This is a genomic window from Saezia sanguinis (assembly GCF_963921665.1).
Classification (GTDB): domain Bacteria; phylum Pseudomonadota; class Gammaproteobacteria; order Burkholderiales; family Burkholderiaceae_C; genus Saezia; species Saezia sanguinis.
On sequence record NZ_CAWUGC010000016.1, the window covers coordinates 7,501 to 122,843 of the forward strand.

Here is a 115,343-nt window from a genome sequence, read left to right on the forward strand (position 1 = left end):
TTCTTTCGCTAAATAGTTACCTGGTGATTCAATTTGCATTAACTGTATGCTTGAACAGTAGTTTAACAGCTTGTACTTTAAAGTAAATCAATTTTTTAGTCAGTTTACATGACCATTTACAAAGAAACTATTTTGATGTTTAATGAACCCAGCGTTCAACAACCAGGATGATTTTTCATGCCAATTGCCCACACATCCGCCTTGCATACACCTTATTGGCAGCAACCCCATTTGGGCCGTCTGCTTGGGTATGCCCTACAACGCTTTGACCAGCGGGTGATCTCGCTGATGGCGCGGGATATTGATGTGCCCCTGGCGCTGTCGAATCTGGCAGCTCGCGGGCAGGTCAGTGCCGCTCACATCCACATTACACGTCACCTGCCGCCCGAAGGCGCCCGGCTGAGCGAGCTGGCACAGCAGGCACATATGAGCAAACAGGCGATGAATGATCTGGTAGACCAGTGCGAAGCGTGGGGCATTGTGATACGCACCATGGACGCGCGAGACCGCAGGGCCAGAATGATTCAATACACTGAAAGCGGCCTGTTGTGGTTGCAAGCATTCACCCGTGCGGTCACGCAAGCAGAAGCCGAATTCAAAGAAGAGGTCGGCACTGAAATCGCCACCGTCATTCAGATTGGACTGGAGGCTTACGCCAGCGGGTTTGAACAGGCAGTGTAGCCAATGCAGTAGTCTGGTTTAACGCCAATTAAGTCTCACATATCGAGACCATTGCGTATGTTTCAGCCTGACATACCTTACCAATCACGATAAAAAGCCATCAGGGCCACCCGCAGGCATAGAATAGCTGCTTACATTTTCTTAGAGACACGGCCATGCCAGCACATAACGACAATAATTTTCACAGTGAAAGCACTCCTGCCAACAAACTTAAAAGAAACCTGAGCAACAGACACATCCAACTGATTGCGATCAGCGGCGCCATTGGTACCGGGCTTTTCATGGGGTCAGGCAAAACCATCAGCCTGGCAGGCCCATCCATCGTTTTTGTCTACATGATCATTGGATTTGTTCTGTTTTTTGTCATGCGGGCCATGGGTGAGTTGCTGCTGTCCAACCTACACTATCGGTCATTTACCGACTTTGCCTCTGACCTGCTTGGCCCCTGGGCCGGTTATTTCACCGGCTGGACATACTGGTTCTGCTGGATTGTCACCGGCACTGCTGACGTGATTGCCATTGCCGGTTATGCACAGTTCTGGTGGCCAGACCTTGCCGGCTGGATTCCCGCCATACTGACCATTCTGTTGCTGCTGTGCCTGAACCTGTTGTCGGTCAAGCTGTTTGGAGAAACCGAATTCTGGTTCTCCATGATCAAAATCATCACCATCTGCGCATTGATTCTGGTGGGGATCTTTCTGGTCGCAACAGCATTCACATCGCCGTCAGGCACACAGGCTGCCGTATCCAATATCTGGGCCCATGGCGGTATGTTTCCGAAAGGCGTCATGGGGTTCTTCGCCGGCTTCCAGATTGCTGTTTTCGCATTTGTGGGCATAGAACTGGTTGGCACCACAGCCGCCGAAACCAAAGACCCGGAAACCACACTGCCGCGGGCCATCAACTCGATTCCATTTCGCATCATTTTCTTTTACATATTTGCGCTGCTAGCCATCATGGCCGTGACACCATGGTCTAGCATCATTGCAGATAAAAGCCCGTTCGTTGAAATGTTCACACTCATTGGCCTGCCTGCTGCTGCCGGCGTCATCAATTTTGTTGTCATGACATCGGCCGCCTCGTCAGCCAACAGTGGTGTCTACTCAACCAGCCGCATGCTCTACAGCCTGGCAACATCCGGCGTTGCCCCCAAAGCATTCAGCCGCCTGTCAGCCCACGCTGTCCCGGCAGCCGGGCTGCTGTTCTCGTGCATTTGCCTCTTGTGTGGGGCCACACTGATTTTCATCATGCCCAACATCATGGCGGCCTTTACCGTTGTCACGACTGTATCGGCTACCTTGTTCATGTTTGTCTGGTCGATCATCCTGGTTTCCTATCTGGTATTCCGCCGTCAGCGGCCGGAAAAACACGCGGCATCTTTATTTAAAATGCCAGGCGGCATTCTGATGACCTGGGTCAGCCTGGCATTTTTTGCTTTTGTCATTGTGCTTTTAATGCTGGAAGCCGATACCCGCCAGGCCCTGCTGGTCACCCCCATCTGGTTCATTGTGCTTGGCTTCGGGTATTACCGGATTAAAAGGAAAATCACACACACTATTCAGCACCGCCCATAATAGATACGCTCGCTGACAAAAAAACAGCGCGAAATGCGCTGTTTTTGTATGTTACCCGGCAAAAATGAAATACCTTCGTCAAAACAAATTCCATGGCCGGTGGTTGGCAGCGATAAAACCCCTGCCTACAGCCCAGGCAGACCGCCTATGACGCACGCTTTTTAGCGGCCCGTTTGGCTGCCGGCTTTTTGGCAGCAACGGCTGTTTTTCCATCCTTTTCCACCGTTGTTTTTCGTGCTGCGGTTTTAGCGCCGGCTTTACCGCCTGCACGCGGCTCAAACTCAAACCCCACTTTGCCGGCTTTCGCGTCCCATGCCAGGTATGCCTTGAATTTACGCCGCGTTTTATTAGAGACAAACCCTTCCAGCAAATCCGTTTTGCCGGTTGCCAGCAATTTGGTCACCTGCTCCGGCGCTATCGGCTGCTGCAAAATGATCTGCCCGGTCTTGAAATCGCATGTCGGTTTCGGCTGCTTGACGGTGGATACCGCATTTTCACAGACATAATTGCTGCCCCACGGATAAACCCCGCCGCCGCATTTCGGACATGCGCCTAATGAATTGATACCGCTGAAATCGGCCAGCTCGGCAGATTCGCCATTGGCATTCTTATCATCGTTGCCAAAGTCAAACTCCAGCTTCCAGTTATTGATCTCATCGTCTCTGACCAGCTTCAGTTCGGCCGCAAAAGGCCAGCCGGCTTTAGAGCGGAACCCCTGCAACGGGCCGATATGCTTGTCACGCAAAAGCTGCTCGACCTCATCCAACTCAAAACTGCGCCCGCCCGGAATTTTGCTGATGGAAAATCCGCATCCTTCTGAATTGCCGTCCGCACCCGTACAGGTAAAACGGCGGTAGTTTTCTTTGACAACCCCGCCGCAATTCGGGCATGGTGTTTTCAAGGTGGCATAATTGCCCGGCACACTGTCCCGGTCATATTCTTTGGCCTTTTGCACGATGTGCTGCGTCATCTTGGCAATTTCGCTCATGAACGCTTCGCGGCTTAACTGCCCCTTTTCCATCTGCGCGAGCTTGTGCTCCCATTCACCGGTCAACTCCGGCTTAGAAAGCTCATCCACCCCCAGGCCGCGCAACAATGTCAGCAACTGAAACGCCTTGGCAGTAGGAATGAGTTCGCGCCCTTCGCGCAGCAGGTATTTTTCATTCAGCAGCCCTTCGATAATCGCCGCCCGGGTCGCCGGAGTTCCAAGCCCTTTTTCCTGCATGGCTGCGCGCAACTCCTCATCATCGACCGTTTTACCGGCCCCTTCCATGGCACCCAGCAAAGTCGCTTCAGAAAAACGTGCTGGCGGACGGGTCTGCAAGTCTTTCACTTCCACTTCTTCCGTCTGGACCTGCTCATTGGGCTGCACCGGCACCAGCGATTTCCCATTGCCGTCGCCTTTGTCATCATCCACATCGGCATCCTTGCCATAAATCGCCAGCCAGCCCGGACGCACCAGCACCTTGCCTTCAGATTTGAAACGGTGCTCCAGCACCTGCGTGATACGTGTCGTGATCAGATACTCTGCCGGCGGGAAAAACACCGCCATGAACCGCCTCACCACCAGGTCATACAGCTTGCGTTCGGCTTCGGAGAGCACGCCTGGCATCTGCTGGGTGGGAATGATGGCAAAGTGATCTGACACTTTGCTGTTGTCAAACACCCGTTTGCTTGGTTTGACATAATTTTTCGCCAATGCTTCCTGGGCAAACGGTGATAAATGAGACTGATGGCTTTCTGCAAGCACCTGCAGCGTTTTCTTGACAACGGCCAGATAATCCTCCGGCAGCGCCCGCGAATCCGTTCGGGGGTACGTCAGCGCTTTATGCTTTTCATACAAGGCTTGCGCCAGCGACAATGTTGTTTTAGCCGAAAAGCCAAACTTGCTGTTCGCCTCCCGCTGCAGCGATGTCAGGTCAAACAGCAGCGGACTTGATTTGGAAGCGGGTTTGCTTTCCTCTGTGACCGTCCCCTGCCGCCCCTGCACCGCCGCCGCAATGGCTTGGGCCTTCGATTTTTCCCACAGGCGATCGGCCTTGGCATGTTCATCAGTACCTTTTTTCCACGCCGGGTCGAACCATTTGCCTGCATAAGCACCCGCCTGGACACCAAACACGGCATGCACTTCCCAATAATCGCGTGCGACAAACTGCCGGATTTTCTCTTCCCGCTCAACCACAACCGCCAAGGTTGGCGTTTGCACCCGCCCGACAGTGGTTAAAAAGAACCCGCCGTCGCGGGAGTTGAATGCGGTCATGGCACGCGTGCCATTGATGCCGACCAGCCAGTCGGCCTCCGAACGGCTGCGTGCTGCCGCTGCCAAAGGCTGCATCTGTGCATCGTTGCGAAGGTGCTCAAAACCATCCCGGATGGCCTGCGGCGTCATACTTTGCAGCCACAGCCTTTGCACGGGTTGCTTTGCTTTGGCGTACTGCACGATCAGACGGAAAATCAGCTCCCCTTCCCGCCCCGCGTCACACGCATTGATCAGCCGCCCGATGTCTTTTCGCTTGATCAGTTTGACAATGGCATTCAGCCGGGTTTTGCTTTTAGCCACCGGCTCCAGTGCAAACTCAGGCGGAATGACCGGCAAATTGGCAAAGCTCCATTTGCCGCGCTTAACCTCATAAGCCTCAGGCGCCTTGATTTCGACCAGATGCCCCACGGCCGAAGTCACAACATACTGCTCGCCTTCATAATAATCATCTTTTTTGTCAAACTTGCCTGCTACCGATGTCAGTGCGCGCACAATATCCTGCGCCACCGAAGGCTTTTCAGCAATGACCAATGTTTTTTCACTCATGTCAAAAAAATTCCTGCGTATTGGAAATGCGCCCAGCCATTCATCCACCTGACCTGAAGGCACCCCCAAATAACCAATCCGTCCACTACAGCCCCAGTATCGGTTTTACACGGTACACTGTAGTTTTCCTCTCGCGCGCGCATACGCACACGCGCACGCATGTGCATATATTCAATTTACAGGTTTCTTATATCGTGGACAAACCCCCTGTTAAAAGCTCTGCAAAAGGCAAGTGTATTCCCCCCGCTCCTCAGGCCGAAGCCTCAAAACCGCACGGTGCACAACCGGCACCAGCCCCCAGGCAACGCCTTCGGGTACAAAATTCCAAAGTGCATGGCAAGGGCGTTTTTGCAACCCGGCCAATTGCCCGGGGGGAACGCGTCATAGAGTATAAGGGAGAAATCATCAGTGCACGGGAAGCTGAAAATCGCCACCCGCATGACCCGTTGCACCCTAACCATACTTTTTTCTTCCAGCGTGAGGACGGTAAAGTCATCGACGGCGGCGTTCACGGCAACTCTGCACGCTGGATCAACCATGCCTGCACCCCGAATTGCGAAACCCACGAAGAAAACGGGCGCATCTTCATTCATGCGCTGCGGCCTATTGAGCCCGGGGAAGAAATTACCTATGATTACGGCCTTGTGCTGGATATGCGTTACACACAAAAAGTCAAAGCCGAGTACGCCTGCCTGTGTGGCAGCCCGAAATGCCGCGGCACTTTACTGGCCCCTAAAGGGCGCTCCAAAACCAACTGATTCATTTGCACCACTCCATGAAATTCAACTGGCCCGCAGAAAGCATATGGGAGCAGATTCAGCCTGTCTGGCCTGACTTCACCATTGACATTGTCAGCCAGACCGACTCCACCAATACCCAGCTGCTGCAGCGCATCCGCAGTGGGCAGACTGCACCGGTCATGCTGGTGGCAGAAACCCAGACCGCCGGCCGTGGCCGCATGGGCAAGGCGTGGGCCTCCCAGGCAGGCGATACACTGATGTTTTCATTAACCACCCCTATCAACCCGGAACAGCACGGCCTGTCTCTGGTGCTGGGATGTGCGGTGATCAACGCATTGGATACGATCGGGCAAAAGCTCAAAATCAAATGGCCAAACGATATCTGGTATGCGCAACCCGACCCGAACACCGGGCAGAACCTGTGGCACAAGTTGGTTGGCATTCTCGTAGAAACCATTCTGTACGGCAGGCAACGTTATGCCGTTATTGGCATTGGCATCAACATCAACCCGCCGCCACAACAAAGCACATACCATACCCCGCCCGGATATCTGAAGCAGCTTGATCCGCGCTGGGATGCCCCTTCTGCGCTGGCATGTGTTGCGCCTCATGTGGCACAAGCCGTGTACAATTTCAACACCCATGGACTGGCCCCATGGCAAAAGAGCTTTGCACAAAAAGACCTGCTGGCGGGAAACCGGCTGTATACATCAAACGGTATACAGGGCACGGGGGCCGGTATTGATCTCCATGGCAATTTGTTGATAAAAACGGCTGACGGCCTCAAAACCATCAGCAGCGGCGAGGTAAGCGTACGTCCATGTTGAGATTTCTGATTCTGGTGGTTCTGGTTATCAATATCGCCTTTTACGGCTGGACGCAAGGCTGGTTTGGTGAAAAACCCGGCATGGAAAACCGTGAGCCGCAACGCATCACCAACCAGGTTCGCCCCGAAGCACTGCGCACGGCCCCCTCCTCTGCGCCCAATGCCAGCAACATCACGTTTCCGGCCTCAGCGCCTGCAGCCACCACACAAACGGCATCCGCTGCACCTGCACCGGCTCCCGCAACTGTAACCACACCGCCACGTACCGACCTGGTCTGCATTGAAACCGGCCCGTTGAGCGGCACACAATCCAGCCAGTTGCAACAACTGGTCAGCACCGCCCTGCCTGATGAAATGTGGGAAATGAGCGTACAGACCGAACCCAGCTCGTGGGCAGTGTATATCGGCCCGTTTGAATCTGAAGAGGAAGCACAGAATAAAAAAGCAGAGCTGGCCGGGCTCGGAGTCGTCTCTGAAATCATCCGCAACCGCCCCCAGTATCAGCCAGGGCTGACGCTGGGACTATTCAGGGAAAGAAGCAATGCTGACCGCTTGATGTCAACCATCCTCGAGAAAAATGTCACCGAAGCCCGCATTGTGCCCTGGACGCTTAACCCGATCGGGCAGTTGTTGCGCATTGCGCAGGCCACACCGGAACAACGCGTACAACTGGATCAGCTGGCCGCTCAGGCAACTGCCCCGGCATTCAGGCTGTGTGAAACACCCCATCCCTGAAGCACATCAATCCGGCGCTTTCTGAATCAGCACCGGTTTGCTTTGCTCGTGTACCCGGCTTGCCAGCCAAACCAGTGCCAGCACCGGCAGGCCCAGCAGTGCCGTGCAGACAAAGAATGTCGGGTACTGAAAGCGATCGACAAACACCCCCGAGAAGCCGCCAATAAATTTCGGAATCAACATCATCAATGATGAAAACAACGCATATTGCGTGGCCGAAAACTGGATACTGGTCAGGCTGGACAGGTAGCCGATAAACGCCGCCGATGCAATCCCGCCGCTCAGGTTATCCATTGAAATCACCGCCACCAGCGCAACCACCTTGCCTTTCACCGCCAGATGCAAGCCCCACAGGGTCAGGTTGATATCCAGCACCTGCAAGCCATCCCCATGCCACGCCAGCCATGCAAACAACAGATTGGTGGCCGCGCTGAGCGCTGCGCCCAACATTAAAATCCGAAAAACCCCTGCACGCATCACCATGACGCCACCAATAAAGGTACCCACCAGCGTCATGATCAGACCAAACACTTTGCTGACCGCCGCAATCTGTTCCTTGGTATACCCCATCTCGTTATAAAACGGGTTGCTCATCACGCCCATGACAATATCTGAAATGCGATAAACGGCAATCAGCGCCAGAATAATAACCGCCTGCCAGCGGTAGCGGCGCAGAAAATCGGCAAACGGCGCAACCACCACCGACATGACCCAATACGCCAGCCGCTCCAACATGGAGAGTCGATGCCCCAGCACATCCTGTGGTAATGGCGTTGCCACCACCCGCACTTTTTCCGGCGACAGCAATACCGTCAGCACACCCACCAGCACCGAAGCGGCCATCACCAGATAAGACACCTGCCATGCATAGGCGTCATACCCCGCAGCACCCTGCTGCACGCGGGCAGCAATCCACAATGCACCGGCCCCCGACCAGATCATCGCCAGACGGTATCCGGCCTGATAAGTCGCAGAAAGGGCTGCCTGCACCTTTTTTTCAGCCGACTCAATCCGATAGGCATCCAGTGCAATATCCTGCGTTGCCGATGAAAACGCCACCAGCAGCGCAAAACCAACCAATGTCCCAAGCCCCTGCTGCACATCGGTCAGCGCCATGCCCACCAGGCCCGCGATGATTCCTGCCTGCGCCAGCAGCAGCCAACTGCGCCGCCGCCCCAGCCACGAGGTCAGTAATGGGATGGGGAGTCTATCCACAAAAGGCGACCAGACCCATTTAAACCCATAAGCCAGCGCTACCCAGCTCAAGTATCCAATGCTTGCACGGGACACCCCGGCTTCCGATAAACGCAGAGTCAGCGTCCCCAGCACCAGCAGCAGCGGCAAACCGGCCGAAAACCCCAGAAACAGCATCCGTAAGGCTTCCGGACGCAGATACACGGACCAGACCTGCCACCACCCTTTTGTTTGCTGCTCACTCAAAATAACATCCTTGGTCCGTTGCAGGATCGCTCAAAATTCATACATTTTAAATTCAATAGAAACACCATGGCAGCCAGCACCTCAATTGCGCCGGTCTGCCAAGCGCACAACTTGTATCAATCAAACTAATGTGTTTAGCCTAGGGCCCGCTGTCGTATATGATTTTGCCCCAGTGGTACATCTGGGCAGGTTGAATCACCGGCGGTACCGGGTTGTCTGGCCGGCCCTCCCAAGCGGGTTTGTATGCGGCAACCACCAACTGGGTGCAGTAATACCTGTCGGGCATATTCAACCCGACCAGACCGGTAAAGTTATACCCCTTGCCGACCCACTCTCTGGCGCGTACCACCGCTTCAGCACTGTTTTTATCGGAAGCCCACATCGGCCGGATAATCAGCACCCGCTGCGACTTGGCCAAAAACTCCGCCAACGGTGTTGTATGTATACCAACCCCTTCGGCCTCAATCACCTCTCCGCGCTCCGCATCGTAAATCGCCGCATGAGACAAAGGCGCATTGGTCACAGTCGCAACAAAATTATCCGTATGATGCACCCCTCGGGTGACAAACCAGTCGCCATGCTGGGCCAGCCGGGTCACATCTTCCAGAATCTGCTCGGAAACCAGTGTCTGCGATGAGTCGGCAATCATCCGTGTCGCGCAGCTTCCGGCCCACAACGCACACGCCACAATCGCAATACCGATCAGCCACCGCTTGTAAGACCTCTTCACTCCGCGCTCCTCGTTGACCAAACACCCATCACCGACATTATTGATATACCTTTATCGGGTACGCATGTAACACCTTCAAGTAATCCTTGTGCTTCACACATTCTAAATTACAATAGCCCTCATTATTTGATTTTACAAGGAGAATTCGACTATGGAACAGTCCGTTGTCCAAAAAAGCCTGCTTCAATGCAAAAAATGGCTGATCACAGTCCCCTTGCTGGCCCTGGGCCTGGCCGGTTGCGGTTCTGCTTTAATGAGCGCCGTCGTTCCCGGTGCTGTCACCGCTGATGAGCTTGAACAGGCTGCAGACCTCCAGTACCAACAGCTTTTGACAGAAGCCAAAAAGCAAAATGCACTGGTTCCTGCCAACAACGCACAAAACAAGCGACTGCAAACTATTGCACAGCGACTGATCCCCTATACCTACAGCTTCAACCCGAAAGCTGAAAGCTGGAACTGGCAGGTCAGCCTGATCCGCAGCAAAGAGTTGAATGCATTCTGTATGCCTGGCGGCAAAATCGCTTTCTACACCGGTCTGATTGACTCCCTGAAACTGACCGATGACGAAATCGCCATTGTGATGGGCCATGAAATGGTGCACGCCCTGCGCGAGCATTCGCTCACTCAAATCAACAAAACCGCACTGACCAATACCGGTCTGTCTCTTGGCGCCAGTGCTGCCGGTGTTGATGGCAATGTGGCGTCAGACTATCTGGTCAACCTGGGCACACAACTGATGTCACTGCAGTTCAGCCGCTCCGATGAAAGCGAAGCTGACCGCATCGGACAGGAAATTGCCGCCCGTGCCGGCTACAACCCGCAAGCCGCTATCTCCCTGTGGGAGAAAATGGACCGTGCCGGTGGCAGCAACGATACGCCTACATTCCTGAGAACCCATCCTCAGAACAGCCAGCGCATCACTGACCTCAAGCTCAACCTGCCGAACGTCATGCCTCTGTACGAAGAAGCCCGTCGGCAAGGCGGAAGACGTTAATCCAGCATCACGCTGAAACGTCTGCAGGCAGGATGGCTGGTGTTACCGGCCCCCTGCCTGTTTTCATGATGGCGTTCAATTTTTCAAACCGGTCACATCAAAATGGCACAACTCAGACTCGTCACGCTTGACCTGCAAGCCCTGCAAACACTCAATGATTTGCTGGATGCTTTCGCGCTGGCTTTTGAATACGCTGAAGGTTACAGCGGGAAAAATCCCGATTCATGCATTGACATCCTCTCCGGACTGCGCTTTCCTGAACAAGGCATGACACGGGCACACCTGGCAGAAGATGAATCCATTCTTTTAAGAGCCATTCACATGGGAGAAGCCAGCAACACCATCAGGCAATGGCTATGCACCATTGTCGCTGCGGTCAACAGCCGCGCGGAGGAAATGGAGCAGGCCCCGTTGATCTATTTACTGCTGACAGAATAATTCCGGCCACGTTTTGTTGCGCGGCGCTCAGGTCCCGCCGACAAACGGGTTGGTCTGGCGTTCCTGCCCAAAAGAGCTCTCCGGGCCATGCCCCGAAATGAACACCGTGTCATCTCCCATCGGCCACAGGCGCTCAACGATACTGCTGATGAGCTGCTCATAATTGCCGCGCGGAAAATCCGTACGGCCAATAGATCCGGCAAACAGAACATCACCGACAAAGGCCCGCCGAATCTCTTTGGCATGAAACACCACATGCCCCGGCGTATGCCCCGGGCAATGCCTGACCTCCAGTGTTTCCTGGCCAATATGCACCTGATCCAGATCATGCAGCCAGCGCGCCGGAATAAACGGCTCGGCCTCTCTGAAAGCAGGCATGCTGATGGCCCGATCTTTCAGCTTCTCAATCCAGAACAGGTCTTCTTCCTGCGGGCCGTAAATCGGAATATCCAGTTCCCGCGACATCTTGGCCGCACCGGCAGCATGATCCACATGCCCATGCGTAATCCAGATCTGCTCCAGCCGCACACCAAGCTCCTGTGCAGCAGCTTCAATCTTGGGCAATTCACCACCCGGATCAATGACCGCGCCCGCCTGGGTCTGATCGCACCAGACAATCGAGCAGTTCTGAACAAAAGGGGTTACCGGGACAATGTGGTACTTCAACATGAAACGCTTATCTCCTTCTCTGCATCTCTCTCCATATGGGGACCATGCCAGACACAGCAACCAGGCCCCTGCCTTTTTATGCAGAATTTTCAGCATATGATACCTGAGTTACCTGCCTGACAGCTTGCCAGTTCCAGATAGCATCTGCACCTATACGACAATCCCGCTCTGCCAAGCAACCTCTATCCGGCTTGATGCACAATCACTATACTTTGTTGTGTTTCAATATTCTTCAATGACACGCATCATAGCAGGCACTGCCAGCCGTCTGCGGTCAATCCACAGGTGTTTGACAGCACCTGCGTCATTTTCATGAAACCCATTACTTGCGCCTATGTTGTGCTTCTGGCAGGCGTTTGCTCTGCTTTGCACATTGCCAAAATTGGCCCGGCACTGCCTGTCCTGCGGCTCGAATTCGGGCTGACGGACATGCAGGCTGGCCTTTTGCTGTCTATCGTGCAGCTCGCAGGCATGTTGTTGGGGCTGCTGATTGGTTCCATGGTTGAAGGCTGGGGGCTTAAACGCAGCATGGTAGCCGGGCTGGGGCTTCTGGCCTTCACCAGCCTGTTGGGCACATTCGCTGACAGCGCCACAACACTGCTGTTGCTGCGCGGCCTGGAAGGTGCGGGCTTTCTGCTGGTTGTAATGCCGGCCCCCGCCATGTTACGCCAGCTCACAACGCCAGGGGAACTGTCCAGAATGCTGGGCCTATGGGGTGCCTATATGCCATTTGGCACTGCAATTTCATTGCTGGCCGGAGCCATCGTCATCAGTTGGCTGAACTGGCGCCCGTGGTGGTTTTTACTCGGCCTGCTGACGCTGCTCATGGCTGGTGGCGCTTATCGTTTTCTGCCTGTCCCTGCGGCCAAAACATCCGCACCTAATACTGCCCCCCATATCTGGACATTGTTCAACGGACTCCAGACGCGGTTGGCCCTGACACTGAAATCCCCCGGCCCATGGTTAATCGCTGTCGCGTTTGGCATGTATTCGGGTCAATGGCTGGCTGTGGTCGGTTTCCTGCCTTCCATTTATGTGCAGGCCGGTATTCCTGCAGGACTGGTTGGCGTCATGACCGCTACGGTGGCCGCAGCCAATATCATCGGCAATGTCTGGGCCGGGCACCTGCTGGCCCGCGGCAGATCTGCCCCCAAACTGCTGGCCATCGGTTTTATCACCATGGGCATTTGCTCGGTGTTTGCTTTTGCCACGCTGAACCTGCACTTCAGCGGGCTGGCCTGGCTGAGGTTTGTTGCCGTCATCGTATTTTCAGCGCTGGGCGGACTGATTCCAGGCACCCTGTTTTCGCTGGCCATTGAACTGGCCCCTGATCGCAACACCATTTCCACCACGGTCGGCTGGATGCAGCAGATTTCATCGAGCGGCCAGTTTCTGCTCCCGCCAATGGTCGGCGCGCTGGCAGACGCCAACCATGGCAGTTGGCAATGGACCTGGGTCATTATGTGCGCCTGTTGCCTGGCCGGGCTGTGGGTGGCCTGGCGCTGCGCCAGGCTCGTTAGGTCCATCAAATAAAACGCTCGCGCACACTGGCTGACAGCACAGACTATGGTGCGCGCTGCACCCGAAAGCGAATGACATTCACCGCCACCGCAGCCAACGTACATGCGCAACCACACAGCAATGCAATCGTTGTGGTCTGCAACACTGGCAAAGCCAGCGCAAAAGCCACCAGCGCTGCACCCATGCTTTGGCTGAACACACGGGTGGTTGCCTGTACACCGCCGGCCGCGCCGCTGCGCTCCCTTGGCGCTGAAGACAGCATGGCTTTGTTGTTAGGCATCTGAAAAAATCCAAACCCCACGCCAACCAGCGTGATAAATACCGCCAGAACAGGCACCGGCGTATAGGCCGGCACACACGCCAGCCCGAGCATGGCAAACCCCATGACCGAAGCACCAATTCCCGCCAGCACAGAAGCCGAATAACGCTCAGCCAGCCGCGCGGCAACCAGCGCCATCATTCCCGAGCCAATCGGCCACACCCCCAGCAGATACCCGGCCTGCAACTGCGTCAGCCCGAAAAACAGCTGCAAATGGAACGGCAGCGCCACCAGTGCCACCATATAACCGGCAAATGAAAAAGCAGATGCCATCACCGCAAAAGCAAAAGGCTCGATGCGAAACAGATCCAGCGGCACCAGCGGCTGATCTTCGTGACGCACACGCCGCACCAGAATATAACCGCACACCAGTGCGACCGCCATACCGGCAACCGAACGCAACGAATGGGAGTAAATATGATCCACCGAAAACACAAACAAGCACAGCGTAAACGCACACAATACGGCGCTGACATAATCAAAAGGCTTGTGCTTACGTGGTGTCTGCGGCAGGAGACGTGTCACATACAGCGCAAACACGCACAGCGGAATATTCAGGAAAAACAACCAGTGCCAGTTGGCAATCGACAAAATCAGGGAACACACCAGCGGCCCCAGCATAGAAGAAACCGCCACAGTCATGGCATTGATGCCAATACCCCGCCCAAACAGATGCGAGGGGTAGGTGAAGCGTGTCAGCCCTCCCATCATGCTCATCATCGCAGCCGCCCCGACGCCCTGAATAACCTTGAACACGCACAACTGAACCAATGTGTCCGACAGCATGCAACCCAGCGATGCACACATGAAAACCGCCATGCCCAAACGGAAAACACGCTGCAAGCCGATACGCTCGCCCCAGGCGGCGCACGGCAACAGAAAGGCCAGAATCGAAAGATTGTATGCATTGACAATCCACACCGAAGCCGCGCCCGATACATTGAGCTCACGGGCAATCGTTGGCAGAGCCACATTCACCATGGTGGACTCCATCACCGACAGCATCAACCCCATCATGATGCCCAGTACCGCCCAGTGCCGTTGTGGTGCAGGCAGGCCATCAGGCACAGCAGGCTGCGCCGAACCTTCCGCTACCGCTTTTTCCGTATAGTCAATTGCCCCGTCCAATTCATTCCACCCTGCTGACAACAGTGGATACTTCCAGGCCTGTCACGCCGCCGCATGTTCCCACCGGAAAATAACCGTTATATACTTGGCTGAACACCTGTGCAAAGTTCGCCTTAAAATGAATGCATGCCCCTTGCTGTAATCCGGCAACAGGTACCGGGCTGGTAGGCTATGCTTGGCCCATGAAATCAAATACAAGAAAGGACTTCAAATGCGTATTCTATCCATGTTAACCACCACCATTGTAACGGTGTGCCTGGTTTTAGCCGGGTGCGCCTCCTCGCTGACAGGCGATGTTTACTCGCGGGATGAAGCCCGCAGATCGCAGACCGTGCGCACTGGCGTCATTACCGACATTAGAACCGTCACGGTTGAAGGCACTGACTCCGGTGTGGGCAAAATCGGCGGCGCCGTGATCGGCGGTGTGGCCGGCAGCACGATTGATGGCGGGCACGGCCGCTGGGCCATTTTAGGCGGTGTTCTTGGCGCACTGGGCGGCGGTCTGCTTGGCAGCACAGCGGAAGAACGCGTCACACGCACCCAGGCGCTGGAAATTACCGTTCGTGAAGACAGCGGCACAACCCGCGCTGTTGTGCAAGAACCCAGCAGCGGAGAAACATTCCAGGTTGGTGACCGCGTCAGAATTCTGACCACCGACCGGGGAGCAGCACGCGTATCGCACTGACCTTTGATCACACTTAAAACAACACCAAAGCAAACGGGGCCTGTCGGCCCCGTTTTTTACTGCATCCCCTGTCAGCGCTACTCACCAGCGCATACAGCATCAACACAAGCTGCACACATGGCTTAGCGAATATCCAGCTTGGGCAACGCTTTCACCAAATCGTCCACGGCTTTAACCTGCGCCAAAAAAGGCTCCAGCATGGCCAAAGGCAACGCACTCGGGCCGTCACAACGCGCATGGTCCGGGTCTTCATGCGCTTCCAGAAACAAACCGGCCAAACCGACCGCCATCGCGGCCCGCGCCAGCTCCAGAACCTGCCTGCGGCGGCCACCGGAAGCCGCCCCTTGCGGGTCGCGGTATTGCAGGCTGTGCGTCACATCAAAAATCACCGGGCAACCGGAAGAAACTTCCATCATCTGGCGAAACCCCAGCATATCCACCACCAGGTTGTCATAACCAAAACAACTGCCGCGCTCGCATAAAATCACCCGCTCATTACCGGCCTCACGGCATTTCTCGACAATGTATTTGATCTGCGGCGGACTCATGAACTGCGGTTTTTTCACATTCACAATCCGTCCGGTCTCGGCAATCGCCTGCACCAGATCGGTCTGCCGGGCCAGAAATGCCGGCACCTGCAAAATATCAACCACTTCGGCTACCTGGCTGGCCTGTGCCACTTCATGCACGTCCGTGATCACCGGCACACCGAATTCAGCCTTCACCCGTTCAAAAATCCGCAAGCCCTCCTGCAGGCCAACGCCCCGGTATGAATGCAAAGACGAACGGTTGGCTTTATCGAATGACGCCTTGAACACATAAGGAATTTTCAACTTGCCGGTCACATTCACATAGTGCTGTGCTGCCCGCAAAGTTGAATCCAGATCCTCCAGCACATTGATGCCGCCAAAAAGCACAAAAGGTAATGCATTGCCTACCTGAATACCGGGTGTGATCTGAACGTTCATGCTGGAATACCTTGCGCCACTATCGGGGTTGTTTGAAAACGCTTTATTTTAGAAGATTTAGGCACAGATACCCGCTATCGCCTAAAAAACAGTCGAAAGCACTACCCTACACAGGCAATGCTGATATAAATGGCAGGCAGAGGTTAATTTTGCACCACGCGGTGCATCAATTCGTCATAATTTTGCAGGTAGTCTTCCAGATCACCCTGCTCATCAGACTGCTCTGCAATCTGTTGTACCTCCCGCTGAAACTTTCTGGCCAGATCGCCTTCCAGATAAATTCCCTTGCCGGTCAGTTTATTGACAATTTCATAGCCGCCCCGCTGCACCTCCTGCGGCTGGTTCTGCTCAGTTAATGCCACGGCAATGACACTGAAATTCTCAGAGTTATAAAGCAACTGCATCATTGAACCGCTCCTTTGATTCATGTCCTTAGCATTAAATGCGGGAAATTTCATATTTTTCAAGCCCCCTTCATCAAGACCTGTTTCCGGTGCCATTCACGGCAATCAGGCGGCCACCTGTCTGATCTTCTGCAAGGAAACCCACAACTGCACCTCATCCTTCTTGTTAAACAGCATTTTCAGCGGCAGATAAAACAACTCGGGTGCCAGCCAGAATTCAACTTTGACATCGTTGTCCACCACGTTATCCGGCGGAATACGCCTGACCTGCCATGTTGTATAACGCCCAAGCCGGGTTTCAACCACCGGATGCCCCATCACCTCAAAGTCCCAGAACTTGACCTCTCCCATCCGGGCTACCGGGAATTTAAACCTGTGCCCGACCTGTGCTTTTTGCAGATCATTGGCCATCAGAAAAGTCATCTGCATCACCACGCTGGTCACATCCTGAATCCCGTCAGGCATGGCTTTCACCTCCCGGGGCTTCCAGCTAAACCGCACTTCCCTGGCGGCATGGTCAATCATCACCGTGCGGTCACGCCCAATGCGCTTTTCACGGTAACTCACAGGAATCAACCCCTGGGCTGGGTCAACCGTGCCACGGCTTGCGTATAAAAACGTCATCATCATGGCTGAAATGGTCAAATCCAGCTCATACAGCGAGCTGGCCCGGTCATATTTCCAGTCAATACGCCCTTCACCCGATACCGGGCGATTCCAGTAACCATCCATCTCATAGTCCAGAACCGCTCTGGACAACGGCATCCAGTGCGGTGCACCACTCTGTTGCGCCCATACCGGGCAGGCACCTCCCAACAACGGCAGGCACAGCCCTCCTAACAGGAAATCACGACGGGTTCCCCCCTTTTTGTACAATCCGTTATGTGGCATGTTTGCTCCCCCTGGCGCCATGTCATCTGGCAGTGCATCACCATTGTAGACAGATGTACACACTTGTTTGACTTCAGAGACATAATACACGTTCAACCGTTTTTTCAGCTTAACCCTATTTTTGTATGAAACTTGCAACCTATCAGGATGGTTCACGCGACGGTCAGCTTGTGGTCGTTTCACAAAACCTCAGTCAGGCGCATTATGCCAGCAACATTGCCACACGCATGCAGCAGTTGCTGGACGACTGGAACTTTGTCGCCCCGCAACTGGAGCAACTCTACCAGCAGCTCAACCATGGCAAGGCACCCCACGCTTTTGACTTTGACCCTGCCCGGTGCATGGCTCCGCTGCCGCGCCCGACAGATTATCTATTTGGCAATCTGTACGCACGTGTTCTGGATGAACAGGCCTGCCCCCAAATCATCGCGGCCAGCAGCAACAGCTTTGTTACACAAAATACCATCATCCCAGACCATGTATTGCAGCGCGATGCTGATTTTGGCGCCGGCCTGGCATGCATTACCGATGACATTGCATGCAACATACACACAGAAGCCGCCGCCGAGAGTGTGCGCCTGTTGATGCTGGCCACCCATATCGTGACAAACAGTGCATCCGCATCACTGCAACTGGCAGAAAATGCCGGTTTTCAGAACCAGCCCATGACGGTATTCAGCCCCGTGGTCATTACGCCGGATGAACTGCAAGACAACTGGCATCAGGGGAAAACACACCTGCGCCTGGACATATTCCTCAATAACCAGGTTATCGCCCGTTGTCCGACAGATGATGCGCTCGCATTCTCATTCGGTGAGCTGCTGTCCTGTGCCAGTCAGGCGCACCGCATTGCCGCAGGCACAATTCTGTGTACCGGACCGGTTCTGCACAGTGATAAAGCCAAAGGTTATACATCCATTGCACTCAAGCGCCACTGGGAGCAGCTCGACCATCAACAGGCATCTACCCCCTATCTGCAGCCTGGGGATACGCTGCGCATTGAGATCAAAGGCAAGGATGGTCTGCCGCTCTTTGGCACCATCTCATTGAAAGCCGCACAGCAACAAGCCGCCCTACCAGCGGACCTGCCGCCCCTGGCTGGCACCACGGACCACAAAACCATACCTCTTTAAACAAAAAAGCCTTTGCATGAACAGCAAAGGCTTTAATGAACAGAAACCGCCAAGTGTCAGCGAATCAGCAGCACCGGAATTTTGGTTTTTGACAGCATGGCATTGGCGACCGAGCCCAAAACCAAGTTACCCAGTGCGCCATGGCCGTGTGAGCCCATCACCACCAGACCGTAGCCGCCTTCAGTCGCCTCCTCAGGCAAAGCCTCACTGACATAACCGATCTTAAAACCACCACTGTGTTTGTAGCCCTTGTCCTGAAGCACTTTAAGGGCCGGCTGCAACACTTTATCCGCCGTTTCGCGGTAATAATCATCCACCGCCTCTTTGCCCAACATACCTGCAGCCTGTGGCAGCAGTGGCGTCACGACCGTCATCACCACAAATTCATGCTCTTTGTTGAAAGGAGCGGTAGCGGAGACCACATACTCCAGCATTTTCTGAGTGAACGGGCTTCCATCCACAGGTAATAAAATTTTCATGTTTGTGCTCCTTTTTTATGTGAGGTCTTTTGATTATTTTCTTTATTCTGATTATGCCGCAAGTCTCTCGAAATGCAACTGATGACAGGCAACCCCATAATTAAAAAATAACTACCGGACGAATAACGGCAGGCAATGGCAACCCTGCCAGACACAAGGGCGTGGAAAACCTCCAAAGTCAGCCGAAAAATCAGGCACTGAACTTCACAATATCACGGCATGCAGCCACCAAAGCATCGCACTCCTGCTGCGTACCAATCGAAATGCGTAAAAATTGATCAATACGAGGTGCTTTAAAGTGCCTGACCAGAATTTTGCGCTGCTTCAACTCTGCCGCCAACGCAGCCGCCTGAATTTTGGGATGTGAAGCAAAAATAAAATTGGTTGCCGAGGGCAACACCACAAACCCCAGTTGCTGTAAATCGCGGCGCAACTGATCCCGACTGGCAATTACCGCATTTTTACGCTGTTCAAAATATTCATTGTCCTGTATCGAAGCCAGCGCGGCCACTTGCGCCAGACAATCCACCGGATACGAGTTAAAACTGTTTTTCACCCGCTCCAGCGCCTCAATCAGCATACGGTCACCGACTGCATAACCAATACGCAACCCGGCCAGGGCACGCGATTTGGAAAATGTACGCACCACCAGCAGATTGGGGTATTTTTGCACCAGAGGAATAACCGATTCGCCACCATAATCAATGTAGGCCTCGTCCACCACCACCACGGACTGCGGATTGCCCTCAACCAGCCGTGTAATTTCACTGACAGGCAAAGCAATACCTGTAGGCGCATTCGGATTGACAATCACAATCCCGCCATTGGCACGACGCTCAGGGCGCAGAAAATCATCCACGTGGACTTCATAATCCTCTGTCACCGGAATCTTTTCATACTCAATCCCGAACAGACCGCAATAAACGGTGTAAAAGCTGTATGTCACATCCGGGAACAGTACCGGGTCCTTGTGTTTAAGCAGCCCCTGAAAAACATGGCCCAGCACCTCATCGGAACCATTCCCCAGAAATACCTGTTCCGGCAACACCTGATGGTAACGTGCCAGCTCGGCCCTGACCCCGGTGGATTCTGCATTAGGATACAGGCGCAACGCAGCCCCATCCGGGCCAATGGCCTTTAACAGCGCCTGCTGAACCAAAGGTGAAGGAGGATACGGATTCTCGTTGGTATTGAGCTTAATCACCTGTTCCCCCTGAGGCTGCTCCCCAGGCACATAAGGATTAAGCACCTTAACCGTATCACTCCAGAACTTGCTCGACATACTCTTAACTCACAATAGCCAAAGCTAACATCATGCCTGATCAACACACAATTGAAAATAGTCGATGATTTCGCACAACATTTACCATGGCCGAGTCATCTGATCAGCCAATCAGACCGAAACACAAGCAGGGCGCACAATTCAGGCTTTAACGTATCGCTTGCGCAACAGTGCCAGCACGTCATCGTAGGAAGACTGCATCTGTTGCGGATTAGAAACGGCAAACCGCAAATCCTGAATCAGGCCGTTATGCAGCGCATACACCCAGCCATGCACAGTCAATGCCTGTTCGCGCGTCCATGCATCCTGCACCACAGTCGATTCACACACGTGCACAGCCTGTTCCAGCACATTCAACTCGCACAAGGCATTGTGCTGCTGCACCGGATCTTCAATCATCTTGAGCAAATCCCAATGGCGGTCACGCACATCCTGCACATGACGCAGCCAATTGTCCGAAACCCCGATCCGGATGCCATGCAAAGCGGCATGCACGCCACTGCAACGGTAATGCCCAACAACCATGATGTGTTTGACATGCAACTGCTCCAAAGCAAACTGCATGACCGAAAGACAATTCAGATCGGAATGCACCACCACATTGGCAATGTTACGGTGCACAAACAGCTCCCCAGACTCCAGCCCGACAATTTCATTGGCGGGAACCCGGCTGTCAGAACAGCCGATCCATAAATACTGGGGGTTTTGCTGCGTTAGCAAGCGGGAAAAAAAACCGGGCCTGACTTCTTCAACCGAGGTTGCCCACTGCCGGTTCAACTCAAACAATGTATCAATATTATCAGAACTATTCATGCCGCCATGATGCCCTTTCAGGCCTGATTCTGCCACCTGATTATTTTTTATGCACGCAGACTTCAAGGATATTTTGAACCCGTACTTGCACAAATCCGGATTCTTTTTTTCGCGTTTTTAAACGCCCGCCCTGCTTTACAACAAAGGGGCGCCCAGCCTGGCAATATCCTCAGGCAACTGCTGCCAGAACGGCACTTTCAGGTCGGAAGCATGCAACTCCCTGGCCGAGAGCATATCGCGCATAAACTGCTGCTCCAATGCCTGCGCGGCGGTATGCTCATAGCTGAGCACCGCCACCTCAAAATTCAGGCGAAAACTGCGGTTATCAAAATTATCGGTCCCGATGAAACTGTACTCACAATCCACCAGCAGCGTTTTGCTGTGCAGCATCCGGGGGCCATACTCCCAAATGCGCACACCGGCAGCCATCAGTTCGCCATACCAGGAACGTGCCGCCAGCGTCACAACCAGGCTGTCGCTCATTTTCGGCACCATCAGGCGCACATCCAGCCCGCGCAATGCCGCCGATGACAACGCAAACAACGCCGGCTCATCTGGCACAAAATAAGGTGTTACCAGCCATACCCGGTGCCTGGCCGCATTAATCGCCATCAACTTGGCACGCCAGATCGGCGCTTGCGGTGTATCAGGCCCACTGGCAATCACCTGCACCTGCATCCCTTTGCCCTGTGGCACATCCTCCAAAGGCACCGGCGCAGGAATATCCTGCGGCACTTCCCCCGTCGTATAGTGCCAGTCCTCCAGAAAAACCTGCTCCAGCCAATAAACCGCCGGGCCTTCAAACTTCAAATGCAGATCATGGTAGGCATTGCTGTTGCGCCGCAGGTCTTCCTCATCGGTCACATTCACGCCCCCGGTAAACCCCACAGCGCCGTCGCACACCACAATTTTGCGGTGCGTACGCATGTTCACGACAGAGCGAATCCAGCGCAATGCGCCCTGGTGAAAAAACGCCAGTTCTCCGCCGGCGTCAATAAACGCTGCCATATATTTGCGGGTGATTTTGCGGGACCCCAGCCAGTCCACCAGCAGCCGCACCTTGACACCTGCACGCGCTTTCTCCGTCAGCAGATCCCGCAGCATGGTTCCTGTTTCATCCGGTTCATAGATGTAATATTCCAGATGCACGGTATGGCGCGCCGCCCGGATTGCTTCACAAATGGCATCGATAGTCTGTCCGCCATCCTCCAGCAACTGATAATGGCTGGCCATTGAAATCGGTAGCCCGGTACTGTCAAACACCATGCTAGAAAGCTGTCTTGCCTGCTGGCTGAGCATGTGCGGCAAATGCAGATCATCCAGTTGCCGGATCAGCGCAGCATACGACTCTCCCTCCTGCGGCAGTTGCGAAACATCCAGACACTTTGCCTGTGGATAAAACTGCTGCGCCACTTTCAGTTGCTCTTTCCAGTAGCTGCGGTAACTGCTCAGAACCTGGCGCCTCATACCACGCATGACACGGTGCCGCTTCAGTTTGCGGGGCCCGACAAAATAATAAATCAGCAGCCCCACCACGGGTAACCCACCCAGAGCCAAAAGCCAGCCGATGGTCGCCTGCGGAGAACGTTTCTCCAGAATAATCCAGATTGCCAGCACCAGTAAATAGACGCCCCATCCGGTTGCCAACACAACTTTAAGCACTTCGCTCATGATGATTCGTAGACTTGACCCATACAGCCTGCAATATAGCATCAAACCGCAAAAACCACTGCGACAGCGCCCTCGGTGCCAACCCTCAAAACAAAACAGCGGCCTAAAAGCCGCCGTTTCATTTTCCAGGTCTCGTATTGCTGTTCAATTCAGCGCCATGCTCAGCCGGCGGCGGTAATCGGCAACCAATTTTTGCTGGGGATCCAGTTGCTGCTCCTGCCGCTCCAATGCAATTGCACCCTGCTTGGCAGCAGGCGTAGCGGGCGAAACCTGCTGCGGTGCCATCAGTTCCAGAATTCCCACATAAACTTTGCGGGCCGCGCCATCATTCCAGTTCTTATCCCGCATGATGATTTCAAGCAACTCGTCCAGTGCTTTGACCCTTTCACCCTGTACAAGCCAGCGTTGTGCCAAGGCCAAACGGGCGTCAAAATCCCTTTTATTTGCAGCAATAGCAGCCTGCAACTGCTCAAATGCAGGAGCCACCGCATCCGCTTCCTGCGCCTTCAGCCATACATCCAGTGCCATCGGCCGTGCTGCCAGCGTTCCACCGGCCGTCACCAAAGGAGCCAACGGCTCCCATGCCTGACGCGCCTGCTCCGTTTTCCCCAGTTGCAACAACAGCTCGACATACTTGCAGCGCATCTCATCGTCTGCCGGGTTGACTGCCAGCGCTTCCTGGAAACGCTCCAGCGCGGCTTCCATATCCCCTGATTCAGCTAGCTCGGCAGCCTCCTGCGCATTGGCTTGTATCTGCATATCCTCTTCGCTGGGCACATGTTTATCCAGAAAAGCCTTGACCTGCCCTTCCGGAAGCGCCCCGGCAAAACCATCCACCGGCTGCCCGCCGACAAGCAGAATCACCGTCGGAATACTGCGAATGCCAAACGCCTGCGCCAGTTGCGGCTGTGCATCGGTATCAATCTTGACGAGTTTGAAGCGCCCGGCATACTCTGCCTCCACTTTCTCCAGAATCGGCCCTAAAGACTTGCAAGGCCCGCACCATGGTGCCCAGAAATCCACCAAAACCGGTGTCGTCATAGAGGCAGCAATCACTTCCGCCTCAAAATTTTCTATTGTCACATCAATCATGATTCTTCATATTTCCGGCAATGCCACTGTGTGATTAATTTCACCGAATGATAGATGATATTTGCATTCTGTCGTTTACCAGAGGCAAAAAAACAACCTTGACTGGCAACAAATGGGGGCAGTTCGTTAAAATTCAAACCCTACGCTCCGTTTTTCGTACATACTCAACATCATGATGACCAAAATCCCTCCTCCCCAAATCGGCATAGTCATGGGCTCCAACAGCGACTGGGAAACCATGAGCCATGCGGCCCGTATTCTCAGCGATTTTGGCATTGCCTACGAAACCCGGGTTGTTTCGGCGCACCGCATGCCCGACGACATGTTCGCCTACGCTGAAGATGCTGCCAGCCGCGGCCTGAAAGCCATTATTGCCGGGGCCGGCGGCGCAGCCCACCTGCCTGGCATGCTGGCAGCCAAAACCACCGTCCCCGTGCTGGGCGTTCCAGTTGCCAGCAAATACCTGCGAGGCGTGGATTCTCTGCACTCCATTGTGCAAATGCCCAAAGGCATCCCTGTAGCGACTTTTGCCATCGGTGAAGCAGGTGCTGCAAATGCGGCCCTGTTTGCCGTTGCCATGTTGGCAACGGACCAGCCCCAATTAAAACAACAACTTGAAGCCTTCCGCAGCCGGCAAACCGAAGCCGCACGCGCCATGACTTTGCCTCCCCTCGAATAATACCAAAGCAAAGAATCCAAAATGAAAAAGCCCCGGCCCCATTTCATAGAACCAGATGCCACCCTTGGCGTCATGGGAGGCGGCCAGCTTGGCCGCATGTTTGTCCATGCGGCACAAAGCATGGGTTACCGCACAGCCGTGCTGGACGAGACCGCTGACAGCCCTGCGGGCGGCATTTCACACCACCATATCCGCACCGCCTATACCGATCCGGCCGGTTTGCAGCAACTCGCGAAAATCTGTGCTGCGGTCACCACCGAATTTGAAAACGTTCCGGCGCAGGCGCTTGAAACCCTATCTCAGCACATTTCCGTTGCTCCTGGAGCGCAGGCTGTTGCCATCTGCCAGAACCGCGCCACAGAAAAAGCCTATTTCCGCAAAAGCGGGGTTCTGTGTGCTCCGCACGCCATCATCAACAAGGCAGAGGATCTGGCCGATATTGATAACCGGCTGTTTCCCGGCATCTTAAAAACCACAACCCAGGGATATGACGGTAAAGGCCAGGCGGTTGTCGAAAACGCGGCCGAACTTGCCGCAGCCTGGCAGCAGATGAACCAGATCTCCTGCGTACTGGAAAAAAAGATGCCATTGGCGTACGAAATTTCCGTCATGGTCGCCCGCGGGCACGACGGAAAAAGCATCCATTTTCCGGTTCAGCGCAACTTACACCGCCAGGGCATACTGGCCGTGACAGAAGTATCGTGGGATCAAAACTGGCTGCCGCTCTCCCTGCAAAAAGAAGCATTTGATGCCGCCAAAAAACTGGCACAGACCATGGAATTCGTCGGCGTGCTGTGTGTGGAATTTTTTGTACTCGAAAACAATGTACTGGTTGCCAACGAAATGGCGCCGCGCCCGCACAACTCGGGCCACTGGACCATTGACGGCTGCTACTGCTCCCAATTTGAAGCGCAGGTTCGCACATTGGCAGGCCTGCCGCTGGTAGAGCCCAAACAGCATTCCAGCGCTGTCATGCTCAACCTGCTCGGCGACTTGTGGCTGACCCCAAAAGGCGAGCAGCGCTGCCCGGCATGGGACAGAATTTTAGCCATTCCCGGAGCACACCTCCACCTCTACGGAAAAGCAGAGGCCCGCCCGGGTCGCAAAATGGGGCATCTGACCATCACCGCGACCCGGCTCAACGCTGCCCAGGAAGCAGCCCTAGAAGCCGCCCGTATTCTCGGAATTGAGCCATGGTAAATGAAAGCGCCGTCAAAAGATAAGCTTTCTTTGAACCATGCATGGATTTTTGTATGACCTCTCGCATTCTGCCCGGTACAGACCCTCAAGCCATTGAGCAGGCTACACAGGCACTCAAACAGGGCAAGCTGGTTGCCATTCCAACTGAAACCGTCTACGGCCTGGGGGCTGACGCGGATCAGGATACAGCCTGCCACGCCATTTTCACGGCCAAAGGCCGCCCGACAGACCACCCGCTCATTGTGCATATCAGCCAGCTTGAAGCCGCAAAACACTATGCACAGGAACTGCCGGAATTTGCACTGAAACTCATTGAAGCCTACTGGCCCGGGCCGCTGACACTGATACTGCAACGAAAACCGGGCATCGCTGATGCTGCTGCCGGCCATCAGAAAACCATTGGCCTGCGCTGCCCCTCACACCCGGTGGCACAGGCACTGCTCAAAGCATTTGAAACCCTGGGCGGGCATGGCATTGCCGCCCCCAGTGCCAACCGCTTTGGCCGTACCAGCCCCACCACTGCGCAGCACGTTCAGGACGCTTTTGCTGACCTCAGCCCCAGCCCCATTGCGCTGATACTGGATGGCGGTGCCAGTGACGTTGGCATTGAATCCACCATCGTGGACTGCTCCCGCGGCAAGCCTGTATTATTGCGCCCCGGTATCTACACGCCGGCAGAGCTGGAAGCCACAGCAGGCGTTCCCCTGATCATCCATGCCGACGTACATGTGGATGACCCCAAAGCCCCCGGTACGCTGAGTGCACACTATGCGCCCAAAGCCAAAGTCCGGTTAATGGCCGCGGAAGACCTGAAAATCGCCGCTGGCATGCTGGCTGTTGCATCACCTGCCAATAACGCCCGCATCGGCATCTATGCGCAGCATCTGCCTAAAGTCAAAAAAGCGTCTCACATTGTCTTACGCCAGATGCCCGGCAACGCCAAAGACGCGGCGCATGAATTATTTTCCGCACTGCACGACTTCGACGCTCAGGGCGTCAGCCTGCTGTGGGTGGAAACACCACCCGATGGGCCCGAATGGATTGGCGTGCGTGACCGCCTGCAAAGGGCTGCATCAAGCTGATTGCAAGGCTTTTTCACTGAGGCTGCCACCGCACGCCTATCCGCCTAGATACCTTTCCAGCCACCCCATAATCGGAATAAGAATAATCATACCGTTACAGGCTAAAAACATCATGATGCTGGCGGACAACTTGTCAAAAATCCATACGACAACAGATGTCAGTGCGATCATGAATGCAGTTGGAACATAAAATAAAGAGATAAAGGCGAGAGCAAGCCTCTCATCAAAAGAGTCTTGCAATGGTTTACACCAAAACGGCAATGTGACGTAGGCCAGCAGAAAAAACGGCCATATCAGTTTGATGACGGGATTGTCAAAAAGAATTGTGGACATTTTTTTTAACACATTCCAAAGACTAACCCTGCTCTTATAAGTCTGTTTTCTACGCAGTTTCCGGTTTGAAGACGCCATGTTGTTACCTCGTTTTTGTTGTTTTGCCAGATAACTACATGCTACCTGTCCAGTCTGCCCCCACCTCTAAATACATTCAAAGTATCTTCATAAGATACCTTAAGGACTTTTCCGGGATACGCCTTGCACATCATTTACAATGAACGCAGGTTCTAAAATAACTCTTTTGATCTTGCCGCCATATCTACTGACACCATGAATTTCTCTGCCCTCACCGAAGACCAGCTTGCCAGCCATACACCCATGATGCAACAGTATCTGCGGGCCAAAATGCAGTTCCCGACCACGCTGGTGTTTTACCGTATGGGTGATTTTTATGAAATGTTTTACCAGGATGCAGAGCGTGCGGCCCGCCTGCTTGACCTGACGCTGACCAAGCGCGGGCAGTCTGCCGGGGAACCCATCCCGATGGCCGGTGTCCCCGTGCATGCAATGGAAAACTATCTGGCCCGGCTGATCCGGCTGGGAGAGTCGGTTGCAATCTGCGAACAGATCGGTACACCGGGCGAAACCAAAGGTCCGATGGAGCGCAAAGTGGTTCGCGTGGTCACGCCCGGCACACTCACCGAAAGTGAGTTGAGCTCAGACAAACAGGAAAACCTGCTGCTGACACTGCATATGTCCGGCCGCGGGCAACCGCTTGGGCTGGCATGGCTGAGCATGACACGCGGGCAGATCACACTGGCGGAAAGCCCGCTGGATGAACTGCCGGCATGGCTCACACGCATCAACCCGGCTGAAGTTGTCATATCACAGGAGCTCAGCGAACGACAGCGCGAGCAGGTACAACATGCGCTGCAGTCGGCCGATCTGGTGCACATTGCCGTCACACCGCGACCGGCATGGCAGTTTGACGCCGCACTGGGGCAACGCACCCTGTGTGAACACCTGCAGGTTGCCTCACTGGAAGCCTGGGGAGCACAACAATTACCCGCCTGCCATGCAGCCGCAGCCGCTTTGCTCACTTATGCCGAGCACACCCAGGGCCGGGTGCTCTCACACCTGAATGACCTGAAGGTGGAACGGCAGGATGATACGATTGAACTGCCCCCGGCCACCTGCCGCAATCTTGAACTGGTACAGACACTGCGCGGAGAAGAAGCCCCCACACTGTTTTCTCTGATCGACACCTGCCAGACCTCCATGGGCAGCCGCACACTGAAACGCTGGCTGCTGGCGCCTGAGCGCAAGCGCCACCATGCCATACGCAGGCAACAGGCCATTGCCACACTCTTGGCACACCCCGATGCACATGCGGCAATCCGTCAAGGGCTGCGCAGCATCAGCGATGTGGAACGCATTACCGCGCGCCTGGCTTTACGCCAGGCCCGCCCGCGGGAGCTGGCTGCGTTGCGTGAAAGTCTGGTCGCATTACCCGCTTTGCGCGCCATCGTGCCGCAGGAAATACCGTCACAAAGCACACTGGATACCGATGAGCCGGGTACGCTGCTGGCCTCATTGTGTGCCCACCTCACCCCCACGCCGGACATTGCCCAGACGCTGGATGCAGCCATTCTGCCTGAGCCAGCGGCCATTCTGCGTGACGGCGGTGTCATCGCCGAAGGCTTTGACCACGAACTGGACGAGTTACGCACCATTGGTAACGACAGCAGCACATTTCTCATTGAAATGGAAACACGTGAACGTGAACGCACCGGCATTAACAACCTGCGCGTACAGTTCAACCGTGTGCACGGCTACTTCATCGAAGTCACTGCCGGCCAACTGGACCGTGTACCCGATAACTACCAGCGCCGCCAGACCATGAAAAATGCCGAGCGGTTCATCACCCCTGAACTGAAAGCATTTGAAGACAAAGCGCTGTCTGCCAAAGAGCGTGCATTGGCACGTGAAAAAATGCTGTACGAGCAGTTACTGGAAGACCTGCAAACACATGTCCCCGAATTAACCCGACTGGCTACCGCATTGGCAACGCTGGATACACTGGCTGCACTGACTGAGCGCGCCCAAACCCTGCACTGGAACTGCCCGCGTTTTGTCAAAGAACCCTGCCTGGAAATTACAGGGGGACGACACCCGGTGGTTGAAGCCCGGTTGATGGAAACCGGCTCGCACAGCTTTATCGCCAACGACTGCCGGCTGGACACCAAACACCGCATGCTGATTGTGACCGGCCCGAACATGGGCGGTAAATCCACCTTCATGCGGCAGGTGGCGCTGATTGTGCTGCTGGCGGCCGTTGGCTCTTACGTTCCGGCCCTGGCCTGCACCCTGGGGCCGATTGACGCCATTCATACCCGCATTGGCGCGGCAGACGACCTGGCCAATGCCCAGTCCACCTTCATGCTCGAAATGACCGAAGCCGCCGCCATTCTGCATGCCGCTACCGAGCACTCGCTGGTGCTGATGGACGAAATCGGAAGAGGCACCTCCACCTTTGATGGCTTGGCGCTGGCAGGTGCCATCGCCGCACACCTGCACGACAAAAACAAATCCTTCACGCTGTTTGCCACCCATTATTTTGAACTGACAGAATTCCCGGCCAGCCATCCGCTGGCGCTGAACGTGCACGTCAGCGCGGTCGAGTCCAACAACGGCATCGCCTTTCTGCATGAGGTGCAGCCAGGCCCGGCCAGCCGCAGCTATGGCGTGCAGGTAGCCCGACTGGCTGGCGTACCGGCAGCCGTCATACGGCAGGCACAGCACACGCTCAAAGCCCTTGAAGCACACCAGCAGGAGCAGGTGGCACAGGTTGATCTGTTCCATACGCCAGCGCCGGTAGCAGAAGCGTTTCCCGCACCGCGCAGCACCGTGGAAAACAAGCTGGCAGAAGTCAACCCTGACACATTGTCGCCTAAAGAGGCACTGGATATTCTGTACGAACTCAAACAGGCGCTCAAATGACTGAATACTTTAAGAGCATACAGCCATGACGACTGACAAAGATCTGGATTATTACTACGCGAGCAATATCAAAGCAGATGATTATTTGGATCTGATCCAATATGTGCAGAAATTTGCAGCGCTGGTGAAGCAGTATGAGCAGGAAGCCGCTTGTTGAGCCAGTTAATATTCGCGAAGCTTCCCGCTGAAAAAACTGAAACGATCAGGAGCCTGTCATGCAAGACTTCATTGCGGCAAATATAGCCGTGGCAAATTTCTGTGCATTGGCTGAATTCGTGCCCTGATTCAATTCAACAATCTCAGATTTTGAGAAGCCTTCTGCAGCCTTGTCAAAAGAGCAGGCGCAAATTTTTTCATTTGCACCGCCCTGTAGTGTACAGCCGTCCATAAAATCTTTGCGCGCCTGTTCATACTCGCTGTTAGAACAGCCTGCCAACACTAAAACCGGCACAATTGCAGCGAACAAGACAGCTTTTTTAAACATGGAAAATCCTTTATGCTCGTTTGATCAACGGTCATCATAACCTCTGACAGATCAAACCCAGGATTTTCCCTGACCTTAAAGGTCAGCCATCGCCTCCTGCGCCTGCAGGTAACGCGGCTCATCCATCAGAAACTCCCAGGTCGGTGCGGGCTGTTGCGGCAGCAAAACGCGTCTGCGGTATTCACTGATCAGCCGGGGCGTCCACTCTTCCTTCTGCTGCGCAGCCCAAAGTCCGTCCAGCAGACCATCCAATGCTTTCGCATTGTTGACAGACTGATTGCACAGCAGCACCATGTCACAGCCGGCCTGCAATGCCAGTACAGCCGCCTGCGTATAGTCAAGCAGCTTACCGTTGACGTAGCGCCCCCCTTCCATACTCAGGTCGTCACTGAAAATGCAGCCGTTGAACTCCAGTTCACCACGCAAAATATCCTGCAGCCAGCGTGACGAATACCCGGCCGGCAGCGAATCCACCTGCGAGTAAACCACATGAGCAGGCATCACGGCATCCAGTGCAATGCCCAGCGTCTGATAAGGCAGCACATCGTATTTCAATATCTGCTGCAATGAGCGCTCATCCACAGGAACCGCCGTATGGGAGTCTGCCTGGACAAAGCCATGCCCCGGGAAATGCTTGCCGCAATTACTCATGCCGGCAATTTTGAGGCCGTGCATGACAGAACGGGCCAGCAAGCTGACTACCCGGGGGTCGTGTGAGAATGACCTGTTACCGACCACTTCGCTTTTGCCCCAGTCCAGATCCAGCACCGGCGTAAAACTGAAGTCCACCCCGCACGCGCGCAACTCGGCTGCCAGCACATAACCACAGGCGGTGGCTGATTCCACGGCCGCCAGTGGCCCTTTGCCAGGCTGTTTCAGGTCGTCATTGACCCATAACTGCCCCAGCGCACGCATGGCAGGAATAATGGTGAACCCGTCTGAACGGAACCGCTGCACACGCCCGCCCTCATGGTCGACAGCAATCAAAACATCCGGCCGGACTGACTTGATATCACTGGTCAGATCGCACAGTTGCGTCCTGCTCTGCCAGTTACGGGCAAATAAGATCACGCCCCCGGTCAAAGGGTGTTCAAGCCGGCGGCGATCGTCTTCGCTCAAAGAAGTGCCCGCAATGTCCAACACTACCGGCGCGCACGTCAATTCCGGCGTACCTGCAATCTCCTGCTGTAATAAAGCTTTTCTATTTTGCTTCATGGAATAACTTTCAATCGCACTGTTTGCTGTCCCAAATTAGGTGGCACTTTATCACTCTATAGTCTCAACCACAACAAAAGCCATGACATACGCTGCCTCATCGGTCACGCTGACATGTGCTTTTAAATGCTGCTGCCCAAACCATTCGTCCAACTCATCATGTAATTTGATATAAGGTTGGCCGGAAGGTTTTTTCAATATTTCACAGCGCCGCCACGTCATAGGCATATGAATACCCAGCCCGATTGCCTTTGAAAAAGCTTCTTTGGCTGCAAACCGAGTTGCCAGGTATCTGATACCGTGCACAGGCAGTTTCTGTGAACGCTGCCGGTAGACGATCAACTCCGACGGCCCCAGCAAACGCTCGGCAAAGCGGTCCCCATGGCGTGCTATGGCCTGCTCCACACGTGCAATTTCGCACAAATCAGTGCCAATGCCATAAATCATGATATTGCCGGACTCCCTCACCCATCAACGCCCATATACAAACTTTATACTATACAGGCAATTGCAGGCCCTCTGACCAAAACTTTTATATTATTTATTTTGAATCAATATTTCAAATATTTATTACATGTAATAAAGTGAGGTTTAGATCTGTGAAAAAATGTCTCTAAAAATACACAATGATCAGCAAAAAACCGTCTGAATGACGCAAGCCGCCGCTTTTGATATTTTTTGAGCGTAACAAGATCAGGTCCGTTTTTGTAACGAGAGCATCAGTTTACGGGTCTGCAAAGATACCACGCCCGCATGGTGGTTCAGCAAAACACGCAATGCAGGTTTCAGTTCAACCGCAACGGCTTCAACCGCCAACGGCAATGTATTTAAAACCTCTTCTTCCGTATCCAGCGCCTGTTGTATCTGTTCCCACTGTTGGGCCGGTAACGCTCTTGCGCGGGAGTATGAGGGGGACGTTGACGTATTTTGCAGCATCAATCCGTTTTCAGGATCCAGCATATAGTAGCCGCCTGGCTGCAAAGCCCTCATAGAGAGGGCCTCATGATTTAAAGCAGGCAAAACACCAAGGGCACGCAACAAAATCAACTCAAACACCCGCAGCATGGGTTCTGCGACTTTTTCGCCTGAATGCTTTGCAATGAATGCCAGTGTTTGCGCATAGGCATCAAACACCAGAGGCTGCACATCTTCTCGTGCCAATAACCGCATCAGAAGTTCGTTGACATAATAACCGACCAGCAGCGGCTCTCCGGTGGGCATTGCATAGCCTCCGGCCCATTCTGCGCCTCGGAGCGTGCGAATTTGTGCTTGCGGCCCCAGACTCACCAACAAAGGCTGAAAGGGCAACAGGACAGAACGGAAAGCCGATGCGGGCTTGCGTACCCCTTTTGCCGCAACCGCCACACGCCCCAAGTTACGGGTAAATAGCTCGAGAATCAGGCTGGATTCGCTCCACTCATAACGGTGCAAAACATAGGCCGGCTCGCCGTGAACGCCCTGTCCGGCCGTATGCGAAGATCTGCGTACAGCCATCCGTCACTCGTAACCGAACGCACGGATCCGGGCTTCATCATCGGCCCAGCCGGAGCGCACTTTCACCCACAGCTCCAGAAAAACGCGGGCATCGAGCAACTGTTCCAAATCACGCCGGGCATCTGTGCCGATCCGCTTCAGCCGCTCGCCGCCAGCGCCAATGATCATACCTTTGTGCGCTTCACGGTCTACCACAATGGAAGTGCTGATACGGATATAACGTTTTCCGTCCTGCTCTTCCTCCTGAAACTGGTCCAGAATCACCGCAGAGGTATAAGGCAATTCATCCCCCGTGAGGCGAAATAGCTTTTCGCGCACAATTTCAGTGGCTAAAAAGCGCTCACTGCGATCTGTAAGCATCTGCTCGTCATACCACCAGTCCTGTTCAGGCAGATAAGAGACACAAATATGCAACAGCTTCTGTACATCCTTAGGAGAGCGGGCCGACAACGGTACAAACTCGGCAAAAGGATAACGCTCCTGCATGCTTTTGAGCCATGGTGCCAGCTCACTGCGCCGGTGCACGCGATCAAGCTTATTGGCAACCAGAAATACCGGTGTTTCCTGCGGAATCAGGTTCAACACTTTCGCGTCATTCAGGTCAAAACGCCCAGCCTCCACCACAAACAGAACCAGATCCACATCGGCCAAGGCCCCCTGGACGGTCTTGTTCAACGAGCGATTCAATGCAGCGGCATGCTGTGTCTGAAAGCCCGGTGTATCCATGAAAACAAACTGCGCATTTTCCAGCGTTCTCACACCCATGATGCGGTGCCGGGTTGTCTGCGCCTTTTTAGAGGTGATGCTGACCTTCTGCCCGACCAGTGCATTCAGCAACGTGGACTTGCCCACATTGGGGCGCCCGATAATTGCCACCAACCCGCACCGCTGCGGGCCGGCAGGTAAAGCCTTCAGAGAAGATGGTTCTTTCATGCGTCCAATTGCCTTTTATGTTCAGTCGATGTCACTTCGCAGGCTTATCATGCTTGCCTGTGCGGCCTTTTTCTTTGTATTTTTGTCTAAGCAACTGTAACATATTCTGTGCCGCCTCCTGCTCAGCGCTGCGGCGCGAAGTGCCCTGGCCATAAGCCACCATATCCAACTTGACCACACTGCATTGCACTTCAAAAGTCTGGTTATGCAAAGCACCATGGGTGGCACTGACCGTATACACCGGCAGACTCATATGGCGGCCCTGCAACCATTCCTGCAAAGCCGTTTTGGCGTCTTTACCCCAGTCTGCCGAAGTCACCGACTGTCCTTCAAACTCGGGCTGAAAAAGTGTTTGCACAAACGCATCTGCTGCTGCAAAACCGCCATCAAGGTAAATGGCTCCGATCACTGCTTCCAGTGCATCGGCCAGAATGGAAGGGCGTTCAGCACCACCGCTGCGCAATTCACCCTCGCCCAGCTTTAATGCATGGTTCAATCCCAGGTGTAAGGCCAGTTGGTGCAGCGTGGTCTCACGAACCAGATGCGCCCGGATGCGCGATAAATCCCCCTCGCTGGCATCTGGAAGAAACTGATACAGGCGCGTTGCAATAGAGAGATTCAGTACCGAATCTCCCAAAAACTCCAGCCGTTCATTATGCGTCGAGCTATAGCTCCGATGCGTCAGCGCCTGTTCCAACAATTTGATATGGCTGAAACGATATTCAAGCCTTTGCTGTAAAGTATCCATCGATGCAATGTTATCCGCGCAGAAGTCTCACAGCAAACCACTCAGCCCGCTAGCGTTGGGTGCCGGCTGTCTGAGAATCGGAAAAATGGATGGTGTATGAGTACGATCCCACAATCGGAATGACTTTGTCATAACTGAAAGACACCGTTGTACGGTTAGTGCCTGCATTGGTAATTTTCAGATCATTGCCCGTGATCGGCGGGGAAGTCACCCCTTCCATACGGATCTGCGTATCAAACCGGCTACGCACTTCGGCTTCAGTACTGCTATTTGCAGCAAACCGAGCCACCTTGGAAACCGTCTGGTATTCCGTCAGAACAGGAATCACCCGTATGGCTGCCACAGCCAGAATCCCAAGAATAATGACCGTAATCAGCATTCCCATCATGGTCATGCCACGTTGACGTAACTGCAGTTGACTTTTCATCAGTCCCTCTCCCACGCATTCAATTTGTTTTGCCCACTCAATCACCATAACATTCAAATCTATTTAAGTGATTGAAAACAGAGCTATTTTATCGTTTCGTACACACAATACGCAAAATTATTCGCCAATTGACGCCTCTAAACGTCATTTTTCACACAGAATCCCCAATTTAATTGAACGGACGGCCGCACGTACCCAGTCAAGCGTTTTTGACTGTCACCATGTCAGCATGACCCGGTTTTTCAGCAGTTTGCGCTGCTCCTTGTAGTCCGGCAGCACCTGTGCCACCCAATTCCAAAACCGCAGGCTGTGGTTCATCTCATGCAAATGAGCCAGCTCATGCACAACAACATAATCAATAAGCTCCGGTGGCATTTCGATCAACCGCCAGTGCAGCCGGATCACACCTTGCGTTGTGGCACTGCCCCAGCGCGTTGCTGCAGACGTTAAACGAATCTGCTGCGGACACACTTTCATGATGTCTGCATAATAGGCGCAGCGTTTTTCAAACAGTTGCATGGCTTGCTGCTTCATCCATTGCTGCACGGTCTCTCGTAACTTGGCCGGGTCAGAATGATAATCCCCGCCACCCACACACAATACACGGCCCAGCCCCTCGTCTTTCAGGCATATATCCTGACTTTCCGGCTGTAACCGCAATACTATTTTTTGACCGAGGTATGTCAGCTCTCCACCGTCTTCCCATCGGATCCGCAAAGCATCTTCGCGATGGTGCCGGTCCTGCTGTTCTTTCAGCTTGCGCAACAGCCAGCGGGATTTTTCTTTCAAAAACTGCTCAATTTCCTGTTGCCCGACCCACCGCGGCACACTGACACTCACGCCCTCGGCGCTGACATGCAATGCCATATTCCGCCGGCGTTTGTATTGCAGCTCATAGGCAATACAGCACTGGTCCAGATAAATATGGCGGTTGGCCCTCGGGTTCAGATAAATAGGCATCCCTCCGACAGAACTTAGCTCTTTGACAAAAGGCATGGCCTGCTTGGCTAAACTCTGGAGTTGGTGAGACTCCTGTGGAGGAGCGCCATGCTCATCCTGATCAAATAACGATAGCTGAAACAAATTTTCGTCGTGCACAGGTAACTTCACTCCGTTTCCGACTGGGCAACCGGCTGCTGCGCAACCTGTTCTGCCGTGTAAGCCTGCGGGTCAATATGCCGCATCTGATTTTCAATCCATGTCTGCACTTCATGCGTCAATTCATGGTGGTCCCGTCCAGCGCTTGGAATAGCCGGGCCGATCACCACATCAATGGTGCCAGGTTTTTTGACAAACGCCCCTTTGGGCCAGCACTTGGCAGATGTCACCGCAATCGGAATGATATCGGCCTGTGTCGCTACCGCCACCCTGGCGCCTCCAGACTTATAACTGCCAGTCTGTCCACGCGGTATTCTGGTACCTTCGGGAAACATGATGACCCAGCGCCCCTTGTCAATCAGGCGCCTGCCCTCACTGACCACTTTCTGCATCGCCTGGGTACGTGCCTGGCGGTCAATGTAAATCATATCCACGCTGCCTATCGCCCAGCCGAAAAAAGGAATTTGAAGCAGCTCTTTTTTAAACACAAACACAATATCATGCTGCAGCACCCAATTCATTGCCAGCGTTTCCCATGCCGACTGGTGTTTGCATAACAGCACAATGCGCGCATTCGGATCTGCGGGAAGGTTTTCCAGCCCTGTCACGCGCCACTTGACCCTGCACAACCAGCGTAATGTATAAATACTGAACTGGCACCACCTTGCACCAATATGGTAAATCACTTTTTCCGGCAAAAAAAACCGGCCGACCGCCATCACAATGCTGACGGGAATAATGGTCAATGCCATCAGGATCATGTGTAATACTGAAGCAATCAAAGCCATATCACACGCCCCTCTGGTCCCGACTGGCAGCCAAAGCATCCTGCCCCAGCTTTTCTTCGGGCAGATCTGTCCCGTCATTCAACTGAGCCTGCTGTTGAAGCCAGTAGTCTACAAAGTGTGACAGGTCCTCATGAATGACCGTTCCGGAAGGCAAATCATCGCGCAGCGCTGTCTGCTGCCCTTTCCCCGTGCGTACCAGATGCGGCTGCGCACCTGCTGCTGCCGCTGCCTGCAAATCTCGCAGCGAATCGCCTACGGCAGGCACATCACGCAAATCCGCCCGGAAACGCTCGCCAATCTGTTCAAACAACCCCGGAAGCGGCTTGCGACAGTGGCACATGTCTGAGGCCACATGAGGGCAAAAAAACACCGCCTCAATACGCCCACCCTCGACCGCCAGCAACTGTTTCATTTTTTCATGCATGGCATTCAATGCCACAATATCAAACAGTCCCCGGCCCAGCCCGGATTGATTGGTCGCCACCACCACCTGCCAGCCCATCTGGCTCAGCCGGGCAATCGCCTGCAATGCTCCCGGCAGAGGAATCCACTCATCGGGAGATTTCACAAAGTGATCGCTGTCCTCGTTGATGGTTCCATCACGATCCAGAATCACCAGCTTGGGTGATGTAGATGATATCGGCATCATTTACCCTCTACCGCTCGTCAGGCCAGTTGCGACAAATCTGCAACACGGTTCATCACCTGGTGCATCAAAGCCAGCAGACCCAAACGGTTGCGACGCAACGCCTGGTCTTCTGCATTCACCATGACCTGATCAAAAAAAGCATCCACCGGTACTTTCAATACAGCCAGCTCTTTAAGAGAAGTCGTGTAATCCCCTTGCGTATAGGCCAGGTCTGAAGCTTGCTGAGCATTTCGCAAAGCACTCTCCAGAGCAACTTCCGCCGGCTCACTGAGCAAAGCTGCATCCACCTGCGCTGCAACCGGCTCGGCTGTCTTTTTCAGAATATTCCCCACACGCTTGTTGGCTGCAGCCAAAGCAGGCGCTTGTGGCAAAGCGGCAAAAGCACGCACCGCTTCGAGGCGGTTTAAAACATCATCCAGACGCTGCGGCCGCAAGACCAAAACAGCATCAATCTCCTGCGCCCGGTACCCCTGGTCACGCAACGCACCGGAAAACCGTTCATAGATAAAATCCGCCACCGCTTGAGACGGGTCTTTAAACTGTGCATCCACACCTGCCGCGCCCATAAACGCTGTTGCAGCCATTTCCAGCAGCCAGTCCAGTTGCAGCGGCAGTTGCTTATCAGCCAGCATGCGGATCACCCCCAGCGCATGACGGCGAAGCGCAAAAGGATCTTTATCGCCGGTAGGCACATTGCCGATGCCAAACATACCTACCAGCGTTTCCAGCTTGTCGGCCAAAGCCACAATCACCCCGACCGGGTTACGCGGCAATTCGTCTCCGGCAAAGCGAGGCTTGTAATGGTCTTCAATGGCCTGCGCCACCTCCACCGGCAACCCATCGTTCAAAGCGTAATAACGCCCCATAATCCCCTGCAATTCGGGAAACTCACCGACCATATCCGTTAACAGATCGGCCTTTGCCAAGCGTGCAGCCAGATCGGCCTGCATACGCAGCGCATCATCCCCCAGCTTACCGGCAATGGCCTGTGCAATCTGACGGATACGGCTCACGCGGTCTGCCAATGAGCCAAGTTTATTGTGGTACACCACGCTGGCGTAATTCTTTTCGCGTGCTTCCAATGGCTTTTTACGATCCTGATCGTAAAAGAATTTGGCATCCGCCAGACGCGGGCGCACCACCCGCTCATTGCCGCCAATCACAGCACTGGCATCATCCGGGCGGATATTGCTGACCACCAAAAACTGGTTCGTCAATTTATCATCCGCATCGAGCAGCGGAAAATATTTCTGATTTGCCTTCATTGTTAAAATCAGGCATTCTTGCGGCACTTCCAGAAATGCCGGTTCAAACGCACACACCAGCACATTCGGGCGCTCGACCAAAGCCGTCACCTCATCAAGCAACGCGGTATCGGCAATCGGCTTCACCCCTCCGCCAACGGCCTGCGCAGCCTGCTCCAACTGCGTCTGAATCCACAGCCGCCGTTCGGTAAAGCAGGCAAGCACAGCGCCTTCATTTTTAAGCTGCTCGGCATAACTGTCAGCATTCTGAACCTCGATCGGATCTGCCTGCGCCTCAAAACGGTGCCCATGCGTTGTGCGTCCTGCGGTCAGGCCAAACGCCTGCACTGGAATAATATCTGTGCCATGCAAGGCAATCATCGCATGAACCGGGCGCACAAAATGCACCGTGCTCCAGCCGTCTGCCAACTGGTAACTCATCACTTTGGGAATGGGTAACTTGGCTACTGCCGTATCCAACGCACGCTGCAAACCTGCCTGCAACGTTGCACCGGTAACCGTGCTGTCATAAAACAGCACCTCATTTTTACCATCCTGTTCGCGTTTAAGCTCAGCAACAGCAGAAGCATCGGCCCCCAGGCTGGCAAGTTTTTTGAGCAACGCGGGCGTTGCCTGCCCCTGTGCATCCAGCCCCACCGATACCGGCATCAGTTTACGTGAAACCCTTTGATCCGGTGCCTGTGACACCACCTGCGTGATATGCGCCGCCAAGCGGCGCGGTGAAGCAAAAGGTGTGACCTCCGCATCATCTCCGGCCAGCCCTTGCGCTTTCAGCTCCTGCGACAGTACATTGGCAAATGCCTCGCCTAACGTCCGCAGCGCCTTGGGGGGCAGCTCTTCAACAAATAATTCGACCAGTAAATTCTGTTTTTTCATTCTGCAGCCTTTGACACTCATGCGGTTTTCTTTTGCAGACTTGCCATCACCTCTTGCGCAACAGCCCGGCTTGCCATCGGAAAGCCCAGGCGCTCGCGGCTATCGAGATAACTTTGCGCCACGCTGCGCGCCAGATTGCGGATACGGCCAATGTAAGCCGCGCGCTCTGTGACCGAAATGGCCCCGCGCGCATCCAGCAGATTAAATGTGTGTGCTGCTTTCAGTACCTGCTCATACGCAGGCAATGCCAGTTGTTCACTCATCAGGTGTTGAGCACTTTTTTCATGGGCGGAAAATGCTTCAAATAAAAATGCCGCATCACTGTGTTCAAAATTATAAGTCGACTGCTCCACTTCATTCTGATGATACACATCGCCATATGTCAAACGCGTGCCGTCGGCCTGCTGTGTCCAGACCAGGTCATACACATTGTCCACGCCTTGCAGATACATGGCCAGGCGCTCCAGTCCATACGTAATTTCACCGGTGATCGGTTTGCAGTCAATGCCGCCCACCTGCTGAAAATAGGTGAACTGCGTCACCTCCATGCCATTGAGCCACACTTCCCAGCCCAGGCCCCAGGCGCCCAGTGTCGGATTTTCCCAGTCATCCTCCACAAAACGAATATCATTGCGCTTCAGATCAAACCCCACGGCCTGCAACGAGCCCAGATATAAATCCAGAATGTTTGCCGGTGCTGGCTTTAACACCACCTGAAACTGGTAATAGTGCTGCAACCGGTTCGGGTTTTCGCCATAACGCCCATCTTTAGGGCGGCGGCTTGGTTGCACATAAGCGGCCTTCCATGGCTCCGGGCCGATCGAGCGCAGAAAAGTTGCTGTATGGCTGGTGCCGGCCCCCACCTCCATATCATACGGTTGAAGCAAGGCGCATCCTTGTGCATCCCAATAAGTTTGTAGGCGCAATATCAATTGCTGAAAGGTCAGCATGGTCATTCTTATCTTTAATTGAAAAATAGTATTTTAATTCGATACGCGAGTGCGCGTGCGCAGCAACAAAAAGGAGATCGTCACCAGCCCATACAGCCATAACGGCAACAACCCCCAGGCACTGACCCAAGACACATAAAATGTCAGCCCCTGCCGTCCCTGCACATCCCCCGCCAGCACACCTTGCGTGAAAGGTGCCAGCATGCCCTGCACCCGCCCTTGATCGTCAATAATGGCCGTCACACCTGTATTGGTTGCGCGGATCATCGGGCGTTGAAACTCCAGCGAGCGCATGCGTGCAATCTGCAAGTGCTGGGGCAACGCCACTGTATCACCAAACCAGGCAATGTTGCTGGCATTGGCCATGATCGTCGGCTCCTGCCCCGGCACCGCAAACCGCCGGGCCAGCTCTTCACCAAACAAATCTTCGTAACAGATATTGGGCGCAATGCGCTGGCCACGCCACCACAAGGATGTGGCATCCACGGCGCCGCGGTCCATATCCCCTAAAGGAATATCCATCATATCGACGAACCAGCGAAAACCCCAGGGAATAAACTCTCCAAACGGCACCAGATGATGTTTATCGTACTGGTATAACGCCTGCCCCGGTGCCAGCCCGATCATCGAATTGGTCACGCCTGTTGCATCGGTCCGCAGCGGAATCCCGATCAATGCGGCCGTATCCCCTGCGGCAAACTCCGCTCTCAGTCCCTCCCACAGGCCACGCGGCAAATATGAGGGAAACGTCGGAATCGCTGTTTCAGGCGCCACCACCAGATCAACACCCTGTTCCTGCGCCTGCAGCAGTTCATTGAGATACCAGTGCAGCGCATTGAGCATCGTCTCCTGCTCAAACTTCAGGTTCTGCGGCACATTGCCCTGTAACAGTGCCACTTTGATGGTGCCGGCAGGCTCGGTAAAGTCATGCCGTAACGACCAGTGCAGCCCCAACACCACCACAATGGCTACCCACGCAGCCATCAACTGGCGCCATGTGTCCTTTGGTGTCAAAAAGATGGTTGCCACACTTGCTGCCAGCAGCGCCGCAACAGCACCAATGCCATACACCCCCAACCATGGGGCATACGCATTCAATACCGTATTGTCAACCTGTGCGTAACCCGATGACGCCCAGGGAAAGCCGGTAAAAATCCAGCCGCGCATCAGCTCTGCAAGTAACCAGGCGGCAGAAAATCCTACAATCGATACCGTTGCTGGACGGGACACTTTACGCACCAGCGCCATGGCCAGTGCATAAATCAACGCCAGGCCGGCACACAACAACACCACCGCCAAAGCCGCCAGCACCGATGGCATACCACCATACCGATGCATACTGATATACAGCCACCAGACGCTGCCAACCAGCCATGCCAATGCAAACAACCAGCCGATCAGCGCGGCTTTCACTACACGCGGTGACTGGGCAATCAGCCCGGCCAGCCAGACCAGTGCCAGCACCTGCAGCCAGCTGTTCACACTGCCCTGGTGCGACAGCGCCCAGGCATGCAGAACCCCGGCAAACAGTGCCTGCAGCACCGGAAAGCGGGAAAGACGCAAATAGCGGTAATGCCACTGGGGGCCGGGTCTGTTCACACACTCCCCCTCATGGTGCTGCAATTAAACCGACTCAATCGCTTCCGCCGATGACGCCGGATCAATCGGAGATACCCGGAACCAGCGCACCACACCAGAGCGCGTATGCAATACGGTGAACTGCAGGCCACCAAACACGCAGGTTTCACCCCGGCGTGGCACATGGCTGAGTTCATGCGAGATATAGCCGCCGATGGTTTCCACATCATCAGAAGCAAAGTGCTGATTGAACGCTTCATTGATACGCTCTAACGACGTATCTCCGGCCACCCGGAAACTGCCATCCGTGAGCGTATAAATGTCGCCCTCATCATCAGGCACATAAAACTCATCTTCGATCTCGCCAACAATTTCTTCCAGCACGTCCTCAATGGTCAGCACCCCTGAGACACGGCCAAACTCGTCCACTACCATCGCCATGTGCTGATGATGGGTCCGAAAATCCGACAGCATCTGGTTCAGAGAACGGCTCTCCGGCACGAAAAAGGGCGAGCGCAACAACATGCGCAGGTTGATTTCCGGGGCCCGGCTGAGTTTGAGCAGATCTTTGGCCAGCAGCACGCCAATGATATTCTGACGGTTTTCGTCATCATCCTCACTGTTGCAGTCAAATACCGGAAAACGGGAGTGCCCGCTTTCGATAATGGCGTTGATCAATACATCCACCGGCGTATTGATATCCAGCATCTCCATCCGGGAAGACGGCACCATGACATCAGCGGCGGTCATATCGGCCAGCCTGACGGCACCGTCAATCATCACCAGCGTTTCATCATCAATGATGCCATCCTTGTTGGCTTCAACAATGACTTCACGCAGCTCCTCACGGTTTTCTGGTGCATGGGAAATAAAATCGGCGATACGCCCGAACAGCCCGCGCTTATTCTCTGAGGATTCATTCTCTGCACGGGGATTTCGATCATTTTGGCCTCGCGGCCTGCTAGGTTGTGGGTCAGACATCGCTTACGCGAGGAAGTTAATGAAGCCTTTAGCATACCGGAAAATGCCAAACCGTGCATGAAAATGCCAAGCAGTCGGCTCATTCATAGGGGTTGGCAAACCCCAGGCGCGCCAGTATGGCTACCTCCCGTTGCTCCATCTGCTGCGCTTCATCCGGCTGCTCATGGTCCCAGCCCTGTGCATGCAAAGCGCCATGTACCAGCAGGTGCGCATAATGCGCCTGTATGTCTTTGCCCTGCTCACGTGCCTCGCGCGCCACCACCGGGGCACAAATCACCAGATCTGCCTGTACCACAGGTGCATGAACATAATCAAACGTCAGCACATTGGTCGCATAATCCTTCTGCCTGTAGGTATGGTTCAGCTCCCGCCCTTCCGGCTCGCCCACAATACGCACACTGAACTCGCCCTGCGCTACCCGGCTGGCATCCAGCGCATGGCGCAGCCAGCGCATCACTTTGTGCCGGGGCAACAATGCCCGGTGTGTCGCATCAGCAAACTGCAAGGACAAAAACACCTGCGGCAGAACAGACCGGGGATCCGCTTTCCTGACCACCGCCTGGCTATGTTTGGCTCCAGAAGACTTTCTACTCATGTTTTTTCCCGTACGCCCGGTCTTTTTTCTCACGGTCGGCATCGTAAGCCTCCACAATGCGCGCCACCAGCGGATGGCGCACCACGTCCACACTGGTAAAGCGCGTTGAAGCAATACCATTGACGTCATGCAACACCTTCACCGCGTCCACCAGTCCGCTGGTAACGCCTTTGGGTAAATCAATCTGGCTGATATCCCCCGTGACCACGGCGCGACTGCCAAACCCGATGCGGGTCAGAAACATTTTCATCTGTTCCACGGTGGTATTTTGTGCCTCATCCAGAATAATGAAGGCATGGTTCAGCGTGCGCCCACGCATGAACGCCAGCGGCGCAATTTCAATGGCGCCACGCTCAAACGCCTTACCCACGCGGTCAAACCCCATCAGGTCATACAGCGCATCATACAAAGGCCGCAAATACGGATCCACCTTCTGCGTCAGGTCACCCGGCAAAAAACCCAGCCGCTCGCCAGCCTCCACGGCCGGCCGCGTCAGAATCACGCGCTGCACCTGCGAGCGCTCCAAAGCATCCACCGCACAGGCCACCGCCAGAAACGTTTTCCCGGTACCGGCAGGGCCAATGCCAAACGTCAGGTCATAGTGCAGAATGTTATACAGATAGTGCGCCTGATTGGTCGTGCGCGCGCGCAGGTCGGAACGGCGTGTATGCAGTGCCACACCCATTTCATCATCCGGCAGCATGGCTTCAGCACCCTGACGGTCTGGATCTGACGGTTTTGCAGCCCTTGCTTTTTTAGCTGATTTTTCAGCATGCCCGTCTCCTGCCAGTGTCAGTTGCACCACTTCCTGCGCAATGGTGTGGCGGGCAACTTCATACAGTGCCTGCAGCACTTCCACCGCACGTGCCGCGGCTACTTTTGCCCCTTCCACCCGGAACACATCCTGGCGGCGGCTGATTTTGACATTCAGCGTAGAAGCAATCAGTTGCAGGTGTGCATCCAGCGGGCCGCATAAATTGGCCAGTTGTGTATTACTGGCGCCATGAAATTGGTGTTTAATGATCACGCTGACTCCGGTTTCTGTATGGACATCTGTTCATATCGGCATTCACCAGGATTGTCACATGGAATCGATCCATCCTGCTAACATGCACCCATTGAAACATTATATTGACATCATGATTGGACGTTTAAGTGGTATTTTGGCGGAAAAAAATCCGCCGCAGATTCTGGTCGATGTGGGCGGTGTCGGCTACCTGGTGGACGTGCCGATGAGCACTTTCTACAACCTGCCGGCCGCAGGCGGCAAAGTGACGCTGCTGACGCATTTCATCGTTCGTGAAGATGCCCAGATCCTGTTTGGCTTTGGCACGGCGACAGAACGCGACGCCTTTAGGCAACTGGTCAAGATATCTGGCGTCGGCCCGCGCACAGCACTCTCCATCCTCTCCGGTCTTTCTGTGAGCGACCTGGCCCATGCCGTTTCCACACAGGAAGTCGGCCGGCTTGTCAAAGTCCCCGGCATCGGCAAAAAAACCGCCGAGCGCCTGTTGCTGGAGCTTAAAGGCAAATTCGGTGAAGATCTGGGTGTGGCCGACAGCACAGTTCAAAGCGAAACCCAGTCTGACATTGTGCAGGCGCTGCTGGCTCTGGGCTATAACGACAAAGAGGCCCGTGCAGCGTTTAAGCAACTGCCGGCCGACATTGGCGTTGCCGAAGGCATCAAGCAGGCACTGCGGGCATTATCCAAATAAACCTGAAACATATCCGCCAGCAATTAACCACGGCTGGCAGGAGCGGGTTTCAGTCTTTTTTATACTCAGCGCGTGTATGCGCCAGCAGCACGGTCAGCATCATGTCCACAGAGCTGTCAATGGTGCTGGCCATGGCCTGTAATTTTTTGACCAGATCAGCGGGCAATGTGACACTGGCCTGCTCAACCGGCAGCGCCAGGTCATCCACCTCAATATCCACAGTCGTCCAGATTTTGTTGTGCTCGGCGACCTGCAGCTCGCTTTTCTGATAAATGCTCAACATGCGGGGCAGGCCCACATATTCATCAGCCAGAATAAACCGGTGCAACGTATCGGAAAGCAGCTTTTTCGTTTTCTGCTCAACCTCTTCCACCGACTGCCCCCGCACCGTATCCAGCACCCGGTAATTCAATACAATCGCAAACGCTGGCACTGCATCCAGAATCAATTCATTTTCTTCTTGCCGGATACGGATTGGAAATTTCATTTTTAAACTTTCATCACAATACAAACACGCGCCCTTGGGAGATACCACCGCCGGCAACCTGTTGACCGGTTATCCGCGACAGAGTGGAATGGTATCACTGCAAGCTATTTTAAAGGCATCAAAAGCCGGATGGCAGAATGGCAATTTTTAGCCTTTCAATCCTATCTTTCAGAATCAGGCATATTCTTACCCGTGATGAATCCGTTTCGCCTGTAGCACTTTCTGCGCTTTTGCGATTTCAAACAAAAACAGCCCGAAGAAATCACTGCAACGCAACCTGACGCCATCATCAACAAAACCATTCCCCTTTATACTTTACATCTGCGCCACGCTGTTGGTATGTCCCATCATAAGGAATTTTCATGAAAATATTGCGTCTCTCCGTTTTCCAAAAAATTGCCGCCTGCCTGGGAATTTTTCTGGCGACAGCGGCACATGCAGAGAACAACCTGACAATTGCACTGGCACGCAATACCATCACGCCAGCAGAAGAAACCTTCACCATTGCTGTTCCTAAACAACTTGGTTATTTCAAAGAGGAAGGCATCTCTGTTGCCATTATCACCACCAGCGGCTCCACCGCTGCCTTACAGGCAGTAGCCAACGGCAGCGCGGATATTGCCTACGCATCATCCACCACCATTGCCTCTGCAGTGGAACGCGGCATTCCGGTCAAGGCATTTGCCGGCATTACCGTGCAATGGCCTTATTTTATCGGTGTGCCCGAAGGATCTGCCATTAAAACCATTGCCGACCTCAAAGGCCGGCGCATTGGCGTCATCAGCCTGGCATCAGCCTCTTATGCCGACCTGAAAGCCAATTTGCATCTGGCCGGTTTAAGTGAGGATGACGTGACCATCGTTGCCGTTGGCGCAGGCGCCAGAGCCGCTGCCGCGTTGCGCAACAATGAGGTTGATGCAGTAGACAGTTATTCCGACTCCTTTACCGTCATGCGCCAAAACGGCGTTACCCTGACACTGCTGCCACGCCCGGCGGAAATGGAAAAGCTGTTCAGCGTCACCATGGTTACCAGCACCAAAATGCTGCAGGAACGCCCGCAAGACCTGGTGAGGTTCGTACGGGCTGCCTATAAAGGCATTATTTATACACAACTCTACCCGGAAAGCGCGTTGGCACTCAGCTTTGCCGAATATCCCCAGTTGGCCGGCAGCAGCGACCCCCGCAGCCAGGATGCACGGAACACACTGGAAGCCATGCGCATTGCGCTGGGCGACTCCATTCCCAAAGACAACGCAGACCCTGCAACCTGGGGACAATGGCTCAATATCAGCAACGAGCGCTGGGATGCCCTGCTCAAATTTGCCTACCAGACCGGGCAGATCGAAACCCAACTAACGCCTGCACAGGTATGGGATGGCTCACTGATGCCGCAGATTTATCCGCTGGATATTCACAGCATCGTCGAGAAGAAATAATTTCCAACAGCACGCAATACCTGAATAACCTCATATCAAACACTGCGTATGGCCTGTCATTCCTTAGGCTGACAGGCCTGCATTGCGTCCCGTAAAGCAGAAAGCCAGGCTATATCGGTATCATTATCCGTGCTGCATTGATTCCAAAATTTTTCCAAAACCGGATAAAGACGTGGATCAGCCAAAGTTTCTGCCGCTTCCAGTTCACAAAACCCGTAATAACTGACATCCGTTTTATTGAGCAGAAAATCTGTCACCCCAGGGTCTTTGCGCATCGCCAGTCCAAGAATGGCTTCCCCTCTCACTTCACCATATGTATCATACATATTCACCCATAACCGCTCCCGGACGGCCGGTGTATCGATACCATTCTGGTAAACCAGGTTAAGTGAGAAGGTAGCCCAGTCTCTTACGTCATCATCGGCATCTGCAGCCAAACGCAGCAAAACATCAAGGCACTGATTTTGCGCATAACTCCCCAATGAAACTGCAACCGCCTTGCGTACTTGGGCATCAGGATGATCAGCATATTGCATGATGGCTGTTACAGCTTCTGGAGCAGGTCGATACCCTAATCCACGAAGTGCAGCAATGACAACTTGCAAACACTGGTCACGCAATGCCCGGCATAGTATTTCATGTGTTTGTTCGACCGCATAACTTTGATAACAGTTCTTAGACGGGTTGCGTAGAGTCATCTCACCCAGAATATGAACGGCCATGACGCGTTTATGCCAATTAGCTGATTCAAACATGTTCTGCGCTGCTTCAACCATTTCCGTTGTTGCGCGCGTATTTAACTCTGCCACAATATCCCAGTACTGATCGTTGTAAACAGCTTGTAATCCCATACCAATAAGACTTTTGGTCTGCATACTCTTATATCTTTTCCAGTACATCTTATTCCCTCGATAACCATTGCATGTTCACATTCTAAAACCAAGGACAACAACGGTATCTTCTTTGCTGATGAATTGAATCCCAAGAAGCCACTACAATTACAAGTGGTAGACATTGAGGTTTATTCATGGACATTGCGGCACACCAGCCCATCAGCCCTTTTATCCAGATCAGTCACCTGACAAAAGCGTACCAGTCTAAAAAGACCGGTACCACTGTGGCGTTGGAGGATGTCAGCCTGACCATTCACCAGGGGGAATTTGTCGCACTGATCGGGCCATCCGGTTGCGGCAAAACCACTTTACTGAAAATTCTGGCGGCGCTGGTTCCCATTACCGAAGGGCAGGTGCTGATTCATGGTCAGCCCGTCACTCAACCGTCTCCGGCCGTTGGGGTTGTCTTTCAGGAACCCACTTTGTTACCCTGGCGCACCACGCTGGAAAATGTCATGTTGCCAGTGGAGCTGCTGCGTGTATCTGACACAACAGCCTATCAGCAACGGGCTTTGGAGCTGATCGAAATCGCCGGACTGAAAGGCTTCGAGCATAAATACCCCAAAGAGCTTTCCGGCGGCATGAAGCAGCGTGCCGGCATCTGCCGCGCTTTGGTCTGCGACCCAGATGTATTGCTGATGGACGAACCATTTGGCGCACTGGATGCCATGACCCGCGAGTTTTTAAACGTGGAGCTGCAGCGCATCTGGATGCAAAGCAAAAAAACCATTATTTTTGTTACGCACTCCATTTCAGAGGCTGTTTTTCTGGCCGACCGCATTGTCATCCTGAGTCCGCGGCCCGGGCGTATTGCAGAAATTGTCTCGATTGATGACCTGCCGCGCCCGCGCCAGCTCTCAGATATGAACAATAACTATGCAGGCCAGGTATTAGCCTATATCCGGCAATATTTTGATTACAATCAACCCAGAGGCTGCTGACAGCTTTCATCATGAGTTTATTGGCGGCTTTAAAGCTGTAAATTGATATTGAGCCAGACGGAAACAGATTTCACATGATCCCACGTAAAAACAGAATAACACAGGCCGTTTTGGTTGTTCTGGTATTTATCCTGGTGACAGCCGCCTGGCAGATTTTTGTACGCGTCACCGACACCCCGGCTTATACGCTGCCGGCCCCCAGTGATATTGGGGAAAAGCTGCTGGCAATGCTGCAAACCCCATCGTTTTGGCGGGATGTGTGGGTCACACTGCAGGAAACATTCTGGGGCTTTCTGCTGAGCATTGTGATCGCTGTGACACTGGGTGTGCTCATTTCGCAGTTTTATACGCTCGAGTTAAGCCTGCTGCCCTATATTGTTGCGTTTCAAACCATTCCCAGCATTGCGCTGGCGCCTATTTACCTGTACTGGTTTGGTTACGGCATGGCGCCCAAAATCGCGCTGGCAGTCACTATCTCATGCTTCCCTATCATGATTAATGTGATTGCCGGGTTACAGTCTACCAATGCCGAGCAACTGCAAATGCTGCGCGCATTTGGTGCTTCCCGTATGCAGATTCTGCTCAAACTCTCCATCCCCAATGCCATGCCGCACTTTTTCACCGGATTGCGACTGGGCATTATCATGTCCTTGACCGGTGCGCTGGTGGCCGAATTTGTCGGGGCCAGTGCAGGCCTGGGTTTAAGAATTCTTCAGTATGAAGCCCAGGCAAAAATTGCTGATATGTTTGGGGTACTGATTGCGCTGGGTGTTATGGGCATTTTGGCTTATGCGCTGATTTCCTGCCTGCGCAAAAAAGTTGTCTTCTGGGAAGACCCGCACGAACACCATCATTAACTCGTCTGCGCTTCCTCCAATGAAAAAACCGACATTATGAATGCAATGTCGGTTTTTATACTCATGCCACAGGCAGTTACCAGCCCAGAATCATCGTCAGCAAAAATGCCAGCACGGGAACCCCGTACAACACGCATTTGCCTCTGAAACCCAAAGACACTTTGATATCATGCAGGCAGTAATAAAAACGGTGTGCGCAATGCCACAGCATCAAAAACAGCACGCCAGCCGTAATCAGTAAAAAGAACTTGTTCTGGGCAACCCAGCCAAACGATTGGTAGAACCCCATCGCTTTTTCCGGATGCAGTGGCAACCAGATGCTGAAAATAACCACCAGCACGGGAATGACAAGCGCAGCAATCATCCCCCCAGCAGCAAACAGGCTCCAGAAAATTGGCTTATAGGTGCGTTTTTGACCTGTGGATGCCGCGACAGGTTGTGAGTGTTCGTTCATTGAGGCCATTTGATTTATCTCCTCTTGTCATCCATCAGGCAAAAATAGCAACCAGCAGCAACAATGCCAATGACACCGCTGCCAGCAGAATGTAACACCCGGTAATGATGGTTTTTGCCGGCATGAAATGGTCACCCTGCAAAATCTTGATCACCTTGGGCATGGTCTGGAACCAGGTCACTGTATGCCAGATACCGGCAACCAGAGATGCAATAGCCACCAGAATCATCACCGGGTTGTATTGTGAAGCCACCCAGAGCCCCCAATGTATGGGAGATGAGGCCAGCGCCACAATGCCTGCCATCAGGTTGATGACATACAGCCCGATCAGCACACAACTGAACTCACGCACCATGTAACGGCGGTAGTAGGAGTTTTTGGTAAACCAGTCATTGGGCATTTCCCGTTTAAAAGGTTTTCGACTCATGGCTTATCCCTCCTTCTTCTCTGCGGCTTTACTGCCGCCAGACAACAGATTGCCTGCCCAGTACATCAGGCCGCGCGACTTATTCTGCTGAATACTGCCACCCGGATCCACATGCTTGGGACACACTTCGGAGCAGTATCCAACGAATGTACAGGGCCACACGCCATTTTCCTGATACAGCACCGGCTTACGCTCTGCCTCGCCCTCATCGCGCGAATCGTAGTTATAGCGTGTCGCCAGCGCAATCGTGGCCGGGCCTAAAAATTCCACATTCATCGCCACCTGCGGACAGGCCGAGTAGCACAACATGCAGTTGATGCACATAGTCAGCTCTTTGAACTTGGCCAGTTGTGCCGGCGTCTGCATGTACTCCTGCGGTTTGCCGTCTTCGCCCACTGCTATTTCCGCACCCGTTTTACGGATGATGTAAGGCTTGATCGACTCCAGCTTTTGCAGGAAAGGATCAATATTGACCACCAGATCTTTTTCAATATCGAAATTATCCAGCGGATCAACCCTCAGTTTCTTTGTGCCTTCCGGGTAGTCACGAATGAACGTGGAGCAGGCCAGTTTGGGCTCACCATTGACAACCACCCCGCACGATCCGCATACAGCCATGCGGCATGACCAGCGGAAAGTCAGTGAGGAATCCAGGTGATCCTTGATGTATTGCAGCGCTTCCAGAATGGAGGTTTCATTCTTCCAGGGCACATCAAACACCTGTGTCCATGGAACCGGGTCGACATCCGGACGGTAACGCAAAACCTCTATCTGGATCGTCTTTTCAGATGCGGCATCGTGTGTTGTATTTTTGACATCACTCATTTCGTTTCCTCACCTTCTGCACCATAAACGCGTTTGGCAGGTTGCGACTTGGTAATCTTCACCGGGCTGTAATCAATCTTGGGTACAGTGCCTTGCTGGTAAAAAGCCAGTGTGTGTTGCAGGAAATTGACGTCATCACGCTCTGTCGCATCCAGACGCTGGTGCGAGCCGCGCGACTCTTTGCGGTTCAGCGCTGAATAGGCCATGGTCTGCGCGACATCCAGTGTATAACCCAGCTCGATTGTTGAGAGCCAGTCGGTATTGAACACCTGCGATTTGTCGTTGACTCGCACATGGCGATAGCGCTCTTTCAGTTCTGCCAGCTTGTCAATGGTTTTCTGAATCCCTTGAGCGTCGCGGTAAATACCCACGCCTTCTTCCATCGTGTCGCCCATTTCATCGCGAATCGCAGCCGGGTTTTCTGTTCCCTTGCCATCCAGCAGGCTGGTAAATTCGCCAAACCGTTTCTGTGCCTGGCTCAGCAGTTGCTGTGCATCCACTCCTGCGTGCGCTTGTGCGTATTTGGCGGCCTGCTCACCGGCCACCTTACCAAACACCACAATTTCCGCCAGTGAGTTGGAACCCAGACGGTTAGCACCGTGCAAACCCACGGAAGCACATTCACCTACAGCAAACAGCCCCGGCATGCGCGTTGCCGTCACACCATCGGTTTCAATACCGCCCATGGTGTAATGCACCACCGGGCGCACCGGCACTGGATCTTTCACCGGGTCCACCCCGGCAAACTGCTCAGCCAGCTCACAAATCAGCGGCAGACGTTCATGCAGGTGTTTTTCACCCAAGTGCCGCATGTCCAGATAAACCGCATCCCCCAGCGGGGTTTCAATGACGCGGCCTTTTTTCTGTTCATGCCAGAAAGCCTGCGACACCTTGTCGCGCGGACCTAGTTCCATGTATTTGTTTTTAGGCTGGCCAACCGGTGTTTCCGGGCCCATACCGTAGTCCTGCAGGTAGCGGTAACCATCCTTATTGACCAGAATACCGCCTTCACCGCGGCAGCCTTCCGTCATCAGAATACCGGAACCAAGCAAACCTGTCGGGTGATACTGGACAAACTCCATATCGCGCAACGGTACGCCATGCCGGTAGGCAATGGCCATGCCATCGCCTGTGACAATACCACCGTTGGTATTGAAACGGTAACAGCGCCCGGCACCACCGGTCGCCAGCACCACCGCAGGCGCACTGATCAGCCGAGGCTCACCGTTTTTCATGTCAAAGCACAACACGCCGTTTACCTTGCCATCTTCCACCATCAGGTCCATGACAAAATGTTCGTCAAAACGGTGGATGCTCGGAAACTGTATTGAGGTCTGGAACAGCGTATGCAGAATATGGAAGCCGCTTTTATCGGCCGCAAACCAGGTGCGGGGAATTTTCATGCCGCCAAAGCGGCGCACGTTCACATGCCCATCGGGCTGACGGCTCCAGGGGCAACCCCAGTGCTCCAGCTGAACCATTTCAGTGGCTGAATTCTGCACAAAATAATCAACCACATCCTGTTCGCACAGCCAGTCGCCGCCGGAAACAGTGTCATTAAAATGGTATTCCAGTGAGTCATCGTCACGCACCACTGCCGCAGCACCACCCTCGGCTGCCACGGTGTGACTGCGCATCGGATAGACTTTGGAAATGAGAGCAACTTTCAGATCGGGGAGCGTCCTGGCAATCTCTATGGCGGCACGCAACCCACCACCTCCGGCTCCCACAATGGCAACATCTGCGTTATAAGTCTGCATAATGGCCTTTCTCCAGCATATTCATCGTATATGCAAGCAAGTTGATATTTTTGTTTTACCCTGTCCTCTTTATTCTCAGACCTATTTGAGCATATCTCTAACAGACAAGTTTGACGATAATCACAAACAAAGGCAATCCGTCCTGCCTGAACAACAGGAGGATTCAACTAGCACGAGATGAAAATAATTATCATTTGAATGTCTGTGCAAACCCCACAGGTAAAACTATCATTCACATGAATCGCCTGACACGCTTTTCATGGCTAAACCTATCATAGCAGACTCAAATCTCTTCGCCAAAAATTACCCCTGAGCGCAACTCTTGAAAGCTCACACGGGTCAAAACACCGCCTCATTTTCCCCTCACAACGCATGGCTACAGCGCCTCACCCCGCCAGACCATCAACACCCGGCCCAGAATCTGGAAACTCATGGTTTTTTCATCCAGATCGAAAGCATCATAATCGGGGTTTTTGGCCTTGGCCCGCAGAAAATATCCTCCGCCCGGCTTGGGAATACGCTGCAACAGCCGGATGTAACCCTGCCCGTCAACATGGAAAAAATAGACCCCTTCCTTTTCAACTGCTGTGACACCCTGGTCAACCAGTAAAGGGTCTCCCGGATGGAATAAAGGGTGCATGGCCATGCCAAAACCCGTCAAAAGGCACAGCTTCTGAGGATGAGCACCCCTTACATTCTGTTGCAGCCACGACTGGCTGACCTGCCAGCTTTTGATCACGCCCGGCTGCCCCTCCAGCAACAGCGTCATGCCCGGCACTGAATCTGGCTGAAACTGCCTGATCAGCACACTGTCAATCGCAGGAATCTGAACCATGGAGCCAGCAGCATCGGCATGCGCCTGAAACACCACTTCCGCAGCAGACTGCTCCCAAAAGCCCAGTGGCAGGTCAAACGCTTTATTGCAGGCCTTCATGATTTCCAGCCCAACGCCTTTACGTCCCTTTTTATCCACCGGATACAGCAGCCTGCTGACATAAGACACGTCTTTGCCGATCCGCCTGGCAAGCACCGAGATACTGCCATCACACAGCTCCGCTCTGATGCGGTTGAGCAGTTGCTGTTCATTGGTGTATTCTTCCATGAGCCTCTCTCCCCATCAGAAATTGTTGCGGCAGACATGTATGCCTGAACCGAAGAATAAAACACAGCGTTTTCATCTGTCAATTCAGCGCCGGATTTATTCATACCTCATGGTATTGAGAATACCCCATGCGGCCTGCTCGTCGGCTACAATTGAATCAAGGTCATTTATGATGGCTGCGGTCTTCTACAAGACTATTCCCGCATCCATTTACCTTCCTTCAATATTCTGCACAAGGAGCCGCTATGTTTCCAGAGTACCGTGACCTGATATCCAAGCTTAAAAACACAGACCGCTATTTCGAAAGATTGTTTGAAAAACACAACGAACTCGACCACAAGATTTCCAATATGGAAGCTGGCCGTGAAGTTGATACTTCCGTGAGAGTAGAGACCCTGAAAAAAGAAAAGCTGCGCCTGAAAGATGAAATGCTGACCATTCTCAAAAAACACAGCGCATCCGCCTGAACCGGGCGGTTCACATCTATTGGACTGACTCAAAACTCACCATTGACCGCTTATGCTTTGCCATCACAACCGGCAAAGCATAAGACGTTTGATACTTACATTACTTCAGCTTTTCCAGCGGTGCTGCATCAAACTTGTTCTGATGCGCCTGCTGCGGAATCTCAATATCATGCTCGCGCGCAATGCACTCAAGCACCTGCCACAATAATTCAATCTGCTGCGCATGGCTTGTCATCCCACCAACCAAAGCATCCGTGGCCTCGGCGATCGGGTCTTTTTCCTGCGTGACAGCATAGGCTTTAAACTCTTCCGTCTGTTGCGGCTGCTTGGGTGCTTTCTCGTCTTCCTGGGTAATGATTCTGGCCGGGTTGCCCACAGCCGTGGCCCCGGAAGGTACCTCGCGCACCACCACCGCAGCAGAACCGATTTTGGCACTATCTCCCACCGTGAACCCGCCAAGCACCATGGCATTGGCCCCCACGATCACCCCCTTGCCCAGCGTCGGGTGCCGCTTGGTACCGCGAAACAATGTGGTGCCGCCCAGCGTTACACCCTGATAAATCGTGCAGTCATCGCCGACTTCAGCCGTCTCACCAATCACAACCCCCATGCCATGATCGATAAAAACACGCCGCCCCAGTTGCGCCGCCGGGTGAATTTCAATGCCGGTCAGCCAGCGCGCCATCTGTGAAATAAAGCGCCCCAGCCACTTGAAATTATGCCGCCAGCAGGCGTTGGCCCAGCGGTGCATCATCACTGCATGCAGCCCCGGATAGCAGGTCAGCACCTCCCATCGGCTGCGCGCAGCCGGATCACGCTCCAAAATGCAATTGATATCTTCTCTAAGCCGTGCAAACATGAGTGACTCTTTTCGTTGTAATGGCTAATCCTTGCCGCCTGTTGCTAATTGTCGCTGCAATTGTGTACCTGCGACTGTAGTATGGCTCTGGCAATGCCGCGCAGAATATGCGCCTCTTCCTCTCTGAGCCCGGTGCGGTTGAGCATCTGGTTCAACCGCGGCATCAGCTTTTTAGGTGCTGCCGGATCCAGAAAACCAATCGACACCAACGCCTCTTCCCAATGCTGCAACACGCCCTGTACTGTTTGCGCCGATGCTATATGCGGATCAACCGTGCGTGACTGCACAGCAAAACCACCCAGAGCCTGCCGCCATTCATAGGCGACCAGTTGCACGGCAGCCGCCAGATTCAGCGAGCCATAATCCGGGTTGGTCGGAATGCTCAGCACCATGTGGCTGCGGTACACATCTTCATTGGACATGCCGTAACGCTCACACCCGAACAGAAACGCCACCGTATCCGCTGACTGGGCCAGTTCAGGCAATACAGCCCGAGGTGACTGCACCGGGGGGCCAAAATCGCGCGGGGTCATCGCGGTAGCGCAGACATACGTCATGCCGTCAAGCGCTTGTGCAACATGCTCGACGACACGTGCATTTTTTAAAATATCCAAAGCCCCGCTGGCACGTGCAATCGTTTCCTGCCGTCCCAACACTTTGGCATCGCGCGGACGCACCAGCACCAGATCCGAAAAACCCATTACCTTCATGGCGCGCGCCACAGCCCCCACATTGCCGGCATGGCTGGGCTCAATTAAAACAAAACGCTCTTGACTGACTTGCTGATTCATTACTTGGAAATACTTCAAACGGCCTGCCCGGCCTTCCGTTTTATACCGTTTTGTAAAACCGGTGTGCTATTTATTTCAAAGAAATCATTGCATGCGCCCGGACAGGAGCCCTGATTATATCCCGGCACCATGGCACATAGAACCGCAGACAAAAGCATCGCCACAACGGATACTTGTTCTCTTGACACGCATTGCCCCAAACCAGGCAATGCCGCTGCCTCATGGCTTTGGCAATCCAGCGAAATGCGGCAAAAAACACTTTGACCAAGCCCGTTTCAATATAAAGAAACCGTGGATTACATTGCGGCCCCAACGCCAACCAGGCAGGCAGGATAAAATCCGTTTCTACTGTTTCCGTATTACTGACTATTAGGCTCTTTAATTTTTCATGTCAACATCCCTGCATCCCATGCTTAATGTGGCCGTCAAGGCTGCCCGCGCCGCTGGCGCTATCATCAACCGCGCATCGCTTGATCTGGATGCGGTGAAAGTCACCGTCAAACAGTCAAACGACTTTGTCACGGAAGTTGACCAGGCGGCCGAAGAAGCCATTATCAGCACACTGCTGACCGCTTACCCTGAACATGGCATCTGGGCCGAAGAATCCGGTCATGAACATGGCGCGCAACAATCCGATTTTGTCTGGATCATCGATCCGCTGGATGGCACCACCAATTTCATTCACGGCTTTCCCGTTTATTGTGTCTCCATTGCACTGGCTTATAAAAACATCATCCAGCAGGCCGTTATTTATGACCCGACCCGCAATGATCTGTTTTATGCATCCCGCGGGCGGGGTGCTTATCTGAACGAAAAACGCATGCGGGTTTCGCAGCGCAAACATATTTCCAACGCGCTCATTTCCACCGGCTTTCCCTTCCGCTCAGGCGATGACTATCAAACTTACCTGAAAATGTTTACCGGCCTGATGACCTCCTGCGCCGGCCTGCGCCGCCCGGGGTCAGCTGCGCTTGACCTGGCCTACATGGCTGCCGGTTATACGGACGGTTTTTTTGAAATTGGCCTGAATCCATGGGATATTGCTGCCGGCTCCTTATTGATTACCGAAGCCGGCGGTCTGGTGGGCAACCTCACCGGAGATGCCGAAAACTTTCTGGAGCAACGTGAGCTACTGGCTGGCAACCCCAAAATTTACGGGCAGATGGTCACAATGCTGCGCAAATATTCCAAATACGCCAAACCGGAAGACAAAGCTTAAAGCACTTCTGCATACCAAAGGCCTCTTACAGAGGCCTTTTTTATTTGGTTCTAATACCCCATTTCCCTGAGCAGATCGGCCAACACCTTAAACCGCTCTCCCAGCAATTCCCCGTCATTGCTTAACGCCTGCGAAAAAAGCTGAAAATCCTCTGCCAGCATCGGATTATCGGTACAGGCTTCCACGGTCATGGCGTCTCCCTGCAGGCCAATGCGGTCAATGACCGGGTTGGCCTCATCGTAAGGTTTCGACTGCCGATAAGCCTCTCTGACGTACGCGCTGGTCCGGCAAATCAGAATCGCCAGGTCTATGACACGGTGCAAAGGCAGTTCTTCAGACTGCCGCGACCACTTTTCACCCGTATAGCGCCAGACTTTGGCCGAAATATCCACCTTGCCGCGGTCATTCCATTGCGCCAGTCCTAAAGACAGCCCTTTGGCGTCGGAATGGTAGGCATATCTGCCATCCACATTCTCATAATTTTGCGCAACGATAACCGGCTTGTGCTTGAGTGTTGTTGGTATTTTCATGTCAATTCTCAATTACTAATTTAGTAAATTACTAGTTTAGTATATATAAATTCAAAGAACATGTAAAGCCCAGGAAGAAAGATTTACACCGCGCCCAGATAGGCGGCGAAAAACAAAGAAACCGTCATCTCCCAGAATACCGGCGGCAATTCCGGCAAAAGGTATACTGCAAGGCAACCGTTATTTTGACCCAACCATTTCCGGAGGTTTCGGCCCTATGCGCATCAAAAGCATGTTTTTCGGCATCCTTGCAGGAGGCGTGTTGCTGCTGAGTCTGGCAGCATGTCAGAGCAGCGTAAATATGTCGCCCCTACAGACGCAGTTGGCCGCTTTGTCAGGCCATTATGTGTGGAACAGCCAGGAAAAAATGTATGTTTACACCAACCCGTCGGGGCTTGATGAAATTACACAGGCATACGATCTGGAAACGCTGCTGCCCCAGCTTGTCAGTTGCATGGACAATGCCACACCGACACAATCCACCCTGAACCATGAAGCCGTGCCTTTAGGTGTTCTGTGTTATCAGACCATCACTTTGCTGGTCTACCATGAAGAAGTCAACGAAGGCGGCGACCTGCTTGACTGGCCCGGCTACATCCACCTGCCGGCATCCCCTGCTGACCTCAAGGCAGCACAGGAAGCATGGCGCAAAGTCATCAGCGAAAAGAATTATGTCGTGCAATAAAAAAGGGCTGTTTGCACTGCACGTAGGTTAAGCATGCCACGCACAAATACTTGATGTTGTATTTATTCACTGCTACAGCATCATTAAATGCACCATCAAGTATTACTTTGCAATACCTGTCAAAAAAATACCTCGAACTCCGTTTATTCTCTGTATCATGACTTCCATGCACCCAGATAACTGCATGGTGTAAAAACAATTAACAAGGAGTTCATCATGAACAGCAACGCATTCCAGCCTTCAGCCAAAACACAAGGCGGCTTTGGCAACGCCTTGGCCTGGGTCGTGATTCGCGGTGTTCAACTGACCATCTTTTTCGCATACGTCACCTGCCCGCTCTGGCTGGCATGGCTTGCCAATGCAACAGGTTATCGTGAGGTTTCTTCCCATGACATGCTGGTTGCCATGGCCTGGCTGCCGCTCTCCTGCGGTATCACCGCACTGTCATTCATGAAGCATGGCGGCAAACACCTCAAACGCGGCTGGCTGTCCTTCATCATTCTGAATGCCATCGCTGTAGGCGCGCTGGTCTGGGTCATGTTTTAAGCGACGCCTTTCCAGTTCAGATCAAATGGCCTCTCTTGGTTTGTGTCCAGTTCCATCCGGAACTGGATTTTTTATCGGCCATACAAACTCACACAAACAACCAACAGTCTCACCATTTTCGGCAAGGCTTAAGACTTACCCCAAAATAGATAAGACTTGTTCCCCCGTTTTCCGTGCATATCATTCAAAGAGCAGTTTCGTAACGGAAAACCGGGGGAACACAGTACAAGTTGTTATAGCTTATTTAGGCGTTTTTCCCGCATTGGCCGGAACCATCAGGATAATCGCCAGCGCAGAAAGAACACAGAACCCGACATTGACCAGCAAACCGGCCGTTGCCGCTGTGGCCACCGAAGCACCAGCCACTTTCAGCGCCGCGTAAACAGATGCGGAAATTGCCACACCAAACGCACCGCCCAGTGAACTGGCCATTTTATAAATACCCGATGCCGTTCCAACCCGGTCTGACGGGGCATTGGAAATAGCCGTATCTGTCGAGGGCGTGGCATAAAATCCCAGCCCCAGGCCAAACAGGATGAATCCGATTAAAACCGCACCGACATACAGCGTATCAGGCAGGAACGTCAGCGCCATCAACGCCACGCCCACACCGGTTACAACCGTACCCAAAATCATCGGCTTTTTAGCGCCGATTTTTTGCAGCACTTTTTCGCCGACACGAATCATGCCCAACACAGCAATCAAATAACCAATAGACAGCATGCCCGTCTGAAACGGCGTGAATCCACGTCCTTCCTGAATGTAGGTATTGGCAACCAGCAATGTACCGGCCACAGCGTTCAGCATGAAATTGGAAAAAGCCGCACCGCTGTAAGGCATGTTTTTGAACAATGAAAAGTCGATGAACGCAGCAGTCTTTTTGCCAAACTCAACAATGAAGAAAATCACCGTTGTCACGGCACACAGCGCAGCCAGACCCAACGTCACCATACTGGTCCAGCCCCAGCTGGAACCCTTGGTAATCACCAGGTTCAGACTGATCAAGGCAACGACAAAAAACACCAGCCCCATGCTGTCAAACTTAATACCTTTGCTGGTGGTTTCAACCTTGCTTTCAGGCACGCCCCGGATCAGCAGCATACCCAAGACGGCACACACAATGGAGAAAATGAAAATCCACTGCCAGCCCATGTAAGTGGCAATCGCACCACCAGCCAGTGAGCACACACCGGAGCCGCCCCATGAACCGATGGACCAGAAACTTAATGCACGCTGACGCTCTGCACCATCGTAATAGGTTTTCACCAGTGCCAGTGTCGCCGGCATGATACAAGCCCCGGACAGACCCTGAATAATGCGCCCGGCAATCAGCATACCGGTACCGTTGGCAAAAATCAGGAAAAGGCTGCCAATGATGCTGAGGACAAATCCAATATACGTAAACCGCATGCGGCCAAACCGGTCAGCCAGTCCGCCGGCAACCACAATGAAACACCCCGAAAACAGCGCCGTCAGGCTGATCGCCAGGTTCAGCGATTCCATCGGTATGCCAATGCTGCGCTGAACATCGGGCGCCACATTGACCATGGACTGGGCAAACAGCCAGAAAGTCAGCACCCCCAGAACGATCCCAAAAATAAACTTATCTCCAGGTTTTTCTACAGCCCGCACACTCGATGGGACATGCGCTGCTTGCATCGGGACCGCAGCAATAAGTCCGCTGTTATTGTCTGACATACAATTTCCTTTTCATATTCTGAGAAAAAGACTGCAACCGAACCAGGTCTTCAACAAAACCACTGGGACCATTGCAGTTTGTCTACGTGAAGATCTGTTACTTCAGATAAGCCTCGGTCAATGCCGCCCAGTAAGAAGCACCGCTCACAATGATCCGGTCATTGAAGTCATAGCCCGGGTTATGCACATTGCAGTACCCTGGGGTATCACCATTGCCCAGCAGCATGTAACTTCCGTTGGGATTGGCCTCCAGCATGAAAGCAAAATCCTCACTGCCCATCAACGGCTGTGCATTGGCATGCACTTTGTCTTTGCCAACCAGATCATGCGCAACCTGCACTGCAAATTCCGTGGCCTTTTGGTCATTGATCAGTACAGGGCTGCCATTGATATGGTTAATCACTGCGGTAGCACCAAAACTTTGGGCCTGAGCCGTTGCAATTTCAGAAATGCGCTTGAGCATCATCTGGCGCACATCTTTGTTCAAAGCACGAACGCTGAGCTTGAGCAGTGCCGAGCCATTGACCACATTGGGCGCCTCGCCGGACTGAATGCACCCCACGGTGACAACCGCCTGTTCAAACGGAGACACGTTGCGGGAAACAATGCTTTGCAGCGCCACACCGATATGGCAGGCCACCAATGTGGCATCAACACCTTTTTCAGGCATGGCACCGTGAGCCCCCACTCCTGAAATCTCGATATGGATGGTGTCGGAAGAGGCCATGAACGCCCCTTGCTTGAAATAGAACTCACCCTCTTTCAGGCCCGGCATGTTGTGCATGGCAAAAATAGCATCACACGGGAACTGCTCAAACAAACCGTCATCAAGCATCACTTTCCCGCCATACAGCAGCTCTTCTGCCGGTTGAAAAATCAGATGCAGTGTACCGTTGAACTGCTGCGTCTGAGCCAGGTATTTGGCTGCACACAACAGCATGGTGGTATGGCCGTCATGACCGCAGCCATGAAACTTTCCTTCAACACAACTGCTCCAGGATTTACCGCTCTTTTCCACAATCGGCAACGCATCCATATCGGCACGAATCCCCAGCCGTTTGCTGCCTTCGCCGACCTTGAGCGTGCCAACCACCCCGGTTTTGGCCAGTCCCCGGTGAACCTCATACCCCCACGCTTTCAGTTTTTGCGCAACCAGTTCGCTGGTACTTGTTTCTTCAAACCCCAGCTCCGGGTTGGCATGTATTTTTTGCCTGATTTCAGTGAATTCACTTTCTGTCTGCCTGATGGCATTCATTATTTTGTCTACCGGGCGAATGTCGGTAGATTCACTCTTGGCCTGCCTGATCACATCAATAACTTCGTTCATTTTTCACCTTTCTTTACAGCGTTTAAAAAATTATAAAAATCGCAGAAAGGCAAAAACAGATCATGTTTTATGCAATAAATGACTACTTTTTGATACCCATCATTAAGTTAAATCTAAATTAGCAAATAATGAGATGTTATTTTTATACCTTTACCCATACAGAAAGTCGCCATGCCCACTGCCAGCAAACTATCCGAATACGATCTGTACGCGCGTGAAATCAGTCACTTCCAGCACACCGGCTATAGCGGCATCACATTGGTGTATGTCATCAGGGGAAATGTGGAATTTGTCAGTGAAGACAGCCGCCTGCACTTAGCGGAAAACGATGTCCTGTGCGTCAACAAAAACACCGCTTATGAAATACGGGGCGAGGCGCATAACATTGTCATCATGCTGGAGGTTTCCAATCACTTTTTTGCAAAGTATTACAAATCGTACTTCTACTACCAGTACACGCTCTCACCCCAGCAGAACACCAGCTACAAAAGCATTTATATTGACAACATCCGCGTACTGCTGGCCAAAATGTTCATCTCTTATCTGAAAGGCAACGATGAGCTGGCGCTGCTGGAAATCAACCACTCGTTATCTGAAGTGCTGTTGATTCTGGCCACCTACTTTAAAGAAAAGGCATCCATCCCCAAAAAAAATGCCACCTACAGCAAGCGTATTGAACATGCAATTGCCTTCCTGGAAGAGAACTACAACCAGAGCATTTCGCTGCAAAAGATTGCCAAGAAAGAGCACGTTTCATTCTCTTACTTATCCCGCCTGTTCAAAAAAGAGGTCGGCACCAATTACATCCAATACCTTAAACAACTGCGTTTTGAACATGCCACTTATGACCTGATCAACAGCGCCAAACCGATCTATCAGATCGCCCAGGAACACGGCTTTTCCAGCACCAGGCAATTCATCACCTTGTTCAAAGAGCACAATGGCAAAACCCCCAGCCAGTACCGCAAGGATTACAAAGAAAACCCGCAAAAGCAAATTGCACCCAAAAAGCACACGCTGCATACAGAAACGCCCAGCATCACTGCCGTGACACAGCCAGCCGACGCGGTAGAAGTCATCTCCACGCTCAGCAACACCATCAACAACACAACATCCGTGACGCCCATACAGGAAGAATATTCTGCGGTAGAGGACCTGCGCATTCATCTGCACAACCACCCTAAAACCAGACAGCCCTCTGCACTGAAATACATCATCACCATTGGAGAATTGAACGAGCTTTTAAAAGAGCATGTGCAGCAGCAGGTTCTGATGGTCAAACAGGAGGCCCAGATTGACTATATTGACGCCTCGCACCTGATCTCGGGCAACACCATTCTGCCCGAATTTCAAACCGATGAGCCGGCTGTTACGTACTCTCCATACAACAATACCGATATCGTTATCTCATTTCTGAAACAGCATGACATTTCACTGTTTGTCCGGATCTATCATGACAGCGTCTCCAAAGACCCCGGCTCGTATATTGAAAAAACCACCAAATTTTTGCATTACTGCATCAATTTGTATGGCAAGTCTTATATGAACAACTGGCGCTTTGTCTATTATTCGGAAGATTGTTCTGACAGCACCCGGCAGACATTTGAAACCATTTACCTGCAAGTACGCGAGGCAATTAAATCATGCCTGCCCGAAGCGCAGATTGGCGTTTTTTATTCATTTGAAAAAGACAATGACAACGCAGTGCCTCCCATTTTCCAAACCCGCTGGATCAAAAATACCGACTTCATAGGCTATGAAGCCAGCCCCGGGCAGGAAATCGGTTTTGACACGCTGAACGCCAATAGGGAAGCCCGCAACGGCGCCAGCCACATCAAAGAAAAAACCGCATTTGTCACCGAATGTCTGCGCGCCCACAATATTCATGTGCCACTGGTTTTAATGCGCTGGAACACACTGACCGGGCAAACACGGCATACCAACGGCAGTTTTTTCAGAGCGGCACTGATTTTCAACACGCTGCTGGATTTGCCCGCAGAGGTCAGCAGCGTTGCCTTATCACTGAACACAGAAATCCTGCAGGAAACATTGCCCCAGCGCATTGATGTCAGCGGCATTGCCCTGTTTTACATTTTTAATCTGAAACGCCCGGTCTTTTATGTTCTGAAATTTCTGCGCCAGATGCAGGGCAAAGTCATTGCGCATGGGACCGATTACATTGTGACCAAAACGCAATTCGGCTACCAGTTGATTCTGACCAACACAGCGGTGTTCAACCCATCGCTTTCACTACAGGAAAACCTGATTGGCAACTTCAAGAAAAAGAAAAAAATTCTGTTGCAGGGCATATCGCCAGGCCATTACCAGATCAAGCAGTACATCTTTGACCAGCAGCATGGCGCTTTATACCGGCTGTACCAGTTGTTTCAGACCAAATACGGCAGAAGCACTGAAATGATTGATTACATCGACCGCAAAACCATTCCGCACCTGAATGTGTATGACGAGTTTTTACCGCAGGACGAATGGATCATGCTGGCCGATATGGATATCAATGCGTTGCACTTTTATGAACTGCGCGCTGTGTCAGCCCAGGTGTAACGGTTTTCCTTAAGCCGTGCTTATTTTTTAGAAACCGGTTTTTCCGGCCGCTTCCAGCCGGGCACTGAAATCTGCCGGGCCCGCGCCAGCGTCAGTGTATCTGCCGGAGCATTCTGGGTAATGGCACTACCAGCGGCAATCGTACTGCGCTCACCAATCTCCACGGGAGCCACCAGCACCGTGTTACTGCCGATACGGGAGTACGCGCCAATGGTGGTACGGTATTTATTGACGCCGTCATAATTGGCGGTAATCGTCCCGGCACCTACATTCACCTGCTCGCCCACAGTGGCGTCCCCCAGATAGGTCAGGTGGTTGGCCTTGGCACCATGCGCCAGTGTGCTATTTTTCACCTCGACAAAGTTCCCCACATGCACCTGTTCACCCAGCGTTGCGCCGGGGCGCAACCGCGCATAAGGCCCTACCAGAGAGCCCGCGCCAACCTCAACGCCCTGCTTGCCGCCATCAATATGGGTAAAAGGATGAATCTCCACGTCATCGGCAAGCACGGCATTGCTGATCACGCAATGGGCACCTATACGCACGTTATTGCCGAGCATGACCTTGCCGGAAAAAACACAGCCCACATCAATTTCAACATCCCGTCCGCAATGCAGCTCCCCCCGGACATCCAGCCGTGCCGGATCAGCCAGCCGCACGCCCTGAGACATGAGGTCTTCGGCAACACGTTTTTGAAAAGCCCGCTCCAGCGCCGCCAGTTGCTGCGGAGAATTCACGCCGGCCACCGTCGCAGGGTCTTCAACCTTCCTGGTGTTCACGCGAACCCCTTCGGCTACCGCCATTGCAACAATATCGGTCAGGTAATATTCTTTCTGCGCATTGTCATTTTTCAGATTGACCAGCCAGCGTTTCAGATGTTGTGTCGGAACGGCCATCACACCGGTATTGATTTCTTTGATCTGCTGCTGTGCCGCTGTGGCATCTTTTTGCTCAACAATGCCAACGACCTTGTCATCATCCGAGCGGACAATGCGGCCATATCCGGTCGGGTCGTCCAGCTCAACAGTCAGCAGCACCAGCCTTTTGCCGGCGCACTCCTGCACCAGACCAGCCAGATCATCGGCCACCACCAGCGGCACATCGCCATTGAGAATGAGCGTGACGCCACTGTCGGGCAACAAAGGCAATGCCTGCTGTACCGCATGCCCGGTGCCCAATTGCGGCTCCTGCAAAACAAAATGCAGGTTTTCCCCCTGCACCGACTGCTGCACCAGCTCGCTGCCACAACCAACCACCACCACAATATCCCGGGGCTCCACCAGCCCGGCCGTATTCACAACCCGCTGCAGCATCGACATCCCGCCCACCGTATGCAATACCTTGGGTTTATCGGATTTCATGCGGGTGCCGCGCCCCGCCGCCATGATGACCACATTACAATCCAGCATGTTTTTCCTTTGATCGTGCGTACACTTTTCGGCCAGCCTGATCCAATTATGTACCCGCCACAAGTTGGTCAAATATTCTGGCGAATCATTTTACCCGCTTTACCGCAGCCATGGCCTCGTCACGATGAGGCTTTGGCACGCGGAATCTGATGCACGGCAATATGTTGCTCGGCAGGTAATTCCGCCCCCGTGTCGGCTGCGGTATCGTTTTCATCCGGACCGGGAAAAGACTCCAGGTCAAACGCCGTATCACCCTCCGGGTCGGCCACTCCTGTGGCCTTAAGGCTTTCAAACGGATACAGCGTGCGGTCCATCAGGTGTGACGGCACCACATGCGATAGCGCATTGAACATGTTGTAAATCCGGCCCGGAAATTTTTTATCCCATTCCTGCAGCATCTGCTTCATCTGCTGGCGCTGCAGGTTTTCCTGCGAACCGCATAGCGAGCACGGAATAATGGGGAACTGCTGCACTTGGGCCCAGCGCTCCAGCGACTTCTCGTCCACATACGCCAAAGGCCGTATCACAATGTGTTTGCCGTCATCGCTCACCAGCTTGGGCGGCATGCCTTTGAGCTTGGCCGCGAAAAACATATTGAGCAACAGCGTTTGCAACATGTCATCGCGGTGATGCCCCAACGCAATCTTGGTGGCCCCCAACTCTCCGGCCACCCGGTACAGCACCCCGCGGCGCAAACGCGAGCACAGGCTGCACATGGTTTTGCCTTCAGGCACAACGCGCTTGACAATCGAATACGTGTCCTGGTCTTCAATGTGAAACGGTACGCCCAGTTGGGTCAGGTATTGCGGCAGCACATGGGCCGGGAATCCCGGCTGCTTCTGATCCAGGTTTACTGCCACAATTTCAAAGTCAAACGGTGCCCGGCGCTGCAACCGCAACAGGATATCCAGCAAGGAAAAGCTGTCTTTCCCGCCGGAAAGGCAGACCATCACCTTATCGCCCGGCTCGATCATGTTGTAATCAGATATCGCCTGCGTTACTTTACGGCACAGTCTTTTGCCCAGTTTGTTATTTTCAAACTCGGTCTTGCGCGCTTTCTGCGTCATCACCAGCCGGTGCGCCGTTTCGGCAGAAGAATCATTTTCGGTAGAACTCATTACATCCAGCACCTTCAAATTCCGTCGGATCCGCCATTCTGGCTATCACTTACCATTGCCCGGTTTCCACCCGGATCGCCACTTCACAATCATCAAAAATTTCCAGCTTGGCAATGCGCACACGCACGCCCAGCACACCGGGCAACGCCATCAGCCGGTAAGCCACCTTGCCGATCAGGCTTTCCAGCAGATTGATATGCCCTTGAGTACAGGTTTCAATGATGGCCGCCCTAACCTTGCGATAATCAAGCACACTGTAAATGGCATCATCACTGGGCGCCAATGGCTGCCGCCCCAGGTTCAATTCGGCATCCACTTCAATCGGCTGGGAGTGGTCCATTTCCTGCGGCAAAATCCCCAGATTGGCAGAAAACCGCAACCCCTTCAGGCTCAACGTCTGGTAACCATGTGTCAATACTGTATTCATCATGTCATCCGGCTGAAATCACGTGGCTGGGGCATCAGGTGCTGCCCGCCGTCCACCAGCAAGGTTGTTCCGGTCAGCGCCCGGTTGCTGATCGCAAAACACACGGCCTGCACCACATCCTGCGCCGTGGAAGACTGCTGCAAGGGCGAGAGCTGATGCAGTTTTGCAAATTCCTCATCGGTCATCTCCGTGCTGGGCAACGTCAGCCCCGGAGCCACACCAACAACACGAACCACCGGCGCCAGCGCCTGTGCCAGCATTTCCGTTGCCGCCCGCAGTGCTGCTTTAGACAAAGTGTAGCTCAGATAGTCAGGATTCAGGTTCCACAGCTTCTGGTCCAGCAGATTCACCACCACACCCTGCGACGGCGTTGCCGATAAAGAACTTTCTTTGACCCGCATTTCATATAAAGCCTGCGCCAGCACAATGGCGGGTGCCGTATTGGTTTTTATATGCGCAAGCAACATTTCATAACTGAAACTGGCCGCATCGTCATAGACAAACTGCGAAGCATTGTTCACAACCGCATGCACCGGCCCCAAGGCGTCAGCCACCTGCGGCAGCAATTCCCTGCATGCGTGCTCATCGGACAAATCCGCCTTGAACACCGCAGCACGTACTCCCAGCGCCTGTAACTCGCTGGTCAGTTCCGCACCCTGTGCCGCCGAATGGTGACAATGCACCGCCACGTCCCACCCTGCACGCGCCAGCGCCAAAGAGACGTCCCGCCCCAGACGGCGTGCAGCTCCGGTAACCAGAACAACAGACATTTCTATCGTCTTTCTCTACAATGTGGCTTGTTAAAATTCAAGAGTGTATCCATGAGCGAAAACGCGCGCCTGCACGAGGTCATTACCCAAAGTATTCACCGCCACGAGAACTGGCTGGCGTTTGACCTTTTCATGGCCGCCGCACTGTATACGCCTGAACTTGGCTACTACAGCAATTCATCACAGCAGTTTGGCGCATTGCCCTCTTCCGGCAGTGATTACATCACCGCCCCCGTGCTTTCCCCTTATTTTGGCCAAGCACTGGCTGCACAACTGCAACAGGCACTGCAAACCACACGCACACATACCATCTGGGAATTTGGTGCCGGCTCCGGCGCCCTCGCAAGCCATATTTTAACGGCACTGGGCGATACATTGGAACGCTATGTTATTGTGGACCTTTCCGCCACTTTGCGCGAACAGCAACAGCTGACCATTCAGCGCCACGTTCCTGAGCATGCGCATAAAGTGCACTGGGTCGACCAGTTGCCTGAAAAATTCAGCGGCGTTGTCGTTGGCAATGAAGTTCTGGACGCCATGCCGGTCAAGCTGATTCACCGCCTGCAGGGCCAGTGGCACGAGCGTGGCGTGTCGCTTGACGCCACCGGCCAGCAGTTCTGCTGGGACGATCGCCCCACCTCGCTGCACCCGCCGGTAACGGTTGAAGGCCATGCAGACTACCTGACAGAACTGCCGCTGCAGGCTGAAGGATTTATCAGAACACTGGCAGATCGCATGGAATACGGTGCCGCCTTCTTCATTGATTACGGCTTTCCCGAGCACGAGTTCTATCACCCGCAGCGCAACATGGGCACCCTGATGTGCCACCGCCTGCACAAGGCCGACACCGACCCGCTTGTCGACGTGGGGCTGAAAGACATCACGGCCCATGTCAACTTTACCGGTATTGCCTTGGCAGCGCAGGAAAGCGGTATGGACGTGCTGGGCTACACCACGCAGGCCCATTTTCTGCTTAATTGCGGCATGCTGGATTTGCTGCCGCAGGACCAGAACCATGCGTCGCTTGCCGCACGCAGCGCCGCTTTCAAACTGATAGGCGAGCATGAAATGGGAGAAATCTTTAAAGTGATTGCGCTGGGCAAAAACTTCGATCTGGACCCGCTGGGCTTTGCCAACGGCGACCGGACGCATACACTGTAGCGTTTATTTACTGCGCCAGCGGCTGCCAGTTTTTTTCAATACACGCCAGTCTGGCGGCATCAACGGCCTCTCCCACCGCGAGCCCCTGTGCTCCCGAAGCCATGGCCTGTCGGGCAACGTCTTTGGTATCTACAGCCAGCGCGGCATCCAAAGCGTTGCCAAGCCATTGCCGCTGCGGGTAGCGAATGCCCAGCCATTCGGGGTATGCTGTGGCATCCACTTGTGCCACATCCAGCAGGCTTCGAAAACGATCGGGCTGGCGAAACGCATCTGCATGCTTAAACAACCGCATAACAGCCCCGGCGTCAAAATGCGCGGCACCATGTATCTGCGCAACAAACTGCTGCGCCAGTTGCGCCAATTCGCGGCACTCCACCGGAACACGCAACCGCTCGCATAGCCCCTTCAGGTCTTGCAGCAGGTCACGGTCCGGCTCCAGTTGGGTCTCCAGCCGCAACGCGTCTGTCAGCGCGGCATCATAAACCAGACAGGTAAACCGGACTGGCAGCGGTGTACCCTGCTGCGCCGACAGATCCAGCACACGCAGGGTATGCCTGCCCTGCTCAGCCCAGCCATGGCGGCGGTCATACCGTATTTCACCATCGGCATGGGCAGCAGCATCCTGTGCGGTGGCAGAAGGCTGCAACGCGCTCAAAATCAATTGCCAGGCACCAAAACGCTGGTCAATTTCCGGCAGAATTCTGGCAAGTGCGCCACACTCATGCAGCACACGGATCATACGCGATGGCATTTTCTCCATCAGGCCGCGCGAGAGTTCCTGCCACACACGCTCAGCCACCAAGGCATCCACCTCCCCGGCTACGACCATTGCACGCATCAGTTGCATGGTTTCGGGGGCAACGGTGAAATCCACATAACGTGCAGCAAAACGCGCCACCCGCAAAATGCGCACGGGGTCTTCGGCAAATGCCTGCGTCACATGGCGCAGCACCTTGTCATGCAAATCCTTTTGTCCGCCATAAGGGTCAATCAGATGGCCCTGCTCATCCTGCGCAATGGCATTGATCGTCAGGTCGCGCCGCGCCAGATCCTCCTCCAGCGTCACGGTCGGGTCGGCATGGAAGCTGAACCCGTGGTACCCCGGCGCGGTCTTGCGCTCGGTACGCGCCAGCGCCACCTCTTCATGCGTTTGGGGATGCAGAAATACCGGAAAGTCCTTGCCTACCGGTGTATAGCCCGCTCCGATCAGCTCCTGCGGTGTGGCGCCAACCACAACCCAGTCCCTGTCCTGCACGGGCCACCCCAGCAACATATCGCGTACAGCCCCACCGACCATGTAGGTTTTCACGGTCTGCTTCCTTTATCTATCTGCGCTTTCACGCCCGCTCAAGGCAGATCAGGCGTTTTGTCCGGCACCGAAGGATCATGCGGCTTCACCTGTCCCAGCCTATCCCGCAAAGACTGCGGCTGCCCGGTCAGCACCATCTGGTACACCACCGCTGCGGAAAGCACGGTTTTCACATAAGCCCGCGTTTCATTAAACGGTACGTTTTCAGCCCATACCGCGCCATCCAGTGCCGGCCCATTGCGCCAGCGGCGCGGCCGGTTGGGGCCAGCGTTGTAACCGGCAGCAGCCAGCAGTTCCGAGCCATCAAACTCATCGACAGACAGTTTCAGATAAGCCGTTCCTAACGTGATGTTCACCTTAGGATCGGTCACCAGCGCGGGTTTGAAATCTGTCATGCCAATTTCTTTGGCAGTCCACCTGGCGGTGGCTGGCATCAACTGCATCAACCCGCTGGCACCGGCGCTGGATTGAATATCTGCAATAAAACGCGACTCCTGCCGCATCAAACCAAAAACATAAGACGGATCGAGCCCGATTTCATTGGTACGCGGCATCACCAGATCCTTGTAAGGCATGGGGAAGCGCTGCGACACATTGAACAGCCCCTTGGCCCGCTCGCTGGTATTCACACAACGGTCCCAGACATGCTGGTCACACGCCAGTTGTGCGGCCGCCTGTAACTGGCGGTCATTCTTGCCAATCAGGTTCCAGTTCCATTCGCGCAGTCCTTCGCTGCGCAGCCCCATGCGAATGGCATACAGCGCGCGCATCAGTCCGGGTGTTTCAATCGCCGCATTCATTTCCTGCTCTGTTGGCGATTGCGGTTGTGCCGGCAGCATGATTTTGCGCCCGAGTTCTTCGGTAGCCAGTTGCTCATAAAACCCGTCATAGCCAGCAATCGATTCCAGCATGGCATTGGCCTGTTGATGGTTTTCATGCCCGGCATGTTGCCCCGCCAGGTGTCTGAGCCCAATCGCCTTCCAGTACACCCAGGTGGCATCGGTACGCAGATTTTCCGGCATGGAATCAATCAGCGTCACCAGGCGCTTCCAGCCCTGTGTGTCTCTGCTGCTGGCCGCCGCCCGCAACTGCGCCCGGGCATGCCAGTTCAGCACATCATCGCTCAAGCCTTTGGCTCCGCTGGCCTGTTTATAGTAATCAAGCGCTTTCGAATCGAGCCGCTGTGCCAGCACCCTGCCAGCCACAGCATAAACCCAGCCGGACTGATCTGCATTCAGTGTATCTTTCCAGTCATTGCGTAACGCGGCAACTGCGGCATTGGGGTCTTTTGCCGCCCAGCGAATCAGCGCCAGCGTCACCAGTTCGCTTTGCATTGGCCCGGCAACCACTTTCGAAGCGTCGCTGCCTTTCTGGCTGTGCAGCCACTGGTCCGGCTTGTCCATCAGGACCTTGATCGCATTGTCAAATTCTGTGCTCAGCAAAGCCACGGTTTTCTGCGTTGATGCGACACGGTTGACTTCAACCAGCCGGCGTGCCTTGATCCAGATATCCGCAGCCGGCATTTTCCCGGCACGGTAAAGTACCGAGGCCATCATGTTGCAGCCGTCTTCCGACACGTACGCCGGGCGGATCTGAATGAACTCTTCCCGCGCCTGCGAGACTGCGTTATGTCCATTGCGGTGGTCAATCAGCAGGGCGTAACACAAGACCTGCGAATCATCCCGCATTCTGAACATGGGGTATTGCTGCGAAAACAGATCCCACTGCTGCCGCTTGCCCAATTGCAGCAACCAGTCATTGCGCAACCGGTCTTCAACATAAGAGCCTGGCCAGCGCTGGAAAAAAGCCATGATTTCTTCCGGTGAGGCCTGCCCCAGCCGTGAACGGATAGACCAGTAATCCACCCAGGGTTCCATGGGGTGCCCTGCCACCTGAGGCAAAATTGTCTGCAGTTTCTGAATATCGTTCTTTTTATACGCATCTGCCGCCTGCAACACCAATGCATCGCGAGGGTCTGCATTGCCGCCGCTTTGAGCAACCGCCAACGATCCGCTCAAAGATAAAGCAGCAAAAATGATGCAAAATAACCACTGGGAAATGTATTTTGAGCGTTGAGTCATTATGATGATGGGTTTCTACATGCAGTGTGAGAGATATGATGTCAACCGTTAAGACCTTGTGAGTGTCGAACAGTTCCAAGCTTCCAATTTAACCACAATGAACGCAAACCATACAACCTCTGAGAGAAAAGAGCTTCGGCAGTTGCTACGCGCCCAGCGCCTGGCCATGCCGGACCGCCTGGAAAAAGCCGCCATGCTGCAAAGCGTATTACGCATCTGGCTGATTCACCGCACAGATCATATCATCGGGGCGTACTGGCCGATTCATGGCGAATTTGATCCTCTGCCCTCTTTATACCGCTGGCAGGAGGCAGCACCAGAAAACCAGCAGCGTCGCATCGGCCTGCCCGTTGTGGACAAACTCACCAAACAACTGACTTTTCACGCCTGGTACCCAGGCTGCCCGATGGAAGAAGATGCCTATGGCATCCCCAAGCCCAAAGATACCGAACAGATTTTCCCGACCCTGCTGCTGATTCCATGCGTAGGCTATGGACCTGGCGGCGTTCGCTTGGGTTATGGCGGGGGATTTTATGACCGTACACTGGCTACGTTGAAACCACAACCCGATACGGTTGGCCTGGCCTACAGCATGAGCTACCTGCCAGATCTGGTTCCGCAGGAGTACGACATTCCACTTTCGACGATTTTGACAGAAAATGGCGTATCTTGGCCAGACGATAGGTAATTTTAGCAGATCTTACCTAGCCTGCCCATCCAAAACATCACGCATCTGGGCAGTCTGCGTTTGCAGAGACCGAACCTGTTCCTCCCAATAGCCGGCCGTACCAAACCACGGAAATGCCAGGGGAAACGCCGGATCATCCCAGCGCTTTGCCAGCCAGGCGCTGTAATGGATCATGCGTAACGTTCGCAGGGGCTCCACCAACGCCAGCTCGCGCCAGTCAAAAGTGCAAAAGTCCTCATAACCCGCCATGATGCAGGCCAGTTGCTGCCCACGCTCCTGCGGCTCGCCTGATAACAGCATCCATATATCCTGCACTGCAGGCCCCATACGGGCATCATCCAGGTCCACAAAATGAGGACCGCCAGGGTCGTCATTATGCTCGGGCCGCCACAATATATTCCCAGGGTGGCAGTCTCCATGCAAACGCAACAAAGACAATTCAGGCAAAGTGGCCCAAATCTGCTCGATACATTGCAACGCTTCATCGCAACACGCCAACCAGTTGGCCCGCACCTCCAGCGGCAGCACTTCGTGCGCAACCAGCCAGTCACGCACCTCATATCCAAACGTCTGGATATTCAATTGGGGCCTGACACGAAAGCCTTCACGCCGACCAATCAGGTGAATCCGCCCCAGAAAACGCCCAATCCACTCGAGCACCTGCGGATCGTCCAGCTCGGGCGGTCGTCCACCCATTCGCTGATAGACGGCAAACAGAAACCCCTGGTATTCATGGATGGTTGAGCCGCCAATGATTTCGGGAGCCACCACCGGAATTTCAGCCCGCGCCAGCTCCAGTGCAAAACGGTGCTCTTCGGCAATCTGATCCCGGCTCCAACGCCCGGGGCGATAAAACTTAACAACAACCTGCAGGTTGTTATAAGAGCTGTTTGCAACGCAATCTTCCAGATAGACCTGATACACCCGGTTTTCATAACTGCCCAAAGGCATCATGCGGCCATCTGTTTCCAGCCCGACAGAAGACAGCGCATCTGCAATGACTGCGGGAGTTAATTGATCATAGGGTTGCAGCATCATATCGTTACGCACATCAACAGCTTGAGACACATTGTGAACGAATAGCGGTCTCGGCACTGAATTATAATTCCATACCCCTTGGATACTGAGAGCTGTCCCCACCATCACCATGAGCACCTCCGCCCGTTTATCATCCTTTTTCCGCAAACGCATTACCGTTCTTGCATGGCTTGCGCTCATCGGCCTGGCGTTGGGACAAATGGGCCAATGGCATTGGTTTTTGGAGTTATTCAGTCATTTTGTACCCTATTATGCTGTGTGTTTTTTACTGGGGTGCTTGGCCGCCACCCGCACATGGCAGCGCCTGATGTTCGGGGTATGTGCCATCGGCACTACACTCTGGACCATAATCCCGCTGCCCTCTGTAAACGATTCCGCAAATCCTACTGAATCCACGTTACAGATCGTCAGTTACAACCTGCTTTTCTCCAATGCACAGCAACAGCAGGAAAGCGCCTGGATAGAAAAATTACAGGCAGATGTGATATTTTTAACCGAAGTTTCAACTGAATGGCAGCATTATCTGAAAACATTGGAAGAAAATACCCAGCACTGCGGCCAGTATATTGACTCGCCATTCGGAATCGCCTTGTATTCGCGCGTTCCGCTCAAACAATGCGACGTGTTGTATCAAGAAGGGAACAACACCTTCCCCTATATCCGTGCCGAGTTGCCTGGCGGACTGGTCATTTATGGCATTCATCCGCCGCCGCCACTGGGCCATCAACTGGCATCCGAACGGGATGAAATGCTGCAGTATCTGGCTCAGCAGATCGCCCAGGAAAAGGAAGACGTGATTGTGCTGGGAGATATGAACATCACCCCGTTTTCACCTTTATTCAGAGATTTCACCCGGAAAGCACAGCTTCAACTCAGCAGCCCAAGGGGGCGCCCAACCTGGCGGCCGAGGTTTTTATCGATTGATCATATTCTGGCGCGCAATTTACAGACGGTTCGTGAAACCGGGACTTTCTCATGGCAGGGCTCAGATCACCGTGCCATCTGGCTAAGGTACGCACTCCCAGCATCAACAGACCATGCGCAAAATGAAACAAGCTCATCCAGACATGCAGGTCAGCCGCAGTCCGACTGATAACAACAATTAGCGTTAAATGCCCGCTGTTGCTTGCAAAAACACATCGCCAAGATCAGATCATAATGCCTTACCGCGCTTTTGACCAGCGTAATTTCTGAGCGCCCCTGTCTTCAACCCGGCCGTTGCTGGCAGATTTTACGCATGAAGACTTATACTGCCCCCCAGACAACTGCAAATTTGCCTCCTGGCACGCTCCTGCCAGCCCGGCAGTTGCACCGCCTTCCATCGCACTCCTCCTTACTTTTTACTGGGAACCGTCACTATGAGCTCGTCCTGGCTGCCTACCTGGCGCATTAATACAACAGGGGGCGTCGTAGCCCCGGATGAACGTTTACCCTGGGGCCCCACTTTTGCCCTGGGGTTGCAACACGTGGTGGCCATGTTCGGCTCCACCGTGCTTGGTCCGTTACTGATGGGGTTTGATACCAATGTCGCCATTCTGATGAGCGGTGTCGGTACCCTGATTTTCTTTCTGATTGTCGGTGGCCGGGTGCCAAGCTACGTCGGCTCCAGCTTTGCTTTCATTGGCGTTGTGGGTGCCGTAACCGCTTACTCTGGCAGCGGGCCTAATCCGAATATCGGCATCGCATTGGGCGGCATCATTGCCTGCGGGCTGATCTATGTTCTGATTGGCGTTGTTGTGCATGCCATCGGTGCCGGCTGGATTGAGCGTTTCATGCCGCCCATTGTCACCGGTTCGATTGTTGCTATCATTGGGTTGAATCTGGCGCTGGTACCGATTAAAAACATGGCACCGACACAATTTGACGTCTGGGTGCAGGCCATCACTTTTGTCTGTGTGGCATGTGTTGCCGTTTTCTCGCGTGGCATGTTGCAGCGCCTGCTGATTCTAGCCGGGCTGATCATTTCCTATATCATCTATCTGATTCTTGCTAATGTTCTGGGCCTGGGACAGCCCATCAATTTTACTGGCGTGGCAGCAGCCTCATGGATTGGACTGCCCAACTTCCATGCCCCCAAATTTGAAATGAATGCCATGCTGCTGATTGTGCCGGTAGTGGTGATTCTGGTTGCAGAAAACCTCGGGCATATCAAAGCGGTTTCCGCAATGACCGGCAAGGACCTGAACCCTTATATGGGGCGCGCGTTCATCGGCGATGGCATTGCCACCATGGTCAGCGGCAGCGTCGGCGGCACAGGCGTAACGACATACGCAGAGAACATCGGCGTCATGGCTGCCACCAAAATCTATTCCACCATTATTTTTGTCATCGCCGCATTGCTGGCGATTATTTTAGGATTTTCACCCAAATTCGGCGCGCTGATTCAGACCATTCCGGTTTCTGTGATGGGCGGCGTTTCCATTGTTGTATTTGGCCTGATTGCTGTGGCAGGTGCCAAAATCTGGGTAGAAAACAAAGTGGATTTTTCTAAAAATTCAAACCTGATGATTGCCGCCATTGTGCTGATTCTGGGTACCGGCGACTATACCGTCCAGATCGGCAGCATGACACTCAACGGCATTGGCACTGCAACATTCGGTGCCATTTTGCTCAATGCGCTGCTCAACCGCAAAACGGACTGACATAAAGAAACATCCCCCTGAAACAATCGGTTCCAGGGGGATGCAGTTAAAAAATAAATAGAACTGTTTACTGGAAACCGCCGATCCGACTCAACTGCCCGGGGTTCATCCAGATGAAAAAGGCTTTGCCGATGATATTTTCCTGCGGCACAAAGCCCCAATAGCGGGAATCTTCAGAGTTATCCCGGTTATCGCCCATGACAAAATACTGCCCGTAAGGCACCTTGCATATCACCCCTTGCACGCTGTAGCGGCAATTTTCCGCCAGTGGGAAGGTGGGAGAGCCATAAAACCCCGCCGGACGGCCCGGGTTGATAAATATCTGGTGCACAACAGGGCCCAGCCGCTCCTGGTATTGCTGCACCGGATAGGTATCCCCTCTGGAATCACGATCATAGGTGTCCTGCATAAACACTGACGGCATCTCCTGCCCGTTGATGGTCAGGCGTTTATTCTGGTAGACAACCTCGTCTCCCGGCAACCCCACAATGCGTTTGATGAAAGCGATGTTTTCATCCGGCGGATAACGAAACACAATGACATCGCCGCGCTGCGGCTCACCCATACTGATAATTTTGGTATTGGCTACCGGCAAACGGATACCATATTCGTATTTATTCACCAGAATAAAATCGCCCGCCTGCAGCGTAGGCATCATCGAGCCCGATGGAATGCGAAAAGGCTCAACCACAAAAGAGCGCAATGCAAACACAATCAGAATCACCCAGAAGAACCCCGCAGTCCATTCAATCCACCACGGTTCGCGGATCAGCGAAGACTGTGCTTTTTCAATTTTGGGCTGCAGCAGTTCTTCGGGCTGCCCGGCATGCTGCTGACGGATCTGCTCTTCTGCAGCCAAGGCCTGTTTGACACGCTGCGGTCTCAGGTAGATTTTCTCAAACAGCCAGTAAGCAAATGTCACCAGCGTCAGGATCAGCAGCAATAAGGAGAAATCCCCCTGCACCTTGCCCATGTACCACGCAACACCATAGCCCAGCAGGATGACGTACAACACGGCTGTGATTGCGCTCATTACTTTAGAAAGTTTCATGCTCTGCTATTTACCTTTTACTCAATTCGTCAATCATCTACTTTCAGTATTGCAAGAAACGCTTCCTGCGGCACCTGAACCGAACCAATCTGCTTCATGCGCTTTTTGCCGGCCTTCTGCTTTTCCAGCAGTTTACGCTTACGGGAAATATCACCGCCATAACATTTAGCCAGCACATTTTTGCGCAATGCCTTTACGGTTTCGCGGGCGATGATCTGCCCGCCAATCGCCGCCTGAATCGCCACATCATACATCTGACGGCTGATGACTTCACGCATTTTCGCCGCCACGGCGCGCCCGCGTGACTGCGCCTGTGAGCGGTGCACAATAACCGAGAGTGCATCCACCCGGTCGCCATTGAGCAGGATATCCACTTTCACCACATCGGAGGCTCGGTACTCCTTGAACTCGTAGTCCATGGATGCATAACCCCGGCTGACAGATTTCAAGCGGTCAAAGAAATCCAGCACAATTTCTGCCAATGGCAGTTCATATGTCAGCATGACCTGACGGCCATGGTATGCCATGTTGATCTGGATACCACGCTTTTGATTCGCCAGCGTCATCACGGCCCCGACATACTCTTGCGGCATGTACAGGTGCACAACCATGATCGGCTCCAGAATCTGTGCAATTTTGTCCTGCGGCGGCATTTTGGACGGGTTTTCCACCTCAATGGACTCGCCATTGTTCAGCTCCACCTGGTATACCACCGAGGGCGCAGTCGTGATCAGGTCCTGATCAAACTCGCGCTCCAGCCGCTCCTGCACAATTTCCATGTGCAGCAAACCGAGAAACCCGCAACGAAAACCAAACCCGAGTGCCTGGCTGACTTCTGGCTCAAAACGCAGTGCCGCATCGTTCAGCTTGAGTTTTTCCAGCGCATCGCGCAACTGGTCGTATTCGCTGGCTTCACTTGGATACAGTCCGGCAAACACCTGAGGCTGAATTTCCTTAAACCCGGGCAGCGGTTTTTCTGCCGACCCCAGATTATTGGGCAGTTTTTTCTCGTGCGTAACCGTGTCGCCCACTTTGGCGGCCGCCAGCTCTTTGATACCGGCAATGATAAAGCCCACTTCGCCGGTATTGAGTGCATCACGCGATTCTGATTTGGGGGTAAACACGCCCAACTGCTCTGCCGGATAGACCGCACCGGTTGCCATCAGCCGGATACGCTCCCCACGCTTGAGGCAGCCGTCCACCACGCGCACCAACATCACCACGCCCACATAGTTATCGAACCAGGAATCAATGATCATGGCCCGTAACGGCGCCTCGACCTGCCCGCGCGGAGCAGGCATGCGTGCAATGACGGCTTCCAGAATGTCTTCGACACCTTCGCCGGTTTTGGCCGAACATGGAATTGCATCACTGGCGTCAATACCGATCACATCTTCAATTTCGGCCTTGGCCTGTTCAGGGTCTGCCTGCGGCAAGTCCATTTTATTGAGTACCGGCACCACTTCCACATTCAGGTCCAGCGCGGTATAACAGTTGGCCACCGTTTGCGCCTCCACCCCCTGGCTGGCATCCACCACCAGCAACGCGCCCTCACAGGCAGATAGCGAACGGCTGACCTCATAACTGAAGTCCACATGCCCGGGCGTATCAATCAGGTTCAGGTTATAGACCTGGCCGTTGCGTGCTTTGTACGTCAGGGCGGCGGTTTGCGCCTTGATGGTGATGCCCCGCTCACGCTCGATATCCATGGAGTCCAGCACCTGGGCCTCCATTTCACGGGCCGCCAGCCCGCCACAAAGCTGAATGATCCGGTCAGCCAGTGTCGACTTCCCGTGGTCAATGTGCGCAATGATTGAAAAATTCCTGATGTGATCCATCATACCTTTGAATCGCCCGACAGCCTCTGATGGCCCCTTACCTTGTCTCAAAAAATCTGCTTTGATGTGTAAACAAACTGCTACAAACGTACCTGCAAACCGCTTATCTTACAGGGAAAGACTTTTAAGCCCGCCATACGAGAAAAGGCGCGCCGGTTCCAGACACGCCTTTACCTTGGGTCAGCTTACACAAACTCGGCATCTATTGTAACTGATCACACGCCATAACGGTACAGCACGGCATTACCGCTCAGCCTGCCAGGCAGCTTTATCACTCAGGCTGAGCCTGGACCAGCACATACAAAACTTCATCAGCCCGGCGCACCAGTATGGGAGTATCAGCATGCGTGTTCAACCCGCGCATGATCCGGTCAAACTGTTGCGAATTGCGGATTTGCGTATTGCCAACCGCCAGCACAACATCTCCCCGGCGAATACCGGCACGTGCCGCCACTGCATTCATGGAGCGCACGCTCACGCCCTGGTCAAGCTGCAACTCCTGCTTTCTTTCTGCACTTAAATTGGCCACACTGATTCTCAAACGCGGCGCACCTTCCGAGGCCGGCTCTGCTGCCGGCTGTACAGACCGGGTGGTAGAGGAGAAGGGAACAGACTCTATGGTCACTGATAAGGTTTTCCACTCCCCTCGCCGATACACCTGAATTTCGGCTTGGCTGCCCGGTGCCAGATGCCCCACCATTCGCGGCAGATCGCTCGCGCGGTTAACCGTCTGCCCATTGACCTGTGTGATGATATCACCGGCCTGTACCCCTGCCAGGTCTGCCTGGCTGTTGGGGAACAGGTTGCTCACAAATGCGCCATAGCCCTTCTCTCCCAGGCCGATGGCACGGGCCACATTACTGGTAACCGGCGTTGTATCTACACCAATACGCCCGCGCTCAACCATTCCTTTGTCACGCAGCGGCATAGCCACCGACATGGCTTCATCAATGGGAATCGAAAAAGAAATCCCCATAAATCCGCCCGAGCGGCTGTAAATCTGGCTGTTGATGCCAACCACCTCTCCGCGCATGTTAATCAGCGGCCCACCGGAATTACCCGGGTTAATGGCCACATCACTCTGAATGAAATTGATGTATTCACCCGTATCGCGCTGCTTGGCGCTGACAATTCCGGCTGTTACCGTATTTTCAAAACCAAACGGTGAGCCGATTGCCAGCACCCACTCACCCACTTTGAGATCAGAAGGGTCACCAATACGCACAGCCTGCAAATCATCACGCGCTTCTATTTTGACCACCGCCACATCGCTGCGCTTGTCAGAGCCAATCACCTTGGCCCGGTATTCGTGCAGGTCATGCAAGGTAACCATCACCTCATCAGACCCCCTGACCACATGTGCATTGGTCATGATGTAGCCGTCTGCTGAAATAATGAACCCCGACCCCACGCCATCGGATTTCAGCGTATTGCCGCTCCGTGAGCGGGTATACGTCTGAATATTTACAACCGACGGTCCGACCTGTTCCACCAAAGACGTGAAGTCCGGCAGCACGCGAAATGATTGCGCCTGGGAAACCCCGCCCACCAGCATTGCAAAAATCAATAGTGTCGCCAGCCTAAAAAAGTGTTTTTGCCATCCCATGCTTGTATTTGCCCATAATGATTGCATGAATGTCATGAGAATAGAGGAAGCCAAGCCGCTTTGTCAATTCTTATGACAACACCATTTGTTGAACATTGCACACTGACTGCATTATTTTGGTCTTTAGCGCCATCCCATTCACAAAAAACGCACCCTTTGGGGTGCGTTTTCACTTTGCCGCGCCTGCCAGGTGTTGGGCAGCCGCAAATCCATCTATTCAGATGGCTACCTGCCGGAAGGACGGATCAGTACATACTGCACGCCATTGCCACGGCGCACCAGCAGCACTGCATTCTGGCTGGCATCCAGTTTTTCCACCATGTCATTGAAATGCTTCACATCACGGATATCTGTTTTTCCAATAGCCAGTATGACATCACCTTCACGCAAGCCAGCGCGTGCTGCGGCCGGGTTCACTGAACGAACCACCACACCGGATTTCAGTTGCAGTTCACGTTTATGCACGTCAGACAAATCGGTCACACTGATACCCAGCTTATTCACACTGGTCGCAGCAGGCGCCGGACGGGCAGTTGCCTGCTGTGTACGGCTCGTCGCTGTTTCTGCAGGGATGGCCTCCACAGTCACCGTCATGGTTTTCCATTCACCCCTGCGGAACACTTTCAACTGAGCCTGTTCCCCAGGCTTCAAATTACCAATCATCCGGGGCAAATCGCTGAAGCGCTCAACCCGCTGGCCATTAACTTCCGTGATAATGTCACCCGCCTGAATACCAGCCTTTTCTGCCGGGCTTGCTTCAGAAACAATATTCACGAGTGCGCCGTACGCATCTTCGCCCAGTCCGATTGCCTGCGTAACCTCACTGCTGGTCGGCGTGATCTGTACACCAATCCGGCCACGCTCGACATAACCATGCCCGCGCAATTGCTGTGCCACATACATGGCTTCATCAATCGGAATCGAGAATGAAATACCCATGAATCCACCAGAACGGCTATAAATCTGGCTGTTGATGCCAACCACTTCTCCGCGCAGATTGATCAACGGCCCGCCAGAATTCCCCGGATTAATGGCCACGTCTGTTTGAATAAAATTGACGTACTCCCCCGTATCCCGTTGCTTGGCGCTGACGATACCTGCTGTCACCGTATTCTCCAGCCCGAATGGTGAACCGATCGCAACCACCCACTCACCGACTTTCAGCATTTCCGGGTTACCTACACGCACAACCGGTAACTGATTCACACCATCAATTTTGACCACGGCGACATCGGTACGCTTATCTGCGCCAACGACTGTTGCACGGTATTCGCGCCGATTCGACAGCGTCACAATGATTTCATCAGCCCCGCTCACCACGTGTGCGTTGGTCATGATGTAGCCATCTGCCGAAATGATAAACCCTGAGCCTACTCCGCTGGGCCGCAGAACATAGTCATCTCCCTCCTGACCCGGACGGGAAGAACGAGGAGATGGACCAGGCATTGGACTGTTGAAGAAAAACTCAAAAAACTCCTGCATCTCAGGCGTCATGTTGCCCGGGCCAGGACTGCCGGCTCTGAGCCGGGCCATGGTGCGGATATTCACCACAGAAGGCCCGGCAGACTCCACCAGCGCGCTGAAATCAGGCAACCCCTGCACCAGCAGAGGCGATGGCGTTGCAGAAGGCACCGGAAAAGCAGACTCGCTCGGAGAAGTCTGCGCATTGCTCACACCTGCCCCTATAAAAAAAGAGGCTGTTGCCATAGCTGCAACCCACAATTTTATTTGCTGCATTTTTTCACCTTTACAAATTTTTTTACCTAGGGTCCGGGCACACCGCATGCCGGGCAGGGCTTCTTTTTAGCCGGGCGTATGCTCAAGGCTTTGCTCAAACAGTGCCAGAGTCCCTGCCGGAACTTCGCCGACCAAAGTCACCCACCATTGCCCACGCCGAAATGACACGCTGTGAGTTGCCCCATAGCTGTAGTCACGTGCTTCGCGCTGCGCATGCTCGTCCATAGGCTCTATGAAAATTGAAACAGAAACCAGTCCATCAGAAAACACCCACTGAATCAGTTGCTGGTCTGAATCCGGCAATGGCCGCAGCACACAGCTGATAGGCTCAAATCCGGGAATTTGCTGTTGCAGTTCCCAGCCCTCTGCCTGTGGCGTCGTATCCGTGTAGTGCAACTCATGGAGTTGGTACGCCTGTCCCTTAAGGGTCTCGATATAGGAAGAAAGTTCCTTCTTCTGAAGTTCGCTCAACTCGAATGAAATATCGGTAAAAGCAACGCGCTCCAACACTTTGCCCTGCGCATCCAGCACCTGTATGCGCAGCAGCAATCCGGTAGCCTGATCAACCCAGATCTTGTAGCCAAAGCGCCACTCATCCTGCGGCATCATCTGCAGCACACTGGCCATACGGCCAATAGTCCGCTCTTGAGCCAGTTCGTTGATCTTATAAAAATGCCCCAGTTGCGCATAATGCGTTTTCAGGATTCCGGGGAACATTTGAATCACCGACTGGCGTTCCAGAATAATTTGCTTGGTTTGCGGGAAAACGGCATAAAGCGCGCTTCCGTCCTTGAATATCTGGCGCTCTTGTCCATCCAGTTTGGTCACCAGGTCATACTGGTTCCCATCTACATTGGCATGCACGGTATGCAAAGCATATAACCGGTCGGGCTGAACAACAACATAGGTTCCGCTGAAATCGCGCTGCTGTGCCGCCTGTTCAATCCGTTGCAACCAGTGCATGGTATTGTCATTGCTGCTCTGCGGGTCGCTTTGTTGCTGATCCGCCTGGACACACACAGACGCTAAACTGATGCAAAGCCCTGTAAACCACAGGCTCCACAGGGCCGCGGCATTTTGTCTACCCTTCATCGATATGGCCTATTTTCCGTCTTACCGTTACAACACTAATTCGGGGCTGCATTATTGGTAACAGCCGAACTGCGCATATAGCCGTTACTTGGCATCAGTACGGAATTGCTACCAAATTGCTGGTGCGCCGAAATATAAGGTTCCAGTCGCTGATCGCGCCACATGTCTCCCTGCGGCGTTGCAACCAAGCGGATATCGGGCTCTGCAGGCATGGTGCCCACGTCAGCAGATTCAGAAGCTGCGGCTGGATTTGTCGCAGCAGAAGCGACCTCCACATTGGCCGCAACAGGAATAACATTCGCATCTGTTGCGCCGTTTGCAGGCAGGGCAATTATCGTCTGCGCTCCTGGAGCAACGACATCATCCACTGAGGTATAAACAACAGCCACCACAGCCATCACCACAAACCCGGAAGCGGCCAGCCAGCCGGTCCAATGCGGCCAATGGAGACGCGATACCGTTTTTTGCACTGATTTGGTTTGAGCCAGCGGTGCCGGTGCCATCAGCACAGGCTCTTGCTGCAAACGCTGCCGGAATTCTGCCATATAGGTTTCAGATGAAAGCGTCACATATGCCTGCGCCAAATCGGACGAGCGCAGTACATCTCCGATCACATGGTAAACGTGCCAGTCTTCAGCCAGACTTTCATCCTCTTTCCATTGAGCAAGCAGGGTATCAAGCTCTGACTCGGTCAGGGCGCCATCAGCCAGCAACGACCACTGCTCCTGAATACCAGGGGCATTTTGATTGAGTTTGATTTTGGCATTCATCTCTGACACTCCAAGCGTATTCTTATCTCTCAAACCTTACCACCGCCGGTCCCCACGGATTCCCAGTTGAGGCCGCAACTTCTGTGCAATGGCTTCACGTGCTCTGAAAATCCTCGACCGTACTGTACCAATGGGGCAATCCATCACTTCAGCGATCTCTTCGTAACTTAACCCTTCAATTTCCCTGAGGGTGATAGCCTGTCGCAATTCTTCCGGCAGCGCCTCCACTGCACTGTTGACTGTCTGACCAATCTGTTTGGCAGCCAAAGCTGCATCGGGTGTTGCCGTATCTATTAGTCCATCTTCGGGCGTATAAGTTTCATTTTCTTCACCCCCACCGAATGCATCGCTCGATATCGGTTGCCGTTTAAGGTCCAACAGCGCTTTTTTAGCCGTATTGACCGCTATCCGGTACAACCAGGTATAAAACTGCGCCTCACCCCGAAAATTAGGCAATGCACGGTATGCACGGATAAAAGTTTCCTGCACAATATCTGGTATCTGGCTCGTATCTCGCACGATATGGGCCACAAGTCGCTCTATCTTGCGTTGATATTTCAAAAACAGCAACTCAAAGGCTTTCTGATCGCCGCGTTTGACCCGCTCGACTAGTTGAGCATCGGAATCATTATGCATACCCAAGCACCTCCTCAAAACAGAGGCTGCAGGTATTTTTTGCATACCTAGAGGTCATGCAAATAACTCCATCTCAAAACGCAGAATATATAAAAGGCCTTTTCTCATCTTAATTCATTTTGTCGCAAGATCATAGCTTCATGACGTCATCAGAGCGAAAACATACAAAAATATGCTGTCTGAGCGTCTGTAAATTTCTGCCAGATTTCTGGCGACTCATGCCATAAATACAAAAATCTGGCGGGAAGCTCTTCTTATATAGAAAAGTTTTCCCAGCCAGATTGTAAAAGCATCTTCATGCCAATCAGGTCAGGCGGGCGAATACAACAGATCCGTTTGTTCCACCAAACCCGAAATTATTTTTCAAAGCCACTTTAACCGGCATTTGACGTGCTGTATTGGCACAATAATCCAGATCGCACTCCGGATCCTGGTTAAATATGTTGATTGTGGGTGGCACAATGCCATGGTGCAGCGCCAGAATGGTAAATACCGATTCCAGCCCTCCGGCACCGCCCAGCAGATGCCCGGTCATGGATTTGCTTGAACTGACCACGACTTTTTTTGCAGCGTCGCCCAATGCGGCTTTAATGGCATTGCTTTCGTTCAAATCGCCAAGAGGCGTTGACGTGCCGTGCGCATTCAGATAATCCACCTCATCCGCATTGACACCGGCATCGCGTAATGCAGCCAGCATCGAATTTTTAGGACCATCGATGTTGGGAGCTGTAACGTGATAAGCATCACCGCTCATGCCAAATCCGGCGACTTCCGCATAAATACGGGCGCCTCGTTTTTTGGCATGCTCGTAATCTTCAAGCACCATCACACCGGCACCTTCACCCAGCACAAAGCCATCCCGGTCCTTGTCCCAGGGGCGCGATGCTGTTTTAGGATCATCATTGCGGGTTGAAAGCGCTCTGGCTGCCGCAAACCCGCCAACACCCAGAGGCGAAACGCAGGATTCTGCACCACCAGCAACCATGACGTCAGCATCTCCGGTCTGGATCAACCGTGCCGCCAGCCCAATGCTGTGCAGCCCTGTTGTGCAGGCCGTGACCACTGACAGATTCGGTCCTTTGAATCCATAACGAATGGATAAATGACCTGAAATCATGTTAATCAGGCAAGATGGCACAAAGAATGGCGAAATACGCCGAGCACCGCGTGTGCGATACTCTTCGTGCGCATACTCGATCACGGGCAAGCCACCAATGCCCGAACTGATCATGCAACCAATCCGGGAAGCTTGCTCTTCACTCAATGCATCCCCTACGGGAAGGCCGGCATCCTGAACCGCCTGAATAGATGCGGCCATGCCATAGTGAATGAATATATCCATATGCCGGGCCTCTTTGACCGGGATATATTCTTCAACATTAAATCCTTTGACTTCGCCGGCGAACCGGCAAGCCATATCGCTGGCATCAAACCGCGTGATGTTATCGATCCCAGATACTCCGGCAACCAGATTATCCCAGGCAGTACTGACCGTATTGCCAATGGGAGTCACAGCGCCAAGTCCGGTCACGACCACCCGTCGGCGATCGGGACGACGTGACATGTCCATTTAGTCTTTCTTGTGTGAGTTCGCGTAATCAATGGCTTGTTGGACGGTGGTGATCTTTTCAGCGTCTTCGTCCGGAATTTCAATACCGAACTCATCTTCCAATGCCATCACCAGTTCAACGGTGTCAAGCGAATCAGCTCCCAGGTCTGCCACGAAAGACTTTTCGTTGGTAACTTGAGATTCTTCTACGCCGAGTTGTTCAGCAACAATTTTCTTGACACGTGCTTCAATATCGCTCATGACCCCTCCAGGGTTAAGTAACATACACCCGTCAATTTTACGGTGACTTGCAATTTCATGCTGCAAATCTTCATGACCGGACGGGCCTTGCGGTCAACTTTTCAATAAACCTTAAATATCAGGCTTGTTATTAAAACAAATTCTGACAATCAACTCATGTACATGCCACCATTGACATGCAACTCCACTCCAGTAATATAACCGGCCTTGCTGGAAGCTAAAAATGCCACAGCTTCGGCAACTTCCTGTGCCTGCCCCAACCGCCCCAGCGGAATCTGAGACAAAAGCGTATTTTGCACATCTTCGGGCAGGCTTGCAGTCATGTCGGTTGCAATGAAACCAGGTGCCACACAGTTCACGGTAACACCACGGCTACCCAATTCACGTGCCAGCGCCCTGGACATTCCGGCCACGCCGGCTTTGGCTGCTGCATAGTTGGCCTGGCCGACATTGCCAGAAGCGCCTACCACTGACGTAATGCTGATAATGCGCCCATAGCGCTGCTTCATCATCGGCCGAATAGCTGACCTGGAGAGTCGGAAAACCGCTTTCAGATTGGTATCCAGCACAGCATCCCAGTCGGCATCCTTCATGCGCATGGCCAACGTATCGCGGGTAATGCCCGCATTGTTGACCAGCACATGCAAACCGCCTTCGGTTTTGACAATCTCATCCACCAATGCCTCAGAAGCCGCGCTGTCTGTGACATCCAGCACACAACCCTTGCAGCCAGGAAACCCCGACAAAGCCTGGGTAATCTTGCTCGCACCTTCACTGGATGTGGCCGTTGCGTACACGCGCATCCCTGCTGCAGCCAGTGTGGCGGCAATAGCAGCGCCAATACCACGTGTTGCCCCGGTAACCAAAGCCACAATAGGCGTACTTGTATTGCTCATGCCAATGCCTCCTGAGTCTGTGAAAGAGTTGCCGGATCAAACACGGCGTTTCCAACCAATTCCGCGTCAATGCGTTTGAGCATTCCAAGCAAAACCTTACCAGGGCCGCACTCAACAACCTGTGTAATACCCCGCTGCTTGACCGCCATCATATCCTCAACCCAGCGCACCGGGCCAAAAGCCTGCCGGTACAGCGCATCGCGAATCGCCTGCGGATCGCTCACAACCGCAACATCCACATTGTTAATAACGGGAATCTGAGGTGCTGCAAACTGTACAGTATCCATCTTAGCCTTCAGCTTTTCGGCCGCTGGCTTCATCAGGCTCGAATGGAAAGGCGCAGAAACAGGCAGCAACATGGCTCTTTTCGCACCTGCGGCCTTCATCGCCTCACAGGCTTTTTCAACGCCAGCTTTGCTGCCGGCAATCACCGTCTGGCTGGCATCGTTAAAATTCACGGCTTCAACAACTTCCTGGCTTTCCTGCGCGATCTGCGCACAAACCTTGACCACTTCCGGTGCCGCCAGGCCCAATACAGCAGCCATGGCGCCGACACCAACCGGCACGGCCTCCTGCATCGCCTGCGCCCGAAAACGTACCAGCGCAACGGCATCTTCAAACCGCAATACCCCTGCGGCCACCAGTGCGCTGTACTCTCCCAGAGAATGCCCGGCAACCACCTGTGGTGCTGCACCTGTTTCAGCCATCCAGACCCGATAAGCAATCACTCCGGCCACCAGCATGGCGGGTTGTGTATTGGTGGTTAAAGCCAGCGCCTCTTTCGGGCCGTTTTGAATCAAGGCACCAATGTCTTCACCCAAGGCCTCATTGGCCTGTGCCAGCGATTCACGCACGACAGGGTGATCACCCCAGGCGTCCAACATACCGACAGACTGGGAGCCCTGCCCAGGGAAAACAAATGCAAATGGTTTCATCTTGTTAAATGGTCAACTGTTGTCATTCTAATAATCAAGCAGTACCGCACCCCAGGTAAAGCCGCCACCCACGCCTTCAAGCATGACCGTGTCTCCGCGCCGGATTTTACCACCACGAACCGCGGCATCGAGCGCCAACGGAATAGATGCGGCTGATGTATTGCCATGTTCATCCACCGTAACAAACAACCGGTCTGGCGCAATACCCAGCCGTTTAGCCGTACTTTGCATGATGCGCAAATTGGCCTGATGGGGAATCAGCCAGTCCACATCACTCCCCTGCCTGCCTGCCTTTTTCAGCACCGCTTGTGCAGTATCATGCAGCACATGGACAGCCAGTTTAAATACCGCCTGTCCATTCATATGCAGAAAAGGGTCGCCCTGAAGAGCGCCGCTTCCTACATGGGCCTCAGTATACAAGATATCTTTATATTGGCCGTCGGCATGCAAATCCGAAGCCAGAATTCCCGGCTCATCGCTGGCTTCAAGCACCACGGCACCGGCACCATCACCAAACAGCACACAGGTGGCACGGTCATTGAAATCCAGCAGCCTGGAAAACACCTCGGCACCGATCAGCAAAGCGCAACGGTAGCCCCCTGAGCGAATCATCGCATCAGCCACCACCATGGCGTAAATAAATCCGGAGCACACCGCCTGCATGTCAAATGCGGCACACCCCTGGATTCCGAGTTTTTTCTGAATGACTGTGGCTGTAGACGGGAACACCATGTCAGGTGTTGAAGTAGCGACGATGATCAGGTCAATATCGCTCTTCTTTTTGCCCGCGGCATCCAGCGCAGCCTGTGCTGCCTGCACCCCCAAGTCGCTGGAAAGAACACCGGCCTCGGCAAAACGACGGGCACGAATGCCGGTACGTTCAACAATCCATTCGTCTGAAGTTTCTATTCCGCGGGTAGCCAGCTCCTGCGCCAACTCATCATTACTTACCCGACGTGCAGGCAAACAGCTCCCAGTCCCAACAATCCGTGTATACAAGCTCATGTCTTTGTGATCGGAACAACTGCTTCTGAAGCAGTTGAAGTTGACAGAAAGTGGGCCCCAGCATCAATGCGCTGACGCACACGGTCCAGCAGACCATTGCTCACAGCGCTGTAAGCACGATGCATTGCCTGCTCGAAAGCATACGCATCTGCAGAGCCATGGCTTTTGAACACCAGCCCCCGCAAACCTAACAGAGAAGCACCGTTATATGTCCTCGGATCCACGCGTTTTTTAAATGAATTCAAAACCGGCAGCGCCACCAGCGCAGCCATTTTGCTATACAGGCCCCGGGTAAACTCCTGCTTGACAACACCGGCAAGCATCGACGCCAGGCCTTCAATGGTTTTTAAAGCCACATTGCCGACAAAACCATCACAGACAACCACGTCCGTAGTGCCTTTAAAAATGTCATTGCCCTCAACATTGCCGTAAAAGTTAATCCCGCCCTGTTCAGCACATTGGCGCAACAACTCTCCGGCATGTTTAACTGTTTCACTGCCCTTGATCAGTTCTTCACCAATATTAAGCAATCCAACGGTCGGATTATCCTTGCCAAACAGGCCGCCAACCAGGGCTGAGCCCATTAGAGCAAACTGCAAAATATGCTCAGGCAGACAGTCGACATTGGCCCCCAGGTCCAGCATGGTCGTAAACCCGCCCTGGGAATGCGGCAATGTCGTGGCAATCGCCGGGCGATCAATACCCGGCAGCGTTTTCAGCACATAGCGGGACACCGCCATCAATGCCCCGGTATTTCCGGCTGAAACACATGCATCCGCCGCTGCAACTTTTGTTTGCGGATCAGGGCGCACCTGGGTAATCGCCACACGCATCGAAGAGTCACGCTTTTTACGCAGCGCGATCTCTACCGAATCATCCATGCTAACCACTTCAGAAGCGACAACTGCTGTGGCACGCGGCATCCGCATTGCAGCAGGGCTGACAACCTCTTCCAGTCCGACCAACAGCAACTCTGCCTGCGGGTGAGCACGTAAAAAGCTTTCGCTGGCCGCAAGCGTTACATCCGGCCCGACATCACCACCCATGCAATCAATAGCAAGGCGAATCATTGATTTTTAACTTAAAAAGCGCTAATGCCAGATTCGCGGCTTGAGGGCCAAGCACGCAAAAAACATTCAGCGCTCATAGACAACCTGATTACTCTTCGTTTTTGGTTTTCACCACTTTACGCCCACGATAGAACCCGTTCGGGCTGATATGGTGGCGCAAATGCACCTCACCCGTGGTGGGTTCAACTGCCGTTGGGGGCACAGACAAATGATCGTGCGAGCGGTGCATACCACGCTTGGACGGTGACTTTTTGTTTTGCTGGACAGCCATAATGACTCCTAAGCCTCTAATCTCAAATAAATCAAATTCAATAACCACAAATCAGGAAGCTTGTCAGGCACTGATGCCACAGCACCAATACCCGCCGCCCCATCTTTTAAAACCGAATAGCATAAGAAGCTGGCAAATAGCCTTTACTATTTTGCAGCAATTTACTTATGCTTATACTGTTTTAAGCGTTCATTTTTGCGTTCAGGCTTTTTATACATTGACATGTCATTGCAACCAGCAGAACGCGAAACTTTTCATTATATAAGAAAACTGCCCGCGCGTCTGCATTTTCTTGTTGCCCCGGCCCGACAGCCTCTTTTAACCCGCATTGTTTCACTACAATCCCCTCATGTCATCAGCACCTACACCCGTACAACAGGAAATACTTGCATGCGCAGCGCGCCTGATTGTTGAAGACGGCTTTGAATACGGGCCCGCCAAACAGCAGGCCATTAAACAACTGGGGCTGCCAGCTCGCACAGCACTGCCCAGCAACGACTTCCTGGAAGAAGCCGTTATCGAGTACATCGACATCTTCTGCGCGGACACACAGCCACAAGAATTAAGAACATTACGCGAAATTGCCGCCCGTTGGATGCAATTGATGCAGGAATTTACTCCTTTCCTGAGCGGGGCCGTATGGCATGGCACTGCGACGCGCCACTCGGATATTTACCTGCAACTGTTTTGCGATGACTCCAAAATGGCCGAAATTTTTCTGATCAACCAAAACAAGAAGTACCTCACAGGCGATGCATCCGGCCCCGGCGGACACACAATTCCTGCACTCACTACATGGGAAACCGTGCCTGAATGGCAGCAACGCGTCAATATTCACATGGCGGTCTATGACTTTGACCATATTCGCGGCGCGCTTACGCCAGACAGCAAAGGGCGCGCGCCCCGGGGGAATCTGGAAGCCGTTCGCCAACTGCTATTGGTTGATTAAAATTTAAAGGTTTTCACCCCCCGCTTTGCCGTCCCTTCCCCTCAAAACGGTCCCCGCGCACATCCAGCTTGGTGTTCCTGTAAAATTGTAGGAAAATCTTTTTCTATCACTTTACAGCCCTTTATCTGTTGTAATTATTTATCTATCTTTACGCTTTTGGATTAAATCATGCATATCCTGGTTATTCATGGCCCCAACCTCAATTTACTTGGGTTGCGTGAGCCTGAAGTGTATGGCGCAACAACGTTAGAGCAAATTAACAACAATTTACAACAATTAGCCACATCTAAGCATGTTTCGCTGCAACTGTTTCAGAGCAATCACGAGGGTGCACTGATTGAGCGCATCCATCAGGCTCGTACAGACGGAACAAAACTCATTATCATCAATCCGGCCGCTTATACACATACCAGCGTCGCCTTGCGTGATGCGCTTGCCGGGGTGGCACTGCCATTCATCGAAGTACATCTATCCAACATTCATCGGCGGGAAAAATTCCGTCATTTTTCTTATTTTTCCGATCTGGCTTTGGCTGTCATATGTGGCATGGGCGGATTAGGTTATGAAGCAGCATTGGAGTATGCAACTCGCCATTTACAATCAATTAGCAGCAATAAGTCAGTAATAAGCTGATAATCAGCTCAAAAATTTTTAAAGCTGGCAGAAATCACACTTTACTCAAAGGAACTGTCAGCCTAAATCGCTTGGAGTATTCATCATGGATTTACGTAAACTCAAAACCCTGATCGACTTGGTATCAGAATCCAACGTATCAGAACTGGAAATTACAGAGAATGAAGGCAAAGTTCGCATTGTCAAAGCCAGTCCGGTTCCTTTAGCCAATTATGTTGCAGCACCGGCCGCCATGATGCCCGCCCCAGCACCCGTGATCAATTCTCCGGCCATTGCCGATACCACCGCTACAGACAGTGCAAGCAATGAAATCGCGGGCGATGTCATCAAATCCCCCATGGTTGGCACCTATTATCGCGCCCCCTCTCCTGGTGCAGATCCTTTTATCAAGGTTGGACAAAGCGTACAGGAAGGCGATACGCTGTGCATCATTGAAGCAATGAAAATCCTCAACGAAATTGATGCCGACAAATCTGGCGTTATCACACAGATTCTGGTCGAAAACGGTCAGGCCGTTGAATACGGCCAGCCTCTGTTTGTCATTGAATAATTACATTCTCTAACGCTTTTGACCGTGTCATGCTTACAAGCGCAACAGATTCACTGGCACTTTCCCAGATGCCTGCCATGTTGCTTTTCAATTTGTGACATTACACACTGTTAACGGCCAAGCACATCATTTTGCGGAGCCAGTTTATGTTTAAAAAAATTCTTGTGGCAAATCGGGGCGAAATTGCCTTACGAATTCAGCGCGCCTGTCGCGAGCTGGGTATTACAGCCGTCATGGTGTATTCTGATATTGATAAAGACGCCAAATACATCAAATTAGCAGACGAAGCAGTCTGTATCGGGCCCGCAGCTTCCAGTCAGAGCTATTTGAATATGCCCGCCCTGATTTCTGCGGCCGAAGTCACAGATGCCCAGGCCATTCACCCCGGCTACGGTTTTCTGGCCGAAAACGCAGACTTTGCAGAACGCGTGGAACAAAGCGGCTTCACTTTTATCGGCCCAACGCCTGAGGCCATCCGCATCATGGGTGATAAAGTTTCCGCCAAACAGGCCATGATCAAAGCCGGTGTGCCAACCGTTCCCGGTTCTGATGGCCTGCTGCCTGAAGACCCCAAAGAAATTGTCCGGCTGGCACGTGAAATTGGCTACCCGGTCATCATCAAAGCCACCGGCGGTGGCGGCGGACGCGGCATGCGCGTGGTACACACGGAAGCCGCATTGATCAATGCCGTGCAAATGACCCGCAGCGAAGCCCAGGTAGCTTTTGGCAACCCCGGTGTCTATATGGAAAAATTCCTACAGGAACCACGCCATATTGAAATTCAAATTCTGGCCGACGAATACAAAAATGCCATATTCCTGGGTGAACGGGACTGCTCCATGCAGCGCCGCAACCAGAAAATCATTGAAGAAGCGCCCGCACCAGGGATTCCACGGCGGGCGATTGAAAAAATCGGCGCCAAATGCGTAACTGCCTGTAAAAAAATCGGCTACCGGGGTGCTGGCACATTTGAGTTTCTGTACGAAAACGGAGAGTTCTACTTCATTGAAATGAACACCCGAGTGCAGGTTGAGCATACCGTGACCGAAATGGTGACCGGTATTGATATTGTGCGCGAGCAGATTCTGATTGCTGCCGGTGAAAAACTGCAATATGCCCAGCGTGACGCGCAGGTCAAAGGCCATGCGATCGAATGTCGTATCAATGCCGAAGACCCGTACAAGTTTATCCCGTCTCCGGGACGTATCACCATGTGGCACTCTCCTGGCGGACCAGGCGTACGCGTGGACTCTCATATTTACTCCAATTATTTTGTACCGCCAACCTATGACTCCATGATCGGCAAACTGATTACATATGGAGACACCCGCGAACAGGCTATTGCACGCATGCGCACAGCCCTGCTGGAAACACTGGTCGAAGGCATTTCAACCAACATCCCTCTGCATCGGGAACTGATGGTAGATGCCAGGTTCAATGAGGGAGGCACCAGCATCCACTACCTGGAAGAGTGGCTGGCCTCCAGAGCCAGATAAACCCCATGCAATCGCTTTACGAACTTGCTTTACTGGTGCGCATTGACCATGTCGATCTGGTCAGCGACGCGCTGATGGAACTGGAAGCGCTCTCTGTTTCCGTGCAGGATGCTGATGCAGGCAGCGACACTGAACAGCCGCTTTTTGGCGAGCCGGGCGAGCCGGAACCACAGGCTGCCGGCTGGCAACGCTCTGTCATCACAGCCCTGTTTCCTGAAGAAAGCGTCTGCATTGAAGCGGCGACCATTTTGCTCGCACAGGATTGGGGCCAGCACATTCAGGTACAGACCATTTCCGCGGTAGACGACCAGGACTGGGTGCGTTTGACCCAGTCACAGTTTACCCCGGTAGAAATCACGCCAGAATTCTGGGTTGTGCCCAGTTGGCATGAAGCGCCGGCACAGGCCAAGCATGTCATTGAGCTTGACCCGGGCATGGCATTTGGCACCGGAACACACCCGACCACCCGCATGTGCATGCATTGGATTGCCACCCATGCCCCGCAGGTGCAAGGAAAACGCATTCTGGACTATGGCTGCGGCTCTGGTATTTTGGCAATTGCCGCTGCTTTGTATGGCGCACAAACCATAGATGCTGTAGATATTGACAATGCCGCTGTCGAATCTACCAACCTGAATGCCCAGGCAAACAAAGTACAGCAGCAGATTCATGCCGGGTTGCCTCATACGGCTCATGGCCTTTATGACGTTGTGCTGGCCAATATACTGGCCACGCCGCTCAAACTGCTGGCCCCGTTACTGTGCAATCATGTGGCAATGTCTGGCCATCTTGTCCTGGCCGGTATTCTGGAGAGGCAAGCAGAAGAACTTCAACAAGCCTATTCGCCATGGGTTACACTAGAAGTCAGTAATGCGTGTGATGGCTGGATTTTGATGACTGCGCACAAAATCCCTGGCTCTCGTCCGCTTTAAAAAGCCCTTTTGGCAAAACAATACGTCACTATGGTTCTGGCTGCTCGTTGTCCTGAGTGTGGTACTTCATTTCGCATCGTCCCCGATCAACTGAAAATTTCAGATGGATGGGTCCGGTGCGGGCATTGCGCGCATATTTTTGACGCGTACGAAACACAATACGAAACGCCTGAGGAAACGCTGCATCCCCAGCCAGACAGCACGCAGCCTGATGCCGCACAAAATGACGACCTCCCTCAAGAACAAGCTAGTGCTGAAAGCCCTGCATGGGAGCCTGATTCTGAGCCCCCCTCTGACTTTCACATTGAAGTGATTGACGATGCGGCACTAGAATCTCCCGCTATAGAGCCTTCACCGGCAGATACCGCGGCAGCGCCTGAAACCTCTGCGGCTAATACTGACCCAGAAGAAGGGCCTACAGCGCCCTCCTTTCAGGACTCGCTGCTATCAGAATTTCATATTGGCTGGCAGGAATCTGTTTTACCTTCGATTCATACCACAGACCCTGTTCCACCTGAGAGCACATTCCCAAAAAAACTGTTTTCGCCTTCTCAGCCGGAAAAAACAGACAATCTGACGCCCTGGTTCAAATCGCAGATTGAGTCAAGTGCCGCACCTGCGCCCATATCGGCAGAACAGCATGCCGGCATATCCGGCCCTTTAACCCAGGAGCCAACTTCTTCTGCAGACACGTTATCCCCGGCAACTGACCAGCCGGCAGCAGAAGCCTCTGTGCCTCAACAAATACCCGGTTCTTTCATTGAACGTGCCAGCCAAAGCGCTACGGCTACCCCCATTTTTTCGGACGCTCCCACACTCGAAACGGTGGAAGCACGCAAAAAGCAGCTTTTCCCTTTAAAAAACCCAGCGGAAAACGCACAGACAACAACCCATTTTTCGAGTTTAAAAACAGCGTTTCAACCAGAGGCCGAGCCAGATGCCGCTGCAGAAAACACAACCACGCCTCAGGCCGCTACATCGTCCCCGATCATGTCCATTACTTTGGGTGACGATGATGACTTTTCTGCACCACCACCAGCCACGGATGATGACGAGCCCACTCAACCCAGGGATATATTTAACCCCTCCTCAGTTTTTGAGCTCTCAACTTCCAGCACTTTAGATCATACCGACTCCAAGCTGCCCTCGAGCTACTCGATATCTGACTCTTATATCGAAATTCTGCACTCTGAACTGCCCGAAGAGGAGCCACTCCCTGAAATCGGCCTGCCATCCGCAGCAGATGAAGCCGAGCCGCAGTTCTCTTTCATCAAAACCGCGCACAGAAACACCTTCTGGCAGCGTCCCATTGTGCGTATTTTTTCCACAATGGTCTTTTGTTGCCTGCTGGTCACATTGGTTCTGCAAATCTGCCTGACTTTTCGGGATACGCTGGCGGCCCAGGCTCCGTCATTGCGTCCAGCACTGGAATCTCTTTGTGAGCCACTGCACTGCAGCGTCAGTTACCCGCGCAACATTCAAGGGGTTTCGATTGATCACTCCGGATTTCAGATCATTGGAGATAACCGTTTTCAGTTGGTCATGACACTGAGAAACGCAAGTGCTGAACCGATAGCACCACCCTGGGTTGAACTGACACTTACAGACAGCATCGGGCAAACCGTTATTCGCAAAACCCTCTCACCAGACGAGCTCGGCATCACCCAACCATTTTTACAGCCTCAGGAAGAGATTTTTATCGACCAGACTTTGGTGGTTAATGCGCTTGATATCCGCGGCTTTAACACTGCCTTGTTTTATCCCTAACGCGTTCCCCTCTTACAGGCCTATTAAAAATAGGTTCCGCGCGGTACTTTTGTGACAAGGGTATGCATTCAGACCGGTCAACTGAAGGACTCAGGGCGTGTTAACACAATCTATAGGAGTGCGAAAGCATGTTCAGGCAGATGACCAGCAAGGCAGACCGAGCACAGTGTAGTACATCTACACAAACGAGGGCTAACACCGCTGGGCGCTGCCTGAGCGTCTTTCCCTTCGGGCAGCCATCAGGCATAGCATATACTTTGTCGCACCCTGCAATCAATAGCACCACTATTGATCTTGGTTGCTTCGCGCATCCATCTATGCCTAATGAACTGCGCATTTCCTATATTTTGTATTAACACGCCCTTATATGTCTGCCTTGATTTGCGGCTCACTGGCATTTGACACCATCACCCACTATGGAGGGCGCTTTACCGACACCCTTCTTTCTGATCAGCCAACTCTTTTTAATACCTCTTTACAAATGGATACCCTGCACCGTGAATATGGGGGTTGTGCAGGCAATATCGCTTATTCATTTCGGGTGTTAGGAGGCGAGCCTATCGTTCTGGCGCTTGTCGGATCTGATGGTGATGATTATCTGCGCCATTTTCAGTCTCTGGGTATAGACACAGCACACATCGCTGCACTATCCAACGCCCATACAGCACAGTGCATTGTCATGATTGATGGCGACGACCGCCAAATCAGCGCATTTTATCCGGGAGTGATGCGGCAGGCGCATCGCTTTCCCATTCCGCAATTACCGCACATCAAAATCGGCATCCTGGCGCCTAACGAGTGTCAGGCCATGCTACTCCACGCGCAGCAAATGAAGCAAGCCCGCATTCCCTTTATTTTTGATCCCGGGCAGTCTTTACCCCAGTTTGAGACCGACGCGCTCAATGGCATCATGTCACAGGCAAACTGGATCGCCGTCAACCAATTTGAAGGGCAGCTTCTTTGTGAAAAAACTAGTTTGTCTTTAGCAGAAATCTCTCAACAGCTTTGTGAAGCACTGTTCGTCACGTTGGGTGCTCAGGGAAGCGATGTGTGGCAACACGGCCAGAAAACACACATCAGCCCATTCCGCCCTGAAAAGCTTGCTGATCTCACCGGCTGTGGCGATGCATACCGCAGCGCTTTATTGTATGGGCTCGAGCGTCACTGGCCAGCCACCCACTGCGCCAGGCTCGGCAACCAGTTGGGCGCCATCAAAGCCGCATCACCGGGTGCCCAAAACCACCAGATCAACACAGATCTGCCGCGACAGTTTGCTCCCGCATAGTCCCTGGTAGCAGCGCTATTTTCAGACGAAAAAATCCAAGGTTGAAACTCCAACCCTGGATCTGTGATGCAAAACGCATAACGTGTTTTGCTTCAGCCTGCAGACAAATCCAGCCCGTTTAAGGCTTAGATGATGTCGGGAAAGGCCATGCTGCCCGAGGACTCAACTGGGTTGATACCTCTGGAGTGCTTGCTGCAGGACTAGGAGCTGCTGATTTGACTTCAACAGGCTTAGTTGCTGTGACCTTGCTGGCTACAGTTCTTTTAGCAGCGGCAGCAGGTTTTTTGGCAGCGGGCTTTTTCGCAGCAGGTTTCTTAGCGGCAGGCTTCTTGGCTGCCGGTTTTTTAGCGGCAGGCTTTTTGGCCGCAGCTTTTTTAGCAGCAGGCTTTTTAGCCGCAGCAGCTTTTTTAGCTACGGGCTTTTTAGCCGCAACTTTTTTAGCTGCCGGTTTTTTAGCCGCAGCAGCTTTTTTAGCTACGGGCTTTTTAGCCGCAACTTTTTTGGCTGCCGGTTTTTTAGCCGCTACAGCTTTTTTAGCTACGGGCTTTTTAGCCGCAACTTTTTTGGCTGCCGGTTTTTTAGCCGCTACAGCTTTTTTAGCTACGGGCTTTTTGGCCGCAACTTTTTTGGCTGCTGGTTTTTTGGCAGCAACCGCCTTCTTAGCTACGGGTTTCTTAGCTACAACTTTTTTAGCCACGGGTTTCTTAGCAGCAACTTTTTTAGCTGCCGGTTTTTTAGCTACTGGTTTTTTTGCAGTTGCCATGATTTACCTTCTCCTCGATCTAGTTACAAAACCTATGCTGCTCTGTTATAGATCGATTGACCCAATCCGCAAAATATATGCGGTCTGCCAAACCAGCTACGTGGTGCGTGCAGGACACACCATGCAGCTTGGACGCCTATCACAGTCAGCTAATCAATCCCAGGAAAGAGCACCTCCACTTTGATAGTCAATCACGCGCGTTTCAAAGAAATTGCGCTCCTTCTTGAGATCAATCATTTCACTCATCCATGGGAATGGATTTTCCTCATTAGGGAAAAGTTCCGGCAGACCAATTTGCGTTGCTCGCCTGTTGGCAATAAATCGCAAATAGCCCTTGAACATGGATGCGTTTAAACCCAGTACGCCTCGCGGCATCGTATCTTCAGCGTATTGATATTCCAGATCGACAGCCTGCATAAACAGGCCCGTAATTTCTTCGCGGAACTCAGGTGTCCACAAATCTGGATTTTCCAGCTTGATCTGGTTGATCATGTCAATACCGAAATTGGTATGCATAGATTCATCACGCATGATGTACTGATACTGCTCGGCAGCACCAACCATCTTGTTCTGCCGCCCCAGCGACAGAATCTGGGTGAACCCGACATAGAAGAACAGCCCTTCCATCAGGCAGGCAAACACGATCAGGGAGCGCAACAGCTTCTGGTCGTTTTCCGGTGTTCCGGTCTGGAAAGAAGGATCGGTAATCGTATCGATGAACGGAATCAGGAATTCATCTTTATTGCGGATCGAATCGATTTCATGATAGGCGTTAAAAATTTCACCTTCATCTAAACCAATGGATTCGACAATGTACTGATACGCATGCGTATGAATGGCTTCTTCAAAAGCCTGACGCAATAAAAACTGGCGGCATTCGGGCGCCGTGATATGGCGATAGGTGCCTAAAACAATGTTATTGGCAGCCAGAGAATCCGCTGTCGTGAAAAAGCCAAGGTTGCGTTTAACGATCAAGCGCTCGTCTTCTGTTAAGCCGTTAGGGTCTTTCCACAGCGCGATATCGCGTGTCATGTTGACTTCCTGCGGCATCCAGTGGTTCGCGCAGGTGGCCAGGTATTTTTCCCAAGCCCATTTGTATTTAAAAGGAACCAGTTGATTAACGTCGCTATGTCCGTTGATGACAAATTTATCAGCGGCTGAGACACGACGCTTGGAATCACTGCCTCTCAATGCCGGATTTTTTGCAGTTGGAGAAGCCGCCGCACCATTTCCGGTTGGATTTGATGCAGTCTGATTTTGCGATGATGTTTTAACTTCGTTATCCCAAGTAAGCATCTATGTTTCCTATTCATTGCGATTATGAGATTACCTGATGAAAAACGCCAAGTGTTCACTGCAATTTTCATGATGAATCATGCATAAATGTTGCAAACAAACATCGAATTACTTGTTTCGTCGCCATCTATCATCAACAACGCATGCCATCAGGCAGCATGCGTGTGATCAAAAATTTTCAAAAACTTTCTACTTTTTTACTGACATGCTTCACATCCCGGATCATCCAAAGAACAGAATTTAATGTCTGTTGCAGGAACTGCCGCGGGCGCCGCCGGTTTGGCAACAGAAGCTGCTGCTGCAGCCGTCGGCATAGATGCGGGCACTGCGTTGTGTGAGCCCGCGCGCACGGTTGCTTTTTCTGCATGCGCCGCGCTGGAAGAGCGCAGGTAATAAGTGGTTTTCAGACCCGATGTCCATGCCAGCTTGTATGTTTCATCCAGTTTGCGCCCGGATGCATTGGCCATATAAATATTGAGCGACTGGGCCTGATCAATCCATTTTTGCCGGCGTGAAGCGGCTAAAACCAGCCATGTCGGATCAATTTCAAACGCGGTGGCATACAGATTTTTCAGATCATCAGGCACACGGTCAATGCGATCCAGCGATCCCTCAAAATGCTTGAGATCCATCACCATCACATCATCCCACAAGCCCAGTTCTTTCAGATCACGCACCAGATATTGGTTAATGATCGTAAATTCTCCGGACAGGTTGGACTTCACCGCCAGGTTGCCAAAGTTCGGCTCAATCGACTGGTCCACCCCCACAATGTTGGAAATGGTCGCCGTGGGTGCAATCGCCACGCAGTTGGAATTGCGCATGCCCTGCTGTTTGATTCTGGCACGCAGCCCGTCCCAATCCAGCCGCTGGGTGCGATCAACGTCCAGATAGCCGCCACGTGCCTGTGCCAGCATATCCAATGAATCCAGCGGCAGAATGCCTTTGCTCCACAAAGACCCTTCATACGATGCATAACAGCCGCGCTCGGTGGCCAGATCGCTGGATGCCTCATACGCAAAATAGCAAATGGCCTCCATGGACTGGTCAGCAAATTCAACCGCTTTTTCTGAACCATATGGCAAACGCATTTGATACAAAGCGTCCTGGAAGCCCATCAGCCCAAGCCCTACCGGACGGTGGCGCATGTTCGAGTTTCTGGCTTTTGCCACCGCGTAATAGTTGATATCGATCACGTTATCCAGCATGCGCATGGCAATGCGTATGGTCTGACGCAGCTTGTCCATGTCGAGCTCATTGCCATTGGCACCTTTTTTGATGTGCTGCGCCAGGTTCACAGAACCCAGGTTGCACACCGCGATTTCCTTGTCGTTGGTGTTCAGCGTAATTTCTGTACACAGATTGCTGGAATGCACCACCCCCATATGCTGCTGCGGTGAACGCACATTGCACGGGTCTTTGAACGTAATCCAGGGATGCCCGGTTTCAAACAGCATGGAAAGCATCTTGCGCCACAAATCGACTGCACGCATCCGCCGGAACAGCGAAATCTGCCCTTCATCAGCCATTTGCTCATAGCGGGTATAGGCTTTTTCAAACGCATCGCCATGCAGGTCGTGCAAATCGGGGCAATCGCTTGGAGAGAATAAAGTCCACTGCCCGTCTTCCATCACCCGTTTCATGAACAGGTCCGGAATCCAGTTGGCCGTATTCATGTCATGGGTACGGCGGCGGTCATCACCGGTGTTTTTGCGCAGCTCCTGAAACTCCTCAATATCCAGGTGCCATGATTCCAGGTACGCACAGACCGCCCCCTTGCGCTTGCCACCCTGGTTCACCGCCACAGCGGTATCATTCACCACCTTCAGAAACGGCACGACTCCCTGTGACTCGCCATTGGTACCCTTGATATGGCTGCCCAGCGCACGAACACGTGTCCAGTCATTGCCAAGCCCGCCGGCATATTTGGATAACAGCGCATTTTCTTTGATCGCTTCGTAAATACCATCCAAGTCATCAGGCACCGTTGTCAGGTAGCAGCTGGAAAGCTGGGAACGCAATGTGCCGGAATTGAACAGCGTTGGCGTGCTGGACATGAAATCAAATTTGGACAGCACTTCATAAAACTCAATGGCACGCGCCTCACGGTCAATTTCATTGAGCGCCAGCCCCATCGCTACGCGCATGAAAAACGCCTGAGGCAGTTCAATCCGTTTTTTCCGGATATGCAGGAAGTAACGGTCATACAAAGTCTGCAGGCCCAGGTAATCAAACTGCAGATCACGCTCTGCCTTCAGCGCAGCGCCCAGCCGTGCCAGGTCAAACTGGCCCAGCCGCTCATCCAGCAAGTCCGCTTCAATCCCTTTTTGGATGTAATCTGCAAAATACTCGGCATAACGGCCCTGCATCGCGTCCTGGTCTACGTTTTCATTCAGGACTTCCTTGCGGATCGTATGCAGCAACAGTCTGGCAGTCACCTGGTTATAGCCCGGATCATGCTCAATACGGGTACGGGCAGCCAGAATCGATGCTTTAAACACTTCAATCAGCGGTACACCATCATAGAGATTGCGCAGGGTTTCAGTAACCACCGGTTCCGGCTTCACATCCTCACCCAGCCCAGCACAGGCCGATTCAACCAGCCTGCGCAGCATTTCCACATCCAGCGGCCGGCGCTCATTGCCATCCACCACATGCAGTTCAGGGTGTGCCACTTTTTCCTGCTGTTTTTGCTGAGCACGTTCCTGCGCCCGGCGTTCACGGTACAGCACATAAGCACGGGCGACTTCATGATGACCACCGCGCATCAGCGCCAGTTCCACATGGTCCTGCACATCTTCAATATGAAAAGTCCCGCCTGCCGGACGTGAGCGCAGCAACCCGCGCACCACCGTCTGCGTCAGATCATCTACCATTTCACGCACGCTGGCCGATGCCGCCCCCTGCGTGCCATGCACAGCCAAAAAGGCTTTCATCATCGCCACGGCAATTTTGCTGGGCTCAAACTGCACAACGGCTCCGTTACGCCGGATGATCTGATAGTTACTGTAAGCACTATCAGCCAATGGCTGCTCAACATTGTGCTCAGAAGCTGCATATCCATGCATGGACGCTCCTGAAGAAACCGTGGGATCAGAAATAACTGACTGCATTATTAATCGTCCTTGAATAAATTGGGGGCAAAATCAACTATGGAAAGGCCATCCTCTTAAAGTAACCCGCCCATACTCACTTCAAGCCATCACCGCCGAAGCAACAAATAATTTGCTAATTTTTACAATCGAAATGTCACAATTCTGCCGGGCATACCCTTAAGTATTTGCCCGGCAATGCCATGTAGTGAAAAAGGTCAGCAACCCTACATTTAGTGTTTGCCTATTATTTCAAGCACTATCTATAGCGTCAAGCGTTAATTTACAACAAATGAAAAAACCGCTTAACTACGCGGTCTTGGAGCATTAAGCCGCAAAAACAATGTCGACACTCCAGGAAGGGATTTTGTTTGGTCACCGTTGGCAATACTCTGCCTTTTCGCAGCAGAACAGCACAACAATCGCCTACAGACACAAACCAGGCAAGAACATACTATTTATGTCGATTATCAGGGCAATATCATGCAATATGAGCGACAATTAGTACACATGAAATATTTACGCGAATAATTCATGTGTGCTTATAACTCATCTGCATACCCTTTATTTATATTAGTGAGCTGAGTCGCTTATGTTCATCGTGCCCCTCATCTTTATAGCCATTGCATTTGGCCTCAGCCTGTTTTACTTCGGTTTGACATTCACGCTGCTGCAGATGGCCTGTATCGGCATTGCTTTTTTATGCGTCTTTGCTCTTGCTTTGATAGTTGCGCGTAAATTTGTGCCTTATAAAGCATTTGCCATCCAAAGCACTATTTTCCTGCTGGTTGTAATTGCAGAAATCATGTTGTTTCATCACGTCAAAGGCATTGACAGCCCATTTCGTATGCTGGAGACAGCCAACTATATTTACCGCAATACGGCGCTGATCAAATATGGCCCTTATGTTGCGGTTTTTCTGGCCCAAACCGTGCTCATTGCCGCTTGTTTGAGAACCAATACCAACCAGACCCTGGTGATTTCGACCCTCTCGTTTGCTATCACTTATTTCATTATTTACATGACCTGGCACCATCTGCTGGCAGACAGAACCAAAATTGAACTGGCAACCCGGGTCATCAGCGACCTGCTGGAAATTCATCTGGACGCCAACAATTCAGAAGCTTATCAGCTCCTGAAAAAGGTTTACGAGCAACTTTCCCAGCAGGTTCAGCTATACGGTCGCTGACATGGCGTTTGGTTAATCCAGCTCGGCACGGGAAAAAAGGTCGCGGATCAATGCATCGTCTTCACATGCGGCATGAAAGCCCAATGCAAACTTTTGCAACGCCTCTTTATCGCTGGCGTATGCACAAAACATGCTGCCCTCAGGATCAAAACCAATGATGTCCTGCAACTCCGGCATCTTTTCCTGCAAAAAGACGCGTGCCAAAGATGCCCAATCATAACCATTGCCCTCAAATCCATCCTCTTCGCGTGCAGAGAAAATATCCGCCTTGTACTCACCCACGTCCAGCAGCAGAGAATGAGTTCCTTCAAAACTCACCATCCGAAAGGGTGCAATTTGCGCATTCACTGACATAGAACACCTCTTTATCACTATTTAAAACAACATCGCCACGGCACCTATTCCCACAGGTGCCATTGAACCTCTGCACAACCGTATTGCTGCGACAACTCCATCTGAGCCTGCTCCAAACTGTCGTAATCAAAGTCAGCAACACATTCCCAATGCATGTCACAGCTCAGGCGGTATACCTTTGCATCCGCATGATACTGCACAATCGCCAGGCCATGAATAGCTACCCCCGGTTTCCCATACCCCTCTTTTACAAACCCAAAAGGCTTATCTGACCATGCCCACGCCAAAACGCGGGCGCCATCAACCAGCGCTGGCGGTCGCTTGCAGTTCGTCACGGTCACATCATCCCTGTCATATTTCGCCATTTAATCACTAAACATAGCGCCAGCCATACTTGCGCAATGATAGGCATACCGCTTTTCAATGTCACCTCCCCAGACACCGCAAGCAGACATATAATGACCAGTTGGTTGCCTTCGTTTATATTCCCTGCCTCCTCTGTTATGACCATCCGCACAGACGACTTTTCAATGGCTCCGGCTGACCCGGACAAAACCCGCGCGGTATCCATGCAGCCTGCATCACCGCAGGAAGAAGCCATTGAGCGTGCGCTGCGCCCCAAAGGCATGGCCGAATATGTGGGGCAACCCAAAATCCGCGAGCAGCTTGAAATATTCATCGGCGCAGCCAAAAAAAGACAGGAAGCACTGGACCATGTCCTGCTGTTTGGCCCACCCGGGCTGGGCAAAACAACGCTGTCTCACATCATTGCGTATGAACTGGGCGTGAACCTGCGTCAAACCAGTGGCCCCGTGCTGGAAAAACCCAAAGACCTGGCCGCGTTGCTGACCAACCTGGAAGCCAACGATGTGTTGTTCATTGATGAAATCCATCGCCTTTCACCCGTTGTTGAAGAAATTCTGTACCCGGCGCTGGAAGACTTCAAGATCGACATCATGATCGGCGACGGCCCGGCTGCACGCTCGATCAAACTGGACCTGCAACCGTTTACCCTGGTGGGTGCAACCACCCGTGCCGGCATGCTCACCAACCCACTGCGCGACCGGTTTGGCATTGTGGCGCGACTGGAGTTTTACAACAGCGAAGAACTTAAGCGCATTGTGCTGCGCAGCGCTGACTTGCTGGGCTCACCCATTGACGACAAAGGCGCCGGCGAGATTGCCCGCCGCTCACGCGGCACACCACGTATTGCCAACCGGCTATTGCGCCGCGTCCGCGACTATGCCGATGTCAAAAGCCATGGCCGGATCAATGAGGATATTGCGCAAAAAGCGCTGGCCATGCTGGATGTTGACCCGCTGGGTTTTGACCTGATGGACCGCAAGCTGCTGGAAGCCATCGTGTTCAAGTTCGACGGTGGCCCTGTGGGGCTGGACAACCTGGCGGCTGCCATTGGTGAAGAATCTGGTACCATTGAAGACGTGATCGAACCCTACCTGATTCAGCAGGGTTATCTGCAACGCACGCCACGGGGCCGGGCAGCAACGCTGGCTGCGTTCAAACATCTGGGCGTGGCACCACCGCAGAACACTCCCGGATTGTTCTGAGATTAACAAAACGTTGTCACCGCAATGCAAAACCAGAAGGTGCTGGAATCAGGTACTTCATCTTCCCTCAGCAATTCAATTGTCGCAATACGCGGCCTGAAACGGAACTGACTCTCACAAAAATGTTCATTTCGGTATTGCCAGGTGTGACGGCAACAGCGTTATTACGCGCTTTCACTTTTCATAATAAACAGTAATACGCCATTGGTTGTCGATTCCATGCGCCTGGCACCATTGTGGAAATGTACCTGTCCGGTTTTGGCGATAAGCTTCCCAGCCGTCGAATAGTTGTTGCAATTTCTGGTACTTGCATAACCAGAATGCATGCTCAGGCTGCTGATCAAACGGAGGACATAAAAGCTTGTGCGCCTGTTGTAATAATTCGCCGCATTCATCTTCTGGCCCGAGGAACAGCGATTCATTCAGATGGTGCATGGCAAAATCTGCCCCTTGCAGATGCAATGAAATGAGCTTTTGCCAGATTAACTCGTCCAGAGGATGCTCTTCAAGAATCTGCCGCATAGCCTCCCAATCGTATGTATCCAATGCCTGGTACCGATAGGCTGCCGCATGGGTCGGGGCATGCATGCGCAACACCGGGCGTAAAAACTCCGCCTTTAAAGGATGAGACATTAATTGGCGTGCACCCCTCCCCTCATAACTGATCTCCAGAATCTGCAATGCCAGCTCCAGTTGACGCTGCTCAGTTAAATACGTCACCTCCTTCAAAAACTGGCGCAAAACATGCAAAGCCTGCTGGCGCAGTCCCTGCTCCCTTAGCTCACAATAAGCTGCCAGCTTTTCCAGTTCGGGAGTTTGGTGCAAAAGCTCCGCAATTTCATGCAAAGATTCAAAATAATTTTTATTCCAGTAATACATCATGGTACAGATATTAATATGAAGTCTAATCCGCCATCCTGTTTTACATACCAAAGCGCCTGCTCTTGATCCCAACTTTGATAGTTGTCCAGCAGTGACTGATTTTTCTCACATAAAAGGACCAAATGTCCACACAAACCAGGAAACCGATTAGAATTTCAATTTAAGGGTGCATGGCATGAATTTCATTCAATTAACCGGTGTCATTGAATGAAAAACGAAACGCATCACCAACCTCGCCACATGCAATGATGCTGCCATACTTAGTTTTTTAGTTTTGACATCCGTATCTTAAAGCCTTGACTGCCATGAATCAAATTGAATCACTCATGCAAACGCTGGGGGTTCAGGCCAGAGTCGCCTCAACCCAAATGGCCATAGCCAGTATTGAACAGCGCAACCAGGTTTTGCTGACTCTGGCAACATTGCTGCGAGAACAGGTTGATCATCTTATCCATGCCAACCAGCCCGATATCCAACAGGCGCAAGCTGCGCATCTGGCGCCTCCCATGGTCGACCGCCTGCGCCTGACACCGGAAATCATTGAAACCCTGGCCACAGGCTGTGAACAACTGGCCAAAATGCCAGACCCCATTGGGCAGATGCTCAATGTCCACCAGCAACCCAGCGGGATTTCTGTCGGGCAGATGCGGGTTCCCCTGGGCGTATTCGGCATGATCTATGAAAGCCGTCCCAATGTCACCATTGAAGCGGCGAGCCTTTCCATTAAAAGCGGCAATTCGGCCATTTTGCGCGGCGGCTCGGAAGCCATGGCCTCCAACCAGGCCTTAATGGCCTTGGTTCATCAGGCACTTCAACAGGCCAATCTGCCTGAACATGGCGTGCAACTGGTGCCGACCACGGACCGCGAAGCGGTTGGTTATATGCTGACCATGCCACAATATATCGATGTGCTGATTCCACGCGGCGGGCGCAGCCTGATTGAACGCGTCAGCAAAGAGGCCAAAATGCCCGTGATCAAGCACCTGGATGGCAATTGCCATACTTATGTGGATGATCCGGTCGACATTGAAATGGCTTTGCGGGTTGTTGACAATGCCAAAACACAAAAATACAGCCCCTGCAATGCAACAGAAGGTCTGCTGATTGCACGCAGCATTGCCCCCGAATTTTTACCCCGCATTGTGCAGATTTTTGTCGCTAAAGGGGTTGAAATGCGCATCACACCTGAAGTTCACCAGTTGCTGATGAATACCCCAGGTGCAAAACTGGTTCCGGTGGCCGAAGATGAATGGACGGCAGAGTACCTCGCCCCTATCATCCGCATCAAACTGGTCAAAGGGGTGGATGAAGCCATCGCGCACATTAACCGCTTCAGCTCGCACCATACCGATGCCATATTGACCAGCAACCATGACCATGCCATGAAATTTGTCAGGGAAGTAGACTCTTCAAGCGTCATGGTCAATACCAGCACCCGTTTTGCAGATGGTTTTGAATATGGGCTGGGGGCTGAAATTGGTATTTCCACCGATAAATTTCATGCCCGCGGTCCGGTTGGGCTTGAAGGGCTGACCTCACTCAAGTGGGTTGTCATGGGGCATGGCGAAGTCCGGACCTGATTCCGGCTTATTGCTGCAACAATAACAAAGGAGAGCCACAACCGTGAACATCATCATTATCGGCGCTGGGCGCGTCGGTGAAAGTGTGGCTGAAAACCTGTTATCGGAAGATAATGAAATCACTGTCATTGACAATGACAGTGAGCGCCTGCGCAGCCTGCAGGAGCGCTTTGACCTGCGCGGCGTGCAAGGCAATGGCACTGAAATTGACGTTTTGATCGAAGCCGGCGCCAGAGACGCCGAACTGCTGATCTCCTGCGCCTCGCTGGAAGAAACCAACCTGGTTGCCTGCAAAATTGCGCAAATGGTGTTTAACATTCCTACACGCATTGCCCGTGTCAGGTCGTCACACCTGGACCATCAGGACACACTGCTGTCCAAAGACGGCTTTGCCGTTGACACGCTGATCTGCCCAGAAGAATCCCTGAGCCGCTATATTGCCAAACTGGTTGAATATCCGCAGGCTTTGCAGGTCCGCAATTTTGCCGAAGGGCTGGCCTGTCTGGTTTCGGTACGCGCACGTGCGGGTTCTCCACTGGTGCGCCACAGCATCAGCGAAGTCACCCAGATCATGCCCAATATCGCAATGCGGATTGTCGCGATTTACCGCCGGCTGTGGGACGGGCCAGACCAGTTGATCATGACCGACGGCAGCACCCGGATCGAACCGGATGACGAAGTATTCGTGCTGGCCGCCAAAGACCAGATCCCGGCCATTCTGAACGGGCTGCACCAGCTCCCCGGAACTGCTGCGCCCGCAGAGACAACAACGGCAACGGAAGAAACGGCTCCACTGGCTCCGGTCTCCAGTGTACGCCCGCAGCGCATCATGATCGCCGGAGGCGGGCGCGTTGGCGAACGGCTGGCCATGTACCTGGCCGCCAGCCCAATTAACCACAATCTCAAAGTCATTGAAAAAAACCCGGACCGCTGCATCACGCTGGCATCTAAACTGAAAGAATCGGTACTGGTTTTGCAGGGCAATGCCACCGATGAAGACCTGCTGGAATCTGAAAATGTCGCCAACATTGACCTGTTTTTATCTGTCACCCATGACGACGAAGACAACATCATGTCGGCACTGCTTGCCAAGCGCATGGGTGCCCGGCGTGTGCTGGCACTGATCAACCGGCGCAGTTACGCAGAGTTAATGCACAGCACCCAAATTGACATTGCACTCTCGCCAGCTCAAACCATGCTGGGCGAATTGCTGGCGCACGTGCGTAAAGGCGAGGTCATTGCCGTGCACAGCCTGCGCCGGGGCGTTGCCGAAGCGCTGGAAATTGTGGCGCGCGGCACCCGTAAAACATCCCGCGTGATCGGGCGCCAATTGGGCGACCTGAAACTTCCGGCGGGGGTTCAGGTCGGGTTGATCATCCGGGGGCTTTCAGATGGAACCGTCACACCGGACTCTACGCTGGCAACCGAGTCCGGCTTTGCCGACTCCACCCAAATACAGGATAATCCGCAGCAGACGGCGCAAACACTGGTTCAACTGCCCAATGCACAGGTCATCATTCCCAGCAGTCATACCGTCATTGAAAACAATGACCATATAGTCCTCTTCCTTCCCAGTAAACGGCTGATACGCGATGTGGAAAAACTCTTCAAGGTGGGCGCGACCTTCCTCTGACTCCTGGCAAAGCCTGTTTCCTGTTCTCAGGGTTTTGGGAATGGTGCAGGCTTTTTTCGGGATACTGATGCTTCTGCCTGCACTGACGGGCTGGAGCACGCGCCATGATGGCGTGGCCTATATTTTTCTCGGCTGCGCCGTGTTCACCATTGTCACCGGGCTGTGCCTGTGGCTCACCATGCGCAAACACCAGCGCGACCTGATTCCACGCGATGGCGTCCTGCTGGTACCGCTGACCTGGTCATGGCTGCCATTGTTTGCCAGCTTCCCCATTATGATTTCGCTCTATCATATTGGCCGCCCGATTGATTTTTCACATGCTTACTTTGAAGCCGTTTCCGGTCTGACCACTACCGGCAGCACCATCTTAACGGGTCTGGACACACTGCCTATTTCATTGAATTTCTGGCGAACGTTTCTTCAATGGCTCGGCGGCTTAGGCATCATCATTTTAGCGGTGGCGATTCTGCCATTACTGGGCGTAGGCGCCACACAGCTATTTCGTACAGAAATGGCCGGCCCGCTCAAGGAAAATAAACTCACACCACGCATTTCCACAACAGCAAAAGCGCTGTGGGGCATCTACGTTCTGCTCTCGGTTCTGTGCGCTTTGGCATACTGGGCAGCGGGCATGACCTTCCCGGACGCCATCATGCACATGTTCAGCACCGTCAGCCTGGGCGGGCTGACCTCGCACGACAAGAGTTTTGCCTACTTCAACAGCCCGCTTATCGAGTGCATTGCCATCATATTCATGCTGTTAGGCAGTTGCAGTTTTACCCTGTATTTCGTCTGCATCCGCCGCCGCTCACTCAAACGGCTGTGGCAAGACCCGGAAGCACGCGCTACGCTCACCGTTTTGTTGGGTAGCGGCCTGTTTGCATCATTCTGGTTATGGATCAAGGACACCTATCCGCTGATGGAAGCCCTGCGGCAAGGCATGTTCAATGTGATCTCCGTGGCTACGACCACCGGCTTTATGTCCACCGATTACACGCAATGGCCGGTGTTCATCCCCGTTCTGATGCTGCTGCTTTCCGGTGTTGCAACCGGTGCGGGCTCCACCGGGGGGGGCGTCAAAATGATCCGGCTGCTGATTCTGATTAAACAAACGCAACGGGAAATTCGGCGCATGGTGCACCCGCGTGCGGTACAACCTGTTACCATTGCCGGGCAGGTCATCAGCCAGCCGGTCATTTTTGCTGTGCTGGCATTCATGCTGGTATATGGCATGACCGTTATTGCTCTGAGCATGGTACTGCTGCTGACGGATATGGACATGGTCAGCGCTTTCAGTGCGATACTTGCCAGCGTACACTGTATGGGCGTTGGCTTTGGTGAAGTGGGGCCTGCTGGCAGTTTTGGCCATTTAAGCAATTTCCAGATCTGGATCTGCTCTCTGGCGATGCTGCTGGGACGCTTGGAAATGCTGTGTTTTTTAGCAGTTCTGATGCCCTCTTTCTGGCGCAGATGACGCTTTTACCCTTGAAAAACGCATTTTGTCCCTCAAGTGAGTAAAAAATTGCCCTTTTTTATTGACACATTCCTTACAATTACGACAGCAATCGCATTACTTTAGGTTAAAACAGGCAAATTGTTATGGTACCTCATCTTGTCACCGCCCTTACCGGTCCAATCAACGAGCTGGAACAACGCATTCTGGACTCCATGCCAGCCATTGAACGCTGGTTCCGTCTGGAATGGATGGAGCACACCCCGCCGTTTTACACTTCGGTAGACTTGCGCAATGCCGGTTTTAAACTGGCCCCGGTTGACACCAACCTGTTTCCTGGCGGGTTTAATAACCTGACCAATGAAATGATGCCGCTGGCAGCACAGGCAGCCATGGCCGCAGTGGAAAAAATCTGCCCGGAAGCCAAAAACCTGCTGTTGATTCCGGAAAACCATACCCGCAACGTTTTTTACTTACAGAACGTTCTGTGTTTAATGCGGATTTTCCGCTCTGCCGGACTGAATGTTCGCCTGGGTTCCCTCGATGAAAATATCAAGGAACCCACCACCCTGACCCTGCCAACCGGCGAAACCCTGACGCTGGAGCCGCTGGAACGCTCGCAGCGCCGTCTCGGTTTGAAGAA

General features: G+C 53.1%; 110 protein-coding genes (1 of these 110 running past the window's edge). 41 read left to right on the top strand and 69 right to left on the bottom strand.

What is annotated here, in order from left to right; translation table 11 throughout:
- The first annotated feature begins 177 nt into the window (after positions 1-177).
- Positions 178-681 carry a MarR family winged helix-turn-helix transcriptional regulator gene (locus AACY98_RS10775; RefSeq protein WP_339804917.1) on the top strand — a complete coding sequence of 168 codons (504 nt, stop codon included), beginning with the start codon at positions 178-180 and terminating at the stop codon, positions 679-681.
- 155 nt (positions 682-836) lie between these two features.
- The gene (gene cycA, locus AACY98_RS10780; RefSeq protein WP_339804919.1) at positions 837-2,255 is read left to right on the top strand and encodes a D-serine/D-alanine/glycine transporter; all 1,419 of its coding nucleotides are present in this window, start codon (positions 837-839) and stop codon (positions 2,253-2,255) included.
- A 145-nt stretch (positions 2,256-2,400) separates the two neighbouring features.
- On the opposite strand, the gene AACY98_RS10785 is transcribed toward cycA, so the two are convergent.
- On the bottom strand, positions 2,401-5,061 hold the full coding sequence (locus tag AACY98_RS10785; RefSeq protein ID WP_339804921.1) for a DNA topoisomerase III: 2,661 nt from the start codon (positions 5,059-5,061) through the stop codon (positions 2,401-2,403).
- Positions 5,062-5,390: 329 nt separating this feature from the next.
- On the opposite strand from AACY98_RS10785, the gene AACY98_RS10790 reads away from it, so the two are divergent.
- From AACY98_RS10790 to AACY98_RS10800, 3 genes are read left to right on the top strand one after another with little or no spacing between them, the layout of a single operon-like run.
- Positions 5,391-5,819 carry an SET domain-containing protein gene (locus AACY98_RS10790; protein ID WP_339805216.1) on the top strand — a complete coding sequence of 143 codons (429 nt, stop codon included), beginning with the start codon at positions 5,391-5,393 and terminating at the stop codon, positions 5,817-5,819.
- Between the two features lie 17 nt (positions 5,820-5,836).
- Positions 5,837-6,628 carry a biotin--[acetyl-CoA-carboxylase] ligase gene (locus tag AACY98_RS10795; RefSeq protein WP_339804923.1) on the top strand — a complete coding sequence of 264 codons (792 nt, stop codon included), beginning with the start codon at positions 5,837-5,839 and terminating at the stop codon, positions 6,626-6,628.
- Positions 6,622-7,362, top strand: coding sequence for an SPOR domain-containing protein (locus tag AACY98_RS10800; protein WP_339804926.1), 741 nt, complete (start codon positions 6,622-6,624; stop codon positions 7,360-7,362). Before AACY98_RS10795 ends, AACY98_RS10800 begins: the two co-directional genes overlap by 7 nt.
- A gap of 6 nt (positions 7,363-7,368) precedes the next feature.
- Here AACY98_RS10800 and AACY98_RS10805 read toward each other — a convergent pair whose 3' ends face one another.
- Positions 7,369-8,733 (bottom strand): AmpG family muropeptide MFS transporter, encoded by a 1,365-nt coding sequence (locus AACY98_RS10805; RefSeq protein WP_423817564.1) that lies wholly within the window; start codon positions 8,731-8,733, stop codon positions 7,369-7,371.
- Between the two features lie 208 nt (positions 8,734-8,941).
- Entirely contained in the window at positions 8,942-9,532 is a 591-nt protein-coding gene (locus tag AACY98_RS10810) for a YiiX/YebB-like N1pC/P60 family cysteine hydrolase (RefSeq protein WP_339804930.1), read from the bottom strand.
- Between the two features lie 151 nt (positions 9,533-9,683).
- Here AACY98_RS10810 and AACY98_RS10815 point away from each other — a divergent pair, with 151 nt between their 5' ends.
- Both AACY98_RS10815 and AACY98_RS10820 read left to right on the top strand, forming a co-directional pair.
- Positions 9,684-10,526: a M48 family metalloprotease gene (locus tag AACY98_RS10815; RefSeq protein ID WP_126980324.1), complete on the top strand. Its 843-nt coding sequence runs from the start codon at positions 9,684-9,686 to the stop codon at positions 10,524-10,526.
- Between the two features lie 102 nt (positions 10,527-10,628).
- The gene (locus tag AACY98_RS10820; protein ID WP_339804934.1) at positions 10,629-10,964 is read left to right on the top strand and encodes a barstar family protein; all 336 of its coding nucleotides are present in this window, start codon (positions 10,629-10,631) and stop codon (positions 10,962-10,964) included.
- A gap of 27 nt (positions 10,965-10,991) precedes the next feature.
- Here the strand turns inward: AACY98_RS10820 and AACY98_RS10825 are convergent, their stop codons facing one another.
- A complete protein-coding gene (locus AACY98_RS10825; protein ID WP_339804935.1) occupies positions 10,992-11,633 on the bottom strand; it encodes an MBL fold metallo-hydrolase in 642 nt (213 codons plus the stop codon).
- Positions 11,634-11,945: 312 nt separating this feature from the next.
- On the opposite strand from AACY98_RS10825, the gene AACY98_RS10830 reads away from it, so the two are divergent.
- Positions 11,946-13,166 (top strand): CynX/NimT family MFS transporter, encoded by a 1,221-nt coding sequence (locus tag AACY98_RS10830; RefSeq protein WP_339804937.1) that lies wholly within the window; start codon positions 11,946-11,948, stop codon positions 13,164-13,166.
- Between the two features lie 31 nt (positions 13,167-13,197).
- On the opposite strand, the gene AACY98_RS10835 is transcribed toward AACY98_RS10830, so the two are convergent.
- Positions 13,198-14,601 (bottom strand): MFS transporter, encoded by a 1,404-nt coding sequence (locus AACY98_RS10835; RefSeq protein WP_339804939.1) that lies wholly within the window; start codon positions 14,599-14,601, stop codon positions 13,198-13,200.
- Positions 14,602-14,812: 211 nt separating this feature from the next.
- On the opposite strand from AACY98_RS10835, the gene AACY98_RS10840 reads away from it, so the two are divergent.
- Positions 14,813-15,286 carry a glycine zipper 2TM domain-containing protein gene (locus AACY98_RS10840; RefSeq protein WP_126980320.1) on the top strand — a complete coding sequence of 158 codons (474 nt, stop codon included), beginning with the start codon at positions 14,813-14,815 and terminating at the stop codon, positions 15,284-15,286.
- Between the two features lie 122 nt (positions 15,287-15,408).
- Here the strand turns inward: AACY98_RS10840 and kdsA are convergent, their stop codons facing one another.
- The 3 genes from kdsA to AACY98_RS10855 all read right to left on the bottom strand — a co-directional run bounded on the left by kdsA (position 15,409) and on the right by AACY98_RS10855 (position 17,549).
- Positions 15,409-16,254, bottom strand: coding sequence for a 3-deoxy-8-phosphooctulonate synthase (kdsA, locus tag AACY98_RS10845; RefSeq protein ID WP_339804942.1), 846 nt, complete (start codon positions 16,252-16,254; stop codon positions 15,409-15,411).
- 143 nt (positions 16,255-16,397) lie between these two features.
- Positions 16,398-16,661, bottom strand: coding sequence for a BTH_I0359 family protein (locus AACY98_RS10850; RefSeq protein ID WP_162615321.1), 264 nt, complete (start codon positions 16,659-16,661; stop codon positions 16,398-16,400).
- A gap of 102 nt (positions 16,662-16,763) precedes the next feature.
- A complete protein-coding gene (locus tag AACY98_RS10855; RefSeq protein ID WP_339804944.1) occupies positions 16,764-17,549 on the bottom strand; it encodes a DUF3108 domain-containing protein in 786 nt (261 codons plus the stop codon).
- Positions 17,550-17,674: 125 nt separating this feature from the next.
- On the opposite strand from AACY98_RS10855, the gene AACY98_RS10860 reads away from it, so the two are divergent.
- Positions 17,675-18,682: a fumarylacetoacetate hydrolase family protein gene (locus AACY98_RS10860; RefSeq protein WP_339804946.1), complete on the top strand. Its 1,008-nt coding sequence runs from the start codon at positions 17,675-17,677 to the stop codon at positions 18,680-18,682.
- Between the two features lie 56 nt (positions 18,683-18,738).
- Here AACY98_RS10860 and AACY98_RS10865 read toward each other — a convergent pair whose 3' ends face one another.
- The 5 genes from AACY98_RS10865 to trxA all read right to left on the bottom strand — a co-directional run bounded on the left by AACY98_RS10865 (position 18,739) and on the right by trxA (position 24,019).
- Positions 18,739-19,161 (bottom strand): universal stress protein, encoded by a 423-nt coding sequence (locus tag AACY98_RS10865; protein WP_126980315.1) that lies wholly within the window; start codon positions 19,159-19,161, stop codon positions 18,739-18,741.
- A 190-nt stretch (positions 19,162-19,351) separates the two neighbouring features.
- The gene (hisC, locus tag AACY98_RS10870; RefSeq protein ID WP_339804949.1) at positions 19,352-20,443 is read right to left on the bottom strand and encodes a histidinol-phosphate transaminase; all 1,092 of its coding nucleotides are present in this window, start codon (positions 20,441-20,443) and stop codon (positions 19,352-19,354) included.
- 141 nt (positions 20,444-20,584) lie between these two features.
- Entirely contained in the window at positions 20,585-21,256 is a 672-nt protein-coding gene (locus AACY98_RS10875) for a carbonic anhydrase (protein WP_126980313.1), read from the bottom strand.
- 135 nt (positions 21,257-21,391) lie between these two features.
- Positions 21,392-22,927: a cardiolipin synthase gene (cls, locus tag AACY98_RS10880; protein ID WP_339804951.1), complete on the bottom strand. Its 1,536-nt coding sequence runs from the start codon at positions 22,925-22,927 to the stop codon at positions 21,392-21,394.
- Positions 22,928-23,071: 144 nt separating this feature from the next.
- Positions 23,072-24,019 (bottom strand): thioredoxin, encoded by a 948-nt coding sequence (gene trxA / locus AACY98_RS10885; protein ID WP_126980311.1) that lies wholly within the window; start codon positions 24,017-24,019, stop codon positions 23,072-23,074.
- Positions 24,020-24,203: 184 nt separating this feature from the next.
- Here trxA and purE point away from each other — a divergent pair, with 184 nt between their 5' ends.
- From purE to AACY98_RS10900, 3 genes are read left to right on the top strand one after another with little or no spacing between them, the layout of a single operon-like run.
- Positions 24,204-24,698, top strand: coding sequence for a 5-(carboxyamino)imidazole ribonucleotide mutase (gene purE / locus AACY98_RS10890; RefSeq protein ID WP_339805218.1), 495 nt, complete (start codon positions 24,204-24,206; stop codon positions 24,696-24,698).
- Positions 24,699-24,719: 21 nt separating this feature from the next.
- A complete protein-coding gene (locus AACY98_RS10895) occupies positions 24,720-25,898 on the top strand; it encodes a 5-(carboxyamino)imidazole ribonucleotide synthase (RefSeq protein ID WP_339804955.1) in 1,179 nt (392 codons plus the stop codon).
- A gap of 53 nt (positions 25,899-25,951) precedes the next feature.
- Positions 25,952-26,980, top strand: coding sequence for an L-threonylcarbamoyladenylate synthase (locus tag AACY98_RS10900; RefSeq protein ID WP_339804957.1), 1,029 nt, complete (start codon positions 25,952-25,954; stop codon positions 26,978-26,980).
- A gap of 36 nt (positions 26,981-27,016) precedes the next feature.
- Here AACY98_RS10900 and AACY98_RS10905 read toward each other — a convergent pair whose 3' ends face one another.
- Complete coding sequence (locus AACY98_RS10905) at positions 27,017-27,313, bottom strand: hypothetical protein (protein ID WP_339804959.1); 297 nt, start codon at positions 27,311-27,313, stop codon at positions 27,017-27,019.
- A 273-nt stretch (positions 27,314-27,586) separates the two neighbouring features.
- Between AACY98_RS10905 and mutS the strand changes: the two genes are divergently transcribed.
- Together mutS and AACY98_RS10915 are read left to right on the top strand one after the other, a co-directional pair.
- On the top strand, positions 27,587-30,256 hold the full coding sequence (mutS, locus tag AACY98_RS10910; RefSeq protein WP_339804961.1) for a DNA mismatch repair protein MutS: 2,670 nt from the start codon (positions 27,587-27,589) through the stop codon (positions 30,254-30,256).
- A 25-nt stretch (positions 30,257-30,281) separates the two neighbouring features.
- Entirely contained in the window at positions 30,282-30,413 is a 132-nt protein-coding gene (locus AACY98_RS10915) for a hypothetical protein (RefSeq protein ID WP_339804963.1), read from the top strand.
- 45 nt (positions 30,414-30,458) lie between these two features.
- On the opposite strand, the gene AACY98_RS10920 is transcribed toward AACY98_RS10915, so the two are convergent.
- The 16 genes from AACY98_RS10920 to AACY98_RS10995 all read right to left on the bottom strand — a co-directional run bounded on the left by AACY98_RS10920 (position 30,459) and on the right by AACY98_RS10995 (position 45,364).
- Complete coding sequence (locus tag AACY98_RS10920; protein WP_339804965.1) at positions 30,459-30,740, bottom strand: hypothetical protein; 282 nt, start codon at positions 30,738-30,740, stop codon at positions 30,459-30,461.
- Between the two features lie 75 nt (positions 30,741-30,815).
- The gene (gene nagZ / locus AACY98_RS10925; RefSeq protein ID WP_339804967.1) at positions 30,816-31,955 is read right to left on the bottom strand and encodes a beta-N-acetylhexosaminidase; all 1,140 of its coding nucleotides are present in this window, start codon (positions 31,953-31,955) and stop codon (positions 30,816-30,818) included.
- 51 nt (positions 31,956-32,006) lie between these two features.
- Positions 32,007-32,402: a holo-ACP synthase gene (gene acpS, locus AACY98_RS10930; RefSeq protein WP_339804969.1), complete on the bottom strand. Its 396-nt coding sequence runs from the start codon at positions 32,400-32,402 to the stop codon at positions 32,007-32,009.
- Positions 32,403-32,648: 246 nt separating this feature from the next.
- Positions 32,649-33,449, bottom strand: coding sequence for a DNA repair protein RecO (recO, locus tag AACY98_RS10935; protein ID WP_339804971.1), 801 nt, complete (start codon positions 33,447-33,449; stop codon positions 32,649-32,651).
- Between the two features lie 3 nt (positions 33,450-33,452).
- Positions 33,453-34,382 (bottom strand): GTPase Era, encoded by a 930-nt coding sequence (gene era / locus AACY98_RS10940; protein ID WP_339804973.1) that lies wholly within the window; start codon positions 34,380-34,382, stop codon positions 33,453-33,455.
- 31 nt (positions 34,383-34,413) lie between these two features.
- On the bottom strand, positions 34,414-35,130 hold the full coding sequence (gene rnc / locus AACY98_RS10945; protein ID WP_339804975.1) for a ribonuclease III: 717 nt from the start codon (positions 35,128-35,130) through the stop codon (positions 34,414-34,416).
- A gap of 49 nt (positions 35,131-35,179) precedes the next feature.
- Positions 35,180-35,557: a DUF4845 domain-containing protein gene (locus AACY98_RS10950; protein ID WP_162615319.1), complete on the bottom strand. Its 378-nt coding sequence runs from the start codon at positions 35,555-35,557 to the stop codon at positions 35,180-35,182.
- A gap of 216 nt (positions 35,558-35,773) precedes the next feature.
- Positions 35,774-36,655 carry a M48 family metallopeptidase gene (locus tag AACY98_RS10955; RefSeq protein ID WP_339804980.1) on the bottom strand — a complete coding sequence of 294 codons (882 nt, stop codon included), beginning with the start codon at positions 36,653-36,655 and terminating at the stop codon, positions 35,774-35,776.
- Positions 36,656-36,663: 8 nt separating this feature from the next.
- Positions 36,664-37,443 (bottom strand): lysophospholipid acyltransferase family protein, encoded by a 780-nt coding sequence (locus AACY98_RS10960; protein WP_339804982.1) that lies wholly within the window; start codon positions 37,441-37,443, stop codon positions 36,664-36,666.
- 1 nt (position 37,444) lies between these two features.
- Positions 37,445-38,092, bottom strand: a complete 648-nt coding sequence (gene gmhB / locus AACY98_RS10965; protein ID WP_239442381.1) for a D-glycero-beta-D-manno-heptose 1,7-bisphosphate 7-phosphatase — start codon at positions 38,090-38,092, stop codon at positions 37,445-37,447.
- A gap of 17 nt (positions 38,093-38,109) precedes the next feature.
- Complete coding sequence (gene glyS, locus AACY98_RS10970) at positions 38,110-40,233, bottom strand: glycine--tRNA ligase subunit beta (protein WP_339804985.1); 2,124 nt, start codon at positions 40,231-40,233, stop codon at positions 38,110-38,112.
- 17 nt (positions 40,234-40,250) lie between these two features.
- Positions 40,251-41,183, bottom strand: coding sequence for a glycine--tRNA ligase subunit alpha (gene glyQ / locus AACY98_RS10975; RefSeq protein WP_126980349.1), 933 nt, complete (start codon positions 41,181-41,183; stop codon positions 40,251-40,253).
- Positions 41,184-41,216: 33 nt separating this feature from the next.
- Positions 41,217-42,782 carry an apolipoprotein N-acyltransferase gene (gene lnt / locus AACY98_RS10980; protein WP_339804987.1) on the bottom strand — a complete coding sequence of 522 codons (1,566 nt, stop codon included), beginning with the start codon at positions 42,780-42,782 and terminating at the stop codon, positions 41,217-41,219.
- A gap of 24 nt (positions 42,783-42,806) precedes the next feature.
- Complete coding sequence (locus AACY98_RS10985; protein ID WP_339804989.1) at positions 42,807-43,742, bottom strand: HlyC/CorC family transporter; 936 nt, start codon at positions 43,740-43,742, stop codon at positions 42,807-42,809.
- A gap of 79 nt (positions 43,743-43,821) precedes the next feature.
- Positions 43,822-44,337, bottom strand: a complete 516-nt coding sequence (ybeY, locus tag AACY98_RS10990) for an rRNA maturation RNase YbeY (protein ID WP_339804991.1) — start codon at positions 44,335-44,337, stop codon at positions 43,822-43,824.
- A complete protein-coding gene (locus AACY98_RS10995; protein WP_339804993.1) occupies positions 44,330-45,364 on the bottom strand; it encodes a PhoH family protein in 1,035 nt (344 codons plus the stop codon). Before AACY98_RS10995 ends, ybeY begins: the two co-directional genes overlap by 8 nt.
- A 112-nt stretch (positions 45,365-45,476) precedes the next feature.
- Between AACY98_RS10995 and ruvA the strand changes: the two genes are divergently transcribed.
- Positions 45,477-46,052 carry a Holliday junction branch migration protein RuvA gene (gene ruvA, locus AACY98_RS11000; protein ID WP_339805220.1) on the top strand — a complete coding sequence of 192 codons (576 nt, stop codon included), beginning with the start codon at positions 45,477-45,479 and terminating at the stop codon, positions 46,050-46,052.
- A gap of 49 nt (positions 46,053-46,101) precedes the next feature.
- Here ruvA and AACY98_RS11005 read toward each other — a convergent pair whose 3' ends face one another.
- Positions 46,102-46,539 (bottom strand): hypothetical protein, encoded by a 438-nt coding sequence (locus AACY98_RS11005; RefSeq protein ID WP_339804995.1) that lies wholly within the window; start codon positions 46,537-46,539, stop codon positions 46,102-46,104.
- A gap of 362 nt (positions 46,540-46,901) precedes the next feature.
- On the opposite strand from AACY98_RS11005, the gene AACY98_RS11010 reads away from it, so the two are divergent.
- On the top strand, positions 46,902-47,975 hold the full coding sequence (locus tag AACY98_RS11010) for an ABC transporter substrate-binding protein (RefSeq protein WP_339804997.1): 1,074 nt from the start codon (positions 46,902-46,904) through the stop codon (positions 47,973-47,975).
- Between the two features lie 56 nt (positions 47,976-48,031).
- Here the strand turns inward: AACY98_RS11010 and AACY98_RS11015 are convergent, their stop codons facing one another.
- Complete coding sequence (locus tag AACY98_RS11015) at positions 48,032-48,850, bottom strand: HEAT repeat domain-containing protein (RefSeq protein ID WP_339804999.1); 819 nt, start codon at positions 48,848-48,850, stop codon at positions 48,032-48,034.
- A 152-nt stretch (positions 48,851-49,002) separates the two neighbouring features.
- On the opposite strand from AACY98_RS11015, the gene AACY98_RS11020 reads away from it, so the two are divergent.
- Positions 49,003-49,809, top strand: a complete 807-nt coding sequence (locus tag AACY98_RS11020; protein ID WP_339805001.1) for an ABC transporter ATP-binding protein — start codon at positions 49,003-49,005, stop codon at positions 49,807-49,809.
- A gap of 74 nt (positions 49,810-49,883) precedes the next feature.
- Entirely contained in the window at positions 49,884-50,666 is a 783-nt protein-coding gene (locus tag AACY98_RS11025; protein WP_126980290.1) for an ABC transporter permease, read from the top strand.
- Between the two features lie 76 nt (positions 50,667-50,742).
- On the opposite strand, the gene frdD is transcribed toward AACY98_RS11025, so the two are convergent.
- From frdD to AACY98_RS11050, 5 genes are all read right to left on the bottom strand, one after another.
- The gene (gene frdD / locus AACY98_RS11030; protein WP_126980289.1) at positions 50,743-51,129 is read right to left on the bottom strand and encodes a fumarate reductase subunit FrdD; all 387 of its coding nucleotides are present in this window, start codon (positions 51,127-51,129) and stop codon (positions 50,743-50,745) included.
- 25 nt (positions 51,130-51,154) lie between these two features.
- Positions 51,155-51,547 (bottom strand): hypothetical protein, encoded by a 393-nt coding sequence (locus tag AACY98_RS11035; protein WP_126980288.1) that lies wholly within the window; start codon positions 51,545-51,547, stop codon positions 51,155-51,157.
- A 3-nt stretch (positions 51,548-51,550) separates the two neighbouring features.
- A complete protein-coding gene (locus AACY98_RS11040) occupies positions 51,551-52,372 on the bottom strand; it encodes a succinate dehydrogenase/fumarate reductase iron-sulfur subunit (RefSeq protein ID WP_339805005.1) in 822 nt (273 codons plus the stop codon).
- The gene (gene frdA / locus AACY98_RS11045) at positions 52,369-54,132 is read right to left on the bottom strand and encodes a fumarate reductase (quinol) flavoprotein subunit (RefSeq protein WP_339805007.1); all 1,764 of its coding nucleotides are present in this window, start codon (positions 54,130-54,132) and stop codon (positions 52,369-52,371) included. The genes AACY98_RS11040 and frdA overlap by 4 nt, the downstream gene beginning before the upstream one ends.
- A gap of 376 nt (positions 54,133-54,508) precedes the next feature.
- The gene (locus tag AACY98_RS11050) at positions 54,509-55,234 is read right to left on the bottom strand and encodes a S24 family peptidase (RefSeq protein WP_339805009.1); all 726 of its coding nucleotides are present in this window, start codon (positions 55,232-55,234) and stop codon (positions 54,509-54,511) included.
- 245 nt (positions 55,235-55,479) lie between these two features.
- On the opposite strand from AACY98_RS11050, the gene AACY98_RS11055 reads away from it, so the two are divergent.
- Positions 55,480-55,701 (top strand): YdcH family protein, encoded by a 222-nt coding sequence (locus AACY98_RS11055; protein WP_126980284.1) that lies wholly within the window; start codon positions 55,480-55,482, stop codon positions 55,699-55,701.
- Positions 55,702-55,801: 100 nt separating this feature from the next.
- Here the strand turns inward: AACY98_RS11055 and cysE are convergent, their stop codons facing one another.
- Together cysE and AACY98_RS11065 are read right to left on the bottom strand one after the other, a co-directional pair.
- Positions 55,802-56,560 (bottom strand): serine O-acetyltransferase, encoded by a 759-nt coding sequence (gene cysE / locus AACY98_RS11060; protein ID WP_339805011.1) that lies wholly within the window; start codon positions 56,558-56,560, stop codon positions 55,802-55,804.
- A 44-nt stretch (positions 56,561-56,604) separates the two neighbouring features.
- Complete coding sequence (locus tag AACY98_RS11065) at positions 56,605-57,351, bottom strand: RNA methyltransferase (protein ID WP_339805013.1); 747 nt, start codon at positions 57,349-57,351, stop codon at positions 56,605-56,607.
- Between the two features lie 388 nt (positions 57,352-57,739).
- Between AACY98_RS11065 and AACY98_RS11070 the strand changes: the two genes are divergently transcribed.
- On the top strand, positions 57,740-58,570 hold the full coding sequence (locus tag AACY98_RS11070; protein ID WP_339805015.1) for an inositol monophosphatase family protein: 831 nt from the start codon (positions 57,740-57,742) through the stop codon (positions 58,568-58,570).
- Between the two features lie 50 nt (positions 58,571-58,620).
- Here the strand turns inward: AACY98_RS11070 and AACY98_RS11075 are convergent, their stop codons facing one another.
- Positions 58,621-59,100: a DUF6530 family protein gene (locus tag AACY98_RS11075; RefSeq protein WP_339805017.1), complete on the bottom strand. Its 480-nt coding sequence runs from the start codon at positions 59,098-59,100 to the stop codon at positions 58,621-58,623.
- A 301-nt stretch (positions 59,101-59,401) separates the two neighbouring features.
- On the opposite strand from AACY98_RS11075, the gene AACY98_RS11080 reads away from it, so the two are divergent.
- Both AACY98_RS11080 and AACY98_RS11085 read left to right on the top strand, forming a co-directional pair.
- Positions 59,402-59,785, top strand: coding sequence for a hypothetical protein (locus AACY98_RS11080; RefSeq protein ID WP_339805019.1), 384 nt, complete (start codon positions 59,402-59,404; stop codon positions 59,783-59,785).
- 216 nt (positions 59,786-60,001) lie between these two features.
- A complete protein-coding gene (locus tag AACY98_RS11085; protein ID WP_126980278.1) occupies positions 60,002-60,331 on the top strand; it encodes a hypothetical protein in 330 nt (109 codons plus the stop codon).
- Between the two features lie 240 nt (positions 60,332-60,571).
- On the opposite strand, the gene AACY98_RS11090 is transcribed toward AACY98_RS11085, so the two are convergent.
- Together AACY98_RS11090 and AACY98_RS11095 are read right to left on the bottom strand one after the other, a co-directional pair.
- On the bottom strand, positions 60,572-62,029 hold the full coding sequence (locus tag AACY98_RS11090; protein WP_339805021.1) for an MFS transporter: 1,458 nt from the start codon (positions 62,027-62,029) through the stop codon (positions 60,572-60,574).
- Between the two features lie 97 nt (positions 62,030-62,126).
- Entirely contained in the window at positions 62,127-63,284 is a 1,158-nt protein-coding gene (locus tag AACY98_RS11095; protein ID WP_339805222.1) for a M20 aminoacylase family protein, read from the bottom strand.
- Positions 63,285-63,527: 243 nt separating this feature from the next.
- On the opposite strand from AACY98_RS11095, the gene AACY98_RS11100 reads away from it, so the two are divergent.
- Positions 63,528-65,918 carry a helix-turn-helix domain-containing protein gene (locus AACY98_RS11100; RefSeq protein ID WP_339805023.1) on the top strand — a complete coding sequence of 797 codons (2,391 nt, stop codon included), beginning with the start codon at positions 63,528-63,530 and terminating at the stop codon, positions 65,916-65,918.
- A 20-nt stretch (positions 65,919-65,938) separates the two neighbouring features.
- On the opposite strand, the gene glmU is transcribed toward AACY98_RS11100, so the two are convergent.
- The 4 genes from glmU to AACY98_RS11120 all read right to left on the bottom strand — a co-directional run bounded on the left by glmU (position 65,939) and on the right by AACY98_RS11120 (position 69,642).
- Positions 65,939-67,327: a bifunctional UDP-N-acetylglucosamine diphosphorylase/glucosamine-1-phosphate N-acetyltransferase GlmU gene (gene glmU, locus AACY98_RS11105; RefSeq protein WP_339805025.1), complete on the bottom strand. Its 1,389-nt coding sequence runs from the start codon at positions 67,325-67,327 to the stop codon at positions 65,939-65,941.
- Positions 67,328-67,446: 119 nt separating this feature from the next.
- On the bottom strand, positions 67,447-68,394 hold the full coding sequence (gene ttcA, locus AACY98_RS11110) for a tRNA 2-thiocytidine(32) synthetase TtcA (RefSeq protein WP_423817565.1): 948 nt from the start codon (positions 68,392-68,394) through the stop codon (positions 67,447-67,449).
- A gap of 100 nt (positions 68,395-68,494) precedes the next feature.
- Positions 68,495-68,875, bottom strand: coding sequence for a dihydroneopterin aldolase (locus AACY98_RS11115; RefSeq protein ID WP_126980273.1), 381 nt, complete (start codon positions 68,873-68,875; stop codon positions 68,495-68,497).
- Positions 68,872-69,642, bottom strand: coding sequence for an SDR family oxidoreductase (locus tag AACY98_RS11120; protein WP_339805029.1), 771 nt, complete (start codon positions 69,640-69,642; stop codon positions 68,872-68,874). The genes AACY98_RS11115 and AACY98_RS11120 overlap by 4 nt, the downstream gene beginning before the upstream one ends.
- 51 nt (positions 69,643-69,693) lie before the next feature.
- On the opposite strand from AACY98_RS11120, the gene AACY98_RS11125 reads away from it, so the two are divergent.
- Positions 69,694-70,803, top strand: coding sequence for a class I SAM-dependent methyltransferase (locus tag AACY98_RS11125; RefSeq protein ID WP_339805031.1), 1,110 nt, complete (start codon positions 69,694-69,696; stop codon positions 70,801-70,803).
- Between the two features lie 7 nt (positions 70,804-70,810).
- Here AACY98_RS11125 and AACY98_RS11130 read toward each other — a convergent pair whose 3' ends face one another.
- Positions 70,811-72,112, bottom strand: coding sequence for a multifunctional CCA tRNA nucleotidyl transferase/2'3'-cyclic phosphodiesterase/2'nucleotidase/phosphatase (locus AACY98_RS11130; RefSeq protein ID WP_339805033.1), 1,302 nt, complete (start codon positions 72,110-72,112; stop codon positions 70,811-70,813).
- A 38-nt stretch (positions 72,113-72,150) separates the two neighbouring features.
- Entirely contained in the window at positions 72,151-74,130 is a 1,980-nt protein-coding gene (locus AACY98_RS11135; RefSeq protein ID WP_339805035.1) for a lytic transglycosylase domain-containing protein, read from the bottom strand.
- A 160-nt stretch (positions 74,131-74,290) separates the two neighbouring features.
- Here AACY98_RS11135 and AACY98_RS11140 point away from each other — a divergent pair, with 160 nt between their 5' ends.
- Positions 74,291-74,881, top strand: coding sequence for a 5-formyltetrahydrofolate cyclo-ligase (locus tag AACY98_RS11140; RefSeq protein WP_126980268.1), 591 nt, complete (start codon positions 74,291-74,293; stop codon positions 74,879-74,881).
- 12 nt (positions 74,882-74,893) lie between these two features.
- Here AACY98_RS11140 and AACY98_RS11145 read toward each other — a convergent pair whose 3' ends face one another.
- Positions 74,894-75,919: a serine/threonine protein kinase gene (locus AACY98_RS11145; RefSeq protein ID WP_339805224.1), complete on the bottom strand. Its 1,026-nt coding sequence runs from the start codon at positions 75,917-75,919 to the stop codon at positions 74,894-74,896.
- A 109-nt stretch (positions 75,920-76,028) separates the two neighbouring features.
- Here AACY98_RS11145 and AACY98_RS11150 point away from each other — a divergent pair, with 109 nt between their 5' ends.
- On the top strand, positions 76,029-77,012 hold the full coding sequence (locus tag AACY98_RS11150; protein ID WP_339805037.1) for an endonuclease/exonuclease/phosphatase family protein: 984 nt from the start codon (positions 76,029-76,031) through the stop codon (positions 77,010-77,012).
- A 265-nt stretch (positions 77,013-77,277) separates the two neighbouring features.
- Positions 77,278-78,561, top strand: a complete 1,284-nt coding sequence (locus AACY98_RS11155) for a solute carrier family 23 protein (RefSeq protein WP_339805039.1) — start codon at positions 77,278-77,280, stop codon at positions 78,559-78,561.
- A gap of 67 nt (positions 78,562-78,628) precedes the next feature.
- Here the strand turns inward: AACY98_RS11155 and lepB are convergent, their stop codons facing one another.
- From lepB to rpmF, 14 genes are all read right to left on the bottom strand, one after another.
- Entirely contained in the window at positions 78,629-79,612 is a 984-nt protein-coding gene (lepB, locus tag AACY98_RS11160; RefSeq protein WP_339805041.1) for a signal peptidase I, read from the bottom strand.
- A gap of 29 nt (positions 79,613-79,641) precedes the next feature.
- Positions 79,642-81,450: a translation elongation factor 4 gene (gene lepA / locus AACY98_RS11165; RefSeq protein WP_126980344.1), complete on the bottom strand. Its 1,809-nt coding sequence runs from the start codon at positions 81,448-81,450 to the stop codon at positions 79,642-79,644.
- Positions 81,451-81,721: 271 nt separating this feature from the next.
- Positions 81,722-83,056 (bottom strand): Do family serine endopeptidase, encoded by a 1,335-nt coding sequence (locus tag AACY98_RS11170; RefSeq protein WP_339805043.1) that lies wholly within the window; start codon positions 83,054-83,056, stop codon positions 81,722-81,724.
- 225 nt (positions 83,057-83,281) lie between these two features.
- Complete coding sequence (locus AACY98_RS11175) at positions 83,282-84,793, bottom strand: DegQ family serine endoprotease (RefSeq protein WP_339805045.1); 1,512 nt, start codon at positions 84,791-84,793, stop codon at positions 83,282-83,284.
- Positions 84,794-84,859: 66 nt separating this feature from the next.
- Positions 84,860-85,756: a MucB/RseB C-terminal domain-containing protein gene (locus tag AACY98_RS11180; RefSeq protein ID WP_339805047.1), complete on the bottom strand. Its 897-nt coding sequence runs from the start codon at positions 85,754-85,756 to the stop codon at positions 84,860-84,862.
- A gap of 164 nt (positions 85,757-85,920) precedes the next feature.
- Positions 85,921-86,655: a sigma-E factor negative regulatory protein gene (locus AACY98_RS11185; RefSeq protein WP_339805049.1), complete on the bottom strand. Its 735-nt coding sequence runs from the start codon at positions 86,653-86,655 to the stop codon at positions 85,921-85,923.
- Positions 86,656-86,691: 36 nt separating this feature from the next.
- On the bottom strand, positions 86,692-87,291 hold the full coding sequence (gene rpoE / locus AACY98_RS11190; protein WP_126980260.1) for an RNA polymerase sigma factor RpoE: 600 nt from the start codon (positions 87,289-87,291) through the stop codon (positions 86,692-86,694).
- 304 nt (positions 87,292-87,595) lie between these two features.
- Positions 87,596-88,855 (bottom strand): beta-ketoacyl-ACP synthase II, encoded by a 1,260-nt coding sequence (fabF, locus tag AACY98_RS11195; protein WP_126980343.1) that lies wholly within the window; start codon positions 88,853-88,855, stop codon positions 87,596-87,598.
- Positions 88,856-88,861: 6 nt separating this feature from the next.
- The gene (gene acpP, locus AACY98_RS11200; RefSeq protein ID WP_126980259.1) at positions 88,862-89,101 is read right to left on the bottom strand and encodes an acyl carrier protein; all 240 of its coding nucleotides are present in this window, start codon (positions 89,099-89,101) and stop codon (positions 88,862-88,864) included.
- A 149-nt stretch (positions 89,102-89,250) separates the two neighbouring features.
- Complete coding sequence (gene fabG / locus AACY98_RS11205) at positions 89,251-89,997, bottom strand: 3-oxoacyl-ACP reductase FabG (RefSeq protein ID WP_126980258.1); 747 nt, start codon at positions 89,995-89,997, stop codon at positions 89,251-89,253.
- The gene (gene fabD, locus AACY98_RS11210) at positions 89,994-90,932 is read right to left on the bottom strand and encodes an ACP S-malonyltransferase (RefSeq protein WP_339805054.1); all 939 of its coding nucleotides are present in this window, start codon (positions 90,930-90,932) and stop codon (positions 89,994-89,996) included. Before fabD ends, fabG begins: the two co-directional genes overlap by 4 nt.
- A 27-nt stretch (positions 90,933-90,959) precedes the next feature.
- Positions 90,960-91,937 carry a beta-ketoacyl-ACP synthase III gene (locus AACY98_RS11215; RefSeq protein WP_339805056.1) on the bottom strand — a complete coding sequence of 326 codons (978 nt, stop codon included), beginning with the start codon at positions 91,935-91,937 and terminating at the stop codon, positions 90,960-90,962.
- Entirely contained in the window at positions 91,934-93,007 is a 1,074-nt protein-coding gene (gene plsX / locus AACY98_RS11220) for a phosphate acyltransferase PlsX (protein ID WP_126980255.1), read from the bottom strand. The genes AACY98_RS11215 and plsX overlap by 4 nt, the downstream gene beginning before the upstream one ends.
- Before the next feature lie 88 nt (positions 93,008-93,095).
- Positions 93,096-93,278 carry a 50S ribosomal protein L32 gene (gene rpmF / locus AACY98_RS11225; RefSeq protein WP_126980254.1) on the bottom strand — a complete coding sequence of 61 codons (183 nt, stop codon included), beginning with the start codon at positions 93,276-93,278 and terminating at the stop codon, positions 93,096-93,098.
- Positions 93,279-93,627: 349 nt separating this feature from the next.
- On the opposite strand from rpmF, the gene AACY98_RS11230 reads away from it, so the two are divergent.
- From AACY98_RS11230 to AACY98_RS11260, 7 genes are all read left to right on the top strand, one after another.
- Positions 93,628-94,227, top strand: a complete 600-nt coding sequence (locus AACY98_RS11230) for a hypothetical protein (RefSeq protein WP_126980253.1) — start codon at positions 93,628-93,630, stop codon at positions 94,225-94,227.
- A gap of 168 nt (positions 94,228-94,395) precedes the next feature.
- Positions 94,396-94,860, top strand: coding sequence for a type II 3-dehydroquinate dehydratase (gene aroQ, locus AACY98_RS11235; RefSeq protein WP_339805059.1), 465 nt, complete (start codon positions 94,396-94,398; stop codon positions 94,858-94,860).
- Between the two features lie 85 nt (positions 94,861-94,945).
- A complete protein-coding gene (gene accB, locus AACY98_RS11240; RefSeq protein ID WP_339805061.1) occupies positions 94,946-95,410 on the top strand; it encodes an acetyl-CoA carboxylase biotin carboxyl carrier protein in 465 nt (154 codons plus the stop codon).
- 146 nt (positions 95,411-95,556) lie between these two features.
- Positions 95,557-96,906: an acetyl-CoA carboxylase biotin carboxylase subunit gene (gene accC / locus AACY98_RS11245; RefSeq protein WP_126980250.1), complete on the top strand. Its 1,350-nt coding sequence runs from the start codon at positions 95,557-95,559 to the stop codon at positions 96,904-96,906.
- A gap of 5 nt (positions 96,907-96,911) precedes the next feature.
- Positions 96,912-97,838: a 50S ribosomal protein L11 methyltransferase gene (prmA, locus tag AACY98_RS11250; RefSeq protein ID WP_339805063.1), complete on the top strand. Its 927-nt coding sequence runs from the start codon at positions 96,912-96,914 to the stop codon at positions 97,836-97,838.
- Between the two features lie 30 nt (positions 97,839-97,868).
- Positions 97,869-99,605 (top strand): zinc-ribbon and DUF3426 domain-containing protein, encoded by a 1,737-nt coding sequence (locus AACY98_RS11255; RefSeq protein WP_339805065.1) that lies wholly within the window; start codon positions 97,869-97,871, stop codon positions 99,603-99,605.
- Positions 99,606-99,972: 367 nt separating this feature from the next.
- Positions 99,973-100,890, top strand: a complete 918-nt coding sequence (locus tag AACY98_RS11260; protein ID WP_339805067.1) for a carbohydrate kinase family protein — start codon at positions 99,973-99,975, stop codon at positions 100,888-100,890.
- 118 nt (positions 100,891-101,008) lie between these two features.
- On the opposite strand, the gene AACY98_RS11265 is transcribed toward AACY98_RS11260, so the two are convergent.
- The 3 genes from AACY98_RS11265 to AACY98_RS11275 all read right to left on the bottom strand — a co-directional run bounded on the left by AACY98_RS11265 (position 101,009) and on the right by AACY98_RS11275 (position 106,017).
- A complete protein-coding gene (locus AACY98_RS11265; RefSeq protein ID WP_339805069.1) occupies positions 101,009-101,653 on the bottom strand; it encodes a histone H1-like DNA-binding protein in 645 nt (214 codons plus the stop codon).
- A gap of 153 nt (positions 101,654-101,806) precedes the next feature.
- A complete protein-coding gene (locus tag AACY98_RS11270; protein ID WP_126980245.1) occupies positions 101,807-102,949 on the bottom strand; it encodes a ribonucleotide-diphosphate reductase subunit beta in 1,143 nt (380 codons plus the stop codon).
- Between the two features lie 197 nt (positions 102,950-103,146).
- Positions 103,147-106,017 (bottom strand): ribonucleoside-diphosphate reductase subunit alpha, encoded by a 2,871-nt coding sequence (locus AACY98_RS11275; protein ID WP_339805072.1) that lies wholly within the window; start codon positions 106,015-106,017, stop codon positions 103,147-103,149.
- Positions 106,018-106,633: 616 nt separating this feature from the next.
- Between AACY98_RS11275 and AACY98_RS11280 the strand changes: the two genes are divergently transcribed.
- Entirely contained in the window at positions 106,634-107,230 is a 597-nt protein-coding gene (locus AACY98_RS11280) for a hypothetical protein (protein ID WP_339805074.1), read from the top strand.
- 12 nt (positions 107,231-107,242) lie between these two features.
- Here the strand turns inward: AACY98_RS11280 and AACY98_RS11285 are convergent, their stop codons facing one another.
- Positions 107,243-107,584 (bottom strand): immunity 51 family protein, encoded by a 342-nt coding sequence (locus tag AACY98_RS11285; RefSeq protein WP_126980242.1) that lies wholly within the window; start codon positions 107,582-107,584, stop codon positions 107,243-107,245.
- Between the two features lie 44 nt (positions 107,585-107,628).
- Positions 107,629-107,949: a hypothetical protein gene (locus AACY98_RS11290; protein ID WP_339805076.1), complete on the bottom strand. Its 321-nt coding sequence runs from the start codon at positions 107,947-107,949 to the stop codon at positions 107,629-107,631.
- A gap of 138 nt (positions 107,950-108,087) precedes the next feature.
- Here AACY98_RS11290 and ruvB point away from each other — a divergent pair, with 138 nt between their 5' ends.
- Positions 108,088-109,152 (top strand): Holliday junction branch migration DNA helicase RuvB, encoded by a 1,065-nt coding sequence (gene ruvB, locus AACY98_RS11295; protein ID WP_339805226.1) that lies wholly within the window; start codon positions 108,088-108,090, stop codon positions 109,150-109,152.
- Positions 109,153-109,326: 174 nt separating this feature from the next.
- On the opposite strand, the gene AACY98_RS11300 is transcribed toward ruvB, so the two are convergent.
- Positions 109,327-109,977, bottom strand: a complete 651-nt coding sequence (locus AACY98_RS11300; protein WP_339805078.1) for a hypothetical protein — start codon at positions 109,975-109,977, stop codon at positions 109,327-109,329.
- A 353-nt stretch (positions 109,978-110,330) separates the two neighbouring features.
- Here AACY98_RS11300 and AACY98_RS11305 point away from each other — a divergent pair, with 353 nt between their 5' ends.
- From AACY98_RS11305 to gshA, 4 genes are all read left to right on the top strand, one after another.
- Complete coding sequence (locus AACY98_RS11305) at positions 110,331-111,614, top strand: glutamate-5-semialdehyde dehydrogenase (RefSeq protein WP_423817562.1); 1,284 nt, start codon at positions 110,331-110,333, stop codon at positions 111,612-111,614.
- A 43-nt stretch (positions 111,615-111,657) separates the two neighbouring features.
- On the top strand, positions 111,658-113,247 hold the full coding sequence (gene trkA, locus AACY98_RS11310; protein WP_339805082.1) for a Trk system potassium transporter TrkA: 1,590 nt from the start codon (positions 111,658-111,660) through the stop codon (positions 113,245-113,247).
- The gene (locus tag AACY98_RS11315; RefSeq protein ID WP_339805084.1) at positions 113,207-114,721 is read left to right on the top strand and encodes a TrkH family potassium uptake protein; all 1,515 of its coding nucleotides are present in this window, start codon (positions 113,207-113,209) and stop codon (positions 114,719-114,721) included. Before trkA ends, AACY98_RS11315 begins: the two co-directional genes overlap by 41 nt.
- 125 nt (positions 114,722-114,846) lie before the next feature.
- On the top strand, positions 114,847-115,343 hold the beginning of the coding sequence (gene gshA, locus AACY98_RS11320) for a glutamate--cysteine ligase (RefSeq protein ID WP_126980238.1). 796 nt of this gene lie beyond the right edge of the window; 497 of the gene's 1,293 nt are visible here — the first part of the coding sequence; its start codon is at positions 114,847-114,849; the stop codon falls past the right edge of the window.

Excerpts from the sequence above, each read along its gene's own strand:
- AACY98_RS10775 (WP_339804917.1), top strand. The coding sequence starts at position 178 with ATGCCAATTGCCCACACATCCGCCTTGCATACACCTTATTGGCAGCAA.
- cycA (WP_339804919.1), top strand. The coding sequence starts at position 837 with ATGCCAGCACATAACGACAATAATTTTCACAGTGAAAGCACTCCTGCC.
- AACY98_RS10785 (WP_339804921.1), bottom strand. The coding sequence starts at position 5,061 with ATGAGTGAAAAAACATTGGTCATTGCTGAAAAGCCTTCGGTGGCGCAG.
- AACY98_RS10795 (WP_339804923.1), top strand. The coding sequence starts at position 5,837 with ATGAAATTCAACTGGCCCGCAGAAAGCATATGGGAGCAGATTCAGCCT.
- AACY98_RS10800 (WP_339804926.1), top strand. The coding sequence starts at position 6,622 with ATGTTGAGATTTCTGATTCTGGTGGTTCTGGTTATCAATATCGCCTTT.
- AACY98_RS10805 (WP_423817564.1), bottom strand. The coding sequence starts at position 8,733 with ATGCTGTTTCTGGGGTTTTCGGCCGGTTTGCCGCTGCTGCTGGTGCTG.
- AACY98_RS10815 (WP_126980324.1), top strand. The coding sequence starts at position 9,684 with ATGGAACAGTCCGTTGTCCAAAAAAGCCTGCTTCAATGCAAAAAATGG.
- AACY98_RS10820 (WP_339804934.1), top strand. The coding sequence starts at position 10,629 with ATGGCACAACTCAGACTCGTCACGCTTGACCTGCAAGCCCTGCAAACA.
- AACY98_RS10825 (WP_339804935.1), bottom strand. The coding sequence starts at position 11,633 with ATGTTGAAGTACCACATTGTCCCGGTAACCCCTTTTGTTCAGAACTGC.
- AACY98_RS10830 (WP_339804937.1), top strand. The coding sequence starts at position 11,946 with ATGAAACCCATTACTTGCGCCTATGTTGTGCTTCTGGCAGGCGTTTGC.
- AACY98_RS10840 (WP_126980320.1), top strand. The coding sequence starts at position 14,813 with ATGCGTATTCTATCCATGTTAACCACCACCATTGTAACGGTGTGCCTG.
- kdsA (WP_339804942.1), bottom strand. The coding sequence starts at position 16,254 with ATGAACGTTCAGATCACACCCGGTATTCAGGTAGGCAATGCATTACCT.
- AACY98_RS10850 (WP_162615321.1), bottom strand. The coding sequence starts at position 16,661 with ATGATGCAGTTGCTTTATAACTCTGAGAATTTCAGTGTCATTGCCGTG.
- AACY98_RS10855 (WP_339804944.1), bottom strand. The coding sequence starts at position 17,549 with ATGCCACATAACGGATTGTACAAAAAGGGGGGAACCCGTCGTGATTTC.
- AACY98_RS10860 (WP_339804946.1), top strand. The coding sequence starts at position 17,675 with ATGAAACTTGCAACCTATCAGGATGGTTCACGCGACGGTCAGCTTGTG.
- AACY98_RS10865 (WP_126980315.1), bottom strand. The coding sequence starts at position 19,161 with ATGAAAATTTTATTACCTGTGGATGGAAGCCCGTTCACTCAGAAAATG.
- hisC (WP_339804949.1), bottom strand. The coding sequence starts at position 20,443 with ATGTCGAGCAAGTTCTGGAGTGATACGGTTAAGGTGCTTAATCCTTAT.
- AACY98_RS10875 (WP_126980313.1), bottom strand. The coding sequence starts at position 21,256 with ATGAATAGTTCTGATAATATTGATACATTGTTTGAGTTGAACCGGCAG.
- cls (WP_339804951.1), bottom strand. The coding sequence starts at position 22,927 with ATGAGCGAAGTGCTTAAAGTTGTGTTGGCAACCGGATGGGGCGTCTAT.
- trxA (WP_126980311.1), bottom strand. The coding sequence starts at position 24,019 with ATGATTGATGTGACAATAGAAAATTTTGAGGCGGAAGTGATTGCTGCC.
- AACY98_RS10895 (WP_339804955.1), top strand. The coding sequence starts at position 24,720 with ATGAAAAAGCCCCGGCCCCATTTCATAGAACCAGATGCCACCCTTGGC.
- AACY98_RS10900 (WP_339804957.1), top strand. The coding sequence starts at position 25,952 with ATGACCTCTCGCATTCTGCCCGGTACAGACCCTCAAGCCATTGAGCAG.
- AACY98_RS10905 (WP_339804959.1), bottom strand. The coding sequence starts at position 27,313 with ATGTCCACAATTCTTTTTGACAATCCCGTCATCAAACTGATATGGCCG.
- mutS (WP_339804961.1), top strand. The coding sequence starts at position 27,587 with ATGAATTTCTCTGCCCTCACCGAAGACCAGCTTGCCAGCCATACACCC.
- AACY98_RS10915 (WP_339804963.1), top strand. The coding sequence starts at position 30,282 with ATGACGACTGACAAAGATCTGGATTATTACTACGCGAGCAATATCAAA.
- AACY98_RS10920 (WP_339804965.1), bottom strand. The coding sequence starts at position 30,740 with ATGTTTAAAAAAGCTGTCTTGTTCGCTGCAATTGTGCCGGTTTTAGTG.
- nagZ (WP_339804967.1), bottom strand. The coding sequence starts at position 31,955 with ATGAAGCAAAATAGAAAAGCTTTATTACAGCAGGAGATTGCAGGTACG.
- acpS (WP_339804969.1), bottom strand. The coding sequence starts at position 32,402 with ATGATTTATGGCATTGGCACTGATTTGTGCGAAATTGCACGTGTGGAG.
- recO (WP_339804971.1), bottom strand. The coding sequence starts at position 33,449 with ATGGCTGTACGCAGATCTTCGCATACGGCCGGACAGGGCGTTCACGGC.
- era (WP_339804973.1), bottom strand. The coding sequence starts at position 34,382 with ATGAAAGAACCATCTTCTCTGAAGGCTTTACCTGCCGGCCCGCAGCGG.
- rnc (WP_339804975.1), bottom strand. The coding sequence starts at position 35,130 with ATGGATACTTTACAGCAAAGGCTTGAATATCGTTTCAGCCATATCAAA.
- AACY98_RS10950 (WP_162615319.1), bottom strand. The coding sequence starts at position 35,557 with ATGAAAAGTCAACTGCAGTTACGTCAACGTGGCATGACCATGATGGGA.
- AACY98_RS10960 (WP_339804982.1), bottom strand. The coding sequence starts at position 37,443 with ATGGCTTTGATTGCTTCAGTATTACACATGATCCTGATGGCATTGACC.
- gmhB (WP_239442381.1), bottom strand. The coding sequence starts at position 38,092 with ATGATGCCGATATCATCTACATCACCCAAGCTGGTGATTCTGGATCGT.
- glyS (WP_339804985.1), bottom strand. The coding sequence starts at position 40,233 with ATGAAAAAACAGAATTTACTGGTCGAATTATTTGTTGAAGAGCTGCCC.
- glyQ (WP_126980349.1), bottom strand. The coding sequence starts at position 41,183 with ATGCTGACCTTTCAGCAATTGATATTGCGCCTACAAACTTATTGGGAT.
- AACY98_RS10985 (WP_339804989.1), bottom strand. The coding sequence starts at position 43,742 with ATGTCTGACCCACAACCTAGCAGGCCGCGAGGCCAAAATGATCGAAAT.
- ybeY (WP_339804991.1), bottom strand. The coding sequence starts at position 44,337 with ATGAGTAGAAAGTCTTCTGGAGCCAAACATAGCCAGGCGGTGGTCAGG.
- ruvA (WP_339805220.1), top strand. The coding sequence starts at position 45,477 with ATGATTGGACGTTTAAGTGGTATTTTGGCGGAAAAAAATCCGCCGCAG.
- AACY98_RS11005 (WP_339804995.1), bottom strand. The coding sequence starts at position 46,539 with ATGAAATTTCCAATCCGTATCCGGCAAGAAGAAAATGAATTGATTCTG.
- AACY98_RS11010 (WP_339804997.1), top strand. The coding sequence starts at position 46,902 with ATGAAAATATTGCGTCTCTCCGTTTTCCAAAAAATTGCCGCCTGCCTG.
- AACY98_RS11015 (WP_339804999.1), bottom strand. The coding sequence starts at position 48,850 with ATGCAGACCAAAAGTCTTATTGGTATGGGATTACAAGCTGTTTACAAC.
- AACY98_RS11020 (WP_339805001.1), top strand. The coding sequence starts at position 49,003 with ATGGACATTGCGGCACACCAGCCCATCAGCCCTTTTATCCAGATCAGT.
- AACY98_RS11025 (WP_126980290.1), top strand. The coding sequence starts at position 49,884 with ATGATCCCACGTAAAAACAGAATAACACAGGCCGTTTTGGTTGTTCTG.
- frdD (WP_126980289.1), bottom strand. The coding sequence starts at position 51,129 with ATGGCCTCAATGAACGAACACTCACAACCTGTCGCGGCATCCACAGGT.
- AACY98_RS11035 (WP_126980288.1), bottom strand. The coding sequence starts at position 51,547 with ATGAGTCGAAAACCTTTTAAACGGGAAATGCCCAATGACTGGTTTACC.
- AACY98_RS11040 (WP_339805005.1), bottom strand. The coding sequence starts at position 52,372 with ATGAGTGATGTCAAAAATACAACACACGATGCCGCATCTGAAAAGACG.
- frdA (WP_339805007.1), bottom strand. The coding sequence starts at position 54,132 with ATGCAGACTTATAACGCAGATGTTGCCATTGTGGGAGCCGGAGGTGGT.
- AACY98_RS11050 (WP_339805009.1), bottom strand. The coding sequence starts at position 55,234 with ATGGAAGAATACACCAATGAACAGCAACTGCTCAACCGCATCAGAGCG.
- AACY98_RS11055 (WP_126980284.1), top strand. The coding sequence starts at position 55,480 with ATGTTTCCAGAGTACCGTGACCTGATATCCAAGCTTAAAAACACAGAC.
- cysE (WP_339805011.1), bottom strand. The coding sequence starts at position 56,560 with ATGTTTGCACGGCTTAGAGAAGATATCAATTGCATTTTGGAGCGTGAT.
- AACY98_RS11065 (WP_339805013.1), bottom strand. The coding sequence starts at position 57,351 with ATGAATCAGCAAGTCAGTCAAGAGCGTTTTGTTTTAATTGAGCCCAGC.
- AACY98_RS11070 (WP_339805015.1), top strand. The coding sequence starts at position 57,740 with ATGTCAACATCCCTGCATCCCATGCTTAATGTGGCCGTCAAGGCTGCC.
- AACY98_RS11075 (WP_339805017.1), bottom strand. The coding sequence starts at position 59,100 with ATGAAAATACCAACAACACTCAAGCACAAGCCGGTTATCGTTGCGCAA.
- AACY98_RS11080 (WP_339805019.1), top strand. The coding sequence starts at position 59,402 with ATGTCGCCCCTACAGACGCAGTTGGCCGCTTTGTCAGGCCATTATGTG.
- AACY98_RS11085 (WP_126980278.1), top strand. The coding sequence starts at position 60,002 with ATGAACAGCAACGCATTCCAGCCTTCAGCCAAAACACAAGGCGGCTTT.
- AACY98_RS11090 (WP_339805021.1), bottom strand. The coding sequence starts at position 62,029 with ATGTCAGACAATAACAGCGGACTTATTGCTGCGGTCCCGATGCAAGCA.
- AACY98_RS11095 (WP_339805222.1), bottom strand. The coding sequence starts at position 63,284 with ATGAATGCCATCAGGCAGACAGAAAGTGAATTCACTGAAATCAGGCAA.
- AACY98_RS11100 (WP_339805023.1), top strand. The coding sequence starts at position 63,528 with ATGCCCACTGCCAGCAAACTATCCGAATACGATCTGTACGCGCGTGAA.
- glmU (WP_339805025.1), bottom strand. The coding sequence starts at position 67,327 with ATGCTGGATTGTAATGTGGTCATCATGGCGGCGGGGCGCGGCACCCGC.
- ttcA (WP_423817565.1), bottom strand. The coding sequence starts at position 68,394 with ATGACGCAGAAAGCGCGCAAGACCGAGTTTGAAAATAACAAACTGGGC.
- AACY98_RS11115 (WP_126980273.1), bottom strand. The coding sequence starts at position 68,875 with ATGATGAATACAGTATTGACACATGGTTACCAGACGTTGAGCCTGAAG.
- AACY98_RS11120 (WP_339805029.1), bottom strand. The coding sequence starts at position 69,642 with ATGTCTGTTGTTCTGGTTACCGGAGCTGCACGCCGTCTGGGGCGGGAC.
- AACY98_RS11125 (WP_339805031.1), top strand. The coding sequence starts at position 69,694 with ATGAGCGAAAACGCGCGCCTGCACGAGGTCATTACCCAAAGTATTCAC.
- AACY98_RS11140 (WP_126980268.1), top strand. The coding sequence starts at position 74,291 with ATGAACGCAAACCATACAACCTCTGAGAGAAAAGAGCTTCGGCAGTTG.
- AACY98_RS11145 (WP_339805224.1), bottom strand. The coding sequence starts at position 75,919 with ATGATGCTGCAACCCTATGATCAATTAACTCCCGCAGTCATTGCAGAT.
- AACY98_RS11150 (WP_339805037.1), top strand. The coding sequence starts at position 76,029 with ATGAGCACCTCCGCCCGTTTATCATCCTTTTTCCGCAAACGCATTACC.
- AACY98_RS11155 (WP_339805039.1), top strand. The coding sequence starts at position 77,278 with ATGAGCTCGTCCTGGCTGCCTACCTGGCGCATTAATACAACAGGGGGC.
- lepB (WP_339805041.1), bottom strand. The coding sequence starts at position 79,612 with ATGAAACTTTCTAAAGTAATGAGCGCAATCACAGCCGTGTTGTACGTC.
- lepA (WP_126980344.1), bottom strand. The coding sequence starts at position 81,450 with ATGGATCACATCAGGAATTTTTCAATCATTGCGCACATTGACCACGGG.
- AACY98_RS11170 (WP_339805043.1), bottom strand. The coding sequence starts at position 83,056 with ATGGGATGGCAAAAACACTTTTTTAGGCTGGCGACACTATTGATTTTT.
- AACY98_RS11175 (WP_339805045.1), bottom strand. The coding sequence starts at position 84,793 with ATGCAGCAAATAAAATTGTGGGTTGCAGCTATGGCAACAGCCTCTTTT.
- AACY98_RS11180 (WP_339805047.1), bottom strand. The coding sequence starts at position 85,756 with ATGCACTGGTTGCAACGGATTGAACAGGCGGCACAGCAGCGCGATTTC.
- AACY98_RS11185 (WP_339805049.1), bottom strand. The coding sequence starts at position 86,655 with ATGAATGCCAAAATCAAACTCAATCAAAATGCCCCTGGTATTCAGGAG.
- rpoE (WP_126980260.1), bottom strand. The coding sequence starts at position 87,291 with ATGCATAATGATTCCGATGCTCAACTAGTCGAGCGGGTCAAACGCGGC.
- fabF (WP_126980343.1), bottom strand. The coding sequence starts at position 88,855 with ATGTCACGTCGTCCCGATCGCCGACGGGTGGTCGTGACCGGACTTGGC.
- acpP (WP_126980259.1), bottom strand. The coding sequence starts at position 89,101 with ATGAGCGATATTGAAGCACGTGTCAAGAAAATTGTTGCTGAACAACTC.
- fabG (WP_126980258.1), bottom strand. The coding sequence starts at position 89,997 with ATGAGCAATACAAGTACGCCTATTGTGGCTTTGGTTACCGGGGCAACA.
- fabD (WP_339805054.1), bottom strand. The coding sequence starts at position 90,932 with ATGAAACCATTTGCATTTGTTTTCCCTGGGCAGGGCTCCCAGTCTGTC.
- AACY98_RS11215 (WP_339805056.1), bottom strand. The coding sequence starts at position 91,937 with ATGAGCTTGTATACACGGATTGTTGGGACTGGGAGCTGTTTGCCTGCA.
- plsX (WP_126980255.1), bottom strand. The coding sequence starts at position 93,007 with ATGATTCGCCTTGCTATTGATTGCATGGGTGGTGATGTCGGGCCGGAT.
- rpmF (WP_126980254.1), bottom strand. The coding sequence starts at position 93,278 with ATGGCTGTCCAGCAAAACAAAAAGTCACCGTCCAAGCGTGGTATGCAC.
- AACY98_RS11230 (WP_126980253.1), top strand. The coding sequence starts at position 93,628 with ATGTCATCAGCACCTACACCCGTACAACAGGAAATACTTGCATGCGCA.
- aroQ (WP_339805059.1), top strand. The coding sequence starts at position 94,396 with ATGCATATCCTGGTTATTCATGGCCCCAACCTCAATTTACTTGGGTTG.
- accB (WP_339805061.1), top strand. The coding sequence starts at position 94,946 with ATGGATTTACGTAAACTCAAAACCCTGATCGACTTGGTATCAGAATCC.
- accC (WP_126980250.1), top strand. The coding sequence starts at position 95,557 with ATGTTTAAAAAAATTCTTGTGGCAAATCGGGGCGAAATTGCCTTACGA.
- prmA (WP_339805063.1), top strand. The coding sequence starts at position 96,912 with ATGCAATCGCTTTACGAACTTGCTTTACTGGTGCGCATTGACCATGTC.
- AACY98_RS11255 (WP_339805065.1), top strand. The coding sequence starts at position 97,869 with ATGGTTCTGGCTGCTCGTTGTCCTGAGTGTGGTACTTCATTTCGCATC.
- AACY98_RS11260 (WP_339805067.1), top strand. The coding sequence starts at position 99,973 with ATGTCTGCCTTGATTTGCGGCTCACTGGCATTTGACACCATCACCCAC.
- AACY98_RS11265 (WP_339805069.1), bottom strand. The coding sequence starts at position 101,653 with ATGGCAACTGCAAAAAAACCAGTAGCTAAAAAACCGGCAGCTAAAAAA.
- AACY98_RS11270 (WP_126980245.1), bottom strand. The coding sequence starts at position 102,949 with ATGCTTACTTGGGATAACGAAGTTAAAACATCATCGCAAAATCAGACT.
- AACY98_RS11275 (WP_339805072.1), bottom strand. The coding sequence starts at position 106,017 with ATGCATGGATATGCAGCTTCTGAGCACAATGTTGAGCAGCCATTGGCT.
- AACY98_RS11280 (WP_339805074.1), top strand. The coding sequence starts at position 106,634 with ATGTTCATCGTGCCCCTCATCTTTATAGCCATTGCATTTGGCCTCAGC.
- AACY98_RS11285 (WP_126980242.1), bottom strand. The coding sequence starts at position 107,584 with ATGTCAGTGAATGCGCAAATTGCACCCTTTCGGATGGTGAGTTTTGAA.
- AACY98_RS11290 (WP_339805076.1), bottom strand. The coding sequence starts at position 107,949 with ATGGCGAAATATGACAGGGATGATGTGACCGTGACGAACTGCAAGCGA.
- ruvB (WP_339805226.1), top strand. The coding sequence starts at position 108,088 with ATGACCATCCGCACAGACGACTTTTCAATGGCTCCGGCTGACCCGGAC.
- AACY98_RS11315 (WP_339805084.1), top strand. The coding sequence starts at position 113,207 with ATGTGGAAAAACTCTTCAAGGTGGGCGCGACCTTCCTCTGACTCCTGG.